96 protein-coding genes (2 of these 96 only partly in view) are annotated in these 113,785 nt (G+C 64.1%); 52 read left to right on the forward strand and 44 right to left on the reverse strand.

The window, feature by feature from the left end; genetic code table 11:
- The 4 genes from ACFOW7_RS16905 to ACFOW7_RS16920 form a co-directional block, all read left to right on the forward strand.
- On the forward strand, positions 1-1,937 hold the 3' portion of the coding sequence (locus tag ACFOW7_RS16905) for a collagenase (RefSeq protein ID WP_378166478.1). 781 nt of this gene lie to the left of the window's left edge; the window shows 1,937 of its 2,718 coding nt (coding positions 782-2,718); its start codon lies off the left edge, out of view; it ends in the stop codon at positions 1,935-1,937.
- 239 nt (positions 1,938-2,176) lie between these two features.
- Entirely contained in the window at positions 2,177-3,073 is an 897-nt protein-coding gene (hemF, locus tag ACFOW7_RS16910; RefSeq protein WP_378166480.1) for an oxygen-dependent coproporphyrinogen oxidase, read from the forward strand.
- 339 nt (positions 3,074-3,412) lie between these two features.
- Positions 3,413-4,048 (forward strand): nicotinamide riboside transporter PnuC, encoded by a 636-nt coding sequence (pnuC, locus tag ACFOW7_RS16915; RefSeq protein ID WP_378166482.1) that lies wholly within the window; start codon positions 3,413-3,415, stop codon positions 4,046-4,048.
- Positions 4,045-5,163, forward strand: coding sequence for an AAA family ATPase (locus ACFOW7_RS16920; RefSeq protein WP_378166485.1), 1,119 nt, complete (start codon positions 4,045-4,047; stop codon positions 5,161-5,163). Before pnuC ends, ACFOW7_RS16920 begins: the two co-directional genes overlap by 4 nt.
- 245 nt (positions 5,164-5,408) lie before the next feature.
- On the opposite strand, the gene yaaA is transcribed toward ACFOW7_RS16920, so the two are convergent.
- Entirely contained in the window at positions 5,409-6,185 is a 777-nt protein-coding gene (yaaA, locus tag ACFOW7_RS16925; RefSeq protein ID WP_378166487.1) for a peroxide stress protein YaaA, read from the reverse strand.
- Between the two features lie 131 nt (positions 6,186-6,316).
- Here yaaA and ACFOW7_RS16930 point away from each other — a divergent pair, with 131 nt between their 5' ends.
- The 3 genes from ACFOW7_RS16930 (at position 6,317) to ACFOW7_RS16940 (ending at position 10,926) form a co-directional block, all read left to right on the forward strand.
- A complete protein-coding gene (locus tag ACFOW7_RS16930) occupies positions 6,317-7,222 on the forward strand; it encodes an HD-GYP domain-containing protein (protein WP_378166490.1) in 906 nt (301 codons plus the stop codon).
- Positions 7,223-7,250: 28 nt separating this feature from the next.
- Positions 7,251-7,766: a hypothetical protein gene (locus ACFOW7_RS16935; RefSeq protein WP_378166493.1), complete on the forward strand. Its 516-nt coding sequence runs from the start codon at positions 7,251-7,253 to the stop codon at positions 7,764-7,766.
- A gap of 331 nt (positions 7,767-8,097) precedes the next feature.
- Positions 8,098-10,926: a DUF2339 domain-containing protein gene (locus tag ACFOW7_RS16940; RefSeq protein ID WP_378166495.1), complete on the forward strand. Its 2,829-nt coding sequence runs from the start codon at positions 8,098-8,100 to the stop codon at positions 10,924-10,926.
- Between the two features lie 388 nt (positions 10,927-11,314).
- Here ACFOW7_RS16940 and ACFOW7_RS16945 read toward each other — a convergent pair whose 3' ends face one another.
- A complete protein-coding gene (locus ACFOW7_RS16945) occupies positions 11,315-12,082 on the reverse strand; it encodes a transporter substrate-binding domain-containing protein (protein ID WP_378166497.1) in 768 nt (255 codons plus the stop codon).
- A 231-nt stretch (positions 12,083-12,313) separates the two neighbouring features.
- Between ACFOW7_RS16945 and ACFOW7_RS16950 the strand changes: the two genes are divergently transcribed.
- The 5 genes from ACFOW7_RS16950 (at position 12,314) to ACFOW7_RS16970 (ending at position 18,739) form a co-directional block, all read left to right on the forward strand.
- A complete protein-coding gene (locus tag ACFOW7_RS16950; RefSeq protein ID WP_378166499.1) occupies positions 12,314-14,008 on the forward strand; it encodes a vWA domain-containing protein in 1,695 nt (564 codons plus the stop codon).
- Between the two features lie 266 nt (positions 14,009-14,274).
- Positions 14,275-14,679 carry a BlaI/MecI/CopY family transcriptional regulator gene (locus tag ACFOW7_RS16955; protein WP_378166501.1) on the forward strand — a complete coding sequence of 135 codons (405 nt, stop codon included), beginning with the start codon at positions 14,275-14,277 and terminating at the stop codon, positions 14,677-14,679.
- Positions 14,676-16,355 carry a M56 family metallopeptidase gene (locus tag ACFOW7_RS16960; protein WP_378166504.1) on the forward strand — a complete coding sequence of 560 codons (1,680 nt, stop codon included), beginning with the start codon at positions 14,676-14,678 and terminating at the stop codon, positions 16,353-16,355. Before ACFOW7_RS16955 ends, ACFOW7_RS16960 begins: the two co-directional genes overlap by 4 nt.
- 179 nt (positions 16,356-16,534) lie before the next feature.
- Positions 16,535-17,716: an acyltransferase family protein gene (locus tag ACFOW7_RS16965; RefSeq protein WP_378166506.1), complete on the forward strand. Its 1,182-nt coding sequence runs from the start codon at positions 16,535-16,537 to the stop codon at positions 17,714-17,716.
- Between the two features lie 96 nt (positions 17,717-17,812).
- A complete protein-coding gene (locus ACFOW7_RS16970; protein WP_378166508.1) occupies positions 17,813-18,739 on the forward strand; it encodes an alpha/beta hydrolase in 927 nt (308 codons plus the stop codon).
- Positions 18,740-18,841: 102 nt separating this feature from the next.
- On the opposite strand, the gene ACFOW7_RS16975 is transcribed toward ACFOW7_RS16970, so the two are convergent.
- From ACFOW7_RS16975 to ACFOW7_RS16985, 3 genes are all read right to left on the reverse strand, one after another.
- Complete coding sequence (locus ACFOW7_RS16975) at positions 18,842-19,627, reverse strand: substrate-binding periplasmic protein (RefSeq protein ID WP_378166510.1); 786 nt, start codon at positions 19,625-19,627, stop codon at positions 18,842-18,844.
- A 384-nt stretch (positions 19,628-20,011) separates the two neighbouring features.
- Complete coding sequence (locus ACFOW7_RS16980) at positions 20,012-23,104, reverse strand: efflux RND transporter permease subunit (RefSeq protein ID WP_378166512.1); 3,093 nt, start codon at positions 23,102-23,104, stop codon at positions 20,012-20,014.
- Positions 23,105-23,165: 61 nt separating this feature from the next.
- Complete coding sequence (locus ACFOW7_RS16985) at positions 23,166-24,398, reverse strand: efflux RND transporter periplasmic adaptor subunit (RefSeq protein ID WP_378166514.1); 1,233 nt, start codon at positions 24,396-24,398, stop codon at positions 23,166-23,168.
- A gap of 546 nt (positions 24,399-24,944) precedes the next feature.
- Here ACFOW7_RS16985 and ACFOW7_RS16990 point away from each other — a divergent pair.
- Positions 24,945-26,150: an acetyl-CoA C-acetyltransferase gene (locus ACFOW7_RS16990; RefSeq protein ID WP_378166516.1), complete on the forward strand. Its 1,206-nt coding sequence runs from the start codon at positions 24,945-24,947 to the stop codon at positions 26,148-26,150.
- Positions 26,151-26,165: 15 nt separating this feature from the next.
- Complete coding sequence (locus ACFOW7_RS16995; protein ID WP_378166518.1) at positions 26,166-28,295, forward strand: 3-hydroxyacyl-CoA dehydrogenase NAD-binding domain-containing protein; 2,130 nt, start codon at positions 26,166-26,168, stop codon at positions 28,293-28,295.
- A 267-nt stretch (positions 28,296-28,562) separates the two neighbouring features.
- On the opposite strand, the gene ACFOW7_RS17000 is transcribed toward ACFOW7_RS16995, so the two are convergent.
- On the reverse strand, positions 28,563-29,201 hold the full coding sequence (locus tag ACFOW7_RS17000; RefSeq protein ID WP_378166520.1) for a response regulator: 639 nt from the start codon (positions 29,199-29,201) through the stop codon (positions 28,563-28,565).
- 117 nt (positions 29,202-29,318) lie between these two features.
- Here ACFOW7_RS17000 and ACFOW7_RS17005 point away from each other — a divergent pair, with 117 nt between their 5' ends.
- Both ACFOW7_RS17005 and ACFOW7_RS17010 read left to right on the forward strand, forming a co-directional pair.
- Positions 29,319-29,729 carry a response regulator gene (locus ACFOW7_RS17005; RefSeq protein ID WP_378166522.1) on the forward strand — a complete coding sequence of 137 codons (411 nt, stop codon included), beginning with the start codon at positions 29,319-29,321 and terminating at the stop codon, positions 29,727-29,729.
- Positions 29,730-29,881: 152 nt separating this feature from the next.
- Positions 29,882-30,205, forward strand: coding sequence for a hypothetical protein (locus ACFOW7_RS17010; protein ID WP_378166524.1), 324 nt, complete (start codon positions 29,882-29,884; stop codon positions 30,203-30,205).
- Between the two features lie 409 nt (positions 30,206-30,614).
- Here ACFOW7_RS17010 and ACFOW7_RS17015 read toward each other — a convergent pair whose 3' ends face one another.
- Entirely contained in the window at positions 30,615-33,479 is a 2,865-nt protein-coding gene (locus ACFOW7_RS17015) for a PAS domain-containing hybrid sensor histidine kinase/response regulator (RefSeq protein WP_378166526.1), read from the reverse strand.
- Between the two features lie 381 nt (positions 33,480-33,860).
- Entirely contained in the window at positions 33,861-34,580 is a 720-nt protein-coding gene (locus tag ACFOW7_RS17020; RefSeq protein ID WP_378166528.1) for a substrate-binding periplasmic protein, read from the reverse strand.
- 166 nt (positions 34,581-34,746) lie between these two features.
- On the opposite strand from ACFOW7_RS17020, the gene ACFOW7_RS17025 reads away from it, so the two are divergent.
- From ACFOW7_RS17025 to ACFOW7_RS17065, 9 genes are all read left to right on the forward strand, one after another.
- Positions 34,747-35,868, forward strand: a complete 1,122-nt coding sequence (locus tag ACFOW7_RS17025; RefSeq protein WP_378166530.1) for a beta-ketoacyl-ACP synthase III — start codon at positions 34,747-34,749, stop codon at positions 35,866-35,868.
- A gap of 168 nt (positions 35,869-36,036) precedes the next feature.
- On the forward strand, positions 36,037-36,531 hold the full coding sequence (gene coaD, locus ACFOW7_RS17030; RefSeq protein ID WP_378166532.1) for a pantetheine-phosphate adenylyltransferase: 495 nt from the start codon (positions 36,037-36,039) through the stop codon (positions 36,529-36,531).
- 17 nt (positions 36,532-36,548) lie between these two features.
- Entirely contained in the window at positions 36,549-37,490 is a 942-nt protein-coding gene (locus ACFOW7_RS17035; protein ID WP_378166534.1) for a class I SAM-dependent methyltransferase, read from the forward strand.
- Positions 37,491-37,557: 67 nt separating this feature from the next.
- Positions 37,558-38,871, forward strand: coding sequence for a Xaa-Pro aminopeptidase (gene pepP / locus ACFOW7_RS17040; protein WP_378166536.1), 1,314 nt, complete (start codon positions 37,558-37,560; stop codon positions 38,869-38,871).
- A gap of 2 nt (positions 38,872-38,873) precedes the next feature.
- Positions 38,874-40,055 (forward strand): FAD-dependent monooxygenase, encoded by a 1,182-nt coding sequence (locus ACFOW7_RS17045; RefSeq protein WP_378166538.1) that lies wholly within the window; start codon positions 38,874-38,876, stop codon positions 40,053-40,055.
- 5 nt (positions 40,056-40,060) lie between these two features.
- A complete protein-coding gene (locus ACFOW7_RS17050; RefSeq protein ID WP_378166540.1) occupies positions 40,061-41,218 on the forward strand; it encodes a UbiH/UbiF family hydroxylase in 1,158 nt (385 codons plus the stop codon).
- Between the two features lie 54 nt (positions 41,219-41,272).
- Positions 41,273-42,040 (forward strand): DsbC family protein, encoded by a 768-nt coding sequence (locus ACFOW7_RS17055; protein WP_378166542.1) that lies wholly within the window; start codon positions 41,273-41,275, stop codon positions 42,038-42,040.
- 14 nt (positions 42,041-42,054) lie between these two features.
- Positions 42,055-42,801, forward strand: coding sequence for an energy transducer TonB (locus tag ACFOW7_RS17060; protein ID WP_378166544.1), 747 nt, complete (start codon positions 42,055-42,057; stop codon positions 42,799-42,801).
- A gap of 45 nt (positions 42,802-42,846) precedes the next feature.
- On the forward strand, positions 42,847-44,667 hold the full coding sequence (locus ACFOW7_RS17065; protein ID WP_378166546.1) for a DUF885 domain-containing protein: 1,821 nt from the start codon (positions 42,847-42,849) through the stop codon (positions 44,665-44,667).
- A 353-nt stretch (positions 44,668-45,020) separates the two neighbouring features.
- Here ACFOW7_RS17065 and ppa read toward each other — a convergent pair whose 3' ends face one another.
- Positions 45,021-45,551 carry an inorganic diphosphatase gene (gene ppa, locus ACFOW7_RS17070; RefSeq protein ID WP_378166548.1) on the reverse strand — a complete coding sequence of 177 codons (531 nt, stop codon included), beginning with the start codon at positions 45,549-45,551 and terminating at the stop codon, positions 45,021-45,023.
- A gap of 144 nt (positions 45,552-45,695) precedes the next feature.
- Between ppa and ACFOW7_RS17075 the strand changes: the two genes are divergently transcribed.
- The 3 genes from ACFOW7_RS17075 (at position 45,696) to ACFOW7_RS17085 (ending at position 49,542) form a co-directional block, all read left to right on the forward strand.
- The gene (locus tag ACFOW7_RS17075) at positions 45,696-46,451 is read left to right on the forward strand and encodes a YoaK family protein (protein WP_378166550.1); all 756 of its coding nucleotides are present in this window, start codon (positions 45,696-45,698) and stop codon (positions 46,449-46,451) included.
- A gap of 42 nt (positions 46,452-46,493) precedes the next feature.
- On the forward strand, positions 46,494-46,700 hold the full coding sequence (locus ACFOW7_RS17080) for a heavy-metal-associated domain-containing protein (RefSeq protein WP_378166552.1): 207 nt from the start codon (positions 46,494-46,496) through the stop codon (positions 46,698-46,700).
- A 148-nt stretch (positions 46,701-46,848) separates the two neighbouring features.
- Positions 46,849-49,542 (forward strand): bifunctional acetate--CoA ligase family protein/GNAT family N-acetyltransferase, encoded by a 2,694-nt coding sequence (locus tag ACFOW7_RS17085; RefSeq protein WP_378166554.1) that lies wholly within the window; start codon positions 46,849-46,851, stop codon positions 49,540-49,542.
- Positions 49,543-49,668: 126 nt separating this feature from the next.
- Here the strand turns inward: ACFOW7_RS17085 and ACFOW7_RS17090 are convergent, their stop codons facing one another.
- Together ACFOW7_RS17090 and ACFOW7_RS17095 are read right to left on the reverse strand one after the other, a co-directional pair.
- Positions 49,669-50,946, reverse strand: a complete 1,278-nt coding sequence (locus tag ACFOW7_RS17090) for an RCC1 domain-containing protein (protein WP_378166557.1) — start codon at positions 50,944-50,946, stop codon at positions 49,669-49,671.
- 245 nt (positions 50,947-51,191) lie between these two features.
- Positions 51,192-51,581, reverse strand: coding sequence for a response regulator (locus ACFOW7_RS17095; protein ID WP_378166560.1), 390 nt, complete (start codon positions 51,579-51,581; stop codon positions 51,192-51,194).
- 73 nt (positions 51,582-51,654) lie between these two features.
- Between ACFOW7_RS17095 and mutL the strand changes: the two genes are divergently transcribed.
- The 4 genes from mutL (at position 51,655) to ACFOW7_RS17115 (ending at position 57,458) form a co-directional block, all read left to right on the forward strand.
- Positions 51,655-53,553, forward strand: a complete 1,899-nt coding sequence (gene mutL / locus ACFOW7_RS17100) for a DNA mismatch repair endonuclease MutL (protein ID WP_378166562.1) — start codon at positions 51,655-51,657, stop codon at positions 53,551-53,553.
- Complete coding sequence (locus ACFOW7_RS17105) at positions 53,553-54,326, forward strand: hypothetical protein (RefSeq protein WP_378166564.1); 774 nt, start codon at positions 53,553-53,555, stop codon at positions 54,324-54,326. The genes mutL and ACFOW7_RS17105 overlap by 1 nt, the downstream gene beginning before the upstream one ends.
- A complete protein-coding gene (gene miaA, locus ACFOW7_RS17110) occupies positions 54,323-55,270 on the forward strand; it encodes a tRNA (adenosine(37)-N6)-dimethylallyltransferase MiaA (RefSeq protein WP_378166566.1) in 948 nt (315 codons plus the stop codon). Before ACFOW7_RS17105 ends, miaA begins: the two co-directional genes overlap by 4 nt.
- Before the next feature lie 142 nt (positions 55,271-55,412).
- Positions 55,413-57,458, forward strand: coding sequence for a S9 family peptidase (locus ACFOW7_RS17115; protein ID WP_378166569.1), 2,046 nt, complete (start codon positions 55,413-55,415; stop codon positions 57,456-57,458).
- Positions 57,459-57,820: 362 nt separating this feature from the next.
- On the opposite strand, the gene ACFOW7_RS17120 is transcribed toward ACFOW7_RS17115, so the two are convergent.
- The 11 genes from ACFOW7_RS17120 to ACFOW7_RS17170 all read right to left on the reverse strand — a co-directional run bounded on the left by ACFOW7_RS17120 (position 57,821) and on the right by ACFOW7_RS17170 (position 67,146).
- Positions 57,821-59,968, reverse strand: coding sequence for an ATP-binding protein (locus tag ACFOW7_RS17120; protein WP_378166571.1), 2,148 nt, complete (start codon positions 59,966-59,968; stop codon positions 57,821-57,823).
- Positions 59,969-60,147: 179 nt separating this feature from the next.
- Entirely contained in the window at positions 60,148-61,410 is a 1,263-nt protein-coding gene (locus ACFOW7_RS17125; RefSeq protein WP_378166573.1) for a 6-phosphofructokinase, read from the reverse strand.
- Positions 61,407-62,162, reverse strand: coding sequence for an SRPBCC family protein (locus tag ACFOW7_RS17130; RefSeq protein WP_378166575.1), 756 nt, complete (start codon positions 62,160-62,162; stop codon positions 61,407-61,409). Before ACFOW7_RS17130 ends, ACFOW7_RS17125 begins: the two co-directional genes overlap by 4 nt.
- A 33-nt stretch (positions 62,163-62,195) precedes the next feature.
- On the reverse strand, positions 62,196-62,933 hold the full coding sequence (locus tag ACFOW7_RS17135) for an HAD family hydrolase (RefSeq protein WP_378166577.1): 738 nt from the start codon (positions 62,931-62,933) through the stop codon (positions 62,196-62,198).
- Positions 62,934-62,937: 4 nt separating this feature from the next.
- Complete coding sequence (locus tag ACFOW7_RS17140) at positions 62,938-63,351, reverse strand: fosfomycin resistance glutathione transferase (protein ID WP_378166579.1); 414 nt, start codon at positions 63,349-63,351, stop codon at positions 62,938-62,940.
- A 48-nt stretch (positions 63,352-63,399) separates the two neighbouring features.
- Entirely contained in the window at positions 63,400-64,068 is a 669-nt protein-coding gene (adk, locus tag ACFOW7_RS17145) for an adenylate kinase (protein WP_378166581.1), read from the reverse strand.
- Positions 64,069-64,134: 66 nt separating this feature from the next.
- Positions 64,135-64,920 carry a 3-deoxy-manno-octulosonate cytidylyltransferase gene (gene kdsB / locus ACFOW7_RS17150; RefSeq protein ID WP_378166583.1) on the reverse strand — a complete coding sequence of 262 codons (786 nt, stop codon included), beginning with the start codon at positions 64,918-64,920 and terminating at the stop codon, positions 64,135-64,137.
- Positions 64,917-65,102 (reverse strand): Trm112 family protein, encoded by a 186-nt coding sequence (locus ACFOW7_RS17155; RefSeq protein ID WP_378166585.1) that lies wholly within the window; start codon positions 65,100-65,102, stop codon positions 64,917-64,919. Before ACFOW7_RS17155 ends, kdsB begins: the two co-directional genes overlap by 4 nt.
- 6 nt (positions 65,103-65,108) lie before the next feature.
- A complete protein-coding gene (lpxK, locus tag ACFOW7_RS17160; RefSeq protein WP_378166587.1) occupies positions 65,109-66,110 on the reverse strand; it encodes a tetraacyldisaccharide 4'-kinase in 1,002 nt (333 codons plus the stop codon).
- Positions 66,111-66,113: 3 nt separating this feature from the next.
- Positions 66,114-66,527, reverse strand: a complete 414-nt coding sequence (locus ACFOW7_RS17165; protein ID WP_378166589.1) for an ExbD/TolR family protein — start codon at positions 66,525-66,527, stop codon at positions 66,114-66,116.
- A gap of 13 nt (positions 66,528-66,540) precedes the next feature.
- On the reverse strand, positions 66,541-67,146 hold the full coding sequence (locus tag ACFOW7_RS17170) for a MotA/TolQ/ExbB proton channel family protein (protein WP_378166592.1): 606 nt from the start codon (positions 67,144-67,146) through the stop codon (positions 66,541-66,543).
- A gap of 377 nt (positions 67,147-67,523) precedes the next feature.
- Here ACFOW7_RS17170 and xseA point away from each other — a divergent pair, with 377 nt between their 5' ends.
- Complete coding sequence (xseA, locus tag ACFOW7_RS17175) at positions 67,524-68,879, forward strand: exodeoxyribonuclease VII large subunit (protein WP_378166594.1); 1,356 nt, start codon at positions 67,524-67,526, stop codon at positions 68,877-68,879.
- 250 nt (positions 68,880-69,129) lie between these two features.
- On the opposite strand, the gene ACFOW7_RS17180 is transcribed toward xseA, so the two are convergent.
- From ACFOW7_RS17180 to ACFOW7_RS17200, 5 genes are all read right to left on the reverse strand, one after another.
- The gene (locus tag ACFOW7_RS17180) at positions 69,130-69,882 is read right to left on the reverse strand and encodes a substrate-binding periplasmic protein (protein WP_378166596.1); all 753 of its coding nucleotides are present in this window, start codon (positions 69,880-69,882) and stop codon (positions 69,130-69,132) included.
- Positions 69,883-70,020: 138 nt separating this feature from the next.
- Entirely contained in the window at positions 70,021-72,045 is a 2,025-nt protein-coding gene (gene recG, locus ACFOW7_RS17185) for an ATP-dependent DNA helicase RecG (RefSeq protein ID WP_378166598.1), read from the reverse strand.
- Between the two features lie 105 nt (positions 72,046-72,150).
- The gene (locus ACFOW7_RS17190; RefSeq protein ID WP_378166600.1) at positions 72,151-72,690 is read right to left on the reverse strand and encodes a L,D-transpeptidase family protein; all 540 of its coding nucleotides are present in this window, start codon (positions 72,688-72,690) and stop codon (positions 72,151-72,153) included.
- 9 nt (positions 72,691-72,699) lie between these two features.
- On the reverse strand, positions 72,700-73,395 hold the full coding sequence (gene tsaA, locus ACFOW7_RS17195) for a tRNA (N6-threonylcarbamoyladenosine(37)-N6)-methyltransferase TrmO (protein WP_378166603.1): 696 nt from the start codon (positions 73,393-73,395) through the stop codon (positions 72,700-72,702).
- Complete coding sequence (locus ACFOW7_RS17200) at positions 73,392-74,270, reverse strand: Rossmann-like and DUF2520 domain-containing protein (protein WP_378166605.1); 879 nt, start codon at positions 74,268-74,270, stop codon at positions 73,392-73,394. Before ACFOW7_RS17200 ends, tsaA begins: the two co-directional genes overlap by 4 nt.
- 87 nt (positions 74,271-74,357) lie before the next feature.
- Here ACFOW7_RS17200 and ACFOW7_RS17205 point away from each other — a divergent pair, with 87 nt between their 5' ends.
- Entirely contained in the window at positions 74,358-74,867 is a 510-nt protein-coding gene (locus tag ACFOW7_RS17205; RefSeq protein ID WP_378166607.1) for a glutaredoxin family protein, read from the forward strand.
- 329 nt (positions 74,868-75,196) lie between these two features.
- Here ACFOW7_RS17205 and ACFOW7_RS17210 read toward each other — a convergent pair whose 3' ends face one another.
- The gene (locus tag ACFOW7_RS17210; RefSeq protein WP_378166609.1) at positions 75,197-76,903 is read right to left on the reverse strand and encodes a COG3904 family protein; all 1,707 of its coding nucleotides are present in this window, start codon (positions 76,901-76,903) and stop codon (positions 75,197-75,199) included.
- Between the two features lie 317 nt (positions 76,904-77,220).
- Between ACFOW7_RS17210 and ACFOW7_RS17215 the strand changes: the two genes are divergently transcribed.
- Positions 77,221-78,177, forward strand: a complete 957-nt coding sequence (locus tag ACFOW7_RS17215; RefSeq protein ID WP_378166611.1) for a GlxA family transcriptional regulator — start codon at positions 77,221-77,223, stop codon at positions 78,175-78,177.
- Between the two features lie 51 nt (positions 78,178-78,228).
- Positions 78,229-78,591: a response regulator gene (locus ACFOW7_RS17220; RefSeq protein WP_378166613.1), complete on the forward strand. Its 363-nt coding sequence runs from the start codon at positions 78,229-78,231 to the stop codon at positions 78,589-78,591.
- 34 nt (positions 78,592-78,625) lie between these two features.
- Here ACFOW7_RS17220 and ACFOW7_RS17225 read toward each other — a convergent pair whose 3' ends face one another.
- Positions 78,626-79,405, reverse strand: coding sequence for a M90 family metallopeptidase (locus ACFOW7_RS17225; protein ID WP_378166615.1), 780 nt, complete (start codon positions 79,403-79,405; stop codon positions 78,626-78,628).
- A 138-nt stretch (positions 79,406-79,543) separates the two neighbouring features.
- Between ACFOW7_RS17225 and ACFOW7_RS17230 the strand changes: the two genes are divergently transcribed.
- Complete coding sequence (locus ACFOW7_RS17230; protein ID WP_378166617.1) at positions 79,544-79,969, forward strand: DUF3617 domain-containing protein; 426 nt, start codon at positions 79,544-79,546, stop codon at positions 79,967-79,969.
- A 143-nt stretch (positions 79,970-80,112) separates the two neighbouring features.
- On the opposite strand, the gene ACFOW7_RS17235 is transcribed toward ACFOW7_RS17230, so the two are convergent.
- The 4 genes from ACFOW7_RS17235 to ACFOW7_RS17250 all read right to left on the reverse strand — a co-directional run bounded on the left by ACFOW7_RS17235 (position 80,113) and on the right by ACFOW7_RS17250 (position 83,062).
- Entirely contained in the window at positions 80,113-80,901 is a 789-nt protein-coding gene (locus ACFOW7_RS17235; protein ID WP_378166619.1) for an HvfC/BufC N-terminal domain-containing protein, read from the reverse strand.
- A complete protein-coding gene (gene bufB, locus ACFOW7_RS17240; protein WP_378166621.1) occupies positions 80,898-81,731 on the reverse strand; it encodes an MNIO family bufferin maturase in 834 nt (277 codons plus the stop codon). The genes ACFOW7_RS17235 and bufB overlap by 4 nt, the downstream gene beginning before the upstream one ends.
- 68 nt (positions 81,732-81,799) lie before the next feature.
- On the reverse strand, positions 81,800-82,051 hold the full coding sequence (gene bufA2 / locus ACFOW7_RS17245; RefSeq protein ID WP_378166623.1) for a BufA2 family periplasmic bufferin-type metallophore: 252 nt from the start codon (positions 82,049-82,051) through the stop codon (positions 81,800-81,802).
- Positions 82,052-82,348: 297 nt separating this feature from the next.
- Positions 82,349-83,062, reverse strand: coding sequence for a hypothetical protein (locus ACFOW7_RS17250; protein ID WP_378166625.1), 714 nt, complete (start codon positions 83,060-83,062; stop codon positions 82,349-82,351).
- 69 nt (positions 83,063-83,131) lie between these two features.
- Between ACFOW7_RS17250 and ACFOW7_RS17255 the strand changes: the two genes are divergently transcribed.
- Both ACFOW7_RS17255 and ACFOW7_RS17260 read left to right on the forward strand, forming a co-directional pair.
- Positions 83,132-83,431, forward strand: coding sequence for a hypothetical protein (locus ACFOW7_RS17255; protein WP_378166627.1), 300 nt, complete (start codon positions 83,132-83,134; stop codon positions 83,429-83,431).
- A 226-nt stretch (positions 83,432-83,657) separates the two neighbouring features.
- Positions 83,658-84,146, forward strand: a complete 489-nt coding sequence (locus ACFOW7_RS17260; RefSeq protein ID WP_378166629.1) for a GNAT family N-acetyltransferase — start codon at positions 83,658-83,660, stop codon at positions 84,144-84,146.
- Between the two features lie 265 nt (positions 84,147-84,411).
- On the opposite strand, the gene htpG is transcribed toward ACFOW7_RS17260, so the two are convergent.
- A complete protein-coding gene (gene htpG / locus ACFOW7_RS17265) occupies positions 84,412-86,307 on the reverse strand; it encodes a molecular chaperone HtpG (RefSeq protein WP_378166631.1) in 1,896 nt (631 codons plus the stop codon).
- 135 nt (positions 86,308-86,442) lie between these two features.
- Between htpG and ACFOW7_RS17270 the strand changes: the two genes are divergently transcribed.
- Positions 86,443-87,159: a J domain-containing protein gene (locus ACFOW7_RS17270; RefSeq protein WP_378166633.1), complete on the forward strand. Its 717-nt coding sequence runs from the start codon at positions 86,443-86,445 to the stop codon at positions 87,157-87,159.
- A 35-nt stretch (positions 87,160-87,194) separates the two neighbouring features.
- Entirely contained in the window at positions 87,195-87,686 is a 492-nt protein-coding gene (locus tag ACFOW7_RS17275) for a GNAT family N-acetyltransferase (protein WP_378166635.1), read from the forward strand.
- Between the two features lie 192 nt (positions 87,687-87,878).
- Here the strand turns inward: ACFOW7_RS17275 and ACFOW7_RS17280 are convergent, their stop codons facing one another.
- The 5 genes from ACFOW7_RS17280 to ACFOW7_RS17300 form a co-directional block, all read right to left on the reverse strand.
- Positions 87,879-88,769 carry a dihydrodipicolinate synthase family protein gene (locus tag ACFOW7_RS17280; RefSeq protein WP_378166637.1) on the reverse strand — a complete coding sequence of 297 codons (891 nt, stop codon included), beginning with the start codon at positions 88,767-88,769 and terminating at the stop codon, positions 87,879-87,881.
- Between the two features lie 132 nt (positions 88,770-88,901).
- Positions 88,902-90,155, reverse strand: coding sequence for an FAD-dependent oxidoreductase (locus tag ACFOW7_RS17285; RefSeq protein WP_378166639.1), 1,254 nt, complete (start codon positions 90,153-90,155; stop codon positions 88,902-88,904).
- The gene (locus ACFOW7_RS17290) at positions 90,148-90,402 is read right to left on the reverse strand and encodes a (2Fe-2S)-binding protein (RefSeq protein ID WP_378166642.1); all 255 of its coding nucleotides are present in this window, start codon (positions 90,400-90,402) and stop codon (positions 90,148-90,150) included. The genes ACFOW7_RS17285 and ACFOW7_RS17290 overlap by 8 nt, the downstream gene beginning before the upstream one ends.
- Positions 90,395-91,528: an NAD(P)/FAD-dependent oxidoreductase gene (locus tag ACFOW7_RS17295; RefSeq protein WP_378166645.1), complete on the reverse strand. Its 1,134-nt coding sequence runs from the start codon at positions 91,526-91,528 to the stop codon at positions 90,395-90,397. Before ACFOW7_RS17295 ends, ACFOW7_RS17290 begins: the two co-directional genes overlap by 8 nt.
- Positions 91,525-92,466 (reverse strand): proline racemase family protein, encoded by a 942-nt coding sequence (locus tag ACFOW7_RS17300; RefSeq protein ID WP_378166647.1) that lies wholly within the window; start codon positions 92,464-92,466, stop codon positions 91,525-91,527. The genes ACFOW7_RS17295 and ACFOW7_RS17300 overlap by 4 nt, the downstream gene beginning before the upstream one ends.
- A gap of 95 nt (positions 92,467-92,561) precedes the next feature.
- Between ACFOW7_RS17300 and ACFOW7_RS17305 the strand changes: the two genes are divergently transcribed.
- From ACFOW7_RS17305 to ACFOW7_RS17315, 3 genes are all read left to right on the forward strand, one after another.
- On the forward strand, positions 92,562-93,353 hold the full coding sequence (locus ACFOW7_RS17305) for an AraC family transcriptional regulator (protein ID WP_378166649.1): 792 nt from the start codon (positions 92,562-92,564) through the stop codon (positions 93,351-93,353).
- Positions 93,354-93,575: 222 nt separating this feature from the next.
- The gene (locus ACFOW7_RS17310) at positions 93,576-94,517 is read left to right on the forward strand and encodes a DMT family transporter (RefSeq protein WP_378166651.1); all 942 of its coding nucleotides are present in this window, start codon (positions 93,576-93,578) and stop codon (positions 94,515-94,517) included.
- A gap of 72 nt (positions 94,518-94,589) precedes the next feature.
- Positions 94,590-95,471 carry a dienelactone hydrolase family protein gene (locus ACFOW7_RS17315; protein WP_378166653.1) on the forward strand — a complete coding sequence of 294 codons (882 nt, stop codon included), beginning with the start codon at positions 94,590-94,592 and terminating at the stop codon, positions 95,469-95,471.
- A gap of 24 nt (positions 95,472-95,495) precedes the next feature.
- Here the strand turns inward: ACFOW7_RS17315 and ACFOW7_RS17320 are convergent, their stop codons facing one another.
- Positions 95,496-96,713: a hypothetical protein gene (locus tag ACFOW7_RS17320; RefSeq protein ID WP_378166655.1), complete on the reverse strand. Its 1,218-nt coding sequence runs from the start codon at positions 96,711-96,713 to the stop codon at positions 95,496-95,498.
- 143 nt (positions 96,714-96,856) lie between these two features.
- Here ACFOW7_RS17320 and ACFOW7_RS17325 point away from each other — a divergent pair, with 143 nt between their 5' ends.
- Positions 96,857-97,291 (forward strand): GNAT family N-acetyltransferase, encoded by a 435-nt coding sequence (locus tag ACFOW7_RS17325; protein WP_378166657.1) that lies wholly within the window; start codon positions 96,857-96,859, stop codon positions 97,289-97,291.
- A gap of 12 nt (positions 97,292-97,303) precedes the next feature.
- Here ACFOW7_RS17325 and ACFOW7_RS17330 read toward each other — a convergent pair whose 3' ends face one another.
- Positions 97,304-98,452 (reverse strand): SPFH domain-containing protein, encoded by a 1,149-nt coding sequence (locus ACFOW7_RS17330; RefSeq protein WP_378166659.1) that lies wholly within the window; start codon positions 98,450-98,452, stop codon positions 97,304-97,306.
- Between the two features lie 139 nt (positions 98,453-98,591).
- Between ACFOW7_RS17330 and ACFOW7_RS17335 the strand changes: the two genes are divergently transcribed.
- Positions 98,592-99,854, forward strand: coding sequence for a S1C family serine protease (locus tag ACFOW7_RS17335; protein ID WP_378166661.1), 1,263 nt, complete (start codon positions 98,592-98,594; stop codon positions 99,852-99,854).
- Positions 99,842-100,801, forward strand: a complete 960-nt coding sequence (locus ACFOW7_RS17340; protein WP_378166663.1) for an FHA domain-containing protein — start codon at positions 99,842-99,844, stop codon at positions 100,799-100,801. Before ACFOW7_RS17335 ends, ACFOW7_RS17340 begins: the two co-directional genes overlap by 13 nt.
- A gap of 159 nt (positions 100,802-100,960) precedes the next feature.
- On the opposite strand, the gene ACFOW7_RS17345 is transcribed toward ACFOW7_RS17340, so the two are convergent.
- Both ACFOW7_RS17345 and ACFOW7_RS17350 read right to left on the reverse strand, forming a co-directional pair.
- Positions 100,961-102,448: an AMP nucleosidase gene (locus tag ACFOW7_RS17345; RefSeq protein WP_378166665.1), complete on the reverse strand. Its 1,488-nt coding sequence runs from the start codon at positions 102,446-102,448 to the stop codon at positions 100,961-100,963.
- 350 nt (positions 102,449-102,798) lie between these two features.
- On the reverse strand, positions 102,799-104,415 hold the full coding sequence (locus ACFOW7_RS17350; RefSeq protein ID WP_378166667.1) for a hypothetical protein: 1,617 nt from the start codon (positions 104,413-104,415) through the stop codon (positions 102,799-102,801).
- A gap of 509 nt (positions 104,416-104,924) precedes the next feature.
- Between ACFOW7_RS17350 and ACFOW7_RS17355 the strand changes: the two genes are divergently transcribed.
- The 3 genes from ACFOW7_RS17355 (at position 104,925) to ACFOW7_RS17365 (ending at position 109,988) form a co-directional block, all read left to right on the forward strand.
- Entirely contained in the window at positions 104,925-105,695 is a 771-nt protein-coding gene (locus ACFOW7_RS17355) for a ParA family protein (RefSeq protein WP_378166669.1), read from the forward strand.
- Positions 105,696-105,708: 13 nt separating this feature from the next.
- Positions 105,709-108,975, forward strand: coding sequence for a PAS domain S-box protein (locus ACFOW7_RS17360; protein ID WP_378166671.1), 3,267 nt, complete (start codon positions 105,709-105,711; stop codon positions 108,973-108,975).
- A 116-nt stretch (positions 108,976-109,091) separates the two neighbouring features.
- The gene (locus ACFOW7_RS17365; RefSeq protein ID WP_378166674.1) at positions 109,092-109,988 is read left to right on the forward strand and encodes a response regulator; all 897 of its coding nucleotides are present in this window, start codon (positions 109,092-109,094) and stop codon (positions 109,986-109,988) included.
- Between the two features lie 467 nt (positions 109,989-110,455).
- Here ACFOW7_RS17365 and ACFOW7_RS17370 read toward each other — a convergent pair whose 3' ends face one another.
- A complete protein-coding gene (locus ACFOW7_RS17370) occupies positions 110,456-112,732 on the reverse strand; it encodes a DNA internalization-related competence protein ComEC/Rec2 (RefSeq protein WP_378166676.1) in 2,277 nt (758 codons plus the stop codon).
- A 133-nt stretch (positions 112,733-112,865) separates the two neighbouring features.
- Here ACFOW7_RS17370 and ACFOW7_RS17375 point away from each other — a divergent pair, with 133 nt between their 5' ends.
- On the forward strand, positions 112,866-113,615 hold the full coding sequence (locus ACFOW7_RS17375; protein ID WP_378166678.1) for a class I SAM-dependent methyltransferase: 750 nt from the start codon (positions 112,866-112,868) through the stop codon (positions 113,613-113,615).
- A 98-nt stretch (positions 113,616-113,713) separates the two neighbouring features.
- Positions 113,714-113,785, forward strand: the start of a protein-coding gene (locus ACFOW7_RS17380) for an L-serine ammonia-lyase (protein WP_378166680.1). The gene runs 1,329 nt beyond the window's last position; only the first 72 of its 1,401 coding nucleotides appear in the window; it begins with the start codon at positions 113,714-113,716; its stop codon lies beyond the right edge, outside the window.

Here is a 113,785-nt window from a genome sequence, read left to right on the forward strand (position 1 = left end):
ATGGCGTGGTCCTGGTTGACTCGGTCCGTCTGCTCGATGAGTTCGCCGATACCGCCGCCGCCACCGTGCGCGCCTTCCAGGCCGGTTACGCCGGCCGGATGATCGAAAGCGGCATCTATCCGCTGCAAACTGCCTTCTTCACCGCCCATAACGACGGCCGTCTGGGCGGCACCATGGAATCGGGTCGCTACGACCGTCTGGTCGAAGCCCTGCGCATCGCTGCCCGCGACTATGAAAACCGGTTCAACCACACCGACCAGTTCTATCTGAACTTCGTGCGCGAATACGGCCGCTTCCTGCTGCATGCCCGTTATCGCAGCGGGGTCGAAAGCGAACTGATGCAGATGCTGCGCCGCGAGACCAAGTTCAACGGTCCGTGGATGGAAGCCGCCGGCATGCTCAAAGGCGCCATGCCCAACTACGACTGCAAGCGCTACGACCTGTGCAACGCCAAGCAGGAACTCGAAGCCAAGCTGTTCCCGAACACCTGGAGCTTCGATGACGGCAAGCTGGTGTTCCGTACTCCGCTGAGCTTTGCCGAAGTGGAACAGCTCTACTACGCGCTCAAGCAGGTCGAGAGCCAGATGAAGCGGCTGGGCAATACGCTGGAGCCGGTGGCGGGTGACCCCAACGAAAAGCTGAAGATGGTGATCTACGGCACCAAGTCCGACTACAAGAACTACCAGGACTTCCTGAACAATCTGTCTACCGACAACGGCGGCATCTATATCGAGTCTGATGCCACCTTCTACACCTTCCAGCGCAAGGTGCCCGAAGAGAGCACCCTGACCCTGGAAGAGCTGACCCGGCACGAATACGTCCACTATCTGAACGGCCGCTACGCCCAACCGGGCATGTGGGGCGATGACCGCTTCTACGACGACGAGCGTCGGATGACCTGGTTCGACGAAGGCAGCGCCGAATTCCTGGCCTGGAGCACCCCGCGCGACGGCATCAAGACCCGCGCCAATATCGCCGAGATTCTCAACCGCAACGACCGTTCGGCCTGGTGGCCGATCAGCAAGGTGGTGCGCAGTGCCTACGCCGACGGCTGGGACTTCTACAGCTGGGGCGCGCTGCTGATGGATTACCTGCATCGTCAGCATCCGCAACAGGTCGATGCGATCTACGCCCGTCTGCGCGCTAACGATGTCGCCGGTTACGACGCGCTGATGCGTAAGCTCGGCTCCGACCCGGCGATCCAGCAGGGCTGGTTCCCGTTCCTCGACAAGGTGCTGGCCGACCATAAAGCCAAGCGGCTCGACAACACCTCGACGCCGTATGGCAAGGTCTGGCTCAAGGCCGGCGAGTGGAAGGAAAGCTCGGTGTCAACGCTGCAAAGCAATATGAGCCGCTGGATTCCGGGTTCGGTCTGCAAGACCTCGGTCGATCCGAGCCGCAATGTGCTGGGCCGCTTTGCCTGTAGCGGCGAAGTGTCGGCACCGAACGACGGCCCGACCGCCACCAAGGAAGTGAACCGCGTGCTCGACTACACGCTGAACCAGCTCAGCGCTTCGGGTCCGAACAACTTCCTCGGCATGAACTGCGCCTACGGTGCGTTCAACCCCTCGCGCGGCACCCGTCAGTTCGTCTGCGAAGGCCCGCTGGCCAAGGCTGGCGATACCAGCGGCGGCAAGAACGGCTTCGAGCTGCTGTCGTCGTGGATCACCTCGGACAAGGCTTGCAAGCTCGGTTACCTCGAATACCGCACCAACCCGGCCAATGCCGCTGCCACCTTCACCCTGCTGCAAGCGCCCAAGCGCGGTGGCCTGGTGCTGACTGCCTGGGGCAGCTACAGCTACCGCACCAATGGTGCCCAAGGCGGTGTGATCGACGACAGCTTCCGCTTCCGCGCCACGGTCAACGGCGTCAGCAGCGAGCACACCGTCACCTTCCGCGTCAACGCGAGCGAAGCCGGCTATCGCGCCTGCCTGTAAGCGGATGTCGGAGCGCAAGGTCGGGTTGTTGCGCTCCGTTTCTGTGTCCTGCGATCCCGGCCGGGTCGCAGGACTGTCCGGTCCGCTGCGGCGGACCGACCGGCGCCACAACGCCGGTCAAGTTGTCGTGTCGTCTGTTGTCCTCGTCGCGCCCTGGCATTCGTGCCGGGGCGTTTTTTTGTGAGGGGCGGCGGCTCGCGGTAACATCGCCCGGTTTATCTCCCCCGCCTTCCCGTGCCATGGACAGCCAAGCCAGCAAACAGTATTTCCTCGACCTGCAAACCCGTCTGATCGCCGCTTTCGAGGGGGCCGACGGCGGCAGCTTCCGCCACGACCCCTGGCAGCGCCCGGCAGGCGGCGGCGGGATCAGCCGGATACTCGAAGGCGGCGAGCTGTTCGAGCGCGGCGGGGTCGGTTTCTCCCATGTCCACGGCGACCGTCTGCCACCGTCGGCATCGGCCCACCGGCCCGAACTGGCCGGCCGCGCCTGGGAGGCAATGGGGGTGAGCCTGGTGCTCCATCCGCGCAACCCCTATATCCCCACGGTCCATATGAATGTGCGGATGTTCCGCGCCACCGGCGTCGGCGAGCCCGATGTGGTCTGGTTCGGCGGTGGGATGGACCTCACGCCCTACTACGGTTTCGAGGAAGACGCCCGCCATTTCCACCGCGTCTGCCGCGATACCCTCAACCCGTTCGGTGAGCAGTACTACCCTCGCTTCAAGCGCTGGTGCGACGATTACTTCTTCCTTAAACACCGCAACGAGGCTCGTGGCATCGGTGGCATTTTCTTTGACGATTTCTCCGAGTTAGGCGAAGAAGGCAGCTTTGCCCTGACCCGTGCAGTTGGCGACAGCTTCCTGGCCGCCTATCTGCCTATCGTCGAGCGCCGCCGCGAGCTGCCGTTCGGGCCGCGTGAACGCGACTGGCAGGCCTATCGGCGCGGTCGCTATGTCGAATTCAATCTGGTGTGGGACCGCGGGACCTTGTTCGGCCTGCAATCGGGCGGGCGCACCGAGTCCATCCTGATGTCGATGCCGCCACTGGCGCAGTGGCGCTACGACTACCAGCCCGAAGCCGGTTCGCCTGAAGCGGGGCTGCTGACCGACTTCCTGCCCCATCGCGACTGGCTGTAAGGCCAATCCACCATTCCGGTCGCCTCCCTGTGGACCCTTTCTCGGCTCGGGAAGCTGGGTGTGGGCGTCCGTGGCGTCTATTCGGCGTCCGAGTCGGACCCCAATGCGCGTCGGACGCGCTGAAGCCGCAAGATTTTCCGCGCGCCCACCGCCTTGGATTTTCATATCCACGCTCGAAGCGTGATCCGATGCACTACGCTTACTGCAAGCAGTACATTTGTTTGGTCGGGCTAACAGAAATAAACAGGAAAAATGTCTGCTAGTACTGGCGCGGATATTAACCAGAAATAAATATTTTTGCTTGTCACTGCTGACTACTTGGCCAAGGAGTTCATCGCGATGCAGGAACTCGCCGACGCACTGAACCAACCGCTGTTTATCGTGTGGAGTGCCCCGATGAGCCGGGCCGAGGTGCTGGGGTTTGCCACGGGTTTATGGTGTGTCTGGTTGGCGGCGCAGCGGCATATCCTTAATTTCCCGGTCGGCATCGCCAATAGTGCCCTGCTGCTGTTTCTGTTCCTGCAAGCCCGGCTGTTTGCCGATGCCGGGCTGCAAGTGTTCTTTATCGTGCTCGGGCTGCTTGGTTGGTGGCAGTGGCGCCGTGGCAGTACGGCGGCGGCCGTGCCGGTCAGCCGGCTGGCGCCCGGGCGGGTGGCGTGGTGGGTGGCCGGTGCGCTGTTGGGCACGGTCATGCTGTATCCGCTGCTGACCTGGCTCAAGGGCAGCGTGCCGGTATTCGATGCGCTGATCACCACCTTGAGCATCGCCGGTCAGTTCCTGCTCAATCAGCGCAAGGTCGAGAGCTGGTGGTTCTGGATCACGGTCGATCTGATCTCGGTGCCGGTCTATCTGCACAAGCATCTTTATCTGATTGCCCTGCTGTATGTGATTTTCCTGGTGCTGGCCTGCCGTGGCTGGTGGTTATGGCATCGCGCTGCGCCGCCTTGGCGGCTCTCGACGGAAGGGGTCGCATGAGCGTTCGTTACCAGCATGGTCTGGTGATCGGCAAGTTCTATCCGCCGCATCTGGGCCATCTCTATCTGATTCAGACGGCTGCCCGCCATTGCCGGCAGGTGACGGTGGTGGTGATGGCGGCTGACCGGGAATCGATTTCCTTGCGCCAGCGGGTGAGCTGGCTGCGCGAGTCGCTGAGCGAATGGCCGCAGGTGGCGGTCAGCGGCGTGGTGGACAATCTGCCGGTCGATTACCACAGCGACAAGATCTGGTCGCAGCAGGTGGCCTTGATGCGCGCCGGCGTGGCGCTCGCCGATGCCGAAGTCGGCCGCACGCCAGCGAAGGTCGATGCGGTATTCAGTTGCGAACACTACGGGGCCGAGCTGGCGCGGCGTTTCGAGGCGGCCGATGTGCGGCTCGATGGTGAGCGTCATCTGTATCCGATCTCGGGCACGGCAGTACGGGGCGACCCGGCCGCTTATTGGGAATGGCTGCCTGCCACTACCCGGGCCGGTCTGGCGCTGCGGGTGGTATTGATCGGTGCCGAATCGACCGGCAAGACCACGCTGGCGCGGCAGCTGACCAAACATTTCCGCAGCCGCGGGGGCGCTTGGGCGGCAAGCCGGATGGTGGCCGAATATGGCCGCGAATACTGGGTCAACCGGCTGGCACTGGCGCGCGCCGAGTTGGGACGCGAGCCGGCTTTCAGCGAGATCAGTTGGGACGCCAGTGAGTTCGTCCATATCGCCCATGAACAGAATCGGCGTGAACAGCAGGCCGCGCGTGAAGGCGGTCCGCTGTTGCTGTGCGATACCGATGCGTTTGCCACCAGCATCTGGCATGAACGCTATCTGGGGCTGGAAGAGCCGCCGCTTGATATCAACCCGGCAAAGCTGCCCGGACGGCGCTGCTATCTGCTGTGCGATGTGGCCGGCACGCCGTTTGTCCAGGATGGCTGGCGCGATGGCGAGGCGATCCGCGATTGGATGCAGGGCCGCTTTCTCGCCCGGTTGGAACAGGCCCATTGCAATGCCTTCCTGCTCGACGGCCCGCTATCGTTGCGGCTTGAGCAGGCAATCAATCTGATCGAGGCCGAACTGACGGCCTATTGGCGCTTTGCGGCGCCGCCTGGGTGAGCGGTAGTGCTGCGGCGTGTTCAGGTGGCCTGTCCGATGGGCATCGTGGGGAAGTGGCAGTGAATGTGAAAGATGCGGTGCGTTACGCCGCTTTGCGGCTGACGCACCCTACGATTCGTGGGGGAGACGGTGGATTGGACAGAAAGGAAAATAATAGGAAAAACATCCGCTAGATATGGTGCTGTAAATAACGATAAATATCGTTAATAGGCTAAACCCTATTTTCGCCTCTCCCCCATCTCCCCTCAGGCCGCCTTGTCGCGGCGAAATACCCAGCGGTCCTGTTCGCTGACTTCAGCGACAAAGCGATAACCTTCCAGGTCGAACTGCTGGAGTTCTTCCACGGACCGGGGCCGACGCTGGGCGGCAAAGCGGACCATCAGACCGCGTGCCCGCTTGGCGTAGAAGCTGACGATCTTGTAGCGGCCGTCGGTGCCATCCTCGAACACGCAATCGACCACCCGCACACCCAGTTGCTTGGGCCGGACTGCCTTGAAATATTCATTGGAAGCCAGGTTGACCAATACCTGCGGCTCGGCCGTGGCCAGTTCGGCTGCCAGCACGTCGGTGAGCCGGTTGCCCCAGAAGGCGTAGAGATCGCGGCCATGGGCGTTGTTGAGCCGGGTACCCATTTCCAGCCGGTAGGGTTGCATCAGATCAAGCGGACGCAGTACGCCATAAAGGCCGGACAGGATGCGCAGCCGCTGCTGTAGATAGCCAAGCTCGTCGTGGCTGAGCGAGGCGGCGTCGAGTCCCTCGTACACATCGCCCATGAACGCCAGCAGTGCCTGCTTGGCCGGGCCCGGGGCAGCCTGCGGCGTCCAGGCGGCGTAACGGGCGGTATTGAGGGCAGCGAGGCTAGGGCTGATCGACATCAGGCTTTCGATTTCGGCCGGGGTTTTGGCGCGCAGCAGCTCGATCAGTTCGGTGGAGTGCTCGGTAAAGCGCGGCAGGGTATGGGGCAGATCGGGCGGCGCTGGCTGGTAATCCAATGTTTTGGCAGGAGAAATAAGGAACAGCATGGCAGGCTGACTTGGCAAAAAGACCGTCATTGTAGCGGCCCGCTTGCACGACGCCAGCAGCGCCTATAGTGAACGGAGCATGCGGCGACCACCGGGGTCGCTGCCGATTTCCGCGATGGTCCGCCTGTGCCATGACCCTTGATCTTCCCGCCAAAGTGATCGAACCGCTGCTGCAAAGTCTCTATGTAATGGCTTCGCTGGTCGAGGCGCGCGACCCCTATACGGGTGGCCATCTATGGCGGGTGTCGCAGTTCTCCCGTCTGCTGGCGGAAGCGTTGTCGCTGCCCGCGGCCGATGTGGCCCGGATCGCCCTCGGTGGCTTTCTGCACGACCTGGGCAAGATCGGCGTGCCCGATGCCGTCCTCAACAAACCCGACCGCCTCAATGACGAGGAATACGCTCTGATCAAGACCCACCCCGAAATCGGGGCCCGCCTGCTCAGTGGTCATCCGCTGGCCGGGCTGGTGCGGGCGGCGGTGGTGATGCACCACGAGACGCCCGATGGGCGCGGCTATCCGGCCGGGTTGGTCGGCGAGGCGATTCCGCTCGATGCCCGGATTGTCGGGCTGGTCGATGCGTTCGACGCCATGACCAGCAATCGGCCCTATCGGCGCGGTATGCCAGTCGAGCGGGCACTGGACCTGATTGCTGAGCAACTGGGGCGTCAGTTCGACCCGACCTTGGGGCAGCGCCTGATCGAGATGGGCCGGCAGGGGCAGCTCGACCCTATAGTGGGCCATACCGAGCCGGGCATTCCGCTCCAGGATTGCCCAGGTTGCGGCCCGATCATCGTGATCCGGCGCGACCATCGATCAGGCGATCTGGTCTATTGCCGCCATTGCGGCGGCGAAGCGGCCGTGCGGCGACAGGATGGCCGACTGTCTCTGGAGAGCACCGGCCGTCGGGGTGGTGCGGCCGAATGCGAACCTGAAGTCGATATGGCATTGCTCGACGAGCTGATCGCCGAAGCGATGCGTCATCTGCATCCGTCCCGTGGACCGCTGGCGCGGCTGCGGGCGGTGCTCGGTGCCGGTTGACGGCAATACTTGTATATGGAGGCTTCCCATGCGTTATTTCGCCGCTTCGCTGGCCCTGTCGGGCGCGCTTGCCTTGAGCGTCGCTGCCCAGGCCGAACCGCTTGCTCCCAAGAGCCTGCAACGGCTTGCCTGGAACCTCGACGGCGCCAGTTGGGAAGTCGACAAGGATGGTGCTTCGGACAAGGGGCAGCCCGAGGTATCGGTATTCCATAAGAATGCCGGGATCATGGTGTCCTTGCAGGAGAACAATTCGGCGGCCACCGTCGATGCCCACTGGCAGGAATACGTCAAGGCGACCCGCGCCGTCAGTCGGGTATTCAACGAGGTCAGCGTGCCCAGTGAACTCAAGCCACCGGCCGGTTTTTCCTGCCGTGCCGAGGAGTCGAGCCTGGGCGACGACCCGCCCAATAAGACCCGCGTGCTCTGCGGTGCCGTCCAGGGCAAGACATTGGCCCTGCTGTCGCTGACCTTGCCCAAGGAAGAATGGCGTCCGCATCTGCAAGACCTCAATGCCATGCTCAAGGGCATCAGTTGGCGTAATTGAATGGATGGTGGTGGGCAAGTAGAGGCGGCAGCGAGGCTGAGGCGTGACTGTTGGGGCAGCCGCCCTGAACCGTTGCTGCGGTGGCGGGTCGATACTGATCAGGTGCGTCCTGTCAGGGTTCCGGCTCGACAAGCAATGACCACAGCCCACAGCCTTGCCCGCAGGACCCGCAAGTCAGCGGCTTGCCCGTATTGGGAAATAACACTGTATCGATACTCATCGTATCGAAAAGTGATACCAGAAGTGACTGGCGGCGACCATCGCGGCCGTTGGCGTTGCCGGTTCAGGCTGCTTTGCTGACACTGCCGCGATCCTGTTCCCGGAGTCTGCGATGGCGATAGCTGGTTTGCTGCTTGGTATGGTGCTGGGGTCAGTCTTTCTGTCTCACGGTGGTGCCATCATCGGTGCCGTGCTGGGCTGGCTGATCGGGCGTGAGCGGGAGCAGAACCAGCGCATCACCAGCCTTGAACACGAAATCGATCGTCTGCTCTCCCTTCAGGAAGAACAGCAGGTCGTGGTTCGGGTGATGCCGCCCACTGCCGCCGCCGCGGCAAAATCCGAGCAAGAAACTCCCGTCGAACCTGAACACGGACCTCGTCCCGCCCTTGCCCCCATCAGTCGGGTCGAGCCTCAGAGCGAAGCACTGCGCCACAGCTCCGTAGCGCCTGCCACGGTCTCTGCAGCAGAGCCGGTGCCGGCAGCGCCGCCGCCATTCTCCATCCCTCCTGTTTCCCCGTCACCGCCCTTGCCGCCGCGCCCCGCGATGCCCATTCCGGCGCCGACGCTTCGTCCGGTTCATGCCGCGCGCCATGGCGAGCCCAGCCAGTCGCGCGAATGGCTGCCGAAGTGGTTTGTCGAGGGCAATCCGGCGGTCAAGGTCGGGGTGGTATTGCTGTTGATGGGCGTGGCCTTCCTGCTCAAGTACACGGCCAAGTTCATCCACTTCCCGGTGGAAATGCGTTATCTGGCCACGCTGGTCGGTTCGGTGGCGTTGGTCGGTTTTGGCTGGTTCCAGCGCGAGCGGCGGCCGGTGTTCGGTCAGGGCCTGCAAGCGGGCGGGGTCGGCTTGGCGTTTCTGGCGGTATTTGCGGCTTTCCGGCTGCACGAACTGATTCCTGCCGGGGCGGCTTTTGCGCTGCTGGCGGCCATTTCGATCAGCACCGGCGTGCTGGCAGTGCTGCAATCGGCGCAGACCCTGGCCGTGATGGGCATCGCGGGCGGCTTTATGGCGCCGATCCTGGCTTCGACCGGGCAGGGCAACCATGTGATGCTGTTCAGCTATTACGCCGTGCTCAATCTCGGCATTGCCGTGGTGGCCCGCGTGCGAGCGTGGCGCTGGCTCAATCTGCTGGGCTTTCTGTTTACCTTTGTGATCGCCTCGGCCTGGGGCGTGCTGTCCTACCGGGCGGACCGCTTTGCCAGCACCGAGCCGTTCCTGATCTTTTACTTCCTGTTCTACGTCGGCCTGACCGTGGCCTTCGCCCAGCGGCGGGTGGAAGAGGACGGCGTGCTGGTCAAAGACCCGGTCGATGCGACGCTGGCCTTTGGCGTGCCGCTGGTCGGCTTCGGTCTACAGGCGGCGCTGGTCAAGGATTTCGCTTATGGTACTGCCTGGTCGTCGGCCTTTCTGGCCCTGTTCTATGGTGTCATGTGGCTGGGTCTGCGCCGTCGGGCCGGCTTGGCTGCGCTCGCTGAAACCTTCCTGGCGCTTGGGGTCGGCTTTGCCACCGTTACCGTCCCGCTGGCGCTCGACGCCGCCTGGACCTCCGCCTCCTGGGCGCTCGAAGGCACCGGGCTGATCTGGGTGGGCTGTCGTCAGCAACGCACCCTGAGTCGCTGTAGCGGCTATCTGCTGCTGCTGGCGGCCGGCTGCGTGGCGCTGTGGCACTGGCATAACCCCGAGTCCTACAGCGGCTGGATCAACGGTGCCCTGTTCGGCACATTGATGGTGGCCTGTGCCAGCTGGCTCGCGGCCATCCTGCTGGAGCACTGGGCGCGCGCCGAAAAGCGCCTGCCGGCCGAGTGGCTGATGCACTGGGTGCTGCTGGCCTGGGGCGTGGCGATCTGGCTGTTGGGCGGTCTGACCGAGATCGACCGCTACGGCAAGGCCGGACAGCAGGTCAATCTGTTGCTGCTGTGGGCGGTATTGAGTGTGCTGGGCTGGACGGTGGCGGCGCGTGGCTTTGACTATCGGGCGCTGCGCATCCCCGGTCTGGCGCTGCCGGTGGCGGGTCTGCTGATCCTGGTGCTGGCCCAGGAGCGCTTTGCCACGCCGCTCGAGGCCGCCGGCTGGCTGACCTGGCCTTTGCTGTTCGCTGCGCTCTGGGGAACGCTGGCCTACCGGTCGCATGAATTGCCGCGCGACGGCAAGCGTCTGGCCCATCTGGGCGGCTGGTGGCTGTTGCTGGCCTGGGTGGTGTGGACCCTGACCGATGCCTTCGACCGGCTGGGCGAGGGTTCGTCCTGGCCGTGGCTCGGTGGTCTGCTGGCGGCCGCGCTGGCGCTGCGGCTGCCGCGTTGGCTGGAACACTTCTGGCCGGTGCGGCGCTATACCCGACTCTATCAATGGTGGGCCATCTGGCCGCTTGCGGCGCTGCTGTCGATGGTGCTGCTGGCCGCGCCTTGGTCGAGCAGCGGTGCCGCGACGCCTTTGCCTTATCTGCCGCTGCTCAACCCGCTCGATCTGGGCATGTTGCTGGCGCTGTGCGCGCTGTGGGCCTGGTGTCGCGATCCCTATCCCGCGGCCAAGTTGCTGCCCTACCGCGACACCGCCCTCTACGCGGCCGGCGCACTGCTGTTCGGCTGGGCCAATGCGATGCTGGCACGTGCTTTCCATCACTTCGGCGGCTTCGACTTCTCGGCGCGGGTACTGCTGGGCGAGCCGGCTTTCCAGGCCGGACTGTCGCTGCTGTGGAGCACCGTGGCGCTGGCGTCGATGTTCTACGCCACCCGACGCGGCCTGCGCGCGCTCTGGATCACTGGCGCTGCGCTGATCGGCCTGACGGTACTCAAGCTGTTTGTGCTCGATCTGGCCGAGTTTGGCGGTCTGGCGCGGATCGTGTCGTTTATCGGCGTGGGCTTGCTGCTGGTGGGAGTCGGTTTCTTCGCCCCGGTGCCGCCGGCGCTGGGCGCGGAGGACGAATTGGGGCAGAAAGGGTAAATAAGCTGGGGAATTGCCTTTCGTAAAATAATCTGCAAATAGTTTGCTAGGCAGTTGTCGGTATATATTGAAATATAAATAATCGGTTCGCGCGCTGAGTCACTCCCTCGGCCCGGCAAGCCGAAGTGGATAGCCGATAGCCTCAACTGAGGAATAACTTTGATTGCAACGGGGCGGACACTCCCCTAATGATGTGTCTGCCCCGCCTGTGCTACCCATTCGCTGTCAATACGGCGTCCAGGAAAGCCAGCTCGTCGCAAGACCATCGACGGTGGGACTCATCGTTGCCAGCGCAAGCTGCCGGGCGAAGGAGACGATGGGGCATCGAACCGTTGGATGGCCGCTGCACGCCGGGTCTGGTCGAACTGGACGCCGTCTTGAGCGCGTATCAATTGCGCAGATTGAAGACGAAGTGGCGGCTCGAGATCGAGTTGTAGACGCCACCCGCGATCAGGCTCTTGAGCGCCTTGTTGAAGCGGTCGCGCAGCACCAGTTCGTCTTTTCTGAGCGCGATACCCTGGCCACGGCCGAAATAGCGCTGTTCCTTCAGTGCGCTGCCGACCAGCTCGAAGCCCTGACCGGCCGGGGTCTGGAAGAAGCCGTAATAGGCGGCGGTGCCGTCCATCAAGGCCAGCTTGACTTCGCCCTGTGCCAGCGCGTTGTAGAGGGCCGAACTGGTCTTGTAGCGGCGGATGATCGCCCGATCGGCGAATTTGCTGCTGAGGTAGGCGTCGTAGCTGGTGTTTTCCTCGACGCCGATGGTGACGCCTTCGACCCGCTGCGGCGAGATGAAGACAAACGGGAAACGGCCCTTCTTGGCCACGAAAAAGGCCGGCGAATGGGCATAGGGGTCGGTGAACATCACCTGTTTTTCGCGATCCTCGGTAATGTCCATCGACGACAGGATCACATCGATCCGGCGCGCCAGCAGATTGGGGATCAGGTCGTTCCATTCGGTGCGCACGAAGCTGCACTGGACCTTCATCTCTTCACATAGGGCACGGCCCAGCTCGACATTGAAACCATGCAGATTGCCCTGGTTGTCGACCATCTCGAAGGGGGGATAGCGGCCCTCGATGCCGATCTTGAGTGCCTCTGCCTGGACGGGCAGGGCGATGGCAAGCAGCGCGGCGAAGAGCGCGAGGTGGCGTTTCATGTGTAGCGTTTCCCTGAATTGTTATTTGATTCGATGCCGCCTGAGGCGACCGGCCATGATCGCATAGCCAGCCACGCTGCCAACTGGGGCCTTGCCTAGGCGTTGCGCGGCTCGGGACAGTGGCGATGTTTTCCTGCAACGGGCACCGGCAAAAAAATCCACTGGGCCTTGACCCGTTTGCACGGAATCGGCCGTTGAAGGGGCAGCACCCTTTCCTTACTGGAGACCGTCATGTTCCCACGTCACTTACTGGCCGCATCCGTTCTGCTGCTGGCGGCCTGTACCCAGTCGCTGCCTTCTGTCCAAAGCGAGCAGGCTGTACCGCCGCCACCCGCGCCCAGGCCCACTCCCGCTGCGCCCGAATCCGTGGCCGCGCCGGCCCCGCTGGTCGCCCGGGCAAAAGGGCCGCTGGCCGACAAGGCCGTCGAGCTGTCAGGCCGCAGTCTCAACCGAATGGCGATGCTGGCGCCGCCGCAGCAGGAAGAGCGTGAGAACTACCAGCATCCCCAACGCCACGGCGTGCTGAAGACGGCTGAAGCGCCCGTATCGACCTTCTCGATCGATGTCGATACCGGCTCCTACGCCAATCTGCGCCGGCTGCTCAACCAGGGCCGCCTGCCGCCGCGCGATGCGGTGCGGGTGGAGGAGCTGATCAACTACTTCCCCTACCGTTACCCCTTGCCCAAGGATCGGCAACCGTTCGCCGTCGCGACCGCGGTGGGGCCGACGCCGTGGAATCCGCACAGCTATCTGCTGCGGGTCGGCATCCAGGCCGCCGACAGCGCCAAGGCTGAGTTGCCGCCGGCCAATCTGGTGTTTCTGGTCGATGTGTCGGGGTCGATGAACAGCCCCGATAAGCTGCCGCTGCTGAAAAATGCGCTGAAGCTGCTGGTTGATCAGTTGCGGCCGCAGGATCGGGTATCGCTGGTCACCTACGCCGGCGGCACCCGGGTGGTGCTGGAGCCGACTCCGGGCAATGAACGGGCCAGGCTCCATTCGGCCATCGACGACCTGATCCCGGGCGGCTCGACGGCCGGCGCTGCTGGGATCGAACTGGCCTATCGGATGGCACGCCAGGGCCTGATCCAGGGCGGGATCAACCGCATCCTGCTGGCCACCGATGGCGACTTCAATGTCGGCATCACCCGCTTTGACACCCTCAAGGACATGGTGGCCGAACGGCGCCGCGACGGCGTGTCGCTGTCCACGTTGGGCTTTGGCGGCGGCAACTACAACGACCATCTGATGGAACAGCTCGCCGATGCCGGCGATGGTGCCTATTCCTATATCGATACCCTCAATGAAGCGCAGAAAGTGCTCGTTGACGAGTACACCTCGACGCTGGCGGTGGTGGCGCGTGATGTGAAAATCCAGCTCGAATTCAACCCGGCCGTGGTGGCCGAATACCGGCAGATCGGCTTTGAAAACCGGGCCTTGCAGCGTGAGGATTTCAACAACGATCAGGTCGATGCCGGCGAAATCGGCATGGGCCACCGGGTGACGGCGCTCTATGAAATCACCCTGACCGGCGACCCGACCCGGATCGAGCCGCTGCGCTACGGCAAGGATACGGCCCGCCAGCAAGCCCATGCCGCTGAGCTGGGTTTCCTGCGGCTGCGCTACAAGTCGCCCGACGGCGGGGCCAGCAAGCTGCTCGAATTCCCGATCGCCCGGCCAGACGGCAAGCGCGAGGCGGCGGCCATCGATGAAGACTTCCGCTTCGCCGCCGCCGTCGCGGCCTTCGGGCAGCGGCTGGCCGATGGCGGCAAATATCTCGATGGCTTTGATTTCGACCGTATCCATGCGCTGGCCGCCGGGGCGCGCGGGGAGGATCGCTTCGGTTATCGTGGCGAATTTCTCGGCATGGTACGGCTGGCCAAGAGTCTGGCCGGCAAGAAGGAGCCGGAGGCGCAGATTGCAGAGTGATGGCTTGTTTAGATATTTTTCTTATATTTATGTTTATATGTCTTGAAGCATGTTGGCCTGATATTTTATTTATGGCAACAGCCTGTTCCGGGACCCATCGCGTTCCATAGGCCGGACCCATGGCGACGAATCGGACCGATCAGGTCGATGAAGCGGATTGATGACGGGCGTCTGTGGACGCCCGTTGTCTTTGTAGAAAGATTTTTCTAGACATAATTTTCTAGAAAATGCATTCTACGTCACCCCATTCGCCGGAAAATGTCTCGATGACCCGTACCGACGCCTTACCCAAACCGACTCCCGCCGAACTCGATCTGCTGCGTGTGCTATGGCAGATCGGCCCGGCTACCGCCAAGCAGGTTCACCAGACGATCCAGACCGACCGCCCCGAGATGGCCTACGCCAATGTGCTGCGTCAGTTGCAACTGATGCACGCCAAGGGGCTGCTGTCGCGCGATGAAAGCCAGCGCTCGCATATCTATGCACCGGTCGCTTCGCAGGACTCCCTGCAATCGAGCCTGCTGCGCGAGCTGATCCACAAGGTCTTTTCCGGCTCGGGCAAAGCCCTGGTGCTGGCAGCGCTGCGCGGTCATGTGACCGAGGAAGAAAAAGCCGATATCGAGCGCTTTCTCGATGAGGAGAAGCGTGACGACCAGGGAGAACGCTCATGAACGCACCTTGGCTGGAAGTCCTCGGTTGGGCACTGCTCCATTCGCTATGGCAAGGCGTCTTGCTCGGGGGAGCGGCGGCGTTGGCACTGCGTCTGTTGCGCCGGGCCGATGGCCGGACCCGCTATCTGCTGGCCTATGCCGCACTGCTCGCTTGTCTGCTGTTGCCTGTGGTCACGGCCTTGAGCCGGTCGGTGCCGGTCGGTGCCACCGACGAGGGCCTTGGCACGGCGGATTGGACCAGCATGCTCGAAAGCGGCTTTCCCTGGCTGGTGGGCTTGTGGCTGAGCGGCTTTGCGCTGATGACGCTGCGTCTGCTGGGCGGGCTGCTATGGGTGGAACGCCTGCGGCGCGCCGGCGAAGCATGGCGCGACCCGCAGTGGCGGCGCCGGCTCGATGGCCTGGCGCTGCGGCTGGGGATAAAACGGCCGGTCGGGCTGCGTCTGGTGGCCGAGCTGTCCGGCCCCGTCACGGTAGGCTGGCTGCGTCCGGTGGTGCTGTTGCCCGCCGCCCTGGTGGCCCGGATGCCGGCCGATCTGCTCGAAGCCCTGTTGGCGCATGAACTGGCCCATATCCGTCGCTTTGACTATCTGGCCAATCTGCTGCAATCGGTGGTGGAGGCGCTGTTGTTCCATCATCCGGTGGTGTGGTGGCTGTCGCGGCAGGTGCGGGTCGAGCGCGAGCAGATCGCCGACGATCTGGCCGCCCTGGTGCTGGGCGAGCCGCGCCGCCTGGCCCTGGCCCTGGGCGAGTTGAGCCGTTGGGAGCCGCCGCTGGCGCAGGCCGCTCAGGGGGGCGAACTGCTGGCGCGTATCCGCCGACTGCTGCGGCCCGCACCGCAACCAGCGCGGCGGCGCTTCGGGCCGGTGTTGTTGGGGGCCTGTGCGCTTGGGATGGTGATCCAGGCCCACGGTCTGATCGGCGAGTCGCCGACGGAGCCGACTTCCGTCCCCGCCCATGCCAGCGTGCCGCGCTTGCCGGTCCTGCAGAACCAGACGCTGCGCGCCAGCCATGCGCTGGTGATCGACGACCAGGGCCGCGTGCTGTTGCAGAAGGATGCCGACCGCGTGGTGCCGATTGCCTCGCTCACGAAATTGATGACCGCCATGGTGGTGCTCGATGCCCGCCCCGATATGGCCGAGTCGATCCGCATCGATGCCAGCGATGTCGAGTCTGGCAAACGCAGTGCTTCCAAGGTGGCGGTGGGCACCACACTGCCACGCGCGCAGATGCTCGATCTGGCGCTGGGCGTGTCCGACAACCGCGCCGCCAAAGCCCTGGCCCGCACCTACCCAGGCGGCCCTGCCGCCTTCGCACAGGCTGTGCAGGCCAAGATCGCGGCGCTTGGCCTGACCCATACCTCGATTCACGAACCGACCGGCCTGTCGCCGCGCAATACCTCGACGGCCACCGATCTGGCCAGGCTGGTACAGGCCGCGTCGCGCTATCCCGCCATTGCCGGCACCCAGGCCAAATCGGCGGTGGTGGCGCGTCCGGGCTGGGATGTGCTGCTGTCCAAGACCGGCTTCACCCGCGAAGCCGGCCGCTGCCTGACTCTGCGCGCCCGTTCGGTGCGGGGCGATGTGACCGTCGTGCTGCTGCATGCCGATGGGGCGGAAAGCCGCGTCCGCGACGCCGTGGAGATTCTGAGCCGCCTGGAACGCACCCCGGCCTTATAAGACCCGCCGCGCTTGCTTGGTGTCCGGGTCGGATGCACCAAGGAGGGACGCCCTGACAAGGCCTCACCTCCGGTTGATCCTGAGCGGTCGCAGCCTCAAGCCCGCCACTTGGACGAGACGAATGCCTGCAGTCGTGATGCGCGGGGAAGCTGGCTGTCGAAGGACATTAGGAAAATAAAATGACAAGTATATTACATTTCCAGGAGGAGTCTCCAGGACGAAATAAAAGAATCGACCTGCTGCGTGGCGTAGCCATCCTGTGCGTGCTGCTGCTCCATTACGCGCTCGCCTATGGCTGGAAGAAGCATCCGCTCGCCGCGCTGGTCGATGGTGCGCTGCTGCGGGCGGTCTACCACGGCAATTTCGGCGTTACGCTGTTCTTTGTGGTGTCGGGCTATCTGATCACCCATCTATCGCTGGCCCGCTGGGGCAGTCTGAGCAGGATTGCCCTGCGCGACTTCTACCTGCTGCGTGCTGCCCGTCTGTTGCCGGCCTTGCTGCTGGCGCTTGGTCTGATCGTGACCCTGGGTTGCCTCGACCTGCCGTTCTTCGACAACCGCGACGGCGGCCATGCGCTGCCGGCGAGCTATTTCATTCCAGCGGTCCTCTCCGTGCTGACCTTCTGGCACAACCTGCTGATGCAATCCGAGGGCTATTTCAACTACTGCCTCAATATCTACTGGTCGCTATCGGTCGAGGAGGCGTTCTATCTGCTGCTTCCTCTGGCTGGATGGCTATTGCGGCGCACCCGTCTGCTGGTGCTGGTCTGTCTGCTGCTGATCGTGATCGGACCGATCTATCGCACCGTGCATGCTCACGATGAGCTGTTTTTCATGTATGGCTATCTGGCGTGTTTCGACGCCATCGCCATGGGCTGTCTGGTGGGGTTGCTGGCGCAGCGCCTGGGCTTGAGCGGTCGTTCTGCCGCCGGCTTGCGGCTGCTGGCCGCGCTGGCATTCGTGGCGCTCTATCTGCGCGGTTTTGCCGGCTGGGAAGGGGTCAGCTTTTCGCTGGTTGCGCTGTGTGCCGCCGTCTATCTGCTGGCCTCGGTCAACGACCCGGCTCCCGGCTGGGGCACGGGAAGGCTCACGGCGCCGCTGCGCTGGCTCGGACGGCACAGCTACGAGCTGTACCTGTTCCATATCATCGTGCTGGGCCTGCAACGCAATCTGCTGAGCCGCGAACAGCTCGATTCGCTCGGCTGGTCCTTGTGGGCGCTGCTGTTTCTGGGAGGATCGGCGCTGCTGGCCTGGCTGGTCGCGCGTTTTGTCTCCCTGCCTGCCAATGACGCGCTGCGACGACGTTATCTCCCGCCCGGCGCTGGGGCTGCGCGGCTGATGCCAGCCGGCACCGCGCGCTAAATCCACTTTCCATTTGCGCGATCCGATCCTGCTGGCGCTTGACCGGCCGGGACGGTCGCGTCCCGATGTCCGCGTTTTTCCTCAAGGAGTCATCCAATGCCTCATCGCGCTCTACTGGCTGCTCTGTTGGCTGCCGTATTGCTGGGTTCGCGCGCAGGGCAGGCCGAACCGGCCGCTGCCATCGCCAGCGCCGACCAGGTCATGCCCTATGTGCTCGACAACACCGAAGTCCGGCCGATCCGCTCGGCCATTCTCCAGCGCGACTACCAGCTATTCGTCAGCCTGCCTGATGGTTACCGCGAAGGGACGCGCAGCTATCCCGTGCTGTTTCTGACCGATGCCAACTATGCCTTTCCGCTGGTGCGCAGCATCGTGCGGCGGGTCCGCGACGACGGCAAGGCGCTGGAGGATTGCATTGTGATCGGCCTGTCCTACGCCCGCGGCGAAACGCCGGGCTACAGCCGGCGGCGCGATTACACCCCGACCGTGCGCGAGCAGCTCGATCCGGCGCCAGGTGGGCCGTACCGCTATGGCGAAGCCGAAGCCTATCGCCGCTTTATTGCCGAGGAAGTGTTCCCGTGGGTGGCCAGCCACTACCGGGCCGATCTGCAACGTGCGATCTACGCCGGCCATTCCTATGGTGGCCTGTTGGGCGTCCATATCCTGCTGACCGAGCCGCGGATGTTCTCGCACTACATCCTCAGCAGTCCTTCGCTGTGGTACGACAACAAGGTGATGTTCAAGCGCCTGGAGAGCTATCTGGCGAGCCAGCCCGATCTGCCGGCCAAGGTATTGATGCCGATCGGCGCCTTCGAGACCGTGCGGCCGGAGTCGGACAACCCGCGCTACCACAAGGAACACGATATGGTGCGAGACCTGCTGCGCTTTGAGCAGCGTTTGCAGGAGCGGGCGTATCCGGGCCTGGAGATCCGCGCGCTTGTGCTGGACGATGAAGACCATCTGACCGTCTTTCCGGCCAGCATTACACGCGGGCTGCTGTGGGCACTTGCACCGAAGAAGTAATAAATGATTATTTCTTGAAGAAGATGGATATCTATCTTGCAGTAGATTTGCTTGATTTTTGATATGTGAGGCAGAGGCAGGCGCTGTCACAGCGCCTGCCTGTTATTCCACCCGATCGGCGGCGCTGTCGCGCCAGCGTTCGAGGTATTTCTCCAGGATGGCTTCGGTGCGGCCCTCGCGCTCGTACTGGCGCAGCTTTTCATCGAAGCGGGCGGCCAGCACGCGGCAGGGGGAATGGCGGCTGAAGCCGAAATGGATTTCGCCCTGGCTGACCATCGGTTGCAGGGCCATCAGCCGCTTCTCCATATTCTTGCCCAGCACATAAGCCATCCCGGCCTGATAGCCGGTCACGAAATAGTCGGTCAGTCCACGGTCGAGATCATGAAAGCCACGGTCGAGGTTATAGGCCGGCACGATGGTCAGATGATGGCGCATGAATTCATCGAAACCTTCGCCGAAACGGTCGCCCAGACTGGCGCCGCCCCGATAGGGCTGTAGATCCTCCCAGCGCCGGTAGGCAATCCGGCGATCGCGCCGCACGAAGATCGCGCTGGGATTGGCACTGAAAGGCGCTTCGCCGAATTGGAGGAATTTCTCCCGATCAGGCGTGCGGCGCAGCGCCAGCACCAGATCGATTTCCCCCAATTCAGCGGCTTTGAGCACCCGATTCCACGGCCCGACATAACGCGCTTCGCCCGGAATGCGCAGTTCAGTCAGGATGCGCTCGGTAATTTCCACCGTGGCCCCGAGCAGACGGCCATTGTCCGACCAGTGAAAGGGCGGGTAATTGGGATTGGCTGAATACACCAACTTGCGACAACCTTCATCAGCGCGCAACAAACCAGGCCAGGCCGCCAGCAACACGGCGACAAGCGCGACGATACGCATTGGCAAAGACTCCTGATAAATCGATCAACGGGAAATGGAAAAGATGGCCTGATCCAGCAAGGCCGATCGTATCTGAATCAGTCAGGCAAACCGCCTATCTTAACGGCGAAAAGCCGGTCAATTAACGGATTTTTCAATTCCTTATCATGCATCAATTAAGAAAACAGCCAGGCATGCCAGTTGTTGACCGTTTTCTTTATCTGTTGTTTGCACGGGAGAGGCGGTAAGCAGGTGCAGGACGGTACAGCGCACGGAACCAGGCGGACCGGGGTGGGTAAACAGGTATGCGTAGGTGTCATGCCTTTAAAAACTGTCTTCCAGATCTGAATTTCCATTTGGAGGAAGAAAAATGCGTTTTACGCATACCTAAACCGAACCGGCCGCTCAGCTTGCCGCACTGGGCTCGGACTGACGCCAGCGTCGCACCCGCTCACCCAGGCTATCGAAGAACAGATAGAGCACCGGGGTGATATAGAGGGTGATCAATTGCGAGAACAGCAGCCCGCCGACGACCGCCAGCCCCAGCGGCTGCCGCAGTTCGGCGCCAGCGCCCCAGCCTGCGGCAATCGGCACCGCGCCCATCATCGCCGCCAGGGTGGTCATGATGATCGGACGAAAACGCAGCAGGCAGGCGCTGCGGATGGCGCTCAGGGCATTGCTGTCACCATCGCGCCGGGCTTCGATGGCGAAGTCGATCATCATGATGGCGTTCTTCTTCACGATACCGATCAGCATCAGGATGCCGATGGTGGCGATCACCGTCAGTTCCATATCGAACAGCCGCAAAGTGATCAGCGCGCCGACGGCGGCCGAGGGAATGCCGGCGAGGATGGTGATCGGATGGATAAAGCTCTCGTACAGCACCCCGAGCAGCACATAGATGACCGCCACCGCCAGCAGCAGCAAGGCCAACTGGCTGGTCTGACTTTGCTGGAACACCGCTGCGTCGCCGCCCAGGCTGGTGATCACGGTCGCGGGCATGCCGAGCCGCTGCTTGGCCGCTTCGATCCTTTGCAGGGCCTGCGCCAGCGTAGCGCCGTCGGCCAGGTTGAACGACAGTGTCACGGCCTGGAGCTGGCCCTGGTGGTTGACCGAGGTCGGGCCGACGGTCCGCTCGACCGTGGCAAAGCTGGTCAGCGGCACCAACTGGCCCGAGGTCGAGCGCACGCGCACCCGTTCAAAGGCAGTTTCGTCGCTGCGGAACGGATTGTCGAAGCGCATCAGCACGGCGTAATCGTCGGTCGGGGTGTAGATGGTGGCCACCTGCCGCTCGCCGAAGGCACCGTACAGCGTGTCGCGCAGCGTCTGCATATCGATGCCGAGTTCGGCGGCGCGGTCACGGTCGATCCGCAGCGAGGCTTGCAGGCCGCGCAACTGGGCATCGGTGGTCACATCGCGCAGCAGCGGCTCGGTCTGGACCGCCCGCATCAGCGCTTCGGCCCAGCGGTTGAGTTCGTCGGCCCTGACGCTCTGCATCACGTACTGGTAGCGGCTCTTGCTGCTGCGGCCGCCCAGGCGCAGGTTCTGGATCGGGTTGAAGAAGGTGCGCACGCCGGTGATCTGGGCCGTATCGCGCCGCATGCGCTCGATCACCGCCTTCATCGGCGGGCGCTTGTCCTTGGGCACCAGGGTGACGAAGAATCGGCCCGAATTATTGCTGTTGATGCCGCCACCCACCACCGACACCACCTGGGCCACATGCGGATTGGCCCGCAGCTTGGCTTCGACCTGGCGTTGCAGCGCCAGCATGGCCGGGTTGGCAATATCCTGTGCCGCTTCGGTGCCGACGCTGATTTCACCGATGTCCTCTTCGGGGAAGAAGCCCTTGGGGATCTGGATCGAGAACCAGGCAGTCAGCGCGAAGGTCGAGAGCGCCACCACCAGGACGAAGCGGCGGTGCTGGAGGGCCCAATCGAGGCTGTCGCGGTAGAGCCCGAGCAGCCCGTCGAAAAATCGCTCGAAGGCGCGGCTGACCGGGCCGGCCGAGGCTTCATGGCTGCCCGGTTTGAGAAACAGCGCGCACAGCATCGGAATCAGCGTCAGCGAGGCCAGCGCCGACACCAGGATCGCCAGCGACACCACCACGGCGAATTCATGGAACAGCCGGCCGATCACCCCGGGCATATAGAAGATCGGGATAAACACCGCCACCAGCGACAGCGAGATCGACACGATGGTAAACCCCACCTCGCGTGCGCCCTGGATCGCCGCTTCAAACGGCTTCATGCCTTTTTCGATATGGCGGACGATGTTTTCCAGCACCACGATGGCATCGTCGACCACCAGCCCCACGGCCAGCGTGATGCCGAGCAGCGAGACGTTGTTGAGCGAATGGCCGAAATAGGCCATCAGCGCGAAGGTGGACACCAGCGACACGGGCAGGGTGACGGTCGGGATCAAGGTGGCCGACAGCTTGCGCAGGAACAAGAAGATCACCATCACCACCAGCGCCACCGTGATGCCGAGGCTGATATTGACGTCGTGGATGGCTTCCCGGATCGAGACCGAGCGGTCGCTATAGAGCTGAAGCCGGATCGAGGCCGGCATCTGCGACACCAGCTTGGGCACCACCTGGCGGATGGCGTCGATCACCGCCACGGTATTGGCGTCGGGCTGCCGCTGGATGGCCAGCACCAGGCCTCGTTCACCATTGATCCAGGCGCCGCTTGAAATCGACTGCACGCTGTCCTCGACCCGCGCCACATCGCTCAGTCGCACCACGCCGCCGGGACGCTGCGCCACCACCACCCGGGAGAACTCGGCTGCGTCGCGCAACTGGCGGTTGGCTTCAATGATCAGCAACTGGCGCTGGCCTTCGAGCTGGCCGACCGGGGTATTGGCATTGGCAGCGCGCAGCGCGGCCGAAACTTCGGCCACGGTCAGATTGCGCGCGGCCAGCCGGTCGGGGTCGATCTGCACCCGCACCGCATATTTCTTCTGACCGTAGACATTGACCTGGGCCACGCCGTTGATGGTCGATAGATTGGGCGAAATCAGGTTTTCGGCGAAATCGTTGAGCGCCGACAGCGGCAGCGCCGGCGAAGTCATGCCGATCAGCAAGATGGGCTGGTCGGCCGGATTGACCTTGCGATAGAACGGCGGGCTGCTCATATCGTCGGGCAGGCTGCGCTGGGCGCGCAGCAGTGCGGCCTGGACATCGACGGCGGCCTTGTCGATATCGCGGCTTTCGTCGAATTCGAGCGTGATCGAGGTCTGCCCCGGGCTCGAGGTCGAGGTGATCAGATTGAGCCCGGCGATGGTGGCGAACTGCTTCTCCAGCGGCGTGGCCACCGAGGCGGCCATGGTCTCGGGGCTGGCACCGGGCAGATTGGCCGAGACATTGATGGTCGGGGTGTCGAACGAGGGCAGGGCGGCGATCGGTAGCTGCCGGTAGGCGAACAGGCCCAGCACCACCACGGCGATCGACAGCAGGGTCGTCATCACCGGGCGGCGGATACAGAGTTCGGACAGATGCATGGTCGTGGGCTTCGCGGCAAGAAGAACGAAGCGGACGGCCGGGCCGTCCGCGCGGCGGAGGTCAGCTGGTCGGTGCGGCCGGTTGAGAGGCGGGACGGGAGACGTCACCACGCTGGGCGTCACCACGCTGGGCGTCACTACGCTGGCCATTGCCACGTCCACCGCCCCCACCACGCGGTCCGCCTTCGCTCACCTTGGCACCGGGACGCAGATTCTGGCCCCCTTCGGCCACCACCTTGCGGCCGGCTTCGAGGCCATCGACCACGGCGAACTGGCGGTCGTCGCGGCTGACGATGCGCACCAGCCGCACCGGTCGGGCGCTGACCTGCTGGGCCGCATCGACCAGATAGACGAACTGGCCTTCGGGACCGGTCTGCAAGGCGCCCGTAGGCAGCACCACCACGCCACGTTCCATGCCGAGGTCTACCGTGACCCGGGCAAACAGCCCCGGCCACAGCCGGCGTTCCTTGTTGGCGAATTCAGCCTTGACCCGGATGGTGCCGCTGGCATCGATGGCGTTATCGATAAAGTTGACCTGCCCGCTGAGCTTCTGGCCGTCGTCGAGTTCGACCTCGGCCTTGACCGGCCCGGCCGCCTGTGCGGTCAGCAGCCGGCGCAGCTCGCGCTCGGGCAGGGTGAAGGCGACGCCGATCGGGTCGAGCTGGGTCAGTCTGACCAGTGGCTCTGCCATGCCCGGTTGCACCAGGCTGCCCCGATGGACATCGATGGCGCCGATCCGGCCGGCAAACGGGGCTTTGATGGTCTGGTAGCCCAGTTCGACCTGGCTGCCCTGCAAGGCGGCATTGCTGGCGGCCACGCTGGCGCGCAGGCTGTCCACCGTGGCGGCGGCGCTGTCGACGGCGCTTTGCGAGACAAAGGCCTGTCGGTGCAATTCGCGGGTACGGGCCAGATTGCGTTCGGCGTCGGCCAGTTGGGCGCGGTCACGCGCCAGTTGGGCGGCCGATTGGCTGGTACGGGCAGCCTCGGCCCGGCTGTCGAGCGTGAACAGGGTCTGGCCGGCTTTGACATCGAGCCCTTCGCGCACATGGATCTGCCGTACCGTACTGGCGATCTGCGGCCGCAGTTCGACCTGCTGTAGGGCGACCACATTGCCTTGGGCGGTGATGCGCAGCGGCACATCTTCGCTGCGGCTGATCACGGTGGTGACGAGCTGGGGCCGCTCGCCACGTCCTCCCGGCCCTTCGGCGGGCTGCTGGGCGGGTTTCAAGGCGGCGTAGGCGACAACGGCGGCGAGCGCGCCACCTCCCAGCCAAACAGCAAGGCGACTGGCCATACGAAATAAACCCTGTAAATGGAATGAAACCGCCGACCGGTAGGTCGCGGCTCAGAATATGAGGAAAGCACAACGAGTTTAGCATTCCGATTGTCATAAACTATTTCGGAATGGTAACGGTTGTTACAAGCTGCGATCTGCCTGCCGACCACGCTGTGCCTGGTTCGGCAAGTGCGATGCCCAGCGTGGCGGCGTCTGTCTGAAAGTGGGCCGGCGTGCTCGCGCTTTCCTTTCTCTTGGTGGCGGCGGAGGCAGCTTAAGGGCGTTTCGGCTGACGCATCCCACCCCTCTTGTCTACCCCGCTGTTTTGTCCTGACGAACCGCCTGGGGCCTCGGCGGTGGGCCTTTCGCCTGAGCCGGTTCGGCGCCGATTGCCTATGGTTGTTACTCAATAGCGCGGTCGCGGCGACGTGGTGCTGTTGCGCCGCCGCCGTGCCAAGCGGGGCGGCCATGGTGTAGTGGCGGTGACGGCGCTATGCTCGGCGGGTTTTTATCGAGCGCTCGCTCGAATCCAAACCAATCGGAACGGCGGACAAGGAGACGACGATGACCGAGGCTTATATCTACGACGCCGTGCGCACGCCGCGTGGCAAGGGGAAGGCCGATGGCAGTCTGCATGAGGTCAAGCCGGTGACGCTGCTGACCGGCCTGATGGCTGCGTTGCAGGCGCGTACCGGGCTTGATACGGCGCAGGTGGATGATGTGGTGCTGGGCTGTGTCACCCCGGTGGGCGACCAGGGCGGCGATATTGCCAAGACCGCCGCGCTCGCCGCCAGCTGGGACTGGAACGCTGCCGGGGTGCAGGTCAACCGCTTCTGCGGCTCGGGCCTTGAAGCGGTCAATCTGGCGGCGCAGAAGGTGCGTTCGGGCTGGGAAGACCTGGTGGTGGCAGGCGGCATCGAATCGATGTCGCGCGTACCGATGGGCTCGGATGGCTGGGCCATGGCGACCGACCCGGAAACCAGTCTGGCGCTGGGTTTCGCGCCGCAGGGGATCGGGGCCGACCTGATTGCCACGCTGGAAGGCTTCGATCGGGCGGCGGTCGATGCCTACGCCGTGACCAGCCAGCAGCGCGCGACGGCGGCACGCGCCGAGGGGCGTTTCTTGCGGTCGGTGGTGCCGGTGCGGGACCGGAATGGGGTGCTGATCCTGGCCGAGGACGAATTCATCAAGCCCAACACCACGGTGGAGGGGCTGGCCAAGCTGAGGCCCAGTTTTGCCCAGATGGGTGCGCTGGGCTTCGATGCGGTGGCGCTGGCGCGCTATCCGTGGCTCGAGCGGATCGAGCATGTCCACCATGCCGGCAATGCGTCGGGCATCGTCGATGGAGCGGCACTGGTGCTGATCGGCTCCGAGGCTGCCGGGCAGCAACTGGGCCTCGCGCCGCGCGCCCGCATCGTGTCGATGGCGCTGGCCGGAACTGATCCGACCATCATGTTGACCGGTCCGGCGCCCGCCACCCGCAAGGCGTTGGCCCGTGCAGGGCTCAAGGCGTCCGATATCGATCTGTTCGAGGTCAACGAAGCGTTTGCCGCCGTGGTGATGCGTTTTGCCCGCGAAATGGAAGTCGGCATGGAGCGGATCAACGTCAACGGCGGCGCCATCGCACTGGGCCATCCGCTCGGGGCCACCGGCGCCATGCTGCTGGGCACCGTGGTCGACGAACTCGAACGGCGCGGCGGCCGCTATGGCCTGGTCACCTTGTGCATCGGCGGCGGCATGGGTATCGCCACCGTGGTCGAACGGCTGTGAACGGGAGCGTTTGAGATGACCTCTAGCATTGATTTCCAACGCGACGCCGACGGCGTCGTCACTTTGACCTTCGATGCGCCGGGCCGGCGCGTCAATACCCTGGACAGCGCCTGCCAGGCCGACCTTGCCGCCGCCGTCGAGCGGCTGACGGCCGAGCCGCCGCGCGGGGTGATCCTGGCCTCGGCCAAGCGCAGTTTTTTCGCCGGGGGCGATCTGGAGCTGCTGATCGCGGTAAAACCGGCCGATGCCGAAGGTTTCTTTCGCGAAGTCGAAGCGCTCAAGCGCTCGCTGCGGCGGCTGGAAACCCTGGGCGTGCCGGTGGTGGCCGCACTGGGCGGTTCGGCGCTGGGCGGCGGCTGGGAGCTGGCGCTGGCCTGTCATTACCGCGTTTGTGTGGACGATGCGGCCATCGAACTCGGCATGCCTGAAGTGACGCTCGGCCTGATGCCGGGTGCCGGTGGCGTGACCCGCACGGTGCGCCGGCTCGGTCTGCAAGCTGCCTTCGACTATCTGGTCGAGGGCCGGCGTTTCGACCCGCGTCATGCGCTCGAAGCGGGGTTGATCGACCAGTTGGTGGCCGATCCGGCGCAATTGGCCGCGGCGGCACGCTCGCTGATCGAGGCCCATCCCGAATCGCGCCAGCCGTGGGATCGCGAAGGCTGGCGTCTGCCCGGTGGGGCGCCGTCGAGTCCCCAAGTGGCCCAGGCGCTGATGGCAGCCCCGGCGATGCTGCGTGGCCGCACCCATGGCCGTTATCCAGCGCCCGAGGCGATTCTGGCAGCGATGGTCGAAGGAGCGCAGGTCGATTTCGATACCGCCAGCCGGATCGAAAGCCGCTGGTTCACCTCACTGGCCACCGGCCAGGTCGCCAAGAACATGATCGGCGCCTTGTGGTTCGACCGGAATGCCGTGTTGTCGGGCGCGAGCCGCCCCGATGCCGTACCACGGACCCGCTTCAGCCGCATCGGCATCCTCGGCGCCGGCATGATGGGGGCCGGGATCGCCTACGCGGCCGCCAGCCGTGGTATCGAGGTGGTGCTCAAGGACATCGATCTGGAACGGGCCGAACGCGGCCGCGCCCACAGCGCCCGTCTGCTCGACAAGCGGCTGGCGCGCGGCCGGATCGACGCGGTTGAGCGGGATGCCGTGCTGGCGCGTATCCAGCCGACCGACTCGGCGGCCGATCTGGCCGGTTGCGAGTTGGTGATCGAGGCGGTATTCGAAGATCGCCAACTCAAGGCCCAGGTGACGCACGAAGCCGAGGCGGTGCTCGATGCCGAGGCAATGCTGGCAAGCAATACCTCGACGCTGCCGATCAGTGGTCTGGCCCGCGCCAGCGAGCGGCCGCAGCGCTTTATCGGTCTGCATTTCTTCTCGCCGGTCGATCGGATGCAACTGGTCGAGATCATCCGGGGCGAGGCCACCGACGATGCGACAGTGGCGCGGGCCTACGATTTCGTGCGCCAGCTCGGCAAGCTGCCCATCGTGGTCAACGACGGACGCGGTTTCTTTACCAGCCGGGTGTTCGAAGCCTATGTCAACGAAGGCATGGCGATGCTGGCCGAAGGCGTGGCCCCGGCACTGATCGAGCGCGCGGCCCAGATGGCCGGGATGCCGGTCGGGCCGCTGGCAGTGGTCGATGAGGTCAGCCTGACGCTATGCCGCCATATCGCCCGCCAGACCGAGGCCGATTTCGCAGCCGAAGGACGGCCTTATCCGCGCCATCGGGCCGAGTCGGTGATCAAGCGGATGCTCGACGAGTTCGGCCGCGCCGGCCGGGCCGCCGGTGCCGGTTTCTACGACTATCCCGCCGACGGGGAAAAACGGCTGTGGCCGGGGCTTGCGGCCTTCGGCGGTCAGGGCATCGTGCCGGTGGAGGAACTGGTGGACCGTTTCCTGTTTATCCAGGCCCTGGAAACACTGCGGGCGGTCGAGGACGGTGTGCTGCGCCATGCGCACGACGCCAATATCGGCTCGATCTTTGGTCTGGGCTTCCCGGCCTGGACCGGCGGCTCGCTGCGTTTCCTCGAGCAATATGGGCTTGAGGCCGCGCGCGAGCGGGCACAGGCGCTGAGACAACGCCACGGCGAGCGCTTCGCGCCGCCGGCGCGGCTGCTGGCGGCGCAGGGGCGGTTGTTGGATTGAGCCGCGACCCACCGGCCGCAACCGGTGGGTCGCTCGCCGTAAAAGGACAGGGAGGCCCGCCTGGGTGGCCTCCCTTGTCGTATCTGCTGATTGGCCAGTCGGATTGGTTGGGGGTGGATGGAGTCCTATAATTTTATGTTTTTTATATTAACAAGAGACAGTGTTGCAAATATTTTGCACGAATATTTATTTTATTGATGGGCTTCCTCTTTGGTCCCGCTCCACCGCTCCTTCCATCCCAAGCCATCCCACCAACGCGGGAATTCCTCAATCGAGGCTCAACAGCCCCAGTCGCGTCGCCTGCTTGATCAGACTGGCCACATCGTGCACGCCGAGTCGTTCGCTGAGCTGGGCGCGGTGGAATTCGACGGTTTTCGGGCTGATCTGCAATTCACGGGCGATCTGTTTGGTGCTGAGTCCACGGACGACGGCTTGCAGGACATCGAGTTGGCGTGGGGTCAGCAGCAGGGAGGACCTTGCGGGGCTTTGCGGGGGAGGGGAGTGGGCGGCCGAGGCGATCACATGGCCGGCGACGCGTGGGCTCAAATAGTGGTTGCCGCGGTAGACGGCATCGAGGGCGATTTCCAGCTCGGCCAGCAGCAGATCCTTGACCAGATAGCCCTGGGTGCCGGCCTTGAGCGCAGCCAGTACCGTATCGCGCTCTTCATTGCCCGACAGAATGATCAGGCGGGTCTGGCTGCCTGCGCTGCGCAGCCTCTCCGCCACTTCGATGCCGGAGAGGCCGGGCATATTGATGTCCATCAGGGCGATGTCCGGTTGCCGGGCCAGGATCATCGCCAATGCCGCATTCCCATCGACCGCCTCGCCCACGACCTCGAAGCGCCCCAGCTGACCGACCAGCGTCAGAATGCCGACCCGTACCAGCGAATGATCATCGGCGATCACGATGGAAACGGATGGCTGGGGTGATCCAGAGGGTGACATAGGGGGAACGGGACAAAGAAGCTAGGGTCAGCATAGGATGAAGCAATCCAACCCGCTATCGTGCTTCCCGTTTCTGCCATGCCTACTCAAAACGTTCCTTTGACTCCCCTGGTCGGTCGGCGCATTTTGCTGGTCGAGGATGCCCGGGTGAACCAGTTGATCCTGACCCGCTGGCTGCGCGGCTGGGGGGCTGAGGTGATCTGTGCCGATACCCTGGCACAGGCACGCAGCGTGCTGTGCAGTGTGCCCGCTTTTGATGGCGTCCTGGTCGATCGTCATCTGCCCGATGGCTACGGCACCGAGTTGCTGCCGCAACTGACGCACTGCCCCCATGTGCTGGCCATGACCATGATCGACCAGGACAGTGACCAGCTTGACCTGCTGGCGGCCGGTTTCGATGAGGTGTTGCCGAAGCCTGTCGATCCGATCCGCCTCTATGCTGCCTTTTCCGACTCGGATAATAGAGGCATGCCCTCGCAATCATCCTAGGGGTGAGCCCAGGAATCCTCCGGGTGGGCAGCTGTAAGGTTCGAACGTAGGCTAAGTCGGTAGCGGGACAGACCGTTCCCCTTCTTTGTGAGAGTGAGTTACCCATGTCTGCCAGTTCGTCCGCCCCTTACCGGTTTTTCGATCCTGACAAAATGCTGGCTGATCTACAGGGCGACCGTCGCAGCCTGTGCGAGTTGGCCCAATCCTATCTGAGCGACCTTGACCGCCATCTGGCCATGCTGATCTCCGACGAGGATCTGATCTGTGAAGCCGCACACCGGCTGCGCACTGCGTTCAGCATCTTCCACGCCAGCCGAGGCAGTGCCGTGGCGCGCGATGTGGAGCGAATCTGCCGTGCCGGTGAAGTGCTGTCCGATGCGCTGCTGCGCTCGCTGCTGTTGGAAACCACAGGGCTGGGCGAAGAGCTGCAACGCTATCTTGAACTGACGCCACAATACAGAAGTCCGGTGGTGTGAGCGGCACGGTCTGTCCACGGCCTGGGACCAGGTGGCGCGACCTGTCCTGGCTTCCCCTGTGCGGGCCGGCAAGCTCTCGATATATCGCTTATCGCGTCAAGGCCGTGCAGTCGTCAGGACATTCTTGATTAGTGTCCGGGTCGGACCGGACCCGAACGGATGCGCCAGCCCCGCTGCCGGCTCGTCCACAACCCCGGCCGAGCGTCAGCAAGCGTCAGAGGACGTGCAATGCGCCTGGTCGGTTGGATTCGGCGCATACTTGGGTCCGGCTGGGGCATCAGCTAGAGGGTGCTGGATAGATTTGTTTATTTTCAAACCTATATGGCACTTTCTCTTGAAGATGTTTTTCCTGAATTTTTTCCTTCTTGCTGAAATATCGTCCTGACAGGCGCAAGCCCCATTGCCTTGCTTATGGATTGTCGAGACAGTTGACTTCGCCATGCGGGAACGGGTCAGTCGGCGTCTGAAAGCGCGACAGGTCTTCGTCGAAGCTGGTCAGGGTATGCGGTGGATCGTCATTGGCCGGCTGGGTGTCGCTGACCAGCCGGCTGATTTCGGCCAGCCGTGACTCAGCCGGAGCGGGCCGGCTCAGCGGTTCGTCGCTGGCCGATCCGGCATCGAGGCAGTGCAGCAGGGTATTGAGCAGCGCACAAGGGCGGATCGGCTTGGGCTGACAGGCCGCCGCGCCCAACTGCTGCGCCGCCTCGCCCGGATTGCCCAGCAACAGCCGCACGGCATGCGGTTGGGCGAGGCGGGCCTGTTGCGGCAGGTCGGTGCCATCGGGCAGATATTCATCGAGCAGCACTATCTCGTAGTCCTCTTCCTGGCAGAGCCGGCGTGCCACCTCGGCATTGCCGGCGACCCGGACCACCATTCCCCAGCGGCTCAGCAGTGCCGCCAGCGTCTGTCGATTGAAGCGGTGATCGTCGACGATCAGCACCCGCCAGCCTGCCAGCTTGGCCGGCGAATCGGGCATCGGCTCGCTCTGTAGCGCCGCGACCTGCAGGGGCAGCTCGACGCGGAAACGGTTTCCCCATCCCGCCTGGCTGTGCAGGCTGATATCGCCGCCCATCAGCCGGGCCAGCCGCTGGCTGAGGGCGAGGCTCAGCCCGCTGTGGCTGTCTTGATGGGCGTGGGGTCGGTTGATCTGGCTGAACGGGTCGAAAAAGCCCGCCAATTGGTGCGGTGGAATGACCGGGCCGTTATCGAATACCGTCAGAACCAGACGCGGCCCAGCTGGCGTTTGCGCCAACACTTCGACCTCCAGGCCGATTTCGCCGTGCAAGGTGACACGGAGCGCCTGCTCAAGCAGATGGCTGATGATCTGCTGCAAGCGCTGTGGGTCGCCCGTGAGCTGGTCGGGCAGATCGGGCGCCAGCGCGCAGTCGAGCGCCAATCTTCTGGCTGAGACGTGCTGTCGCAGCGGAGCGAGCGTGTCGTGCAGCAAGCTGCCCAGCGAGAACGGCACTTGTTGCAGCTCAAGCTGGCCCGTTTCGATCTTGGCCAGGTCGAGCATATCGTCGATCAGATTGCGCAGTGCCGTGCCGCAGGTATGGGCGATTGCCAGATTCTCGCGCGGCTCGTCGTCGAGCCGGGCTTGCAGCGTCAACGTGATGGTGCCGAGCAGCGCATCGGTGGTGGTGCGGAGTTCATGGCTGAGATTGACCAGCAGAGCATGCTTGGCCCGATGGGCCTGTTCGGTGGTTTCCCGGAACTGGGCCAGGGTCTGCTCAAGCAGCGTCTGCTCGGTGACATCGCTATGGAGCAGCACCTGGGTGCCGTCGTCGGCCGAGCTATGGCGCTGACTGATCCAGCGGCCGAAGACCTGTACCGGCCGGGAGGCTTCCTCGCCGTGCGTGTCCGACAGCCAGTGCTTGATAAAGTCCTCTTCACTGGCGAAACCGCATTGCTGGGCGGTGTCGGCGCTGCGGTAATAGCGGCGCAGGATCTGGTCCATGCGCTGCCCCGGCTGCAAAAATGGCCGCAGCCCCGGATGGAAGCGCTGAAAAGCCAGATTGCACATCAGCAGCCGTTGGTCACGCTGGTAGATCAGCACCCCGACATCGAGCGATTCGATGGTATCGAGCAACTGGCGTCGTACCCGCTCCGCCTGCTCGTTGGCCAGCTTGACCTCGGTGTAGTCGAGGATCAGGCCGTCGATGGCGTCGAGCGTCCCGTCAGGCAGATAACGTGGCTGACCGCGCTCCAGCACGCGACAGACCCGGCCGTCGCGCCGCTCGATCTGGTATTCGATCTCATAGCCGCTGCGGGACTGGACCGCCCGGGCGATCTGCTCCTGACGCATCCGTGCCACGGCGGCGTCGGGGAAGTCGTGATTGGTACGGAAGTCTTGGGCCGACCAGCCGGTCAGCCGGCTCAGCCCTGCCGACACAAAAGCAAACGGGTAGGGCGGACTCGGCAGCAATTGATGGACACCGCCCGGCAACTGATCGAGCAGTTGCGCCAGCCGCATCTCGCTGTCAGCCAGTGCGGCCTCGGTCTGCGTCTGCCGGGCCAGCAGCCGGTCGATGGCTTCGGCCAGCGCGGGCAAGCCCGCTTGCGGGGCACCGCTGTCGGTCGGCGCCGGCACCCGGTGCAGCAACTGGCCGATCAACACCGGTTCGGCCCCGAGCAGCTGGTGCAGGCGATAGCGGCTCCAGGCCAGGAAAGCCAGGGTCGACAGCAGCAAGGTCAGCACCAGCACTAGCCCTTCGCGCCCCAGGTTTTGCAGCGAAGCGTCGATCTGTTCGGTCTGTTGCTGATAGCGGTTTTGCAGCGTGAGATGGAATTGCTCGGTACGGCTGATCAGCCGTTCGATCTGGAGGGTGAAGCTGTGGGGCAGCGCTTGGCCCCGTCGCTTGGCTTCGCTGGAGGTGCCGCTGAGACGGGCGGCGATGATGTCGAGCCCGCCGGCATGGGCCCAGTCGAGTCCCTGGATCAGTTCTTCGAGGGTCTTACTGTCTTCGGGCAACGCCGTGCGCAGCGCGTCGAGTTTCTGTCGGGCGGCCTGATAGTGGCGTTCAGCCGCCGGCAGCGAAAAACTGTCCTGGGTGCTGCCACCTGTGACGATGAACTGCTGCAACTGCGAGGCGTGATAGCGCAGGTCGGCCACGGTACGCAGATGCGGCCGCAGGTGCTGGACGGTGGCTTCGCTTTGCTGCAGCTGCCGATAATCGGCCAGCGCCACTGCCAGCAGACCCAGCGTTGCCAGGGTGAGGAAGCAGGCATACCAGAAGTAATGCCGCCCAATGCTGAATTGCCTCACGGAGTCCATTAATCGCGCCTTGGACAAGAACCCGGCGATCGGCCGCCGCACCAGACCGACCACCCGGTGATGCACCAGGCAGACTGCCACCCATGACGATTGCCCACTGTAAATCCTGCCAAGGCGAAAGTTAGCTAGGTGAGTTACCGGGAAAGGCTTAGGGAGAATACCGGGAAGGCTGTCATAAACGAGGTATCTGGCCGTTGCGCGGGCTGGCCTCTCCAGCGTCTCGTCCAGAAAACTGACTTCAACAGGACGGGCCGCTCAACAGTCGGCCCGAATCCTCGGCTGCCTGGACGCCTCTTCCACGCCCAATAAGAAGCGGAAAGTCCCGGTCGGTGTTGGGTTGGATGCGTCGGACACGCTGACGCCGAATCGGCGGGACATGCGCTAGCGCAGCGGCCGCTCCAGGTATTTGCTGTGGATACGCTCGACACTGCCGTCCTGGCGCATCTCGGCCAGGGCCTGGTTGAGCCGTTCCACCACCTCGTCGCCGACGCCCGGGTTGCAGGCCAGATACATTTCGGTCTGGTGAAAGCTCAAGGCCAGCCGGAACGGACCAAGGTTCTCCTGCTGGGCCAGATAGGCACCGAGCAGACGGCCGGTGGCCCAGAAGTCGATCCGGCCCAGCGCCAGCTTGCGGGCGTTCAGGTTGTCGGCGATGGCGTCCTCGACCCGGTAGCCGTAGTCGTGCAGATAGTTGGAGACGGCATCGTCCTGATAAGCCCCGAGCAGATAGGGGCGGGCGTCCTCGATACGGTTGAGCGTCACCTTGTTGTCGGCGCGGGTATACAGCACCCAGTCATTGCTGACCAAAGGGCCGACCCATTTGAAATTGCTTTCCCGCTCAGGCGTGCGGGTGGTGGAGTAGACACAGGTCTCATCGCGGGTGATCGCCATTCGGTAGGCGCGCGACCAGGGGTAGAGGCCGATATCGAATTCGATCCGGGTGCGGCGGGACAGCTCGCGCAGCAGCTCGGTCGAGATGCCGATAATGGTCTGGCCGCCATCGAGGCTCATATTGAACGGCGGATAGTTTTCGGTGGTCGCGATCAGGGTTTCGCCATAAGCCGGCGACAGCAAGGCCAGCGCTAGCAGGAAGGATTTCATGGCACAGCTCCTTATCGACCAGCATAGCCGGCGTGCCTCGGGCTTGCCGTCGAGCGAGCGCTTTCTTGGCGGACGCGGCTGCGCTAGAATCCTGCGACTTTTGACCGCGTCCTCCCGTCGCCCCGCTCCGGGGCGGAAAAATCCAAGCTCCTCAGAGGGTTAGCATATGAACCAGACCGCCGTGATCACCGGCACCGGCCTCTATACGCCGCCGCATGTCATCTCCAACGAGGAGCTGGTGGCGAGCTTCAATACCTATGTCCAGCGTTGGAACGCCGCCAACGCCGCCGCCATCGCGGCAGGCACGCTGGAGGCCAAGCAGGAATCATCGGTCGAATTCATCGAGAAAGCCTCGGGGATCAAGCAGCGCTATGTGCTCGACCGCGAAGGCGTGCTCGACCCGGAACGGATGGCGCCACGGCTGCCGGCCCGCAGCAATGACGAGCTGTCGATCATGGCCGAGATCGCCGTGGCCGCCGCCCGCGAAGCGCTTGAGCGCGCCGGCCGCAGCGCGGCCGATATCGATGGGGTGATCTGCGCGGCTTCCAATATGCAGCGCGCCTATCCGGCGATGGCGATTGAAATCCAGCAGGCGCTGGGCATTCAGGGCTGGGCCTTCGATATGAACGTGGCCTGCTCCTCGGCCACCTTCGGCATCGAAACGGCCGCCAATGCGGTGCGCACCGGCCAGGCGCGTGCGGTACTGATGGTCAATCCGGAAATCTGCTCGGCCCATCTCGAATGGCGCGACCGCGATTGCCACTTCATCTTCGGCGACGTCGCCACCGCAGCGGTGATCGAACGGGCCGACCTGGCCGTCACCCCGGGCTTTGAAATTCTCGGCACCCGGCTCGCCACGCTGTTCTCGAACAATATCCGCAACAACGCGGGCTTTCTCAATCGCTGCGAAGACCGCTGGGGCGACCTGCGCGACAAGCTGTTCATGCAGGAAGGCCGCAAGGTATTCAAGGAAGTCTGCCCGATGGTGGCCGAGCATATCGCCGCCCATCTGGCGAGCCTTGATCTGGCGCCGACGGCCGTGCGCCGCTACTGGCTCCATCAGGCCAATCTGGCGATGAATCTGCTGATCGGCAAGCGATTGCTCGATCGCGAACCGACGCTCGAAGAAGCCCCGGTGATTCTCGACCGCTACGCCAATACCTCGTCGGCCGGCTCGATCATCGCCTTCCATCTGCACCGCGACGATATGGCCGCGGGCGAGCTGGGGGTGATTTCCTCGTTCGGCGCCGGTTATTCGGTCGGCAGTGTGGTGCTGCGCCGCCGCTGAATCCACTCGATAGAAAAATTCAAGACAACAGCATGCAATACATGGTGCGGCTCTTGATGGAAAATAAATATTTTCTTGGTAAAACCGCCCAGCATCGCCGGGAGGCTGGCGGTGCTGCCGGGTGAGGCTGCTAGAATGGCGCCGACTCGAACCCAAGGAGGACCGCCCATGAAGCGCGCCGTATACGCCGGCAGTTTCGACCCTGTCACCAATGGTCATCTGTGGATGATCGAACGTGGCTACGAGCTGTTCGACGAGATGATCGTCGCTATCGGCGTCAATCCGGACAAGCGCTGCACGTTCACCGTGACCGAGCGTGAGAATATGCTGCGCGAGTGTACCCAGCACCTGCCCCAGCTCAAGGTCGCCACCTTCGAGAACCAGTTCCTGGTCAATTACGCCAAGTCGGTCGGGGCCAACTACATTCTGCGTGGCATCCGCACCGCCAGCGACTACGAGTACGAGCGGGCGATGCGCTATGTCAATTCCGATCTGGTGCCCGAGATCGCCACGGTATTTCTGATGCCGCCGCGCTCGATCGCCGAGGTCAGCTCGACCATGGTCAAGGGCCTGGTCGGTCCCGATGGCTGGGAGCCGGTGCTGAAGAAATACGTGCCGCCGCCGGTCCATCGCCGCTTTATCGAATTAAGCCTTAAAAGCTGAGGCTGGCTGCACGCCTGATGAGCAATTTCTCCGATCTGAAGAACCGGCTGGCCAAATCGGCCCGCCATTACGCCAAATGGGCCAAGCGGCAGGGGCTCGAATGCTACCGGCTGTATGACCGCGATCTGCCGCAGTTTCCGCTGGCCATCGACCGCTATGGCGAGCGCGCCCATATCGCCGAGTACGACACCGGTTGGCAGCAAAGCGATGAAGAACATGCCGCCTGGGTGGAAGCCGCCCGCGAGGCGGTGGCCGAGGTGCTCGGAATGCCTCCCGCGGCCGTCGCCTTCAAGATGCGGCGGCGCCAGAAGGGCCTTGCTCAATATGAGAAAACCGGGGCCGAGGGGCAGGACTTCGTGGTGGTCGAGCACGGTCGCCGCTTCTGGGTCAATCTCGACGCCTATCTCGATACCGGCCTGTTCCTCGACCATCGCAATACCCGCCATCGGGTCGGCAACGAGGCGGCCGGGCGGCGCTTTCTCAACCTGTTTTCCTATACCGGCAGCTTTACCGTCTATGCCGCCACGGGCGGCGCGCCCGAGTCGGTGACGGTCGATCTGTCCAATACCTATCTCGACTGGGCCGGGCGCAATTTCGCCCTCAATGGCCTTGACCCCAGCCGCCATCAGCGCGTGCGGGCCGATGTGTTCCGCTATCTCGACGAAGCGCGCGCCCGGCGCGAACGTTTCGACCTGATCGTGATGGACCCACCCAGCTTTTCCAATTCGGCCAAGATGCAGGGCGTGCTCGATGTGCAGCGCGACCACCGCCGGCTGGTCGACGACTGTCTGGCGCTGCTGTCGTCCGGTGGCACGCTGTATTTCTCGACCAATCTGCGCGGCTTCAGCCTCGATCCGGCGCTGGCGGCGCAAGGCCGCGACATCAGCGCGCAGTCGGTGCCCGAGGATTTCCGCAACCGGCGCATTCATCAGTGTTTCCGCTTCGACTCGCCGAGTTAGGCCGGCAGGCTATAATCCTCCGCTGGCGGGGCCGCCCGGCGCCGCCGTTGCCAGGAACACCGAACCGATGATGATTGCTACCGAACGCCACCAGGCCCGTCGCGCTGCGCTCAACGCGCGCCTGTCCGCCGGTCTGGTCGTCCTGCCGACCGCGCGGGTGCAACGCCGCAATAACGACAACGATTTCACCTTTCGCTTCGACAGCGATTTCCACTACCTGACCGGCTTTCCCGAGCCCGAAGCGGTGCTGGTGATGGTGCTGGGGGCACAGCCGCGCACCATCCTGTTCTGCCTGCCCAAGAACGAAACCATGGAAATCTGGGAAGGTTTCCGCTACGGCCCGGCCGCCGCCCGCGGTGAATTCGGTTTTGATGAAGCCTATCCGATCGAGGAATTCGACCAGCGCATGGTCGAACTGCTGGCCCACCAGCCGACGCTGTATTGCCCGGTCGGCGACGACGAGCGCTGGGATGCCCGTCTGATCGAGCTGATCAACCGCGCCCGCCGCCGTGGCCGGGGCTCTTACCATGCCGCGCCGCTCGGGCTGGTCGATATCCGCGCCACCATCGGCGAGATGCGACTGATCAAGGACGCCCATGAAGCCGACCTGATGCGCGAAGCGGGACGGATTTCGGCCGATGCCCATATCCGCGCCATGCGGGCCGCCCGGCCTGGCATGTTCGAATACGAAATCGAGGCCGAGCTGCTCCATGAGTTCTACCGCCGTGGCAGCCGCTATCCGGCCTATGGTGCCATCGTGGCCAGCGGCGCCAATGCCACCTGCCTGCATTACCACCAGAACGACCGCCGCATGGAAGACGGCGACCTGCTGCTGATCGACGCCGGTTGCGAGCTTCATGGCTATGCGGCCGATATCACCCGCACCTTCCCGATCAACGGCCGCTTCAGCGGTCCGCAGAAGGATGTGTACGAGCTGGTGCTGGCGGCCATGCATTCGGCCTTCGACGCGGTGCGGCCGGGTCGCCCGCGCGGCGATTACCATACGGCCGCCGTGCGCACCCTGACGGCCGGTCTGGTCGACCTCGGCCTGTTGCAGGGCGAGGTGGACGGCCTGATCGAGCAGTTGGCCTACAAACAGTTCTATATGCACGGCACCGGCCACTGGCTTGGCATGGACGTGCACGACACCGGCGAATACGAGGTCGATGGCGTGTCGCGTCCCTTGCTGCCCGGCATGGTGCTGACGGTCGAGCCGGGGCTGTATTTCCGGCCGGCGGCCAATGTGCCCGAGCATTTCGTCGGGATCGGCGTGCGGATCGAGGACGATCTGCTGCTGACCGAGGACGGTTTCGACAATCTGTCGGCCGGGGTGCCGAAGACCGTGGCCGAAATCGAAGCGCTGATGGCCGACCGGGCGTGACCATGACGGCCATTCCTGCCCATGTCGATCTGCTGATTGTCGGCGGCGGTCCGGTCGGTGGTGCCCTGGCGCTGGCCTTGCAGGACAGCGGCCGCTCGGTGGCCGTGATCGAGGCGCGGGCCGAGCCGGTGGGTGATGCCCGCGCGCTGGCCGTGGCCGAGGCGGCCGCCCAGCGGCTGGCCGAAATGGGCGCCTGGCCCGCTGCGGCCGCCTCGCCGATCCGGCGGGTCCATGTATCGCAACAAGGCGCGTTCGGCCGGGTGCTGCTCGATCGACACGACCTGAAGCTCGATGCCCTGGGCCATGTGATGCCCTATGCGGCATTGGCCGGTGCCATTCACCGTCGACTCCAGACGGTCGTGCCGCACTATCTGCCTGGCACCAGCGTCACCGGGCTGCGCACGCTCGATGGCTATGCGGTGGCCACGGTCGAGCGGGCCGGCGAGACCAGCCTGATCACCGCCCGTCTGGTGGTATTGGCCGAAGGTGGCCGACTGTTCGAGGCCGCCGGGCTGGAGCGGATCGAGCGCGACTATGCGCAGACCGCGCTGGTGGCGGAAATCCATTGCGACCGCGACCACGATGGCATGGCGTTCGAACGGTTTGCCAGCGATGGCCCGATTGCGCTGCTGCCCTTGCTGCCCGATCGGGCCGGCACGGCGCGCGGACGCTTTGCCGTGGTGTGGACGCGACCGCGCCACGATCCGCTGGCGGTCGCCACGCTCGACGACGCGGCGTTTCTGGCCGCCTTGCAGGAACGGCTGGGCGACCGTGCCGGCCGACTGCTGACGGTGGGGCCGCGGCAGGCGTTTCCGCTGCGGTTGCGCTGGGCACGCCGACCCTATGGCCGCCGGGTGGCGGTGGTCGGCAATGCGGCGCAGACGCTGCATCCGGTGGCGGGCCAGGGTTTCAACCTCGGTTTTCGCGATGCGCTGACGCTGGCGCGGCTGGTCCGCGCCTCGTCGCGCGAACAGCTGGGCGAGCCGGCCATGCTGGCGCGCTATGCCGAGCTGCGCCGGCTCGACAGTGGGGCCACCGTAGGATTCACCGACGGCCTGATCCGCCTGTTCGGCATTGACCGTCCGGCGCTGCGCCATGCGCGTGCGGCCGGCTTTATCGCGCTTGACAACCTGCCCCCCCTGCGTCGGCTGTTTGCCGAGCGCATGGTGTTTGGGAGCCCTTGACCATCATGTCCTCCACGCGCTACGACATCGCCATCGTCGGTGGCGGCCTGGTCGGTGCCAGCCTTGCGCTGGCCCTGGCCGACGGCCGTCGCCGTGTCTGTCTGATCGAACGGCAGACCGTGACGGCCCCGCCGGCCGACGATTCCTGGGATGCCCGGGTCTATGCCATCTCGCCCGGCAGCCGCGCCTTTCTCGCCCGCTTCGACGGTTTCCATATTCCCGGTTCGCGCCGGGCACCGGTGCTGGCGATGGATGTGCGCGGCGACCGGGGCGGGCGCATCCGCTTCGATGCGCTGGAAATGGCGGCCGACGAACTGGCCGTGATCGTGGAGAACCGCTGCCTGCTCTGGTCGCTGTGGCGCCGTTTCGACGAACGGATCGAGCGGCTGACCGGCGTCACGCCGACGGCAGTGTGGATCGAACCCGACGCCGCCACGCTGGAACTCGACGACGGCAGTTCGCTGAGCGCCCGGCTGCTGGTCGCGGCCGACGGCGCCAATTCCTGGCTGCGCCGCGAGGCCGGCATCGAATTCGAGCGTCTTTCCTACCATCAGCACGGCGTGGTGGCGAACTTCCAATGCGAGCGCGACCACGGCAGCGTGGCACGGCAATGGTTCCGTCATGACGGCGTGCTGGCCTGGCTGCCCTTGCCGGGGAACCGATTGTCCATGGTCTGGTCCACCGACGACGCTCATGCCAAGGCACTGCTGGACATGCCGCTGCCCATGCTGTCGTCAACGGTCGCCGACGCCGGCTGCCGCGTCCTCGGCGGGCTGACCGCCCTGGCGCCGGCGCAGGCGTTTCCGCTTGCGCTGGGTCGGGCCAGTGCGACCATCGGCCCGCGTCTGGCCCTGGTGGGCGATGCGGCGCATACGGTGCATCCGCTGGCCGGCCAGGGGGTCAACCTCGGCTTCGGCGACGCGCGCGAGCTGGCCGATCTGCTGGCCAGCCACGACGGCGACCCCGGTGACCCGCTGTTGCTGGCCCGTTATGCGCGTGGCCGGGCCGAAGATGTCCGGGCCATGCAGTCGGTCTGTCATGGCCTGCAACGATTGTTCGGCCATCCGTCCGGCACGGCAGCCGTATTGCGTAATCTCGGCCTGCGTCTGGTCGATGGCATGGGGCCGCTCAAGCGCGGTCTGATGCAACAGGCGTTCCGCTGACCACGTGCGCCGCTCCCGCTTTTCCCTACCCTTTGCCCATAGGATCTGAATTCGATGAAAGTCTTTGCCCAACGAAGCGCCGTGCTGCTGGCCGGTCTTACCCTGCTGGCCTGCGGGGCCAATGCTGCCGGTGCCAAGCCGCAGAAGGAAGGCGCCGCCAGCGTCGAAGCGGTCAAGGCCGAGGTGCAGAAGAAATTCCCGCAACGCCCGGTTTCCTCGGTGCGTCCGACCCCGGTCAAGGGCCTGTATGAAGTGGTGTTCGCCCCGCGCCAGGTGGTCTACACCGATGCCAAGGCCGACTATATGCTGGTCGGCGATCTGGTCGATGTGGCCCGCAAGACCAGCATGACCGAAGAGCGAGTGCGCGAACTGTCGCGGACCGACTTCTCCAAGCTGCCGCTCGACCAGGCGCTCAAGCTGGTGCGCGGCAACGGTTCGCGCAAGGTGGCGGTGTTCTCCGACCCGGACTGCCCGTTCTGCAAGCGCCTTGAACAGGATGTGATCAACAAGCTCGACAACGTCACGGTCTACACCTTCCTGTTCCCGCTGACCTCGCTCCACCCGGATGCTCCGCGCAAGTCCAATCTGATCTGGTGCCAGCCTGAGCCGCAGAAGGCCTGGACCGACTTCATGATCAACAACAAGCTGCCCACGGCCGCCCCGGCGCCCAACTGCACTGCACCGCTGGAAAAGATCCAGGTGCTGGCCGAGCAACTGGGCATCACCGGTACGCCGGCCATGGTGTTCGAGAGCGGCGATATTGTGTCGGGCGCGATTCCGATGGAGGAATTCGAACGGCAACTGGTAGCCAAGAAGCCTTAATCCCGCAGGGGGTGATGGTGGACCCACGCTGGCGTTTCGGTCTGACTCTGGCCGGATCGGTGCTGCTGCACGGCCTGATCCTGGCCTGGCCGGTCAAGCCGCTGGCGCCGGCGGCCGTCACGCCGGGCCTGTCGGTGCGTTTGCAGCTACCTTCGCCGCGCACCACCGCGGCGGCGACGCCGATATTGACCGGCAGTGGGATCGACAAGGTGGCGGCCGCCAGCGAGGCGGCACCGCCGCCGCCTGAACCGGTCGGTGCCGAGGCCCGGCCGGGCGAGCAGGAAGGTGCTGACGCCACGATCGAGATCAAGCCCTCGCTGCCGCAATGGCTGGCCGATCTGGCGCCCAGCGCCGATCCCACCTATTACGGCGCGGCCGATGTCGATGTGCGTGCCATGCCGCGCGGTGAGATCGAGGTGGAATTCCCGGGCGATCTGCCCCAGCCCAATGCCAGCGGCCGGGTGATGCTCGAAGTGCTGATCGATGAATACGGGGTAGTTGACGAAGTGACGGTGCTGTCCGCACTGCCGCCCGGGGTGTTCGAGGCCTATGCAATCCAGAGCTTTCGCCGCGCCCGCTTCTCCCCGGCCATCAAGAACGGCCGTTTCGTCAAAAGCCGCAAAGAGATCGATGTCTGCTACGGTGATTGCGACTCGGTGGCGCCCGTAGGCACGATCTTGCAGGTCGATGGTCTTGATGTAAAAAAAGATGCCAAATCTTTGCAAGACAATAAGCCGGGAAATCAGATAAATAAACAATAAACTCACCGGTGGCCGAGCTGCCGGCCGGAGAAGGGGAGAACCAGTATGTTGCGCCCGATGGCGATGGCTTTGTTGTGTCTTGGCTTGGGCGCCTGTGCCCTGTCACCCGGCTCGGCGCCGCCCGTCGCTGGCGCCGAACGTTCCCTGACCCCGGCCGCCGCCCTGCGTCTGCGCGTGCTGATGGACAGCTATCTCGAAGACGATCTGAAGCTCGCGCCCTGGCAGGCGATCTATTACGACGACTGGCGCTTTCTCGACCGCTTCGACGCCGACCTCGACGACAGCTACCTGGCTGCGCGGGCGACCCTGGAGCGGCGTTATCTGGCGGCGGTCGAGGCCATCGATGCCAAGTCGCTGCAAGGCGAAGACCGGCTGGCCTACGAGGTCTTCCGGCGCGACCGCGAGATGGAGGTGGCCGGGCTGGCCTTTCCCTGGCATCTATTGCCGCTCAATCAATACGAAAGTCCGGCCAATGATTTCGCCCAGCTGGGCTCGGGCGAGAGTACCCAGCCGTTTCAGACGGTCGAGCACTACCAGCGTTTCCTGCGCAAGGCCGACGGTTTTTCCGCCTGGGTCGATCAGGCCATCGAGCGACTCAAGGAAGGCCGGCGTCGGGGCATCGTATTGCCGCGGGTGCTGGTCGAGCGAATGCTGCCGCAATTGCAGGAACTGGGCGACGGCCCGCCCGAGCAGAGCGTGTTCTGGGGGCCGATCTCGCGTTTTCCCGCCAACTTCTCGGCGACCGACCGGCAGCGGCTGGCCGAAGCCTATCGGCAGAAGATCGCGACGGTGATCCTGCCGGCTTACCGGCGGCTCCATGCAATGGTGCGCGACGACTATCTGCCTTATGCCCGCCGCGATGCGGGCCTGGGCGGACTGCCCGGTGGTGCGGCCTGGTACAGCCATCTGGTGCGGCTCAATACCACCACCGACCTGTCGCCGGCGCAGATCCACCGGCTTGGCCTTGATGAAGTGGCACGGCTGCGGGCCGAGATGGAGAAGGTTCGGCAGCGGGTGGGCTTCCAGGGCGATCTGCACCAGTTCTTCGACCATCTCAAGACCGACCCGCGCTACTACTACCGCCGGGGCGACGAGGTGATCGCTGGCTATCAGGCACTCAAGGCCCGCATCAATGCCCGGCTGCCGCAACTGTTTGCCACGCTGCCCAAGCAGGATTATGTGATCCGCGAAGTCGAAGCCTTCCGTGCCGCCTCGGCCGCCGGCGCCTCCTACGAGCCCGGCTCGCCCGACGGCAGCCGGCCTGGCGTGTTCTTCGTCAATACCATCGAGCTGAGCGCCCAGCCCAAATTCGGTATGGAAACCCTGTCGCTGCACGAGGCTGCCCCGGGCCACCATTTCCAGAACAGCGTATTGCGGGCGCAGAGCCGGCTATCCAAATACCAGCGCTACAACGGCTATGTCGCCTACGGCGAAGGCTGGGCGCTGTATGCCGAGACGCTGGGGCCGGAACTGGGACTATTCCAGGACCCCTATCAGTACTACGGCCATCTGTCCGACGCCATGCTGCGGGCGATGCGGCTGGTGGTCGACACCGGCCTGCACGCCTACGGCTGGAGCCGCGAACGGGCGATTGCCTATATGCGCGACAATTCGAGCATGTCGGATGAGGACATCGTGCGCGAAGTCGAGCGCTATATGGCCGACCCGGGCCAGGCGCTGGCCTACAAGATCGGTCAGATGAAGATCCGCGAACTGCGCAACGAGGCCGAACGCCGGCTCGGCAAACGCTTCGATGTGCGCCAGTTCCACGACCAGGTGCTGCTGTCGGGCGAGCTGCCGATGGCGGTGCTGGAAAGCAAGATTCGGCAGTGGATTGCCAGTCAGGAAGGGAAGCGGGCGGGGTAGAGGCCGGCGCTCGGTGGGCATCCGGACTGTTTCCGCGGGGCGGACGCCGATTTAGCAATCCTGTCCAAGACTGCCAAATCGTAGGGTGCGTCAGCGCATTTCCATTTGAACCGGCATCGCCGCTAAGCCTGGTGAAGTACTGTACGCCTGCGCTTTGAGGTCCGGACACGCTGACGCCGAATTGGCTGGAAATGCGCTAGCCGCACAGCGGCGTAACGTACCGTGGTTTCCGGCCTCTCCAAGGCAAATGGTGGCCTGGGAGGCCAAGGGCGGCCGCTGCGGTGGAAACGGCGCGGATGCTCCATAGAGAAAAACCCGCTTTCGCGGGTTTTTTCGCAAGCTGCCGAAGCCGCTTATTCCTTGCCGTAGCGTTCCACGCCCGATACCAGTTCCTGCTTGGCGTCTTCGATGCCAGCCCAGCCCTGGATCTTGACCCACTTACCTTTTTCCAGGTCCTTGTAGTGGGTGAAGAAGTGTTCGATCTGCTGCAGCAGCAGCTTGGGCAGGTCGTCGGTGCTCTGGATGTCCTGATACATCGGGCAGAGCTTCGGTACCGGCACGGCGATCAGCTTGGCGTCGATGCCGGCCTCGTCTTCCATCTTCAGCATGCCCAGCGCGCGGCAGCGGACCACCACACCGAGGCTCAGCGGGAAGGGCGTCACCACCAGCACGTCGACCGGATCGCCATCTTCGGACAGGGTCTGCGGCACATAACCGTAGTTGCAGGGGTAGAACATCGCCGTGCCCATGAAGCGATCGACGAACATGGCGCCGGTGTCCTTGTCCAGCTCGTACTTGATCGGGGCGCTGTTGGCGGGGATTTCGATGATGACGTTGAAGTCGTTCGGCACGTCCTTGCCGGCCGGTACGCGGTCCAGAATCATGGTCTTGTCCTTGAAACGGTAGTGGAAGACAGGGCGCCGATTTTATCTCGCTTCGCTGGCGCCGCGCTTGCGTTTGTTGTGTTGCTGTATATGATCGGACGGCATATCGGCGCTGTCGCCGTTCCTGTCGTTTCCCATCCTTCCATGCCCATCGAATACTTGCGCCAATTCAGCGGCGAACAGCGCAGCGTCGCCGCCGACCGCCGGCTCGGGCGCTCGCTTGCCTGCATCGCGGGCGCGGTCAACGCCGGTGGTTTTCTGGCGATCGGCGCCTACACCTCCCATATGACCGGTATGGCGTCCGCGTTCGCCGACCAGATGGCCCTGGGCCACTTCCCCGCCGCCCTGGCCGCGCTGGCGGCGCTGCTGGCCTTTGTGCTCGGTGCGATCAGCTCGACGCTGCTGCTCAACTGGGGCCGGCGACGCGGACTGCGCAGCCGCTATGCGCTGGCGCTGTTGCTGGAGGCGCTGTTATTGCTGCTGTTCGGACTGCTCGGCGCCGCACTTGCCCGCTTCACCGCACTGCTGGCACCCGCGACCGTGCTGTTGCTGTGCTACATCATGGGGCTACAGAACGCCATGATCACCAAGCTGTCGCGCGCTGAGATTCGTACCACCCATCTGACCGGCATGTTGACCGATATCGGTATCGAGCTGGGCCGGCTGCTGTTCCAGCGCAGCGTCGGTCCGGAGTCGGTTCAGGTCGATACCGCCAAGCTGGCCCTGCACCTGAGCCTGGTCGGCAGCTTCTGCGGCGGCGCCCTGATTGGTGCCTGGGCGTTTCAGCGGGTCGGGTATATTGCGACGCTGCCGCTGGCTTGCTGGCTGGGCCTGCTGGCTTCGGTGCCGGTGGCCGACGATATCCGCCAGGGCTGGCGGCAGTGGCGCGACCGGCGTTGAGTGCCTCACCCTTTCCCCTCTATTCACTTGTGGAGAAGCAAGATGGAACACACTTTCCAGATCGAAGGCATGAGCTGCGGCGGTTGTGTCGCGGCGGTCGAGCAGGCGCTGAAGTCGGTACCGGGCGTGACGACCGTCCGGGTTGACCTGGGCGCCAAATCGGCACTGATCGAGTTCGACCCGAGCAAGACCGCCCCGCCGGCATTGCGCGAGGCCATTGAAGCGGCGGGTTATGAGGTGGTTGCCTAAAATATTCCTTTATTTTTAGAGGCAGCTGCCTGTCTTGGAGATATTTTTCCTATATTTTTCTATTTCAGAATAGCGCAGCACTCGCACCGTTCGGACGGCTACACTGGGTCGAACAGCCGTTCGAGCCGTGCGGGAGGCGGCCATCACGATGGATATCTGGACTGCCATGAAGGCCCACTATCTCACCCCTCTGTTCCAACCCAAGAGCGTCGCGGTGATCGGGGCGTCGGAAACCCCGGAATCGGTCGGTTCGCGCGTGTTCCGCAATCTGCTCGATGCGCCGTTCAAGGGGCGGATCTACGGGGTCAATCTGCGTCACCCGACGGTATACGGTGAGCGGGTCTATGCCCGTCTACGCGATCTGCCCGAGCGGGAGATCGATCTGGCGGTGATCGCCACCGCTGCCCGCACCCTGCCGCAGTTGCTGCGCGAATGCGGCGAACACGGCGTGAAGACGGCGCTGGTGCTGTCGCGCGATTTTGTGGCGGTCGACAGCCATAACCGCGCCCTGCTCAACGAAGCGATGCAGGAAGCGCAGCGCTATGGGCTGCGCGTGCTCGGCCCCAATCTGCTCGGGCTGATGCGGCCCGATATCGGCCTGATCGCCGCCAACTACCAGGGCCGGGTCAAGCCGGGCAATCTGGCGCTGCTGTCGCAGTCAAGTTCGGTGGCGAGTGCCGTGCTCGATTGGGCGGAGGCGCACGAGGTGGGTTTTTCCAATGTGGTGTCGCTGGGTGCCGCTGCCGATGTCAATTTCGGCGAGATTCTCGATTACCTGTCGCAGGACAGCCGTACCCACGGCATCTTGCTGTATCTCGAAGATGTGGGTGAGGCACGCGGCTTTATGAGCGCCTTGCGGGCGGCGGCGCGCACCAAGCCGGTGGTGACGCTCAAGGTGGGCCGCTATGCCGAGCCTGGGGTGTCGAGCACGGCGGCACGCACCCACTCGGAGCGGCTGATCGGCCGCGATGACGCATTCGATGCGGCCATGCGCCGTGCCGGGGTGCTGCGCGTGTCAACCATGGTGCAGATGTCGATTGCCGCCCGAATGCTGGCTGCCAACTATCGGGTGCGAGGCCGGCGGCTGGCGGTGATTTCCAATGGCTATGGCGTCGGCCGGATGGCGGTGGACCGGGCGCGTGAACTCCAGGTGGAGCTGCCCCGACTCGACCCGGCCACGATTGCCCGGCTCGACGCGGTATTGCCGCCGATCGGCAGTCACGATAATCCGGTCGATATTCTGGGCGATGCGCCGCCCGATCGTTTTGTGGCGGCAACCGAAGCCTGTCTGGCCGATCCGCAGATCGACGGTGTGATGGTGCTGCTGACGCCGCAGGCGGGCACCGACGATCTGTTGACGGCCGAGCGCATGATCACGCTGCGTGACCAGACCGACAAATTGCTGCTGCTGGTATGGCTGGGCGACAAGAAGATCGCCCTGTCGAGAAAACGGCTCGATCGCGCCAAGATGGCCTATTTCACTGCGCCTGAGCATGCCGTCGAGGCGTTTGCCAGTCTGGCGGCCTATGCCCATATCCAATTGCTGAGCTTGCAGACGCCAGGCCCGCTGGCTTCGCGCGATGCGCCCGATGTGGCGGCGGCCCGCGCGGCGATCCGGCGGGCGCTCGACGCTGGCCGCGCCACCCTCGACGCGCGCGAGACCATGACGGTACTCGAAGCCTTCCATATCCCGTTTGCTGCCTCGCAGACGGTCCGGACCGTGGACGAGGCGGTGGCTGCCGCCGTCAAGCTCGGCCTGCCGGTGGCCCTCAAGATCGACGCTGACGGGGTATTGCATAAAAGCGAGGTCGAAGGGGTGCTGCTCGATCTGCACACCCTCGATGCCGTTGCGGCCGCCGCGACGCAGTTGCTGGTGGAATCGGCCAAGCGTGGGCTCAATCTGCAAGGTCTGGTGGTGCAGAAGATGCACAGCCGTCGCCATGGCCGCGAATTGATGATCGGCGCGGCGCGCGATGCGGTATTCGGCCCGCTGATCCTGTTTGGCGCCGGTGGCGAGGCGGTGGAGCTGTTCGATGATGTGGCGGTGACGCTGCCGCCCCTCAACGATGTGATCGCCCACAGCCTGATCCGCCGCAGCAAGATCGCCCGGGCGCTTGGCCCGTACCGTAACCATCCGGCGGCCAATATGGAGGCGGTCAAGGAAGTGCTGCTGCGGCTGTCGGAAATGGTGTGCGAGCTGCCCGAGCTGCAAGAGATCGATCTCAATCCGGTGGTGGTGGACGAGCACGGCGCCGTGGCCGTCGATGCCGGCATGACGGTGGCGCCGCTGCCGGCGAAGTTCCGTCGCTACAGCCATATGGCGATCCATCCCTATCCGTCCCATCTGGTGCGCGAAGGCCAGTTACGCGATGGCCTGGCTTATACGCTGCGGCCTATCCGTCCCGAGGACGCCGAGATGGAGCAGCGTTTCGTGCGCGAGGAACTGTCGGAACAGAGCCGTTTCAACCGCTTTATGGGTACGGTCAAGCAACTGACCAAGCCCCTGTTGGTGCGCTTGACCCAGCTCGACTATGCCCGCGAGATGGCGCTGATTGCGGTAGCGGGCGAGCAGATGCTTGGGGTGGCGCGTTTTTCGGTCAATCCGGACTTCGACAGCTGCGAATTCGCCATCGCCATCGGCGACCGCTGGCAAGGCCGCGGTCTCGGCAACCAATTGATGAACGCCCTGTTCGAGGCAGCACGCGGGATGGAGTTGACCACCATGGAAGGCGATATTCTCGCATCCAATTCACCGATGCTGGGCTTGATGAAAAAGCTGGGATTCGACATCCGGCCCCATCCTGACGATCCGCAACTGAAATGGGTCGTGAAGCGGCTGTAAGCGCGCCGGACCGGTCCCGGACGCTCAGTAGACGCACGCTGGCCGGCTCGGTGAGCCCCTTAAGTAACATGCCCTGTTGGACTCCCTGCCTTGGTGACCCGGTTGGCGAGGCCAGTCTGCATCACTTCAGCGCGGCATCAGACTGTCCAACCTGAACACCGTCTGCCCCGACAGCGGCAAGAGGCTCAGTTCGGCCTGATAGTCCTGCCCCTGGAAGCCCACGCATGGCAGGGACAGGCGGATGTCGGTGCCGACCATCTTTGCCTGGGCCATGCACGAGTCGGCCTGCTTGAGGTCGAGAGCGGCCGGGGCGTGCTGGACGAGTTGGGGGAGCGGCTGGGCCGGGTTGTCGATATGGTTGACCTGGCCCCACCAATAGAGTCGTCCCGTTCCGGTCAGGGCGGCGGCGGCGAAGCGGCCGATGACCACTTCCTTCAAGGTCTGGCCGATCCAGCGGCTGCCGTCGAGTTCGACCGGGGTGATGGAGCCCTCGGCATTGCCGCGACCATGGAGCACCCCGGCCTGATCGCGTCCCCAGCCCCATAAGGCGCTGCCGTCCTCATTGAGCGCCAGGGTATAGGTCGAACCGGGGATGATGGCTTTCCAGCTGCGGCCAAGCCGGGTCGGCACCAGCACATCCTCGCAGCGCCCGCCTGGGGCGACCCCGACCTGGCATTGCAGGTTGTAGCCCCAGCCCAGCCATTCGCCCGACTGGGTGCGGGCAAAGTTGTGCTGCTCACCGATGGCGATTTCGCGCAGGGCCGGCAGTTCCAGCTTGACCGGGCGCAGGCGCATCGTGGTGCTGCCGTCGCCGAGCGAACCGTGGTCGTTGTAGCCCCAGGCCCATAACTCGCCGCTCTCGGTCAGGGCGAAGCTGCTGTTGAAGCGCGTACCGATCTGGCGCACCTTGCTCAGGCCCGCCACCTGGAGCGGCTGATGGGCATTGTTGTGGCTGCCATCGCCAATCTGACCGAAGACATTCCAGCCCCAGGCCCAGACCGTGCCATCGCGTTTGAGCGCCAGACCATGGCCGTAGCCGGCGGCGATCTGCACGACCTCGCTGAGCTTGCGCACCTGGACCCACTCGGACGGCGAACCGGCATCGTTGCCCGTGGCACCGAGCCCCGAGAGGCCGTTGGCCCAGACCGTGCCGTCTTCGCGCAAAGCCAGCCGAGCCTGAAGGCCGATGGCTACCTGGCGCAGCTGGCGCGGCGGCGCCGTCTCATCGGCCATCGCCGCCAGCGAGAACTGGCCGCGCGCATCGGCCAGCGGGCGCAGATTGACGGCGCTGCCGTTGTCGCGCAGCACCAGACCATTGTCGAGGCCCAGCGCCAGCCGGTCGGCCAGCGGGGCGGTTGCCACCAGGGCGGTGCTCAACCAGAGAAGGGAACAGGGGATGCGCACAATGAGCCTCCTAAGCATCGAGCCGGCGCGGCGCCGATGGCGCGTCCCGGAAGGCTGCGGATGATAGAAGTGGCGCCGGTCAAAGTAAAACGCGCCTGAAGCGCGGCAGACCCGGGAAGATGCTGAACAGACGGCAAGCAGAGTGCCTGCACAGGGTGTCAGGTGGTTATTCCATTACTAATGGAATTAGCCATATACCTTGAATGTGTTTTGCAGAATATTTTCTTTTAAGGGTTGGTGGAGATTCAGGGCAGGGGAGCGCTGCGCAGGGCGCCCTCGACGGCGGCAAGCAGGCGGGCTGCATTGAACGGCTTGACCACGAAACCGTTGGCGCCATGCTCCAATGCGCTGCGGACATGCGACATGGTCGCTTCGCCGCTCACCATGATCACCCGGGGCGGGTTGGCCATTCGGCGCAGGTTTTTCAGGACATCGAGCCCGCCCGTGCCGGGCAGGTTGATATCGAGCATCACGAAGTCGGGACGACGCTCAAAGCAATCCTTGAGCCCCTGTTCACCGTTGGGGGCGGCGGCGACCAGCTCGTAGCCGGCATCCTTGAGAATTCCCTGGATCAACGAGCGCAGCAAGGCGTCGTCATCGATTACCACGAAGGTGTATTTTCCACCGATGGCCATGAATGGCACTCCCGCTTGGGGCTGGGAGGCGGCTGTTATACTTGGGTACTCCCCTACCTGGTCCCGGCCCCGCATGTTCCGAATTCGTCCGCTCCCAGATCATTTGATCAACCAGATCGCTGCCGGCGAGGTGGTGGAACGCCCCGCGTCGGCGCTGAAGGAATTGCTGGAAAACAGTCTGGATGCTGGTGCGGATTCACTAAGCGTAGACTTGGCCGAAGGGGGAAGCAAACTCATACGCCTGACCGACAACGGCGAGGGCATCGCCCGCGATGAGCTGGCGCTGGCCCTGGCGCGCCATGCCACCAGCAAGATCGCCAGCCTCGAAGACCTGATGCGGGTGCGCTCGCTCGGGTTTCGCGGCGAAGGGCTGGCCAGTATCGCTTCGGTTTCCCTGCTGAGTCTGACCAGCCGCTTTGCCGGTGCCGACGGCGCCTGGCGGGTCGAGGCCGATAACGGCCGGGTCGGCGACCCCGAACCGGCCGCCTTGATGGCCGGCACGGTGGTCGAAGTACGCGATCTGTTCTTCAATGTGCCGGCCCGCCGGCGTTTTCTGAAGACCGCGTCCACCGAGTACGCCCACTGCGACGATGTGTTCAAGCGGGTGGCGCTGTCGCGGCCCGATCTGGCGCTGATGATGAGCCACAACGGCAAGGCGCAATGGCGGCTCAAGCCCGAGACGCCGGCGGCGCGGGTGGCGGCGGTGCTTGGGGAGGAATTCGCCGCCTCGGCCCTGGCACTCGACGAGCGGGCCGGTATGTTGCGGGTGTGGGGCTTTGCCGGTTCGCCGACCCAGTCGCGCGCCAGCCGCGATGCCCAGTTCTGCTTCGTCAATGGCCGCTTTGTGCGCGACAAGGTGGTCGCCCATGCGGTGCGCGAAGCCTATCGCGATGTGCTCCATCTGGAGCGCCAGCCGCTCTATGTGCTGTTTGTCGAACTTGACCCCGAAACGGTCGATGTCAATGTCCACCCGACCAAGACCGAGGTGCGCTTTCGCGATTCGCAGACGGTGCACCGTTTCCTGTTCCATGCCCTGCACAAGGCCCTGGCCCAGACCCGAGCGGGTGCCCAGCAGGCCGGTGCCACGGGGGCCGAACCGACTGTCGAGCCGGTGGCAAGTCCCGTGTCATCGCGCCCTCCCATCGCCCCGCGCTACCAGCAGGGCAGCATTCCCTTCGGCCAGACCCAGAGCGGCGACGGCATGGCCTTCTACGCCAAGATGTTCGGCGAGCCGCCGGCAGCGCCTGCCTGGCGCGAGGAGTCGACTGCTTATCAGACACCGCGTTCCCCCGTTCCGGTCGAGTCGGTGAGCCAGACCGTGGACTTGGCCAGCACGGCCGGCCGCGACGATGCCTTCGTCCGCCCGCCGCCTGCGCCCGACCCCGATGTGCCGCCGCTGGGATTTGCGCTGGGGCAGCTACATGGTGTCTATATCCTGGCCCAGGCCGAAGACGGGCTGATCGTGGTCGATATGCATGCCGCCCATGAACGGGTGGTGTACGAGCAACTCAAGCGGGCGCTCGATCTCGATCGCCTGCCGACCCAGCCCTTGTTGCTGCCGCTGAGTTTCACTGCCGATCGGCTCGATGTGGCGACCGTGGAGGAGCACGGCGACACCCTGTCACGGCTCGGTTTCGATCTGGCGGCGGTCGGTCCGACCCAGCTGGTGGTCCGGTCTGTCCCGCTGCTGCTCAAGGATGCCGATGCGATCGATCTGGCGCGCTCGGTACTCGCCGATGTGCGTGAAGTCGGGGCAAGCCGGGTGCTGACCGAGCGGCGCGACGAGCTGCTGGCCACCATGGCCTGTCATGGCGCGGTCCGGGCCAATCGGGCGCTGACGCTGCCTGAAATGAACGCGCTATTGCGCCAGATGGAGGCAACCGAGCGTTCGGGCCAGTGCAATCACGGTCGCCCGACCTGGTTCCGGCTCAGCATGAGCCAGCTCGACAAGCTGTTTATGCGGGGCCAGTAGTGGGGGCGGCACTGGCGGTCAAGCTGTTCGGCGCACCTTTACTGATCGGATTGGCAAGCCTGGCCGGCCGGCGCTGGGGACCGGCCCTGGCCGGGCTGGTCGGTGGTCTGCCGGTGATCGCCGGACCGATCGTGGCCGCCTTATGGCTTGAACGCGGCCAGCCGTTCGCCCAGGCGGCGGCGACCGCCTTGCCGGGCGGCTTATGGGCGGTGTCGGCCCATCTGTGCTGTTTCGGTCTGATCGGTCGGCGCGCCGGCTGGGCGGCCGGATTGTTGGTCGGCTGGTGTGCCTTTGCCGCCTGTGCCTGGGGACTCAGTCTCACTGGGCTCACCCGCGACCCGCGCAGCGCCGCCAGCGGCTTGCTGGCGCTCTGGCTGGCCAGCCGGCTGTTGCCGCAGCCGCGTGGGCCGGTACCTGTGCTGGGATTGCCCAGATTCGAACTGCTGGCCCGGATGGCTGCCGCACTCGGGCTGGTGCTGGGGCTGACGGCGCTGGCCGGTCGGCTCGGCCCGGCCCTCGCGGGTGTCTGGGCGGTATTTCCGGTCGCCGGCTCGGTGCTGCCGGCCTTTACCCTGGCCCGTGCCGGCAGCGAGGCCATGCTGGCGCAGCTACACGGCATGCTGGCGGGCCTGAGCGGGCTCGGCCTGTGTTTTCTGATTCTATCGGCCACCATGGAACCGCTCGGCTGGTTCGCCTTTGTCCCGGCATTGATCGGGGCATTGGCGATGGGTGGCGGGCTGCTGTGGTGGCGGCAACGAGGCGCAAGACAATGAATGATGCAGAGGTGGTGTTTCTGATGGGGCCAACGGCCAGCGGCAAGACCGCTGCCGCCGTGACCCTGGCCGAACGCCTGCCGGTGGAACTGGTGTCGGTCGATTCGGCCCTGGTCTATCGCGATATGAACATCGGCACCGCCAAACCCGACGCCGCCACGCTGGCCCGGGCACCGCACCATCTGATCGATCTGGTCGATCCGACCGACGCCTATTCGGCTGCCCGCTTTCGTGACGATGCGCTGGCGCTGATCGCGGAAATCCGCCGTCGAGGCCGGCTGCCCGTCCTGGTCGGCGGCACCATGCTGTATTTCAACGCGCTCCAGTACGGCCTGCACGAACTGCCCGAAGCCGATCCGGCGGTCCGGGCCGAACTCGATGCCGACGCCGCCCGGCTGGGCTGGCCGGCCCTGCATGCACGGCTGGCCGAGCTGGACCCGGCGAGCGCGGCCCGGCTAGAACCCACTGATGCCCAGCGTGTCCAGCGCGCGCTGGAAGTCTGCCTGACCACAGGCCGGCCGATGTCGGCCTGGCTGGCCGAGCATCCACCGGCCGGCCTGCCCTATCGGCTGCTCAAGCTGGCGCTGCTGCCGAGCGAGCGGGCGGTGCTGCATGAGCGCATTGCCGTGCGTTTCCGGCAGATGTTGACAGACGGGCTGGTCGATGAGGTCGAAGCCTTGCGGCGCCACTATCTTGATCTCGACCCGGCCTTGCCGTCGATGCGCTGTGTTGGCTACCGCCAGACCTGGCAGTATCTCGACGGCCATATCGATTACCGCCAATTGGCCGACCAGGGTGTGTTTGCCACCCGCCAACTGGCCAAGCGCCAGTTGACCTGGCTGCGCGGAATGGACGACGTCGAGCCGTTCGACTGTCTGCGCGCCGATCTGGCGGAGGCGGTCTATGAGCGGCTTGCGCCCTGCTGCGAGCGGGCCGGGTTGTAGGCAGAACGAGACAGTTTCTTTGTCCAAGTCTTGCCCCTTTGCCGTGCTTGCTGCGCGGCCGCCGGCCATTGCTTACTATCGGGCGTTTGGCCCGGCCGGGATTGGCCGGGCCGATTTGCGATAGACCAAGGTGGAGAATCCCATGAAGCAAAGCGCGCTCACGCGTGTCACGCTGGCTGCCCTGCTGGCGCTGACGGCGCCGGTATCGGTCCTGGCAGCCGAGCCGGCCCCGGCCGTTTCGATCGAGGCATTGTTCAAGAAGGCGGCCTACGGCAGTGCAGTGTTGTCGCCCAATGGCAAGAAGCTGGCAGTGCTGGTCCCGCGCAATGACCGGCTGGCCCTGTCGGTGATCGATCTGGACAAGAAACAAGGCAAGCTGGTCGCTTACAACGTCGATTGGGACGTGGTCAATCCGTTCTGGGTCAACAATGATCGGCTGGTATTCAGCATTTCCGACCGCAAGGTGGTGATGGCCGAAAACGCCGGCGGCGGCCTCTATGCCGTCAACGCCGACGGCACCCAGTTCCGCGAACTGGCCCAGACCGCCAAGCAGCAATTCGCCTCGGGCGCCCGCGTCTATCGGCATATGGGCCTGATCGGCGGCACCGATTTCGTTTCCGACGACATCCTGGTCAGCTACAACGAGCGTGACGGCGATCCCGATATGCCCGGTGCCGACGTCTACCGCCTCAATACCAAGACCGGCCGTAAAAACATCCTGACCTTCGACACCCCGGGCCGGGTCCACAACTGGGTGCTCGACCACAACCTGGTCGCCCGCTTCGCCGTGTCGATGCGCGCCGACAAGACCGCCGGCAAGATGAAGTACCACGTCTTCTACCGCGAAGACGCCAAGACGCCGTGGCGCCAGCTCCACGAGTTCTTCTGGGACGAGCCGGGCTTCTTCCCGGTCGGCATGGACTTCGACAACAAGACCACCTACATGGTCGGCCGGGGCGACAAGGACAAGATGGCGCTCTACACCTGGGACTTCGACAAGAATCAGCCCAAGGAACTGGTGCTGGCCCACCCGGAAGTCGATATCGGTGAGTTCTTCGGTGGCGGTGATGCCGGCCTGATCTTCGACTACCACCGCAAGAAGATTGTTGGTCTGCGCGTGGAGGGTCTCAAGGACGAGGTCTACTACTTCGACGACGACTACGCCAATCTGCAAGGCTCGCTCGACGCCCACTTCAAGACCACCTTCAACGGCCTGCAATGGCGCGGCGATACCGTGCTGGTCGCCTCGCGCTCGGAAACCGACCCGGGCCGCTATTCGCTCTATCACACCAAGACCAAGCAGCTTGAACCGCTGTTCGAGGTCAAGCCCGAAATCGACCCGAGCAAGATGTCCTCGACCCAGGTCATCAAGTACAAGGCGCGCGACGGGATGGAAATCCCGGCCTATCTGACCCTGCCCAAGGGTAAGGTCGCCAAGGATCTGCCGCTGGTGGCCTATGTCCACGGTGGCCCGCATGCCCGTGACCAGTGGGGCTTCGACCCCAATGTGCAACTGCTGGCCTCGCGCGGCTATGCCGTGTTGCAGCCGCAGTTCCGTCTTTCCACCGGCTTTGGCTGGAAGCTGTTCCGCGCCGGCTGGAAACAGTGGGGCATGAGCATGCAGGACGATGTGACCGACGGCGTGATGGAGCTGGTCAAGCAAGGCACGGTCGATAAGAATCGCATCTGCATCATGGGCGCCAGCTACGGCGGTTACGCCACCATGTACGGTCTGATCAAGGACCCCGATCTGTACCAGTGCGGCGTCAACTTCGTCGGCGTGACCGATCCGAAGATGTTCTTCACCGTCACCTGGTCCGATGTGTCGGGCTCGATGTTCTCCAAATACGTGCTCAAGGCCACTCACGGCGATCCGGAAAAGGATCATGAGTACTTCAAGAAGGCCTCTGCCATCGAAAACGCCGACAAGATCAAGGCGCCGGTGCTGATGGCCTATGGCTCGGAAGACATCCGCGTGCCGATCATCCACGGCGAGAAGATGCGCGACCGCCTGCTCAAGCAGGGCAATAAGGTGCAGTGGATGGTGTTCGTCGGCGAAGGCCACGGCTGGGCCAAGGAAGAAAACAACATCATCTTCGGCCGCGCCGTCGAGCAGTTCATGGACAGCTATATCGGTGAAGGCAGCCGCAAGAAGTCGGCCGAGGCCAAAGTCGCCGAGAAGCAGTAAGGCGGCCTGGTAGAACGGCTGCACTGGCCGCCGTCTACGCTGCCTCAATGAAAAGCGCCTCGTCTGACGAGGCGTTTTTTTATGGCAGTCGGCAAAACAGTCAGATCTTATTAATATTCTCTTTAAAGCTGGCTTTTCATCTTATGGGTACGGAGCGTATGTCCGCAGCGAGGCGGTGTGACGTGCCATTGCTTGAGTACTTGGCAAGAAAGGCAATGAAGGCAATTTTGGGTGTTGGAATCCAAGTCGGCCCATGCTAAGAGCTTGGACAGTTTGAACGCCAATTTGAAAGAAAATATAAATAGAGATTGGCGAATTGAAGCAGGGAGCCATCACGCCGACTCGTATCGACTGGCAGGGCTTCAGGTCTTGACCGTCATCCGCACCTGATGGAGCGCCCGCTCCAGGGCACCGGTCGAATAGGGCTTGGCCAGCACATGAAGGCCCGCTGCCTGGGCCTGTTCGAGTTCGGCGGCGTAGCCGGTCACCAGCAAGACGGGCAGATCGGGTTGTGCCTGTTGCAGCCTGAGTGCCAGACCGATGCCATTGAGCGTGCCCGGCATCATCACATCGGACACGATCACATCCCACTGGCAGTCGAGCATGATCCGATACAGCGCACCATCGGCCGAGGCGGCGATATCGACGCTATAGCCCAGATGTTCGAGCAGGGTCTGGGTCGAGCGCGCCACATCGGCGTTGTCCTCGACCACCAGCACCCGGCCGGCCGACCCGACCGGACGCGGCGAGGCCGGGTTTTCGGTGGTGTTTTGCGCGGTTTCCTGGCTGGCGGGCAGGTACATGGTGACGCAGGTGCCGACATCCATTTCGCTGCTGATCGTCACCGCACCGCCCGACTGGATGCAAAAGCCGTAGACCTGGGCCAGCCCGAGCCCGGTGCCGTCGGCCTTGGTGGTGAAGAAAGGTTCGAATACCCGATCCATATCCTCGGGCGCGATGCCCTCGCCATCGTCGATCACATCGATGCGGACGAAGTCGCCCTGGAGTCCGGCCGGCTCGCCGCTGAGGGTGACATTGAGGGCGCGGACGGTCAGCTCGCCGCCTTGCGGCATGGCCGCGCGGGCGTTGAGTGCCAGATTGAGCAGGGCCAGTTCGAGTTCCGAGCCGTCGACCCGGATATTGGCGACCTGCTCGGCCACATCGAGCGTCAGGTTGACATGGCTGCCGATCGAGGCTTGCAGCAGCACGCCGAAATCGTTCATCTGCCGGGCGAAATCGACCACCTCGGGCCGTAGCGGCTGACGGCGTGAGAAAGCCAACAACTGGCGGGTCAGCCGCTTGCCCGATTCGACGCCTCGCTCCATGGTTTCCAGCGTCTGCTCGCCACTGCCGGGTGGCAGCAGCCGGCGCAGCAGCAAGGTACTGGTCGAGAACACCAGCAACAGATTGTTGAAGCTGTGCGCCACCTCGCCCGTCAGCTGGCCCAGCGCTTCGAGCCGGCGTGACTGCTTGAGGGTGGTTTCCATCGATTCGCGTATCGTCACTTCCTCGCGCCAGCGCTGCCAGACCGCCGCCTCGCTTTTGAGCCGGCGCAGCGTGCGCAGCAGCACAAACACCAGGCCGAACATCGGCAGCAACAGAAAGGCCGCCATCACCAGCAGGTCGCGATACCAGCCGGCCAGCGATTCACTTTCGGGGTAGCTCACGGCCACATAGAGCGGATAGTTGCCGACCTGACGCAAGGCCAGATAGGTCTGGCCCTGCCTGCCGGGCAACAAGCGGCTGAACTGGGCCGGCTGGCGGGCGATCAACTCGTGCAGGAGTTTCTGTTCCTCCGCCGGGGTAGGGGCCGAGCGGGCCAATACGGCGCCTTCGCCTTGCAATAGCGTCAGCCGCATGCCCGGATGGTTGGACACCAATTGCCGGTAGTAGTCGTTGAAGTAATCCGGTTCCATCGACACCATCACGATCCCGTCGAACACGCCGTCGGGCCGGTAGCGGGCCTGGTCGATGCTGAAGAATGGAATCTTCCTGAGCTGACCCAGCATGATCGGGGTGATATAGAAATGCCGCTGCTGCTGCCGTAGTGCCTTGTAGTCGATCCGGTCGCGGATATGCAGATTGGCCGGCAAGGGATAGAGCTGACTTGCCGCCAGCGGGCGACCCTGGGCATCGACGGCGCTGATGCCGCGTACCTGCGGCAGGTCGCGTACATAGTCCTTGAGCTTGTTGTGCAGAATCGCTTCGTTGACCGGCAAACGGCTGTCGCGGTAGTCGTTGTCGAGCAGCTCCAGCACCCGCTCCAGCAGTTGGCGGTTGGTTTCGATGGTCTTGAGGGCGTGTTCCTGTGCCACCCTGAGCATCTGATCGGCCCGCTCCTGCGCGGTGGCGTGGGCCTTGCTGTGGCTGAGCAGCATCAGCAGCAGAAACAGCAGCACAGGCAACACGATGGCCAGCACCGTCACCCAGACCAGAATGCGCTGAGCGCGCGCCAGATCGGGAATGGCAGGCAGAACGGGCACGATGGGGTTGGCGCCGGCATTGGGCAAGTCGACGGTTCCTTTTTGAAGGCTGGAGTGCGGCGGGCTGATGCGGGCTCCGCTGCCTTTATCCTGCTGTGGCCGCAAAAATTCAAGGGCCAAAAGCCTGAGCTGCCAAATTGGAAAATAATATGAAAATGCCGCGCTATATATGGCGCGGCATTTAAACGTTTTTACACTATTTTTGTTTAGACTTGGAAGTCACGCCCGGTCTTCTTGGCCACGGCGATATTGGCCAGCCGGACATAGTCAGGCAGACCGTTGCGATAAGGCGGGTAGTCCTCGCCTTCGATCAGGGGCGACAGATAGGCACGGCAGGCGTCGGTGATATGGAAGCCGTCGGCGCTGATGAAGTCGCGCGGCATGAATTTCTCGACATTGGCAACTTGCGCCAGCGGCGCTTCGACGATATCCCAGCGGTACGGGGCGTCGGCCAGACGGCGGATCGCCGGCATCACCGCATTCTTGCCGGCCAGGGCCATCTCGACGGCTGCCCGGCCGAGCGCGTAAGCCTGTTCGGCATCGGTGCGGGAAGCGATATGGCGGGCAGCGCGTTGCAGATAGTCGGCCACGGCCCAGTGGTACTTGTAGCCCAGCTTGTCCTTGATCAACTGCGCCAGCGTCGGCGCCACCCCACCCAGCTGGGCATGGCCGAAGGCGTCGCGCAGGCCCGACTCGGACAGGAACTTGCCGTCGGTACCCTTGATGCCCTCGGAGACGCCGATCACGCAATGGCCATGACGCTCGACCGTCTCCTTGACCTTGGCCAGGAAGCGCTCGGGGTCGAATTCGATTTCCGGGAACAGCAGGATATGCGGCCCTTCGCCTTCCTGCTCGGCGGCCAGACCGCACGCTGCGGTAATCCAGCCGGCATGGCGGCCCATCACTTCGAGAATGAAGACCTTGGTCGAGGTCTTGGCCATCGAGGCCACGTCATAGCCCGCTTCGCGGATCGACGTGGCGACGTACTTGGCCACCGAGCCAAACCCTGGGCAGCAGTCGGTGATCGGCAGGTCGTTATCGACGGTCTTCGGCACATGGACCGCCACGATGGGGTAGCCCATGGTTTCCGACAGTTGCGACACCTTGAGGCAGGTGTCGGCCGAGTCGCCGCCGCCGTTGTAGAAGAAGTAGCCGATATCGTGGGCCTTGAATACTTCGATCAGCCGCTCGTACTGCTCACGGTGCTGCTCAAGCGATTTGAGCTTGTAGCGGCAGGAACCGAAGGCACCCGACGGGGTATGGCGCAGACGGGCAATCTGCTCGGCGCTCTCGAGGCTGGTGTCGATCAGATCCTCGGTCAGCGCACCAATAATGCCGTTGCGACCGGCATAGACCCGGCCGATCCGGTCAGGATGGCGGCGGGCGGTCTCGATCACGCCGCAGGCGCTGGCATTGATCACAGCAGTCACGCCGCCCGATTGGGCGTAGAAGGCATTCTTGACGGTCATTTGACGGAAGTCTCCGGGCGGGATGGGGAATCGGGGGCGGTTGGGGCAGATCTGGCGGCGTCGAGGGAGCCGGTGCCATTGGCTGGCGCGCCAGATTTGGGCGTCTCGGGTGTGGTTGCAGCAGGAGCCGGCGTCGTTGCGGCGGGCCTGGTGGCTGGTGCGCTGACACTGCCTTCGGGCAAGGGCGGCAGTTCGCTCGACTGGCCTGCCTTGGCGCGCAGCTCGCGCATCTTGGCGTACCAGCCGGACCAGTCGTATGGACCCTTGTCAAAACGCAGTTTCAGGCCGCGCAGGGCACCCGACCAGAGCTGGGCGGCTTGGCTGCGGACCTTGTCCCAGGCTTCGCCTTCGCCCCAGCCGATATGGTTGAGCATCACTTCGGTACGCTGGCCGTCCGGCATCGGCTTGAGCCGCAACACCACCACCGTGCGCTGGGCGCCCAATGCCGCAGACGGGGTACGCCAGGTGAACGACAGCAGCTTGCCCGGATCAACGGCCAGAACGCGCATCTCGTCGGAGCCGCGTTTGCCCGCTTCGGCGTAAGGATTGAAATAGATTTCGTACGGGCCTTCGGGCCGGGCATCGACCCGGGCGGCCGGGGCGAAAAAGCTGACGATGCCCTCGCCGGTGCTCCAGGCTTTCCATACCTCGGCAGGCGGGGCATTGACGATCACACTGAGTTCGATGCCGGTTTCGGCGGCCAGGGCCGGTGCGGCGAGCGCCAGGGCAATACAGCTTGGGACGAGACGCATGCTTTCCTTTCACGACGGCAAAGTGGCGCCATTCTAGCAAAGCTGGTTGGCGCAACCGTGGCTGATCAGCCGCCGGGCCAGCCGGTCGGTCGGGGTCAGCGAGTCGAGTGGCAGATAGGCGAGCGTCGGCTCGGGGCAGCGGCGGCCGAAACGGTTGAGCCAGGCGGCCTTGAGGCCGCATGTCACGGCACCCGCCACATCGGCCTGCCAGTTGTCGCCCACCATCACGGCGGCCTGGGCCGGGACATCGAGTTCTCGCAGGGCCGTCTGAAAGATCGCCGGCGCCGGTTTGGCACAGCCGACCCGCTCTGAGGTCACCAAAAGATCGATCAGGCGGTCGAGCCCCAGATGGGCGAGCTTGTCGCGCTGTTCCTGTTCCAGATTGTTGCTGACTACCGCCACCGCCACGCCAGCGGCCCGCAAGGCTTGCAGCAGCTCGGCCGCACCGTCGATCGGATAGCGGTTGGCCTGCAAATGGCGTCGGTAGTCGGCCCCCATCTCGGCGGCGGCGCTGTCGCCGAGCGGCCGCGCGAAATGGGCGAACAGCCGGCGGAAACGCTCGACCCGTGCGGCTTCGAGGCTGAGCCGACCAGCCAGGGTATCGAGATGGATCTGTTCGAGCAGTTCGGCATGGAGCAGGCTGAACGGCTCAAACGGCAAGCCCTCGCCGTGCGCCGCGTGAATCGCCCCGATCGCCGCGCTCATGGCGCGGTGATGGTCGAACAGGGTGTCGTCGAGATCGAACAGGATGGCGCGGTTGGCGTGAGACATGGGGCTAGTCGGGAAAGAACTGCATGCCGGAATAGGGCTGCTCGCGGCAGGCCGCCAGCCGGCTGGCGAGGTCGCCCACATGGAGTTCGAGCTTATGACCGTCGGGGTCGAGAAAATACAGCGAGTCGCCTTCGCTGCGATTGCTGCGCCATTCGACCACGCCGGCCTGGCGCAGGCGCTCGGCCTGCCGGGCGAATTCGGTGGCAGGGCAATCGAAGGCGATATGGCTGTAGTGCGGGGCTACCGTACCGGTCTGGGCTGGATCGAGACTGAGACAGAGCCAGAGCGGGCCGATCTGTAGATAGGCACCGCTGTCCCAGCGGGCACGGGGCGTGGCGCCCAGCAGGTCACGGTAGAAGACAAAGGCGCGGTCGAGATCGGCGACCGCCAGGGTCAGATGATTAAGACCGGTTGGCATGGGCTGGACGTGACAACGGGCGGGGAATCCCGCCCGTTGGCGCGTCGTTTAAGCGGCGACGGTGGCGCCCAGTGCGTCGAAGACGCGGTCGCGGATTTCCTCGACCGGACCCACACCGGCGATCTTGACGTATTTCGGTGCCCGGTCATCACCCGAGGCGGCCAGTTGCGAGTAGTAGCCGACCAGCACTTCGGTCTGCTCGTGGTAGACGGCCAGCCGTTTCTGCACCGTGGCTTCGCTGTCGTCGTCGCGCTGGATCAGCGGCTCGCCGGTCTCGTCGTCACGGCCTTCGGTCTTGGGCGGGTTGAATACCACATGGTAGACCCGACCCGAGGCCGGATGGACCCGGCGACCGGTGATGCGCTCGACGATTTCCGAGTCGGGCACGTCGATTTCGACCACATAGTCGATGGCCACATTGGCATCCTTGAGCGCTTCGGCCTGTGGCAGGGTGCGCGGGAAGCCGTCGAACAGGAAACCGTTCTTGCAGTCGTCCTGGGCGATCCGTTCCTTGACCAGGCCGATGATGATGTCGTCGCGGACCAGACCGCCGGCATCCATGATCTTCTTGGCTTCGAGACCGAGCGGCGTACCGGCTTTGACGGCAGCACGCAGCATATCGCCGGTCGAGATTTGCGGGATGCCGAACTTCTCCTTGATGAAGTTGGCTTGGGTGCCTTTGCCGGCGCCGGGCGCGCCCAGAAGAATCAGTCTCATGGCAATTCCTAAGTGTGATGGTTCGTTCGTCGGCCGCGACGCGGTTCGCGGCCTGTGGTGCGGCGGCTAGTCGTGCAGGCTGGCCCAGCGGGCGCGGACCCGCTCCAGATCGGCCGGCGTATCGACGCCGGCTTCGGGCGCGCTATCGACGACGGCGACACCGATCGGATGACCGTGCCAGAGCACGCGCAGTTGTTCAAGGGCTTCGCCGCGTTCCAGCGCGCAGGATTCGAGCGTGCGGTAGCGGCGCAGAAAACCGGCGCGATAACCGTAGATGCCGATATGCCGGTAGACCGGTAGGTCCGGAGGCAACGCATCGCGCTGAGGGTCGAAGGCGGCGAAGGCGTCGCGGGCGTATGGAATGGGCGCCCGACTAAAGTAGAGCGCACGCCCGATGCGGTCAAGCACCACCTTGACGGCGTTGGGATTGAACAGCTCGGCCGCTTCGCGGATCGGATGACAGGCGGTGGTCATCGGCAGATCGGGCTGTCCGAGCAGCATGGCGGCCACCTGATCGATCAGCGCCGGCTCGATCAGCGGCTCGTCGCCTTGCACATTGATCACCACGGTATCGTCATCGAGGCCGAGCAGGTCGACGGCCTCGGCCAGTCGCTCGCTGCCCGATTCGTGGTCGGCGCGCGTCATCAGGGCGCGATGGCCGTGCTCGCTGACCGTATCGAAAATGCGGCGGTCGTCGGTGGCGACATGGACCTGCCGGGCGCCGCTCAGGCTCGCGCGTTCGACCACCCGGACCACCATGGGTCGGCCACCGATATCGGCCAGCGGTTTTTCCGGCAACCGCGACGAGGCAAGGCGCGCTGGCACCAGGACCACGAAATCGGTGGCGCTCACGACGGCACTTCCTCCTCGGCGGCCAGTTCGCGCGCTTCGCTTTCCAGCATCACCGGGATGTCATCCTTGATCGGATAGGCGAGGCGGTCGCCGCGACAGACCAGTTCCTGGCGGGTGCGGTCGTAGTGGAGGGGGCCCTTGCAGATCGGGCAGACAAGGATGTCGAGCAGTTTGGCGTCCATCGGGGCTCACAAAGGCGGTGGCGGTAAACGCGCCAGCAGCCAGTCGGCGAGATCCGGTGTGACCTCGGCCGCGACCGGCAGCGCCCAAATTTTACCATCGTCTCCTGCTGCTGCGGCCAACGATTCCAGCTTGACCGCGTCCTTTTCGGTGGTGAGCACGGTACGGCCACGCCAGCGTGCCAGGTCGGCTGCGCAGTAGGGATGATGGTCGGGATAGGGAAACGCTTCGAACTCCAGGCCGGCTGCGCGCAAGGCCGCGAAAAAGCGCGGGGGATGGCCGATACCGGCCACCGCAGCGAGCGGCTCGCCCCGGAAGGACTCAAGTGGTCGTTGCTGTTCGGGACGATCGATCCGATAGGGCATGTCCGACCGCAACTGCATGGCAAAGCCGGCCCGATGTTGTGGCAGCCCGGCAGGCCAGGCGCCGCCGTTGATGACCACTGCATCGACCGTTCCAAGCCGGGCCGGCGGCTCGCGCAGCGGGCCGGCCGGTAGCAGCCAGCCATTGCCGAGGCCGCGTTGGCCGTCGATCACCGCAATCTCGATATCGCGCGCCAGTCGGTAGTGTTGCAGGCCATCGTCGCACAGGATCACGCTGCAGCGTGGATAGGCCACCAGCAAGGCGCGGGCGGCCGCGACCCGGTCGCGGCCAACAAAGACCGGTACGCCGCTGTGGCGGGCCAATAGCAGCGGTTCGTCGCCAAATAGCTCAGCCGGACCGCGTGGGTCAACTTCGGCCACGCCGTCGACCCGGCCGCCATAGCCACGGCTGACCACGGCCGCAAGATGGCCGCGCGCGCCAAGGGCGCGCGCCAGGTAATGGGTAAGGGGGGTTTTGCCGGTGCCGCCGACGCTGATATTGCCGACCACCACCACCGGGACCGGCAGCCGCTCGCTGGTCAGCCAAGCGCGCCGGTAGGCCAGCCGCCGCGCCGCCGCCAGTCCGCCAAACAGCGCAGACAGCGGCAGCAGCGGCCAGGCATGCCGGCCTTGCCAGAGTCGGGTCAAGCCTTACTGCGCCGTCTGGGTGGCGAAGGTCAGGCGACCGTAGCCGGCCAGACGGGCCGCTTCCATCACATTGACCACCGCTTGATGGGCGGCATTGCTGTCGGCGTTGATCACCAGCACCGGGTCCTGGTTCTGTGCCATGCGGCGCAGTTCGGCGGCGAGGCTTTCCGGACCGCTGTAGTTGATGCGTTGACCGTTGATCGCGTACTGGCCGGTCGCAGTGACGCCGATTTGCAGCTCCAGCGGCCGCGATTCGGTCTTCGAGGCGTCGGCCGTGGGCAGGGTGATCTTCAGTTCGGCGAACTTGGAATAGGTCGTCGTCGCCATCAGAAAGATCAGGATGACCAGCATCACGTCGATCAGCGGGATGAAATTGATTTCCGGTTCTTCCCGGTGGCGCCCGCGGCGGAAGTTCATCGGTGCTCTCCGCTTAGTTACGTTCGCCGTGGACGATCTCGACCAGCTTGATCGCCTGCTGTTCCATCTCGACCAGGAAGCTGTCTACCTTGCCGCGGAAATGACGGTAGAACACCAGGGCCGGTACGGCCACGATAATGCCGAAGGCAGTGTTGTAGAGCGCCACCGAGATACCGTGGGCCAGCGCCGTGGGGTTGCTGCCGGTCGGCGATTGCGAGCCGAAGATCTCGATCATGCCGATCACGGTGCCGAGCAGACCCAGCAGCGGGGCAGCAGTGGCAATGGTGCCAAGGGTGGTGAGAAAGCGTTCGAGTTCGTGGGCGATGGCGCGGCCGGTTTCCTCGATCGACTCCTTCATGATTTCACGCGAGCTTTTCACGTTCTTCAGGCCCGAGGCCAGCACGCGGCCCAGCGGGGAGTTGGCCTGCAACCGCGACAGCATATCGGGCGTGACGCCAGTTTTTTTGTATTCCTGCACTGCCAGGGCTAGCAGGTTGTCGGGCAGGATCTGCGATTTACGCAAGGTGACAAGACGTTCAACGATAATGGCCAGGGCCACGACGGAGGCGAAGATGATGACAAAGATCGGCCAGCCTGCCGCTTGAATGATCGCGAGCATGTAAAAAGTCCTGCGGGGAGACGAAAAATCGCATAACTTTAGCCGCTTGTCATGAGAGCGGCAAGGTCGATGCGAAGCCATCCTGAACAGGGTCTGGCAGGATTCGCTCCGTTTGCTCAGTGATGGCCGTAAATCTACGTCGCATCTGAGGAAAACGGCGTTGTCCACACGGGCTGTGGATAAGTTTGTGGAGAAGCCGCAAAAAACGACCGCCAAGCCCCACAAGACGCGCCTCGGATTAGTCTGCCCAAAAAAGCGTCTAAAATAAAATTCCTTTTAAATCAACGTCTTGACCTGGTGTTGTCAAGTTGCTGCAATCGAGCCGGATAAAGCATTTGCTCCGGACTGTTGCTGTGGATGAATCGAGACGCCTGTTTATGTCAGCCACTTTGTCAAGCTCTTCCGTTGTCTGGTCGGTCAGCGAACTCAATCGCACGGTCAAAACTCTGCTTGAGCGGGAGTTGCCGCTGCTGTGGGTCAGCGGCGAAATCTCCAATCTGACCATCGCGGCCAGCGGCCATCTGTATTTTTCCCTCAAGGATCAAGGCGCCCAGGTGCGCTGTGTCATGTTCCGCGGCCGTGCCGGTCTGTTGCCTTTTCGACCACAGGAAGGGCTGCGGGTCGAGGCGCGTGCCACGGTGACGCTGTACGAGGCACGCGGCGACTATCAACTCAATATCGAAGCGATGCGCCTGGGCGGGCTCGGTGCCCTGTTCGAGGCCTTCGAGCGGCTCAAGGCCCGGCTGGCGGCCGAAGGGCTGTTTGCGGCCGAACGCAAGCGCCCGCTGCCTTTCCTGCCGCGTCGGGTCGGGCTGGTCACTTCGCCCCAGGCTGCCGCGCTGCGCGATGTGCTGAGCACGCTCAAGCGGCGCGCGCCCTATCTCGAACTGGTGCTCTATCCCACGGCCGTTCAAGGCAACGGCGCCGCCGAGCAGATCGCCGCTGCCATCGCAACGGCCGGGGTACGCAATGAAGTCGAGGTGCTGATCGTCTGCCGTGGCGGCGGCAGCATCGAGGATCTATGGGCTTTCAACGAGGAAGTGGTGGCACGCGCCATCGCGGCCTGTCCCTTGCCGGTGATCAGTGGTGTCGGCCACGAAACCGATTTCACCATCGCCGATTTTGTTGCCGACCAGCGCGCACCGACCCCTACCGCCGCCGCCGAAATGGTGGCGCCCGAGGCAAGGTTGCTGCTGGCCCGTCTGGCGCAGAGTCGTATGCAGTTGCAAAGCGCCCTGCGGCGCCGGCTCGAAGTGCGCTGGCAACAGCTCGACTTCCTGGCGCGGCGGCTGGTCCATCCGGGCGAGCGCCTGCGGCGGCGGGCAGAACGGATGCAACTGCTGGGCGAGCGTCTGCAAAATTCGCTGACCCGTCTGCTGGAAACCCGACGCTGGCGTCTGGCCCGGCTCGATGATCGGCTGCGCCATGGCCGGCCCGATCTGTCGCGGCAGCGCGAGCATCTGGTCCGCGTCGAGGCCCGGCTGACCCTGGCGCTGCGTCTGCGGCTGGAGCGCGAACGCGCCCGGCTGACGCGCGATACCGCCCGGCTTGCGGCGCTTGACCCCAAGGCCGTGCTGGCCCGCGGCTACAGCCTGATCGAAGGCGCCGATGGCCGACTGGTGCGTTCTGCCACGCAACTGCATCTGGGCGACCGGCTGCGGCTGCGACTGGCAGAAGGGGAGGCCGGGGCGGTGGTGGCGGAGTTGGCGCCTGATCAGGGGAATCTGTTTTGAGGGGGGAGGAGGGGAGAATGAAAGGGAGAGTCTGGAGTTTTTGATAATTTTCTTTTAAATGCGGCTTCCTTTATTGAAGGGGATTTGCTGGAATTTTGTATCCATCAGCATTTTCCTCTCCCCTACGTCTCTCTAAAGCCTCTCCGGACAATCCATCGTCAGCGTGTCCCGACCCCGAAGCGCCTGCACCTAGCGCTTGATCAGACTTGGTGACGGCGCCGATCTAAACGGAAATGCCTTAACTGTCGCCTCACTGGCTGCCATAGATGCGCTTGGGCAAATAAGGCGCCATCTGTTTTTCCATCTCTCCCTCGCGCTGCACCTGGACCACGGCCTGACGCAGCCGCTCGATCCGTTGCGGATCGAGTTTGGGGTTGGCGAACACCCACACAGGTGTCGTCAGAAAAGGGAAGGGTTCTGCCATGGTGAACAGGGCTTCGGGTTCGTCACGCGCGGCATAGAGCAGGCCGTAGCGTTCGGCGCACAGCCCGTCGAGCCGTTTGGCCACCAGCATGCGCAGGCCCTGGCCGTATTCGGACAGTTCATAAATCCGTACTCCCGGCACCCGTGCCACGGCTGGGCAACTGTCTTTCAGCCGCCCCAACTGTTTACCGGAAAAGTCGTTCAACTGTCGCGGTGCCAGCCGCGAATCCTTGTGATAGACGATCACCCCTTCGAACTGCCAGACCTGACCCAGCCTGATCAGCCCCATATCGCGGTCGAGGCTGCGACTGGAGATCGCCAGATCGAGCTGGCGCCGCTGTAGCAGGGCATAGAGCCGGGCGGTAGGCAGGAGTTGATTGTCGGGCGCTTCCTGGGCCAAGGCGGCGATGCGCTGGCCCAGACCGTAGAAGGCGCCTTCGGCCTGGCCGGTTTCGCTGCGCAGGCCAAAGGGCGGGATATCGAGCGTGCCGATCCGCAGCGGCGCCTGTGCCTGGGCAAGCAGTGCCGCCAGGCCGAGCCAGCAGAGGAAGAGGAGGCGGAACAGACGATCGAAGCCCATGACAACATCCTAGCAGGATGCGGGACGGGCTTCGACCGGGACGTGGAGAAAAGGAAGGGCGAGCCGTAAGTTTTGGCTTAAAACATCATTTTTGTTCTTATATTGCCATATATCCTTGCAGGCGTTTTTCCTAAAAATTTAAGTTTTCAGCAATTCCTCTCGTCCGGCCAGCCAACGCTGCAAATGCGCCTCGGCTACCGCTAACTGGCTTTGCAGCAGTTGTTCGGCGACATCGCGGGCTTGTTCGAGGATATCGGTATCGCGTTCGAGATCGGCAAAACGCAGCATCGGCGCGCCCGACTGGCGGCTGCCCAGGAATTCGCCCGGGCCACGGATACGCAGGTCTTCGCGGGCAATCACAAAGCCGTCGGTCGATTCGTAGATCGCCTTGAGTCGCTGTTTGGCGGTCTCCGACAGCGGAGCCGAGTAGAGCAGCACGCAGTTGGATTCGCCACCGCCGCGGCCGACTCGGCCGCGCAACTGGTGCAACTGGGCCAGACCCATACGTTCGGCGTGCTCGATCACCATCAGCGTGGCATTGGGCACATCGACGCCGACCTCGATCACCGTCGTGGCGACCAGCACCTGGAGCGTGCCGGCGACGAAATCGGCCATCACGGCGGCTTTCTCGGCCGGTTTGAGACGGCCATGGACCAGACCGACGCCGAATTCGGCCAGTTCCTCGGCCAGTTGGGCGTGAGTATCGATCGCTGTTTGCAACTGGAGTGCCTCGGATTCCTCGATCAGCGGACAGACCCAGTACGCCTGCCGGCCTGTGGCGCAGACAGTACGTACATAGTCGACCATTTCGTCACGGCGGGCGTCCTGGACCAGTCGGGTACGGACCGGGGTGCGGCCAGGCGGCATCTCATCGATCACGCTGACATCGAGATCGGCGTAATAGCTCATCGCCAGGGTGCGCGGGATCGGGGTGGCCGACATCATCAACATATGCGGACTGCCGCCCTTGTTGCGCAGCGCCAGCCGCTGGTGGACGCCAAAGCGGTGCTGCTCGTCGACGATGGCCAGACCCAGTCGGGCAAAGCCGACCGACTCCTGGAACAGGGCATGGGTGCCCACGGCCATCTGCACTTCACCGCTTTCGATCCGGGCAATCGTGGCGGCCTTGGCTTTGCTCTTCTGCGAACCGGCCAGCCACACCACTTCGATGCCAAGCGGGGTCAGCCAGTCGGCCAATTTGCGGTAATGCTGCTCGGCCAGGATTTCGGTGGGTGCCATCAAGGCGGCCTGATGGCCCGATTCGATCGCCACCAGCGCCGCCAGTGCCGCCACGATGGTCTTGCCGCTGCCGACATCGCCCTGGAGCAGTCGCTGCATCGGATAGGGCGAGGCGAGATCGCGGCGGATTTCCGCCAGTACCCGCTGCTGTGCGCCGGTCAGTCCGAACGGCAATTGGGCGAGCAGCGACTCGCTGAGCGTCCCGGTCGGCGTCAGCACCGGCGCCGTGCGCTCGCGTCGCCGTTGGTAGGCAAGCCGCATCGACAGTTGCTGGGCCAGCAGCTCGTCGAACTTGAGCCGCAGCCAGGCCGGATGGACCCGTTCGGCCAACTGGCGCTGCGCCACCTCGGGCGGTGGCTGGTGCAGCAGCCGGACGGCGCGTCCGAAGTCTTCCAGATCGAGCCGCTCGACCAGTTCGGCGGGCAGGGTGTCATGAAGCGAACAGGCGGCCAGGGCATCCTGGATCAGCCGGCGCAAGGTGGGCTGGCTCAGGCCGCTGACCGTCGGGTAGACCGGGGTCAGCGCATCGGGCAGCGCGGTGCCGGCGCTGACCACCCGGATTTTCGGGTGGATCATCTCATCGCCATGGAAGCCGCGTCGTATCTCGCCCAGCAAGCGGACCCGGTTGCCGACCGCCAGCAACTGCTGCTGGCTGGGATAGAAATTGAGCAGCCGCACCCACAGCTCGCCCGAATCGTCGATCACCCGCGCCAGCAATTGCTTGCGCGGCTTATAGCTCACCTCGCTATGGGCCACGCTCGCCTCGACCTGGACGCTGGCATGCATCGGGGCGTCGGCGATATTGAAGATATGGGTTTCGTCTTCGTAGCGCAGCGGCAGATGCAGCACCAGGTCGAAAGGCTGGCGGATGCCCAGCTTTTCCAGCCGGGACACGGTGGCCTTGGGCAGCTTGGTGAAATCCATCAGCCCACCTGCCCGGCGGCGCGGGCGCGGCGGCGGTCCCAATAGCGGAAGGTTATGGCGGGATTTTTGTTCATTGGCCCCAATTATGGAGCAAATCCGTGGAAGTCAAGGCCGAATTTCGATAGCCGTGCCGTTGCGGGTATTGCGGTACAGCCAGTCGATTTCCTCATTGGTCAAGGCGATGCAACCAAGCGTCCAATCGACCTGATGATGTGTGCTGCTCAAGCGCCCCAGCTCGACCCCGAGGCCATGAATCATGATCTGACCGCCTGCCTGGCCGTTGGGGCAGGCGCTGCGGGCGGCCTCGATATCGGCCCGACGGGGATAGCTGATATGCAGGGCGCGGTGGAACGACGATTGGCCCAGATCGAGTCGGCTATCGATGGTAAAGCGGCCTTCGGGTGTCCGTTTGTCGCCTTCGCAACGTTTGGGCCCGACCGGTTCGCGCCCCAAAGCCACACGGAATTGTTGGACTGCCACCCCATTCTGGTAGGCGGTAAGCCGTCTGGCCGATTTCTCGACCAGGATAAAGTCGATTTCCGCCTCCACCCTGTCTGTTCCCGGCCGGAAGTCGAAGGCGAAGTAGGCGGCCAGGGCGGCTATGCTGAGTCCGAACATGGCCGAGAGAAGATAACGACGTTTCATCCGAGCAAATTATGCGTAATTGATTTCGTGGACCACGGCGCCACGCTGATCGCAGCGCCAGCGGATATTCAGATCGTACAGGCGCATGCCGTAGTCGCGTGCCGGGTCGTCGGCATAGCCAGGACGCGGGTCTTGGGCCAATACTTCGCGGATCAGTTCACGCAGATGCGGATGGCTCGGCGCCAGTTCTTGCAGCATGGCGTCGGCTTCCAGCGTGAACGCCACCGGCAGCGGATCGGCTCCGGTATCGGCGTAGCCGCTGTTGGCACCGACGACGGCGTCGGCGTAGGCCAGATAGGGCTTGATATCGAGTACCGGTGTGCCGTCGAGCAGGTCGGCGCCACCCACCCGCAGGCTGACGCCATGGTCGGTATCGATGCCAAGCAGCTTCACGACACTCAATCCCACCGGGTTGGGCCGGAAAGTCGAGCGGCTGGCAAACACGCCGGTTCTGGCATTGCCGCCGAGCTTGGGCGGCCGCACGGTCGGACGCCAGCCCTGGTCGGCGGTGCCGTGAAAGACGAATACCAGCCACAGATGGCTGAAGGCTTCAAGCCCACGTACCGTATCGGGATGGTCGAACGGCGGCAGCAGCCGCACCACGGCTTCGGCCGACGGGGTCAGACCGGGCTGGCGCGGAATGGCGAACTTTTCCTTGAAGCAGCTCTCGACCTGGGCCACCGCCTGTAAGGTCCATTGGTTCATCGGGTGTCTCCAGCGAGCGCCTGGGCCATCCTGGCGCGGGAGGACGGGTCGAGCGGGGCGAGTTCGAGGGCGAGTTGGCCCAGTGCGCGGTAGGCATGGCCGCTGGCCGGGTCGAGCCGGGCCACGGCGGCGCCCTGGCTGGCGACGGTCGCGCTGTCGCCGCGGGCGACCGGGCCGGTCAATGCGGCGCGCGGACCGACCCGGCCGATATTGGCGAGCGTTGCCTGGATCAGTGGCTGCAATGCCGCCCAGCCAGTCGCCCGCTCGACGCCGGCAGCTTCGAGGCAGCGCTGTGCGGCTTCCATCAGGGCGACCAGATCGTTGCAGGCAAACACGGCCGCTGCATGGTAGAGCGGCTTTTGGGCGGCATCGAGGGTAAAGCGGCGGGCACCAATGGCATCGAACAGCGGTCCAAGCCGCGCCAGGGCGGCAGGGTCGCCTTCGCAGCCGCAGTAGCAGCCGGCAAAATCGTGTAGCGCCTGGCTTGGCTCGGCAAAGCTCAGCAGTGGATGGACGCTGGCAATCGCGGCACCTCGGTCGCGCAGCGGTGCCAGCAACTCGGCCGGACGTGAGCCGCTGGCGTGGAACACCACGCTGCCGGCCAGGGAAGGCCGGCTTGCTGCCAGCTCGGCAGCCACGGGCGCCAGCAGGTCGTCGGGGGTGGCGAGCAGGATCAGCTCGGCCGGGCCAAGTTCAGCCAGACTGGCGGCACGGCCGGCACCGATAAAGTCGATCGCTGCGGCGCTGGAATCGGCATGACGGGTGACGATCTGGTCGACCTGTACCTGTCCCGCCGCCTGCCACAGTCGCGCCAGCGTGCGCCCCAGTCGGCCGGCGCCGATCAGATGAAGTCGCGGAAGTGTGAGAATTGGCATCTGCTGATTATCGCATGGCGCACGGTATCGCCGCCGCGACGGTGCAGGTTATAATGACGCTGTAATTTTTGTCGGAGGGCAGAGCCCATGAAACGCCTCGCTATTGTCATTGCCCTGCTGGTGCCCTTCGCGCATGCCGCAGGCAAGGTCTACAGCTGGAAAGACGCCAACGGCAACGTGATCTATTCCGATCAGCCGCCACCAGGCCAGAAGGTCGAAGAGAAGGCGGTCAAGACCAACAATATCCAGACCAGCGGTGGTGGCTACGAGATGCGTGAAGCCATCCGCAAGAATCCTGTGACCCTGTGGGCCAATAACTGCGGCGAAGCCTGCGATCAAGCCAAGGCGCTGCTGACCAAGCGTGGTGTCCCCTATTCGCTGCGCAACCCCGAAAGCAACGAGCGCGATCTGGAAGAGCTGAAGCGGCTGTCCGGCGCGGCTGTGGTGCCGGTGCTCCAGGTGGGCACCGCCGTCAACAAGGGCTTCCGCGAAAGCTCCTGGCATGCGGCACTCGACGGCGCAGGCTATCCGCGTAGCGCCGATCCGACCGTCAAGGCCGGCCCGAAAGCGGAAGAGAAGCAGCCAGCCCAGAACTGATCTGCCAGATAACTAATAAAAAACGGCCAAATCATTGCAAGATGAGTGGCCGTCTTTGTTTGAAAATTCAAAAATCAACGGTTGGCTGATGGTGGAGCCTGCCACCTGCCTCCCGCTCCGCCTTGAAACCCGCCGTCACTTCCTTCCACCTCCCAAGACAGCTCCAATCAGACTCCCTAGCCCCATCACGCTCTCCCGTTGACGCCATGGCGGAGGTGGAAACAGAAGAAGGTGGTCACCAGGCTGTGGGCGAGCCGGAAATCATGCTTTTTCAATGCGCGGCGACTCCGGCTCGGACATCCATCATGTGCCGACTGCTGCTGTCTGTTTCAACTGCCCGTCTGGGAAGGGGCGAACAGGGTCTTGACCAGTGGTGACAGCTCCGCATCGGGCAGGGTCTGGGCCAGTTCGTAATAGCGCAGCACCAGGCTGCACGCCCGGTTACGATCGACCGGCTCGCCACGGGCAGCGCGGGGGAGTTCATGGATGGCGTCGCCGGCCTCGTGGTAGAGCCGTTCCATCAGGTTCTGTCTGATCTGGGCCACCTGATCAGGGACGGGCGGCACGGCTGGGGCATCTGCTGCCGTGATCAATTCGGCCAGCAGCTCGGTTTCACGCTCGCGTTGCTTGGGGCTGAGGTAACGGCCGTAGTCCTGTTCGTCGTCGCCGCCGAAGGTAAAGGCAAAGCAGAGCCGGGGATCGTGCTGTTGCAGGCTGCGCAGATGCTCGATCTGTAGCGTCAGATAGCGCCGTGCCACCGGGGGAGGAATCCTGTGGAGCTGGTTGATGCCAAGCGTCCACAACTGCGGCCCCAGTTCACCACGGACCGAATCGAGCGGCTCGCCTTGCGCCAGTCCCTTCTGCCAGCGGTCCAGGACACGCTGGTACTCGGCCGGCGCATGTTGCTTGAGTGCCCGATAGACCGGCATACGCAGCAGTTCGGCTTCGAAAGCGCCCGGTTTGTGCTCGGGCAGCATGCCGTAGCTTGAGCCGTCGTTGATTTCCGTCACCACTTCGCTGGCGCGCAACTCGGCCAGCGATGGCAGCCAGATCTCATCGGCGGGGGTGGCGAGGATGCGTTCGACGAAGTGAGGAGCAAGGCCCAGGGTCAGCAGATAGTGGCGTTCCTGCTTGCGCATGGCGGTGGCCAGACTGCCTTTGAGGCCGAGCAGACTTGGCGAGTGAAAGCCCAGCTGGGCGCCTTCGCGCAGGATGCGTTGGTGTCCGCCCAGAAACGCCACGGTACAGGCGCTGAAGCAGCCATGCGGCACAAAGGTGGTGAGGCCGTGGCGATGGATCAGCGCCTGCATCTTGCGGCCCTCGTCGATCAGGCCGCCCTGGCTGTCGAGCTGGACCAGCCTGACCTTGGGATGGGCAGCCAGCGCCTGGGCCAACGCGACATTGGCGCCACGCCGCAGACCGCCGCGCAGGGCGAGTTCGCGGCCCTGGTTCAGGACTTCGATACGGAACGGTGCCAGTCCATCGTCGAAAGCGGTATGGCGAAAGCCTTGCCAGATGCCGGGCAGGCCGATGTCCTCGCTGATGAACTGGATACTCATATGGGCAAACAGCAGCAGTACCGCCATCTGGGCCAGTCGTCCCCAGGCACGGCGCCAGCGCTCGCGGTGCTGCTGGCAATAGGCGCTGGCCGAGCGCCAGATGCCGATGCCGAGCCAGCTCAGAATGGCGGTAGCACCAAGCCAGAGCAGCACCAGTCCGGTGGCGAAGGCGTAGGGGTGGTGAAGCGAGGAGAGCAGGCGGCCGACGGCAATGGCGAGGACGAACAGGACGAGTTGGCAGGCGAAACCGTTGATCCAGAAGCTGACGGGAAGCCCGAGCTGACCGCGCCAGTGCCGCCGCAACCAGCCACCACGCCCGGGGTTTGCGCCAAGCTGGCCGACGGTGGAGCGTTCGCCGCTGCCGCTGCGCCAGATCGGGCAGTCGGGCGCCAACTCACCGCGCCGCAGCAGCAATCTCAGCGCTGCGCTGGAAACCGGGCCTTTACGTCGGCCATCCTTGAGGTAATACCAAGCCATCGTTGCCTGCGCCTGTGCGACCCGGGCTGGACATCCTGCCTGGGCTGGAACTGAGTGTAGCAGCCGGGCCCACTGCCCGGGAAAGCGGGCGACGACGCTGCCTGCTGTGGCGGACGGACAACAGGCCAGCCCAGAACCCGCTGTTGGGCTTATCGAATCTACATCTTCGTTAGCCGATCGCTATGATGAACCCCGAGGGACAGGACGGGGCGACGAACGGTAATCATCCGGCAGAGTTTTTTATAAATAAAAAACTTGCTTCTTGCTTGGATCGTGCTAAATATTGAGCAGTCTTGTTAGAAAAAAAGATGCCTACCATGTCTACCACTGCCACCGAATCCGTCTACTTTCTTTTACTACCTGGCAGCCAGCCCTTCGACTTCGCCGTTCCGGCGCAATTGATCGAGCGGGCGGCGGAGTTGTCGGGTAAGCCCTTAACCCTCCATTACATCGGTCCGAACACCTCGGCCACCATTGCCGGCGCCCTGCCGGTGACGCTGAAATCGCTGCCGGCCAAGCTCGAAGGCCGGGCGACAGTGTTCGTTCCGGCCGCCGGCAGCGATGCCGCCGCCCGTACCGCCGCCCAGCGCTGGCTTGCCACGCTGGGCGGTGATACATCGCTGGTTGCGCTTGGCAACGGCGTGGTGCTGCTGGCAGAAGCCGGCCTGCTGGCCGGTCGCCGCTGTACCACCGACCGCAGCAATATCGCGGCCGTCAATGCAGCCTCCAATACCGTTCAAGTCCTGGAAAACCGTCCGCTGGTACGCGACCGCGACCTGTGGACCTCGCCCGGTGGCGTCAGCGCCGTCGAACTGGCGCTGCGCTTTGTGATCGCCCGCCTGGGCGCCGTGGCCGCGCTCAAAGTGGCGCGTGACTATGGCATCGTGCTGTCGCGCCTGGGCGAAGAATCCGATTGGCCGGTGGCACTGCGTTATCGCAACCACGACAACCCGGTGGTCCATCAAGCCCAGGATCTGCTCGCCGAACAACCCGAGGCCAAGCTCGGCGCCACCGAACTGGCCGGTCGCTGCGGCGTCAGCTATCGCCAACTGGCGCGGCTGTTTGCCGACGAGGCCGGGGTGTCGGTCAAGCAATACCAGCTCGAACTGCGGATCGAACTGGCCCGCCGACTGCTCGCCGACAGCGAAGAGCGGGTCGAGCGTATCGCCGAGCTGTCCGGCTTTGCCTCGGTCCAGGCTTTCCACGCTGCCTGGCGCAGCCGGGAGCGGGTATCGCCGCTGGTCTACCGGCGCTCGTCACGGGTCGCACGCTGAGTCATACGTCCTATGATAAGTTGGTAGGCAGGGACGCTCGGAGGGGGCGGCATGCGCGTATTGATCGTCGACGACAGCCGGGTAGCCCGGCTGTTGGTCTGCGGCTATCTCGAAGAGAGACGGCCAGACTGGCAGCTCGACCAGGCTAGCAGCGGCGTCGAGGCGCTCACGCTTGCCACCGAGCATGCCTACGACTTGGTGGTGCTCGATATCAATATGCCCGGCATGTCGGGCCTGCTGGCCGGGGAGCGCATCCTGCGCGCGTCGGCCTCGATCCGGGTGGCGGTACTGACCGGCAATGTCCAGACCGCCTCACGGCTGCGTGCCGAAGCACTTGGCATGCTGTTTCTGGCCAAACCGGTCAACGATGCCCTGATTGAACGTCTGCTGACCTTTGCCGAGCAGCCCGAATAGGCCGCGTCACTTTCCCTGTTGCCCTGACCCGACTTCAAGACCAGCCGCTCGCCTGATAACCCAACATCTGCAAGCGCCGCCGTGGGTCCTGGCGGTAGAACAGGCTGAGCTGGTGGTAGACCTCGGGATAGCTGTCCGCTAACAAATGCGGCAGTTCGAAGAAGTATTCCGACAGCACCGCAAAGAATTCGGCCGGGTTCTCTGCCGCATACGGGTCGATCTCGCTGTGTTCGCCCCGATCGAGCCGACGGCAGAAGTCGCGGTAGGCGTGCGAGAAGGCCCGGCTCCAATCGGCCCGTGACATGCCGCGATGGAGCGGTGGCATCCCGTTGGGGCGGCCATTCTTCATATCGAGCTTATGGGCGCTTTCGTGGATCACCACATTGTGTCCATCGAGCCGTGGCGCATGGGCGGCATCTTCCCACGACAGCACCATCGGCCCGTCACCGCGGGCTTCGCCCAACAGTATTTCTTCACGTTCCTCGGTGACGATGCCGAAGTCGTCGGTCCAGTCGCCGCTGCGGATAAAGGCGGCTGGGTAGACGATGACTTCGTTCCAGTCGTCGTAGGCCTTGGGGTCGAGTTCCATGATCGGCAGACAGGCCTGGGCGGCAATGCCCAGCCGCATCGTCTCGTCCACTTCCAGTCCGCCCGCGCCCTGGATCGACTTGGTGTTCAGAAACACCCGCATACAGGCTTCGAGCTTGGCTTTTTCGTCGGCATCGAGTCCGCTCAGGAGCGGCATGCGCCGCAACAGACGTGGCCATTGCACTGTGGCAAGCGGATCGGGGCGGCGGCGGAACAGGTTGAACACGTTGCTCTCCGTGAAGGGGACCGCCAGCAGATGACGGCGGAATGACGATAGTCAAGAGCTCGGCTGCGATGATCGGCGAACTTTGAACTAGGATAGTGGAACCGGAACCTGTCCTTCCACCCTGCGGAGCCACTATCCATGCGCCTTATCGCCCTGTTCGCCCTGATTGCCGCCAGCGCTGCCCATGCCGAGCCACAAGCCACACCCGGCCAATGGGAAATCACCACCAAGATGAGCATGAGCGGTGCACAGAAGATGGATATGCCGCCCATGACGGTCAAGTTCTGCCTCAAGCCCGAAGACGCCAAGGACTGGCGCAAACAGACCATGGCCAACGACCAGAGCGGGCAGAATAAGGACTGCAAAATCCTTGAGCAGAACGTCAGCGGCAATACCGTCAAATTCAGGATGCGCTGTGAAGGCAAACAAGCCACCGATATTGCCGGCGAGATCAGCTACCAGCCCAAATCGTTCAACGGCCGCACCACCATCAATACTCAGACCGGTCAGGGCAATATGACCATCCGCAATGAATTCAACGCCCGTCACCTCGGCAACTGCTGATTGATGAAAAAGCTTATTTATATATAAACGCCGCAATAGGTCTTGCGGCGTTTTTTCTTGATATTTGTATTTTGCTGTCCATCCCCTCCCGGGCTTGCCTCGAAGGCTCGGTGGGTCCGGGAGACCGTTCTTGAGGAGGCGGCTTATTCGGCTGACCCCGCATCGAGCCCTATCACCACACCTTCTGCCAGCCAGCGGCCAAGGCTGCCTGCCGCGACGGCCGGGGCCGTGGCTTCAGGGTGATAGTCGAGCAGGGTGGTGCAGGCGACGCCGAAGGCTTGGCCGGCGAGCAGTGCCCGGCACAGTGCTGCCTCATCGGGGGCTTGCGAGCGGTAACGCGGCAGCAGGCCGTCGCGCCAGCATTGCCAGCTCAGCCTGAGCGAATCGGGGCCGGGCGGCGTTTTCCCTTCATCGAGTGCCTGCCAGACCGCTACGCTATTCCAGTGATGGTCGAGTTGGGCAAAGGCCGGATGGAAACGCGGCCGTAGCAACGGCCAGGCGTCATCATCGAGTTCGGTCAGTACGCTCAATGGCAGCGCCGTGGCGTCTGCGGCGTCGAAAGTCAGTCCCAGCGTCCACTCGAACCGCGCCAGTTCCGCCAGCAGCGGCAGTCTGGCGTAAGGAGGCCGGGTCGCCAGAAAGTCGGCCAGCTGCCGGCCAAACCAGCGGATCGAGCGTTGCCGCGATGGCTCGGCCGTGACATAGGCGCGAGTCAGGGCGCTGAAATCCTCGTCACCGAGCAACTGGTGCAGTTTGGGGAAATTGCTGCGCAGCGCTTCTTCGAGCCGCAGCAGATAAGCATCGGCATAGATGGCAAAACGCAGTGCCCGTGGCATTGCCGCCGTTTCGGCAATCGGCGGCCCGGAGGCTTCGTCGCCCAGGCGGATACGGTCGAGCAACTGGCGCTGCAAGGTGGCGAGATCCTCGCTCATGGCAGGACGGCCTCGGTCTCAGGCTGGGCGATGGCGCGGGCCCGGGCCAGTTCGGCCAGCAGTTGGTCGAGCGGCGGAATATCGTCGTCGCGCTCGATCATGGTAGCCACCCCAGGAAAGCGGCCGATGGCCGCCCGATAGAGCGTCCACACCGGCTCGGCGACAGGATGGTCGTGGGTATCGATCAGATGGCCGTCACGCACGCTATGGCCGGCCAGATGGATCTGGCCGATCCGCGCCGGGTCGAGCGCATCGAGATAGACCAGCGGGTCAAAGCCGTGGTTGACGCTGCTGACATAGAGATTGTTGACGTCGAGCAAAATGGCGCAATCGGCGCGTCGGCTGATTTCGGCCAGAAACTCCCATTCGCTCATCTGGTCGGCCTGATAGCTCAGATAGCTCGAGACATTCTCGACCAGCAGGCGGCGACCGAGAAAATCCTGCACGCGACCGATGCGCTCGCTCACATGGCGGACGGTCGCTTCCGTATAGGGCAGCGGCAGCAGGTCGTGCAGATTGATGCCATCAAGGCCGGTCCAGCACAGATGATCGGAAATCCACATCGGCTCGACCTGCCGGGCCAGGGCTTTGACCGAGCTCAGATAGTCGATATCGAGCGGATCGCTGCCGCCCAGGTCCATGGCCACGCCATGGAGCACCAGCGGATAGTCGTGCCGCAGCCGTTCCAGATAGTGAAGCGGACGGCCGCCCGGGACCAGGTAGTTGTCGGTCAGCGCTTCGAGCCAGTCGACGGCGCCCGGGCCGTCGAGCAGCGCTTGATAGTGCTCGGGCCGCAAGCCAAGGCCGAAGCGGGGGACGGGTGAGGACATGGCAATCCTTGCGCGTAAAGATAAAAACCCCGAGGCTGCCCATAGCGACCTCGGGGACGCGAACCGGCTTACTTGTCCTTCAGCACTTTGCCCTTCTTGTCCTTGCATTCCTTCTCGGACGTTTCCATCCAGCCATGGCCCTTGCACTTGTTCTGACCCTTGCAGGCGTGGTCGGCGGTCTTGCAGGCCGACTGGCCCTTGCAACTGTTGATCCCTTCGCATTTGACCTTGGGCATGGCCGGGGCTTCGTTGGCCAGCGTGGGAGCAGCGGCAAAAGCGGCCGCCGCGGCAGCGGCGAGAGCGGAAGCAGCGAATTTCATTGTGATTCTCCTGGTTGCATTGACGGCTGCCGCTTTGTGCGACGCGGCAGCGCGACGACGGACCATCCGTCGCCTCTCCATCATAGGCTCTCCCGGCAGAGCTTCCGGGAAGCGCCGAAGCAAGGCTTCGCAGACTTGGTCGCGTTGGGGGCGAACCGCTTACAGTCGGCAGGAGAAATTTGTTGGGCTGGGGAGGGGAGCAGGACGCAGGGAGTCGGACCGTTTCTCCGAGCCAGGTCCGTGACTTCATCCTCTCCGAGGGCGGTTCAGCGTTGACCCGATGTGCCCCAGGCGAAGTCAGGCCAATTCCTCGTCGTAACCGAACCGACCGCCGCGTTGGCCGGCGCGGGTAGCGTGGCGCCAGCGGCGTAACTGGGCATCGGGCAGCAGGCGGTGCGCCGCCAGATAGAGCGTGAACGGCGCAAGCCCGCTCGACCAATGCAGGCCACGGATGCCGGCAAGCTGTAGCTGATATTCGCTTTGCCGTCTGGGCGCGAGCCAGCCATCGAGCCGGCCGCTCAGCAGGTGGTGCAGACCTTCCTCAGGATGGGCGAACGGCACCGGTGCCGCATAGCCAAGATGACCGGCGAGTTCCATGCCGCCGCTATGGTGCAGCGTGCCGACCAGCGGGTCGCTGTCGCGCTCGATCGGCCGGAACGACACGATCACCCATTCGTCGGCCATCAAGGGCGCCAGCCAGAGGAAATGCGATTCGAGTTCCAGCGTGCGCTCAAGCGGAAACACCAAGGTGAACGGCGACAGATCGGCCTGCGCCAGCGCCTGTTCCCACGGCAGCAGCTCGATCGGGTCGGCGAAACTGGCGAGCTTGGCCAGATCACGGGCGGCATTGAGGGCCGGGCCGTCGCTGCCCTCGGGGCTGCGGTAGACATAGGGTGGAGAGAGCGCGGCGATCAGACGGGTGGTTTCCCGATGCGGCTGGGCCAGCGCGGTCCAGGGCAGCGCGGCGAACGCAGCCAGTTGGCATAGGGCGCGGCGACGGTGCGGGTCCATGGCGACCTCCGACAGCAAGCGAGGTTTTTTCACTATAGGACCGTTCGCGTGGTGGAGGGCAACTAGACGATGCTCAGTCTATTCGGAAAAATTTCTGCAAATTATTTTCTGATAAATAGTGCTATCTTGGATGTAAATAAACTTTATATGAAATTTCTTTATCAAGGTGGCTATACACTGTCAGCTTCCCTTCACTTTGTCCCCCATCCTCTCCACCCACCAGTACAGCGAGGCTTTCCCGCGTTAGTCGGCTCCGGCTGGCAGAGCCGATCTACGCTGACCGTTCGTCGTGTCGAGGCGGCCGGCAGAGCTGGAGATTTCTGGCAGTTATTGCTTGCCAAAGTGGCGGCCGGGGCTGGAAACGGCTAGCGGAGGGAGGTTGGGTAAAAAGCTCCTATCAAAAATCAGGAATGATTTTTTCAAATGTATAAGCAAGCAATCGGAGGAAATAATATAAAGGGGACGTTTGTCTCAGAGGCGGGGACAAAGCGGATGGGTCTGTCTATAACGCATAAAAATCGCTTCTCGCCAAAGTGCCTGGGCGGCCTGCTTGCCGGGACCGGGGGAAGGCGAGTGTTGGAGGAGGACAGTCCCGATGTCTTTGATCCCGGCCCGTCGGCCGATTGCCGAGCATGATCTGGAATTCCTGTGTCAGCTCTACGCCAGCACCCGCCAGGAAGAGATGAGCCGCAGCGGCTGGCCCGAGGAGGTCCAGGCCGATTTTCTGCGCCAGCAGTTCTGGATGCAGCACCGCTACTACCAGCAGTATTTCGTGGGCGGCGAGTTCGAACTGCTGCTTGATGGGGCGGGCGAGCCGATCGGCCGGCTCTACACCTATCTTTATCCGGACTCGCTCTGCATCGTCGATATCGCCCTGCTGCCCGAATGGCGCGGCCACGGGATCGGCACCTTCCTGCTGAACGAGCAATTGGCCCGCGCCGATGCGCTGGGTCTGCCGGTGACGCTCCATGTCGAGTATTACAACCGGGCCCGCGAATGGTATCGCCGGCTGGGTTTCAGCGAGCGTGGCGAGAACGGGGTCTATTACTGCATGGTGCGGGAGCCGGCCCTGGTGGCGGCCTAACCGTTTTCCGCCTGCTTCTGCTGAGGTCGGACGCCTTGCCCGGAGGGCACTTCGGACGGGTCGTTGCCGCCGGGACTTGTGCCATACGATGATGCCCGACCCAGCCCGCCACCACATCCTCTGTCCGGACGACGATCCGGCAAACCCGCTGCCTCAGCGCAAAAAAACACGGCGACCGGAAGGTCGCCGTGCTGGGGATCGTATTGCGCCCGACTGAGCGTCCGGGCCCGGGAGGCGTGGACGCCCAGTCGAGCGCCACCGGACATCAAGCCGACATGGCCAGCATGAGCTGGTTCATCCGCTTCACAAAGCCGGCCGGGTCTTCGAGCTGGCCGCCTTCGGCGAGCAGCGCCTGGTCGAACAGCACCTGGGACCAGGCTTCAAAGCGCGCGCTGTCGGCCTCGCCCTTGAGCTTCTGCACCAGGCCGTGGTCGGGGTTGATTTCCAGAATCGGCTGATGGGTATTGATCATCTGGCCGGCCGATTTCAGCAGGCGCTCCAGATGGCCGCTCATCGCGTTCTCGTCGGCGACCAGACAGGCCGGGCTGTCGGTCAGACGATGGGTCACGCGCACTTCCTTGACCCGCTCGCCCAGCGAGGTCTTGATCCGCTCGGTCAGCTCCTTGAAGTCGCTGGCCTTTTGTTCCTGTTCCTTCTTCTCGGCTTCGTCTTCGAGCTGGCCGAGGTCAAGGCCGCCCTTGGCCACCGACACCAGCGGCTTGCCTTCGAATTCGGTCAGGCTGGAGGTGAACCATTCATCGACGCGATCGGACAGGAGCAGCACTTCCACGCCCTTCTTGCGGAAGATTTCCAGATGCGGGCTGTTGCGGGCGCCGGCAAAGGTCTCGGCGGTGACGTAATAGATCTTGTCCTGGCCTTCCTTCATCCGGCCGATATAGTCGGCCAGCGACACGTTCTGGGTTTCGCTGTCGCTGTGGGTGGAGGAGAAGCGGCATAGCTTGGCGATCCGTTCGCGGTTGGCGAAATCTTCGCCCACGCCTTCCTTCAGCACCTTGCCGAATTCCTGCCAGAAGGTGGCGTAGTCGTCCTGGCGGTTTTCCGCCAGGTCTTCGAGGGTCGCCAGCACCTTCTTGACGCAACCGGCCTTGATTGCCTCGATGTCCTTGGAATGTTGCAGGATTTCGCGGCTGACATTGAGCGGCAGATCGTTCGAATCGATCACCCCGCGCACGAAGCGCAGATACTGCGGCAGCAGCTTGTCGGCGTCTTCGAGGATAAACACGCGGCGCACATACAGCTTCACGCCATGGCGGCGCTCGCGGTCGTACAGATCGAACGGGGCGCGTTTGGGGATGAACAGCAGTTCGGTGTATTCCTGCCGGCCTTCGACGCGGGCGTGGCTCCAGGCCAGCGGGTCTTCGAAGTCGTGGGCGACGTGCTTGTAGAACTCGCGGTATTCCTGCTCGCTGATCTCGGACTTGCTGCGCGCCCACAGGGCCGAAGCCTTGTTGACGGTTTCCAGTTCGTCGCTGATCACCGTCTCGCCGTTTTCCCCGTAGCTCGGCCCCTTCTTCATGCGGATCGGCAGGGTGATATGGTCGGAATACTTGCGCACGATGGACTTGAGCCGCCAGTCGTCGGCGAACTCGGCAGCGTCTTCGCGCAGATGCAGGGTGATCTCGGTGCCGCGTTGGGGCACATCGAGGTCTTCCAGGGTGTATTCGCCGGCGCCTTCGGATTCCCAGCGCACGCCCTGGCTGCTCGGCAGGCCGGCGCGGCGGGTGGTCAGCGTGACGCGGTCGGCTACGATAAAGGCCGAGTAGAAGCCGACGCCGAACTGACCGATCAGATTGGCATCCTTCTTGGCATCGCCCGACAGTTGCTCGAAGAAGGCGCGTGTGCCGGAGCGGGCGATGGTGCCGATATTGGCGATCACCTCGTCGCGGTTCATGCCGATGCCGTTATCGCGGATGGTCAGGGTCCGGGCATCCTTGTCGAAGCTCACTTCGATGCGCAGCTCACCGTCGTTCTCGTAGAGGCCATCATTGTCGAGCGCTTCGAACTTGAGCTTGTCGCAGGCGTCGGAGGCGTTGGAAATCAACTCGCGCAGAAAGATCTCCTTGTTCGAATACAAGGAGTGGATCATCAGGTGCAGCAGTTGTTTGACTTCGGTCTGGAACCCCAGCGTTTGCTTGCTCATCGTTGCATCTCCCTAAGAGCTGTAAGGTTTCACGAAACTATGGCCCGGCAGATGGGGCCGGGGCCGACGATTTCAAGCGTATTGGCGGATCGACTCAACATGAGAGAATCCGGGTTTTGTTATGCAGCGGCTGCCATGTCCAGCAAGAACCACTATCAATTGTTCGGCTTGTCCTCCACCGCTTCGCCCGTTGAGATCGAGGCGGCCTATCAACGTGTCAAAGGGCTGTACCAGCGCAACGGCGTCAGCGACGAAGCAAGGCTCGATGCCCTGGCCCAGGCGTATTCGGTATTGAGCGATCCGCTGCGGCGGCGGATTTACGACCGCAGCCTCGAACAGGACTCGCCGATGATCGACGAGGCCGAACCCGTCGGCACGGCCAATCTGGGTCTGCGCCTGCGCTGGTTGGCGGTGGCGTTGAGCCTGCTGCTCCTGGCGCTGGCCACGGTCTGGTGGGTCAGGCAGCGGCCTACCGAACCGGTGCCGGTCGATGCCGCCGTGGTGCTCGAAGGCCATAAGCCCGTCGCCGCTGCGCCAGACGCTCCCGCATCCGCTAACGGTCCCGATCAGGGCAAATGGCAGCGCAAATACGCCGAACTGGTCGAGTTGCAGGCCCATCTGCGCGAGCGCGAACAGCAGCTCCACAGTTGGCGCAATAAACAACTGTCGCGCCGCGACAGCGAAACAGACGGCGAAACCGATCAGCTCGACAACGAGCGCTATGAACGGACGCTCCAGCATGAGATCGAGTGGCTGACCATGCGGATCGACATCATCAATCAAGTCGAACTCAAGGCCGCCGCCCAGGGCACGCTGATGAAGCGGCAGGTGTACCAGCCGCCGGTGAGCTGAGGGGCCAGATAACTGACAGCAAGCGGGAGGATGTGATGAGGCTGAGATTCGAAAAGATCGACCTGGCGCATTTTTCCGTCTGCGTCCAATTCCGCACCGATTCCTACCAGTGCAGTTTCGGCTCGACGATGGGGCTGGCAGAGGAAATGGGACCGGATGGCCAGCGCTATCGGGAAAAGATCGAGCTGCGGGGACGGGACGCGCGCTGGGGCTACTACCACGTCTGGCAGGGCGACGAGATCATCGGCCAGCTCGAATTTCGCAGCTATTCGGAGCAGCAGGAAGGCTGGGGCTATGTCCACCTCTTCTATCTGGCCCCGGCCTTTCGCGGACGCGGACTGTTCCCGACCCTGCAAGACTTTGTCACCGATGCCCTGCGCGCCCAGCGATGCCGGGGCGCCTTTCTGTCAGTCAGTCCCACCAATACCCGGGCGCTGCGCTGCTATCAGAAGCATGGCTGGCGTTTCTTCGACGACAGTCCCAAACGACCCGGCTCGGCAATCTTCTGTTACGAGTTTCCCGCCTGAGGAAACAGCCGGCGGCGCTTTGGGGAAAAGCGCTGCCTGGGCTTGCGGGGGGCCGGACTCGACGGACGAGATCGCTTCTCGCTGTCCATGGCGTCCAGCGCCCTCAAGCCTCGGGCTGGATCAAGCCGCGGTGCGGCTGTTTCAGCCTGTGCTGTCGGACTGCCTGGACGCCCGGTTGAAGGCGAAACGAGCTCAGAGCGGGCGGGCAGCGAGCGAAGCCGTGATCAGTTGCCGTGCCTGCACCAGTTCGGCGCCTTCGAGTTCGAGCCGGGGCGGCCGTACCCGGGCCGAGCCCTGGCCCACGATCTGCTGGGTCAGTTTGATCAGTTGCACGAACTTGGGCACGGTATCGAGCCGCAGCAGCGGCAGGAACCACTCATACAGACGACGCGCTTCTTCATGCTGGCCGGCGCGGGCCAGGTCGAACAGCCGCACCGATTCGCGCGGCAGGGCGTTGACGAGGCCTGCGATCCAGAACGAGGCGCCGGCGGCCACCCCTTCGAGCAGCAGATCGTCCACGCCGACCCCAAGCGCCAGCTTGTCGCCCGCTAGTGCCCGCAGCGCGGCGATGCGACGCACATCGGTCGAGGATTCCTTGACCGCCGCCACATTGTCGTTTTCCTGCGCCAGTTCGACGATCTGGTTCGGGCTGAAATCGGTCCGGTAGGCCACCGGATTGTTGTAGATGATGCAAGGCAGCCGGGTGGCCCGGATCACGGCATTCATATGGGCCTTCATCTCGTACCAGTCGCTGCTGTAGACATAAGGCGGCAGCACCATCAGGCCGCGGGCGCCGGCCGTTTCGAAGCCCTGCGCCAGCCGTACCGCCTCGGCGGTGGACAAGGCCGCCACCCCCGGAATCACCGGCACATTCACTGCGCGCACACAACTGGCCACGATGGCGATCTTCTCGTCGGCACCGAGCGTGGCCGCCTCGCCCAGCGAGCCGCACGGCACCAGCGCGCTGCAACCGGCCGCTACCTGCCAGCTCGCGTGCTCGATCAAAAAGCCGTGATCGACGCTCAGATCGGCGTTGAACGGGGTGGTAATGGCGGGCATCACGCCCTCGAAACGAACCTGCATCGTGGTCTCCTGAAGATATGGTGGATGCTGCAAGATAGAGCGGTCAGGCTTTTTGTTTTTATTTTCTTGTTTCGATGGCTAGGTGTTTTGCTGTGATATTTCCTGATTTTTTATTATTGGTGGAATAACGACTCAGCTTTCCTGGTCGCAGGCCAAAGTCTCCAACCGGGCCGGCTGCAGGGGCGGCCGGGCGCCACGGCGTGGCCAGCCGAACAGCGCCTGACAGGCCGGGCCGCAGGTGCGGCCCTGACAGGCACCCATCCCGCAGCGGGTTTGCAGCTTGGCTTCGCGCCAGTCGTCAAAGCGGGCCAGTTCGGCCATCCGGACGTCTTCGCAGCGGCAGATCACCGTATCGGCGCGGGCCAGGCGCATCAGTTCGGAACGGAGGGCGAAGGTCTCTTGCAGCAGCTCGGCAAAACGGTGGCTGCGGACGCGGCGGCGAAACAGCGCCAGCGCTTCTTCGGTGCGGCCAAGGGCGGCGAGCGCAGCAATCCGCCCTTCGACCTCGGCCTTGTCCACCCCGCCGATCCCGGTCATCTCGCCGGCGGCATAGACCCCGGCCACGCTGGTCTTTTGCAGCGCATCGACGGCGACGGTTTCGCCGTCGAGCGCACAGCCGAGCAATTCGGCCAGTTCGGCATTGGGCAGCAGGCCAAAGGCGCAGGCCAGATAGTCGCAGCGCTGTACCCGCATATCGCCGCCGATCAGCATGCGGATGCCTTCGAGTTTGTCGCGGCCCAGCGCCGACAGGACGAAGCCATCGGTGACATAGGGCACATCGGCCAGCCGGGCCTTCAGCATGGCTGCCTGCAACAGCTTGGCCGGATGGCCCAGCAGATGTCGGGTGAAACGGCGGATGGCCGTCTGATTGGCCTGTTCCAGCATCATCAGCACCCGGGCACCGGCCTTGCGCAGGCTCCAGGCGGCGGCAAGCAGCAGCGGACCGCTGCCGGCCACGATCACCTTGCGACCCTCGATCGGCCAGCCGCCCTTGACCAGCGCTTGCAGGCCGCCCACCCCGGTGACGCCGGGCAGGGTCCAGCCCGGGAAGGGCAACAGCCGCTCACGCGCCCCGCCGGCCAGGATCAGTCGGCGATAGCGGATCAGCATCGCCTCGCTGCCATGTTCGACCAGCAGTTGGCCTGCCTTGGGCGCGGCGACGACCCGATGGCCGGGGCGCCAGTCGACACCGAGCCTGGACAGGGCGGCAAACGCCGCATGGGCGCGCGGATGGCGGTTGCGCTGCGGGCCACCGCGCCAGATCTGGCCGCCGGGCAAGGGATTGTCGTCGAGCAGACACACCCGCGCCCCGGCCTGGGCCGCTTCGCGTGCGGCGGCCAGTCCGGCCGGGCCGGCGCCGACGATCAGCAGTTCGGGTTCAGACATCGCTCTCGATCTCCATGCCGTGGGTCGCCAATACCTGGCAGGCGCGCTGATAGGGCCGGCCATCGATCGTGACGCGGCATTCGAAACAACTGCCCATGCCACAGACCGGCGCGCGCGGCGCCAGCTCGACCGAGCGGTGCAGATGGTCCAGACCGCTGCGCGCCAGCACGGCGGCCACGGTCAGATGGCCGGGCTGGACGATCCGCACGGTGCGGCCGTTGACCCGCAGGGAAATGCTTTTAGCCATGACAGATCTCGGGCTCGGGCGTTGCCACGCTGAAGCGGGCCGGGTCGTAGGCGCTGCTGGGCAGCGCACTGGGCCGGCCGGTCAGTCGGGCAGCCAGATGGGCGGCGCTCGATAGCGCCGTGGTGATCCCCAGCCCCTCATGGCCCGTGGCCAGCCACAGGCCGGGCCGGTCGGGCAGGGGACCGAGCAGGGGCAGCTTGTCGGGGGTGGCAGGACGCAGACCGGTCCAGGTACGCACGGCCTGGAGATGACGCAGACCGGGCAGAAAATCGAAAGCACGCAACAGCATGCGGCGCAGCAGCGGCCAGTCGATCTCGGGCCGGCTGTCGTGGTACTGGCGCGACGAGCCGATCAGCAGTTGTCCGGTGGCACGCGGCTGCACATTGAAGGCCACTGAGGCATCGTCGTTGCCGTGGGCCGACTGGGCATAACCGAGTTCGATCAGTTGATGGCGCACCAGCCCGGCATAGCGCTCGGTAATCACCAGCTGGCCCTTGCGCGGCTGGAGCGGCAGACCCGGCACCAGCGCAGTCGAGTTGACCCCGGCAGCGACCACTACCTGCTCGGCGGCAATGCGCGAGCCGTCTTCGAGCCGTACCACCCCTTCATCGACGGCCTGGGCGCGCTGGCGGATCAACTGCGTCCCGCGCAGTTCGGCCCGCTGGAGCAGAAAGGCCACCGCAGCGGGCGGATAGATCACCGCTTCGTCAGGCCGCAGCAGACCACCGGCCAGACCTTGCGCCAGATTGGGTTCGAGTCGGTAAAGGATTTCCGGTGTCAGCAACTCGGCCTTGAGGCCCAGCCGGCGGAATACCGCTTGCTTGGCGGCGGCCGTGGCCATCTCTTCTTCGTTGCGGGCCAGCCACAGCGTGCCGCAGGCGCGGTATTCGACCGCCGAGGGCAGGTCGCCTTGCAGCGCCTGCCAGCGGCGCAGACCGTCGCGTGCCAGCGCCAGTTCGGCGGCATTGCCGTCGAGCGCGACCAGATGGCCCATTCCGGCCGCCGAGGTGCCGCCGCCCGGGATACCGGCCTCGATCACCGCGACCTTGAGGCGAAGCTGGCTTAGGGCGTCAGCCAGCGCGGCGCCGATAATGCCGGCGCCGACCACTGCGATATCGACTTTCACGAGCGCATGCCCCAGGCAAACGGATCGTCAGGATCGATGATCAGGCGCGATTGGGCGTTGACGTAGGCGCTGCCGGTGATTTCCGGCAGCAATTGGCCGTCGCGCCAGACCAGCCTCGCTTCGAAGCGACTGCCCAGCACGCTTTCCTGCACCCAGACCTCATCGGTGCTGAGCTGGCCATCGGCATAGAGGCAGGCCAGTTTGGCGCTGGTGCCGGTGCCGCAGGGCGAGCGGTCGTAGGCATAGCCCGGGCACAGCACGAAGTTGCGGCTGTCGGCGCCGCTGGGCGAGGGGCCGAGCAGCTCGATATGGTCGATCTCGGCGCCGTCGGCGCCACGGATGCCCGAGCGCTCGAGCGCCTGGCGGATCCGCGAGGCGCAGTCGCTCAGCCGCGGGATATTGGCCGGTTTGAGTTCGAGGCCGTGGTCGGATACCAGGAAGAACCAGTTGCCGCCCCAGGCGATATCACCGTGCAGGCGGCCGTAGCCTTCGACCTCGACCGCGACTGCCGCGGCATGGCGATAGCTCGGGACATTGAGCAGCCGTACCCGATGGGCGTCGAGCAACTCGGCCTCGACCACCCCGACCGGAGTTTCGATCCGATGCACGCCCGGGGTGATGCGGCCCAGATGGGCCAGTGTCACCATCAGACCGATGGTGCCGTGGCCACACATGCCGATCACACCGACGTTGTTGAAAAAAATAACCGCCGCCGAACAGGTGGGGTCGGACGGCGGACAGAGGAGAGCGCCAACCACCGGATCGGCGCCGCGCGGTTCACACGCAATCGCGCTACGATAGTGGTCGAATTGTGTCCGGAATAATTCGCGGCGGGCGAGGAGGGGACCCTCGCCCAGTTCGGGACCTCCGGCGATCACGACCCGCGTTGGTTCCCCGCCGGTGTGCGAATCGATCACCTCGATTGTGATTTTCCTCATCCTCTTCCTCGCCGGCTTGTGTAGAAACCGTTGCACATGGTAGTGATTTGGCATAAGTAAATATTGGCTGATTCTCCCGCCTTCACACGGTAATCATGCAAATCGACCGCGTACATCTTTCCCCCGAGATCACGGCCTGGCGTCAGGACTTTATTGCCCGCCTTGCCACCCCCACGGCGATCGAGCCTTTGTTCGATCGTCTGCCCGATGTGGTCTTCTCGATCAAGGACCGCGCCGGGCGTTATATCTTCATCAGCGAAGCCTGCGTCGAGCGCTGCGGTCTGGAGAACCGCGGCGACGCCATTGGCCGCACCGCCCACGATCTGTTTCCCAAGCATATGGCCGACCGCTATGTGCGGCAGGATGAAACCCTGTTCCGCACCGGTCGTGCCGTGGTCGACAACCTCGATCTGACCCTGTTCAACGATGGTCAGCCCGGCTGGTGCCTGACCAACAAGGTGCCCTTGTACGACCGTGACAAGGTATTGATAGGACTGGCCTGTCTGTCCAAGGACCTGATCGAACCGAGCCGGGCCGGCTATATCGATGCCCGTTTCGCCGCTGCGATCGACCATGCCTTGACCCATTACGCCGAACCGCTGCCGATCGACGAGCTGGCCGATCTGGCCGGTATCTCGGCGGCGCAGTTCGATCGGCGCATGAAAAAGGTGTTCCAGATCTCGGCCTGTCAGTTCCTGATCAAGGTACGCATCGACGCCGCCACCGAGCGCCTGGCCCATAGCGACGACAAGATCGCCGATATCGCCATCGCCTGCGGTTTCTGCGATCAGAGCGCCCTGTCGCGCCAGTTCCGCCAACTGACCGGACTGACCCCGCGCCAGTACCGCAGTCTGCTCGAACGCAACCGGGCCGAAGCGCGTAACTAGAGGCGGTCCGGCCGGTGCAGGCGGCGTGGGCCGTCGGGTCGATGTCGCCCTTAAAATAAAATATTCTGCAATATATTATCAAGTAATAAAGCGTAGGAAATAAAAATTAGATAATAATATGCAATATTATGATTTGCCGCCGCAGTCTGGGTGGGCGGATCATCTGCGCTTTCAACGCCAGGTCGGCGGCGCCTGCTGCCGACCCGCTCCGAGGACACCGCCGTGTCGATTTCCGCCGCCTCCCGCTCTCCCGCCCTGGCCTATGTGCTGCTGACCCTGACCAGTCTGTTCTGGTCGGGCAATTTCGTTCTGGCGCGGGCGATGCATGCTTCGATTCCGCCGATGACGCTGTCGCTTGGGCGTTGGCTGGTGGCGCTGGCCTGTCTGGCACCGTTCGCCTGGCCGCGGGCCTGGGCCAATCGGGCAGCGCTCAAGGCCAGTTGGCGCCGGGTGGTGGCGCTGGGGCTGATCGGCATCGCCGGCTTCAATACCCTGGTCTATGCCGCCTTGCAGGAGACCAGTGCGACCAATGGCGTGCTGATGAATTCGTTTATCCCGATCCTGATCCTGCTGTTGGGCGCCGTGTTCTGGGGCGAGCGGCTGGTGCTGCGGCAGATAAGCGGGGTGGCGCTGTCGTTTATCGGGGTGGTGGTGATTCTGTGCCAGGGCGACCCGGTGCTGCTGGCCCGGCTCGAATTCAACCGGGGCGACCTGCTGATGTTTCTGGCGGCGCTCGATTGGGCGCTCTACACCCTGGTGGTGCGTGGGCTGGACCCGGAAGTTGACCGTCTGGGGCTGTTAGGGGTGATCATCCCGATTGGCCTGCTGGCCATCCTGCCCTGCTATGGCTGGGAAGTATCGCAAGGCCACTGGGTGGCAATGACGCCGGGCAATATCGTGACCTTCCTCTATGTCGGCCTGTTTCCTTCGGTGCTGGCCTATCTGTTCTACAACCGTGGCGTGGCCGAAGTGGGCGCCGCCCGGGCCGGGGCGTTTATCCATCTGATGCCGGTGTTTGGCACCGTGCTGTCCATCGTGTTTCTCGACGAGCGTTTCCGCTGGTTCCATGCGCTGGGGGTGGCGGCGATCTTCGGCGGCTTGCTGATCTCGGAGCGGCGCCGGCCAGCCGCCGTTGTGTCGACGCCCCAATCGGAACGGCCATAAGGGTCGTTGCTGGCGTTTCCCCGGGTGATGAGCGATAAACAGCGCTGTTCTTTGTCCCCAGGAGCGCAGCCGATGTCCGATGATCGTTTGGAAGACGCCGTACCGTTTGCCCCCAAGACCGAGTTCAACCGCCGGGAATTTATCGCAAGCTCCCTGGCGGTCGGCTTTGCCGCTGCCGTCCAGCCGGTGATGGCCAATACCCTGATCCAGACCGACAGCAAAGGTCTGCTCGCTGGCGAAGTGAAGATTCCGGTCACCGGCATCGAGATGCCCGCCTATCGGGCGATGCCGGAAGGCAAAGGCCCGTTTCCGACCGTGCTGGTGGTGCAGGAAATCTTCGGCGTCCATGAGCATATCCGCGATGTCTGTCGCCGGCTGGCCAAGGCCGGCTATTTCGCCGTGGCGCCCGAGCTGTATGTGCGGCAGGGCGAGGTGTCCAAGATCAGCGCGACCGATGAGATCGTGAAGCAGGTGGTGTCCAAGGTCCCCGATGCCCAGGTGATGGACGACCTCGACCGGGTGGTCGCCTGGGCCAAGTCCGACGGCCATGCCGATACCGGACGGCTCGCCATCACCGGTTTTTGCTGGGGCGGCCGCATCGTCTGGCTCTATGCCGCGCACAATCCGGCACTCAAGGCCGGGGTCGCCTGGTATGGCCGGGTGGTGGGCGAGCCCAAGCCGCCGATCAATCCGCGTCATCCGGTCGATGTGGCGGCCGAACTCAAGGCGCCGGTGCTGGGGCTGTATGGCGGCGCCGACAGCGGAATTCCGCTCGAGGCAGTGGAAAAGATGCGCGAAGCGCTGAAAAAAGCCGGCAAACCGTCGGAAATCATGGTCTACCCCGATATGCCGCACGGCTTTCACGCCGACTACCGTCCGAGCTACCGCAAGGAAGCGGCCGAGGATGGCTGGAAACGGATGCTCGAATGGTTCAAGGGCCACGGCGCTGCTTGATCCGTTTTAGTGGAAAAAAACAGGCTATGTCTCTGCAAGAGAAATAGCCTGTTGTATTGAAAATGGATCGTATTGTGTCTGAGTGTTTCGAGGGGTCGAATCGAGCGGCAGACTCAGGGCCGACACCTCGAAACTGGCCTTCATTTCGGTCCGGCTGCGACCGTCGCCGACCACCAGCACCAGAAAGCCGCCCAGCAGCACGGCCAGCACCAGCAGGGCGATTTTCCAGATCGACCAGGGCCGTTCGCCCTGGACTTCGCCGGTCTGGCCATTGACCAGAAAACGATAGGTCTTGCCGCCATAGCGATAGGACGACAGCCACAGCGGCAGCAGGATGTGCTTGAAACGGATGGCGTGGTAATGCGGCTGCATCTCGTGGATACGCTGCTGGTCGCCTCCAATGTCGCGGGCAATGGCGCTGCGGATGGCGGCTTCCATGATGTCGCGTGCCTGGCCGAAACCGGCTTCGAGGCCCAGTTGATAGGCTTCGACGGTAAAGCCGCTGACGAAGTCGTCGCGATAGGCGGTGAGTTTTTCCAATTGCCACGGTTGCAGCGCGTCGGCCTGTTCGCGTGGCAGCGAGCTGCTGGCCGGGATCAGCAGATCGTCAAACGTGAGCGAGACCACGCCGGCGGCCGGGCTCCAGCGGATCTTCTGGACCTGCCGGGTCTTGCTGACGCCGTTTTCCATATATTGCTCGGTCACGGTGTAGTAGTCGCCGCGCTCGCCGCGATAGGGGGTGTTGCTGGCGGCATCATAGGTCCAGTAGGGCAGATAGCAGCCCTTGAGGCCGTTTTCGGTGCGATAGCTGGTCTTGAGGGCGCTGGGGGCGAACCATAGGCCATCGATCCAGCGCTTGAAGCGTTCGCGGGCATCGGCCTGCTTGATCTCGAACGGGGCAATCGCTCGCGGGCGGATTTGCCGGCTGGCGTAGGCATTGCTGGCGATCAGTGGCGCGGCGCAGAACGGGCAGCGATCGGCGGTGACATTGGCGGGCAGTTGCGAAGCGGCGCCGCAACCGGTGCATTTGACTGCCTGCCGCTCCAGCTGCGGTTCGGCGCCGGCCTGCTGGGCCAGATAGCTGGCGTAGTCGAGTTCTTCGACGGCGGCGGCGACTTCGCTCTGATCGGCCGAGGCGATCTCGTTTTCGGCGCCGCAATAGGGACATTTCAAGGCATGCTGCCCCGGCGCGAATTCGAGCTTGGCGCCGCAGGCTTTGCAGGGATAGGTTTTGGTGGCCATGGTCCGGTTCTGATCGTTGTGCTGTACGAAGCTAGCACGCCAAAGCCGGCTGTCCCAAGCTGTGCAGTGGTAGAGGGGCGGCAATGGATCAAACCGGCTCAGGGGCCGGATGGTCGCGCCGAATTAAGAAAGAGGGCAGAGCAGTGAAGTTGCTGGTTCGTCACGCACAACATGCCGATGCCGCCGCTGTGGCGGCCTTATTGCCCGATCTGGGCTATAGCGCGACGGCAGAGGAGGTGGCGCGTCGCTTGGAGCACCTGTGGCAATGGCCCGATCAGGTGATATGGGTGGCTGAGCGAGCGGGTGTGCTGCTGGGCCTATGCCACCTCCAGGGGGTACCACTGCTGGCCAGCGATGGCTATGCCGAAGTCCAGGCACTGGTGGTGGCGCAGGCGGCTCAGCGCAGCGGGGTCGGGACGGCGTTGCTCCGGCAGGCGCGCGAGTGGGCGCGGGAAAAGGGATATGCCCGGTTGCGCCTGCGCTCGGGTGTCCATCGTGAAGAAGCCCACCGCTTTTATGAAGCGGTGGGCTTTACCCGGCTGCGGGCCAGTTATGCCTTCGAGTGTCGCGAGGCTTGAACCGGCACGGCCTTACTGTGGCGGCAACGGTGGCGGTTGCTGGCCGAACAGCGGGGCGAGTTCGGACACTTCGGCGGCGCGGCCCCATTGGGCCATGCCTTGTTTCCAGACCAGGCTGTCGCGGGTGAGTTGACCGCTGGCGATCTGGCTTTGCAGGGCCGGCAGGTCGAACGGACCGGTCTGCTGGCCGTTGAGCGCCACGAACAGTTGCAGCGCCTGCGGCAGCGGCGGCGGCATCGAGCCGCCGGCCTGCTGTTGCGCTTGCAGGCCGACCGGCTGGTTCGACTGTTTGCCATCGGCAAACAGCCCGCCCATGCCCTGGTTGAGCATCACGCCCACCCCCATCCCCATCATGCCGCCGGCAGCGCCTTGGTTCTGTGCCGCGTCGCGCATCGCCTGCGCAGCCTGATATTGGCCGAAAGTATGCATATTGCCGATTGCACGCATTGCACCTTGCTGATCAATGGCACGTTCTACTTCTTCTGGTAGGCCGATGTCCTGGACCTGCACTTCGACCAGCTCAAGCCCCATCCGTTGGAAGTCGGCACCGATCTTTTCCTTGATCCGCTCGCTGACGACCGACACCTTGCTTTCGAGGTCGATCACCGGCACGCCGAGTTCGGGCATGACTTCCTTGATCCGCATGCCGACCTTGCCGCGCAGGTTTTCCTCGATATCCTCGACATAGAGGTCGGCCTTGGTGCCGACCAGATCGAGCAGCACGGTCTTGGGGTCCTTGACCCGGATCGAATAAAGGCCGAAGGCGGTGACGCGGACCACGCCGAATTCCGGGTCGCGCATGGTGGCGGGGCCTGGGGTGCCCCAGCGCAGATTGGGATAGAGACGGGTATTGAAGAAGTAGACTTCAGCTTTGAAAGGACTGTTAAAGCCGTATTTCCAGCCCTTGAGCGTGGCCAGGATAGGCATGTTTTCGGTATTGAGCTGATACATGCCGGGACGGAAGATATCGACTTCCTGACCCTTGCCGAGTTGACCTTCGTTGACCACGACGGCCAGTTGGCCTTCGCGGACAGTCAGTTTGGCACCGTATTTGATTTCATTTTGATAACGTTCGAAGCGATGCACGATAACGTCGGGGTTGTCCTCTACCCACTCGACGATATCGATAAACTCACCCTTGAGTTTGTCCCATAAGCCCATGATGCAACTCCTTCAGGCGTTGAATTTCCAATAGCGTCCACGATAGCGCCATGCTGCGCAAGGCCAAGCGTCGGACGAATCCCGGCGGGCTTGACGTAGAATCGGCGCTTTGATTCCTATTTGTTATGGTAAGCCCAGCGTGACAGTTTTCCCTCGATTGTTTTCCCGATTGCTTTATCTGGCGCTGCTGCTGCTCGGCGCCAGCGGCGTCATGGCCGTGCCGACCGAAGAAGTATTCAGCCGTTACAAGGACCGTATCGTCCAGGTCCGCATTCTCGATGTGGCAGCCGGCACCCGGGTGGGCTACGGCAGCGGTTTTGCCGCCACCCAGGCCGACCGGATCGTGACCAATTTCCATGTGATCGCACCGATGATCCATGCGCCCGACCATCACCGGATCGAGCTGCAACAGGTCGATGGCCGCAGCATGGGCGCCGAGCTGGTCGGCTTTGATGCGGTACGCGATCTGGCGGTGCTCAGACCGTCGCAGCCGCTGGCGGGCTTCTTCCCGATCGCCGAGGGCGACCCGCCCAAGGGGATGCGGCTGTTCTCCTTCGGGGTACCCAATGACCTCGATTTCACCATTGTCGAAGGCACTTATAACGGCCTGATCGGCAATTCTCTCTACGACCGTATCCATTTCACCGGCGCCATCAACTCGGGGATGAGCGGTGGCCCGGTGATCGACGGCGACGGCCGTATCGTCGGCGTCAATGTGGCCACCGAATCGAACTCGGTCGGCTTTCTGGTGCCGGGCGCCGATGTGCGGCGTCTGCTGGCCCAGCCGGTCAAGCCGCCCTCGCATTGGCGCGATCAGCTGCGCGACCAGTTGCTGGCCCATCAGGAGAAAGTCATGGCGCCGCTGATCGGTCGGCCGCTGCCTGGCTACGATCTCGGCCGCTACCGGCTGCCGGGGCGCTTTGCCCAGTATCTGCGCTGCTGGGCCGATGCCCGCCGGCGCGATACCGAGCCGTTCCAGGTGGTGTCGCAGCTATGCCATAACGAGGACGCCATTTTTGTCAGCGATTCGCTGATGAGCGGCCAGATCCGCTTCCGTCACGATCTGCTCGAAGCGCCCAAGCTCGACCGCTTCCGCTTCGCCCGGCTGTACCAGCGCTATCTGGAGACCGGCGAGGCCGATCTCGGGGGCGATCAGGATGAAGTCGGCAATTTCGTCTGCCAGCAGAATTTCGTGCAAAGCCGTGGTCCCAAGCTCAAGGCCGTGCTGTGCCTGCGCGGCTATCGCCGACTGACCGGCCTCTACGACCTGTTCCTGCGCGTCGCTTCGCTCGATCGCCACGATGAGGGCATGGTCAGCACCCTGGTGATTTCCGGTGTGTCGTACCGCAATGCCATGGCCTTTTCCAAACACTATCTGGAGCAGGTGCAATGGAAGCGGTGATCTGGGTAGAGGAACTGGACCATGCCGGCCGGGTGCGCCTGCGTCACCGTGTCGCCGGTCGGCGGGCCCGGATCGGCCGGGCTTATGCGGCCGATGTGCTGATCGATGATGCCTATGTCTCGCCGCTGCATCTGGAAGTCGAGCTGCTTGAAGACGGCGGCCTGACGCTGCGCGATCTGGGCAGCGCCAACGGCAGCCAACTCGACGGGCGGCCGTTCGAACAGGTGATTACCGCGTCCGACTGTACGGTCCGGATCGGCGAGAGTCTGCTGCGTCTGCGCAGCGCCGCGCATACGGTGCCGGCTGCCGTGCTGGGGCGCCAGCGTGACTGGCTGGGGCTGCTGCGCGGTCGCTGGGTGCCCCTGCTGCTGGTGCTGGCGACGCTGGGAGTGATCGCCGGCGAGCAATGGCTCGATCGGCTCGATCCGACTCAATTGGCCAGCGAACTGGGCCAGTTGCTGGCGATCATGGGGGGATTGCAGCTGTGGGCGCTGCTGTGGGCTGGCTTTAGCCGGCTGCTGCTCCATCGCAATGAGTTCGGCCGCCATCTGGCCATCGGCTCGCTGGCGCTTTTGCTGTGGATTGCAGGCAATGAGCTGCTCGATCTGCTCGAATACGCCTGGCTGGGCGGTTTGTTCGGCTTTGTGCTGCGGCTGCTGCTGTTCGCCGGCCTGGGCTTTGCGCTGCTGTTTGCCCATCTGCGCCTGACCAGTCGGGTGACCGACCGGCGTCTGGCCACGATTGTGGCGATCCAGGTGGGCTTTGGCCTGAGCTGCTTTCTGCTGCTGCAATATATCGACAGCGACCGCTTCGATAGCGAACCGGCCTACGACAGCCGGATCGCTCCGTTGCCCGCAGGCTGGCTGCCCGCCGACGGCATCGACGAGTTCTTTGCCGACAGCGAAGCGCTCAAGCAGGAGGCCGACGAGGCGGCCAAACAGCCGTGATGTAAGAATCTTTACTTTTCTTTGAAAACAAAAAACCAGTCTTGCAATGAGTAAGACTGGTTTTTTGCTTTTGGCCTTCTGTCCGCTCTTTGTGTCGGCCTGGGCCGTCGCTGCCAGGCTGTCGGGTGCGGCCCCGACAGCCTGGCAGCCCTGTCGACTTTACTGGAAGGCCACTTCGGCAAAGCTGCGCAGCTTGCGGCTATGCAGCTGGGCGGCGCCTTGCTGGCGCAGCAGCTCGACGGCACGGATGCCGATACGCAGATGCTGGTTCACCCGTTCGCGGTAGAAGTGGTTGGCCATCCCGGGCAGCTTGATTTCGCCATGAAGCGGCTTGTCGCTGACGCACAGCAAGGTGCCGTAGGGCACGCGGAAGCGGAAACCATTGGCGGCGATCGTGGCGCTTTCCATATCGAGCGCCACGGCGCGGCTCTGGCTGAAGCGCCGCTGCGGCCGGTTGTCCGGCAGCAGTTCCCAGTTGCGGTTGTCGGTGCTGGCCACCGTGCCGGTGCGCATGATGCGCTTGAGGTCCAGATCCTTCATCTCGGTCACGTCGGACACGGCGGCTTCGAGCGCCTGCTGGATTTCCGCCAGTGCCGGAATCGGCACCCACAGCGGCAGGTCCTCATCGAGCACATGGTCTTCGCGCACATAGCCGTGAGCGAGCACATAGTCGCCGAGCTGCTGGGTGGTGCGCAGGCCGGCGCAGTGGCCCAGCATCAGCCAGGCATGCGGCCGCAGCACGGCCACATGGTCGGTGATGGTCTTGGCGTTGGCCGGCCCCACCCCGATATTGACCATGGTAATGCCGCTGTGCCGGTCGCTGACCAGATGGTAGGCCGGCATCTGCGGCAGGCGGGGCGGCGGGGTGCCGGCGTCGTCGCCGGCTTCGGGCGGCAGGCCGACCCGGCGGGTGATCACATTGCCCGGTTCGACAAAGGCGGTGTATTCGCTGTTCGGATCGCTCATCGCCTCGCGGCCCAGCCGGACGAATTCGTCGATATAGAACTGGTAGTTGGTGAACAGCACGAAATTCTGGAAATGGTCGGCTGCCGTGCCGGTGTAGTGGCGCAGCCGGTGCAGCGAGTAATCGACCCGGGGCGCGGTAAACAGCGCAAGCGGCTGGGGCTGGCCCGGACCCGGATCGTAGGTGCCGTTGGCGATCCCGTCGTCCATGGCGTTCAGATCGGGCAGATCGAACAGCTCACGCATCTGCATCCGCCGGGCGGCGTCGAGGTTGACGTCGCTGTGGTCCTGCTCGGCAAAGGCGAAATGGACCGGGATCGGCTGGGTGCTGGTGCCGATTTCCAGTTCGCACTGGTGGTTTTGCAGCAGCAGGGTGAACTGGGCCAGATAGTAGTTGGCGAACAGATCGGGCCGGGTCAGGGTGGTCTCGAAACGACCGGGGCCGGACACGAAGCCATAGCTCAGATGGGCATTATGGGCTGCCCGTGAGGCGGTGCTGGTCTGAACCCGCACAAAGGGATAGCAGGCCCGCACCCGGCGCGGCAGGGTCTCGCCCGAGACATAGCGGTGCAGCGCTTCACGCAGATGGGCCAGCCCGTCGGCATAGATCTGCTGCACCCGCTCCAGTGCAGCGGCTGGGTCGGTATAACGGGTCGGGGCGATATAGGGAGGGAGTTCGGGCATCGTGGCTTCCAAAATGGTAAACCCGCTATTGTGACGCAATCCGCCCCTGTCTCGCACGTCGGCATGCGGCCGGCCGGCTGGCAAGGCAGGGTGGGACGCGAACGAGGGGCCCCGGCAACATGTGGGTCTGCCCGCCACCCCTTTCCCGCATAGCATCCGCTTTGCCGCCGCAAAGCACCGATCTTCGCGTTCTTCTCACAGTCCGCCCTGGACGGCTTGGCGCAGGAGCATGGAGGACGTGCTTGTTCTGGTTGGAAGGCGGATGGACGAAAAAATTTTCTTTTTTCATTATTTACTACTTCTGGACTTGCAAAGATTTTGCAGAATTATTTCCTATCCGCCTCTGCCCCTTATTTTCTCCCTTTGATCAGATAAGCCGAACAATCGGCCGTCCCACGCAGCAGGCGCACCGGGCTGTCGGCCGCCGCAAAGCCCAGACAGAGCGAGCGGGCTGCTGCATTGGCCTGTTCGACGTCGGCAAAGCGCAGGCGCAGGCTGAAGCCGGCGCTTGAGCGGTCCTCGCCCAGCAAGGCCGCGACATCGGCGCGCTCAAGCCGCTGCTGGACCACTTCCAGCGGCGCGGTCGGCAAGGCGACATAGAGTCGGGGCGCGGCGGCGCTGTCGGGCAGGTCGAGCCAGCCTTCGGCCGTGACGCTGTGCTGCTCGACCGTCAGCCGGTCGAGCGAGCCGCCGTAGTCGCTGGCCACCGCTTGCGGCGTCTGCCCGACCAGCAGCGTGATCTGGCGCTCGGGGCAGCCGCCATCGAGCGCGGCCGGTTCGCGCCACTGATAGAGCCCGCGCCGGTCGGCTTCGCGCAGGATGGCTGCGGCGAGTTCGGGACTGTAATGGTTGAAGCGCGGCCGGCAGGCGACGCTAGCGGCGTGCAGCGTGGCATTGGCGCGGTGACGCTGTTCGATTTCAGGCTGGATGCGCCAGACAATCGCGCCATAGACCCCGCTGCCGACCAGCAGCAACAGCAGGAACTGCCAGTTGCGCAGGGTGATCCGGTTGAGGAAGTGGCAGAGCAGCAGACCGGCCAGCAGCGCCGAGTTGATGGCGTAGCGCGAGGACAGCGCACTGTCGATGCCCATGACCAGCCGATTGAACGCGGTGGCGGCGGCCGAGCTCAGGATCAGCGCGATGCACAGGAACAGAAACGGGGTGTGACGATGGATGCCCTGGCGCAGGGCCAGCGCGACACCGGCCAGCAGCACGGCGCCCAGCGCCAGCGCCGGTTTGGCGGCCGGCAGCAGCGAGCCCAGGAACATCAGGCCGAAACGAAGCGCCTGTCCGGGCTGCTGCAGAGCCAGCGCCAGGCTTTGCGACTCGGTGGTGCGGGTGCCGAAATGCTGATGGATCAGCATATAGGCCAGCACACAGCCAAGGGCAGTGAGCCCGAGACACAGACCGGCACGCCAGCGTCGCTGACTGACGAGCCACAGCGTCAGCAGTCCGAGGCAAAACAGGCCGTTGGCCTGGCACAGAAAGGCCGCGACGCCGGCTGCGGCGGCAGCGGCGACCCCGCGTCGGCCGTGGCGCGGGTCGATCAGCAGAAAGCTCAGAAAGGAAAAGAACAGCACACCGTAGTTGGAGGTGGCTGCCATCGCCCACAGGCTGCTGTCGTAGATGCGCGGGGTGAACAGCAGCAGCGAGGCCAGGGGCAGCCAGCTCCAGTGCCCGTCGGGCTGCCGGCTCTGATGCCAGCCCAGCAGGCCAAGCAGGCCGAGCAGGTAGAGATTGCCTATCCATTGCACCACCCGAAAATCGAGCTGGCCAGTCAGCAGATAGTCGAGCAGGAATACCAGCCGGGTGGTGGCGATAATATGTTCGTTATTCGGTTCGAAAAAGAAAGCGAACCAGTCGCGCTGTGCCAATAAACGGCTCATGGCCCGCAGTCCGGCCTCGTAATCGTCCCAATAGGGAATATTCTGGCCATGGCGCAATACCAGCCAGGCGAAAATACCCATCGGTAATAAAGTCAGCACCGATAGATAAGAGATTTTCAAAGGTCGAAAAGACGATTGCATAATTTCCCGCTAAAAAGGAAATGGCACAGGAAGGCTGCTGGGAATCGGCCGCCTGCCGCAATGGCAGGGAGCCAGGCTGGGTGCGGCAGGCAGACAGGCCGCTGCCGCACCGGAAACGGCCGTGGAGGCTGGCGCAATCCGCCATGGCGTCACCATGCCGTCCGAGGAGGAACGGCGGCAATTTATATTCGGTGCGACAGGGCTGTCCAGTTAAGGAATCGTGCTTGTGGCGCAAATCACGGCGTGATAATGCCGGCGCTTTTTTTGTAAACAGACTGATTGGAATGTTTGTGCCAGCAGCCTGAAAAATGGCGCTGCCGTTGCCCGGTCCGGCCTGCGCAAGTCTGCCTGCTGCGGGGTTTTCCCTCGGGGTGCGAACATGACTTGAGCGGTAACAGGCTCTAGAATCCGGAAGTGGTCCGGATAATGCCAAAACGAGGAGGGAACGGATGAAACGGGTGATCTTCAACCAGAAAGGCGGGGTCGGGAAATCGACCATCGCGGTCAATCTGGCGGCCATCGCCGCCAGCCAGGGGCGCCGTACCCTGTTGATCGATATGGACCCGCAGTGCAATGCCAGCCGTTATCTGCTGGGCGATGCCGCCCGCGATATCACCCCCACGCTGGCCGACTATTTTGAACAGACCCTCAATTTCAGCCTGTTCTCCAAACCAGCCACGGCCTTTGTCCATCCGACGCCGTTCGACAATCTGATGCTGCTGCCATCCCATCCCGAGATCGGCGAGTTGCAGGCCAAACTCGAAGCGCGCCACAAGATCTACAAGCTGCGCGATACCGTGAACGACCTGGGCAAGGAGTACGACGAGATCTTTATCGATACCCCGCCCGCCTACAACTTCTTCACCCAGTCGGCGCTGATTGCCACCGAACGCTGTCTGATCCCGTTCGATTGCGACGACTTCTCGCGCCAGGCGCTCTATACCCTGCTTGGCAATGTGCGCGAGATCCAGGAGGACCACAACCAGCAGCTGACCGTCGAGGGCATCGTGGTCAACCAGTTTCTGCCGCGCGCAAGCCTGCCGCAGCGGCTGGTCAGCGAACTCAAGGAAGAAGGGCTGCCGGTGCTCGACAGTCACCTGTCGTCCTCGGTCAAGATTCGTGAATCCCATGAACGTGCCCTGCCGATGATCCATCTCGACCCACGCCACAAGCTGGCACAGGAATTCGTCGCCCTGTACCGCGAGCTGGAAGCTGCCTAGGCCAGGAGACGAGGTGAATTCACGCTGGAGCCTGGCGAGCATCGTACTGGTGGCCGGCTTGAGCCTGACGGCCGGCCTCGACTACTGGCGCCTGGTCGACGAGGAGCGCACGCTGCTGGCGCAATTGCGGCGCGATGCCGAGGTCCGGCTCGATGCCCAATCGGCGGCGCTCCATCGTGCCGTCGCCATGCTCGAAGTGCTGGCGGCCTTTTTCGAGCGCGAACCGCGCCCGGCGCCAGGGCAGTTCATCCGCTTTGCCACCCCTTTGCAACGTCAGCCCGGCGTCGGCTCCCTGCTGGTCGCCGAGCGCGTGCCGGGCGCCGAGCGCTCCGGCTTTGAAATCGCCTGGCGCAGCGCCTACCCCGATTTTTCGGTCCGTCTGCGCAACCCCACCGGCCAACTGGTGCTGGCCCCGCCGCGTGCCGACTATTTTCCGGTGATCTATGGCGCGGTGGCTTTTCCCACCCGTTTTGCCATCGGTCTCGATCTGGCGGCCGACCGCACCATCTCCCAGGCACTGGTCACCGCCCGTGAGCGCGACAAAGCCCTGTCGGCGCCGGTGCGCACCGAAGGCGGCGAGGTCAATTCGCTATTGATGGCGCTGCGCACCGACGGCAGCGGCCGCACCCGGCTCTACGGGCTGGTGCTGTCGCCGCGCACCCTGATTGCCGCAGCGCCCGAGAGTCCCGAGCTGCTGCGCGACTACTGGTTCGATGTCGCCGATAAAAGCCGCGACGAGCAACTGTTCCCGCTCGATCAGGACAGCACCAACTGGCCCCGGCTGCTGCTGGCCAAGCGCGAGGTCGAAGTGGGCGGCCGGCTGTGGCGGCTCGAATCGCGGCTCGACCCCAGGGTGGTGGATCAGCGCCTGGGTGAAGGCCGCTGGATGCTGTGGCTGCTCGGCCTGCTCGGCTCCTGCGCCGCCGCCACGGCCGCCGTGCTGAGCCGGCGCCGGCCCGAGGTCAACGACGATGGTTCGCTCGGGCTGGAAAACGCCCGGCTGCGTTCGGCCCTGAACGAGCAGCAGGCGGCCGTGGCCAGTGCGCGGCGCGATGGGCTGCGGCTACAGACCATTCTCGATACCGCCAACGAGGCGGTGGTGCTGATCGACGAGCGCGGCCATATCGAGCTGTTCAATGCGGCGGCCGAGCGGCTGTTCGGCTATCAGGCGGCCGAGGTGCTCAACGTCAATGTGTCGATCCTGATGCCGCCTTCGTACCGCAGCCGGCACGACGAGTCGATTGCCCAGTATCTGCGCACCGGCATGTCGCGCGTGATGGGGCTGAGCCGCGAGCTGCTGGCACAGAAAAAGGGCGGGGCGGCTTTTCCGATCGAACTGTCGCTCAATGAATTTCGCCTCGGCGAAGCGCGCTATTTCGTCGGCCTGATCCGCGACATCACCGACCGCAAGCGCACCGAGCGCGTGCTGTTCGAGAGCGAATACAAGCACCGGGCCATTCTCGATGCGGCCTATATCGGCATCTATGTGCACCAGGATGGCCGCCTGCGCTTTGTCAATCCGACCTTTGCCAGCTATTTCGGCCTCAATGCCAGCGAGCTGGTCGAGCGCCAGTCGCTGGTCGATCTGGTGGCGCCCGAGTGGCGCACGGCACTTGAGATGGCGCTCGATATCGACAGCTCAGGCGGCCGGCCGACCGAGCTGGTGATGCAGCGGCCCGACGGCAGCCGCTTCTATGCGCTGTTTACCGCCAAGCCGATCATTTTCGACAACCGGCCGGGTCTGGCCGGCTCGCTGCTCGATGTGTCCGAGCGCAAGGCGGCCGAAGAGGCCATGCTGCGGGCCGAAATCAAGAACGTGGCCATTCTCGAGGCCATTCCCGATCTGATGCTGCAACTCGATGCCAGCGGTCTGGTGGTCGATTGCCGTGCCCGCGCCGGCAGCGCCGAATTCGGTCTGCCGGCCGACTGCCTGGGCCACCATTACAAGCGCGTCCTGCCGGTCGAATTCGCCCGCGAACTCGAAGCCGCGCTGAGCCAGCCCTTGCGGGTGCGGGCGCGCTCGTTCGAGTACGCCCTGCGTGCCGGCGAAGTCAGCATGCGTCACTTCGAGGCTCGTATCACCCCGACCAGCGAGGGCGAGTCGCTGGTGATGGTGCGCGATATCACCGAGCGCAAGCAGATCGAGGCCGAACTGATCCGCCACCGCGACCACCTGGCCGAGCTGGTGCGCGAGCGTACCGCCGAGCTCAATTCGCTGTTTGCCGCCAGTCCGCTGCCAACGGCGCTGCTGTCGCAGCGGCGCTATGTCGAGGTCAACAATGCATTCGAGTCGCTGTTCGGCTATACCCGTGAAGAGCTGATCGGCGAATCGACCCTGAAGCTGCTTGCCGATCCCGGCGATTTCGAGCTGATCGGCCGCTATATCTACCCGGCGCTTTCTACCGGTCAGGTGGTGCGCTCGGAAGTGCGCTATCAGAGCGCCGACGGCCGCATCATCCTGTGCGAGGCGTTCGGCAAGGCGATCAATGCCGAAGACCCGCTGTATGGTTCGGTCTGGGTCTATCAGGACATCGGCGAGCGCCGCGCCGCCGAGGAGGCGCTCAAGCTCGCCAAGGAAATGGCCGAGGCGGCCAACCAGGCCAAGTCGGAATTCCTGGCCAATATGTCGCACGAGCTGCGCACGCCGATGCATGCGGTGCTGAGCTTTGCCGAACTGGGAGAAACCAAGGCCGGCGAAGCCGAACCCGGCAAGCTCGCCCACTACTTCGGCCGGATTCGCTCGAGCGGGCAGCGGCTCTTGCAGATCCTCAACGATCTGCTCGATCTGTCCAAGCTCGAGGCCGGCAAGATGCGCTACGACATGCAGGCGACCCGGCTCGATCGGGTGGCGCTCGATATCGCCGAGGAACTCGGTCCGATCGGCCGGCCGCGCGGGGTACGGATCGAAGTGGCCCGGCCCGAAGGGATTCCCGAAGTGCGCGGCGACGCTTTCCGGCTCGGTCAGGTGCTGCGCAATCTGGTGGCCAATGCCATCAAGTTCAGCCCCGACGACAGTACCGTGTCGATCGGTTTCGAATGGGACGAGCGGGTGCTGTGGGTGGCGGTCGAGGATCAGGGCATCGGCATTCCGCCCGGTGAGCTGGAGCGTATCTTCGACAAATTCATCCAGTCGTCGAAGACCAAGACCGGCGCCGGCGGCACGGGCCTGGGACTTGCTATCTCGCGCGAGATCGTTCTGGCGCATCGCGGCGATATCCACGCCGAAAACCGCGAAGGCGGCGGTGCCCGTTTCGTATTCTGGCTGCCACGGCTGGGCTAGCCGCACCGCTGGCAGAAACGCTGTTATCCTGTCGCGTCGTCGCTCGGGACAATGATCTCCCCGCATCGCGGCCGATAATGGGCTAAATCAGTAGCATGGTAAGCAAGGAGGTTCCAATGCCGAAGGCGACGCTGTTACTCGTCGACGACGAACCGTTCAATCTTGAGATCCTGTCCGAGCATCTGAGCGACGCCGGTTATGAGATCGAAACCGCGGTCGATGGTGAGCATGCCTGGGACTGGCTCACCCGCGCCGGCGACCGTTTCGATGCCGTGCTGCTCGACCGCATGATGCCCGGCCTCAACGGCATGGAAGTGCTGAAGCGGCTCAAGGCACATCCCCAACTGCAAAATCTGCCCGTGATCCTGCAAACCGCCATCGGCTCGGCCGATGGAGTGCGCGAAGGGATGGAGGCGGGCGCCTACTACTACCTGACCAAACCGTTCGAGCGCGACATGCTGCTGGCGATCGTCGCCGCCGCCGTGGCGCAGCACCGCGCCCGGCGCGCCGTCAAACAGGCCGCTGCCCATCCGATCGAAGGTCTGGGCTTCCTGTACGAAGGTGAATTCCGCGTGGTGCGGCTCGATGAGGCACAACGGGTCGCGGCGCTGCTGGGCCGGCTCTGTCCCAAGCCCGAGCGGGTGGCGCTGGGGCTGACCGAGCTGATCGTCAACGGCATCGAACACGGCAATCTCGACCTGGGCTACGCCGACAAGAAGGCGCTGATGCAGTCGGGCACCTGGCGCGACGAGATCGAACGGCGCCTGTCGCTGCCCGAATATTCGCGCAAGCAGGTCCGGGTCAAGGTGGTGCGGACCATGGATACCTTGCGTATCGAAGTGATCGACGAAGGCGAAGGCTTCGATTGGCAGCGCTATATCGAATTCGACCCCAACCGCGCCTTCGACCCCAATGGCCGTGGCATCTCGATGGCCCGCGCCATGAGCTTTGCTTCGCTCGAATATCGTGGCAACGGCAATACGGCGGTGGCGACCATATTGCTCAGCGAATAAGCCTGCGTGGCTGGGCTGAGTAATATGGTTAACAATGTGTCATTGTTGATATGTTGTTTGGTCCACCTGTCTTGCACTCTTATGTTTGATTAAAAAATCAGGACATTGCGGCTGGCGACCTGACCGGTTCTGCCACGACTTCCGCCATTCATTTCCTCCCGCCAGACCTCTACACAGCCCAATGAGTCCGCCTCCGCTGGCTATGGGCTTGCGCTGTCCGGTTCGGACCCCTGAGCGCAAACGGAGAGGCCGATCCTTATCCAGGTCAGGCACCGTATCCAAACCCTCGGACTCGCAAGCCCCGGTCAGGTCTACGCTCATCACGCCCCAGTGTCGGCGTCCCTGTCGGCGGCTCCCGGGACCCGTGCGTCCGGCACCAACAGGCGCTGAACCCTTCTGTCCTGAAAACTGGACCTACACTCTGGCAGCGCCTGCGGTGTGGGCCGGACGCCCTGGAGAGCCCGACCTCACTGTTGCGCTGCTTCCTCCTGGGCATGCCAGTAGCGTCTTGCCTGCTCACGCCAGCGTTGTGCCTGCCAGCCCTGGCGACCCAGTTGCAGCAGCACGGCGCCGTCGCGGTCACTGCGCCAGACGGTGGCGCCGCCGGCCCGGTAGCGTGCCACCACTTCAGGTCGGGGATGGCGGAAGCGGTTGAGATAGCCACTGGGCGCAATGGCGAGTCGAGCGCCGACGGCTGCGACGAAATCGGGCGAGGACGAAGCGGCGCTGCCGTGGTGCGGCATGACCACCACCTCGGCCTTGAGCGCGGCCGGGTCATCCGCGAGCAGGCGAGCCTCCTCGGCGCGGCCGATATCGGCGGGAATCAGCAAGCGGCCCCCTGCGGTAGCGACCCGCAGCACGCAACTGGCGGCGTTGTCGTCCGTCTCGTCGCCGCGCGGGTGAAGGATGGCGAATTCCACCCCATCCCATTGCCAGCGTTGGCCGCGCCGACAGGGCTGATGCGCTGGAGTGGGGCGGCCACGCGGCGCGGCGCCCAATAGCCGGCCCACTGTCACTGTATCGAGCACGGTGGCGGCCGCGCCAAGATGGTCGGCGTCGTCATGGCTCAACAGCAGAAGATCGAGCCGCGTCACCCCGGCCGCTCCGAGCACCGCCGGCACGGCCCGTGCGCCCTGGCCTGCCGTGCCGGTGTCGAACAGCAGCGCATGGTTGGCGGTGCGTACCAGCACCGACAGCCCCTGATCGACATCGAGCACGATGGCTTCGGCTTGACCGGCCGCGAGCAGCGGTCGGGGCGGCGACAGCAGCGGCAACAGGGCCAGCGGCGCCAGGACCCGACCAGGCAGGCCGCGTGGCAGCAGCAGTGCCAGCACGGCGAGGCTGGCTGGCAGCAATGTCCATAAAGGCGGCGCCGTCTGGCGCCAGGGCGGCAGATGCCGGGCGAGGAATTCGACGAGGGAGAGACATAGCGCCAGCGCCTCGTGTCCCAGGCGCAGCGCGCTACCGCTTGGCTCGACACTGCCCAGCAAGGCCAGCGGGGTCACCACGACGCTGACCACCGGAATCGCCAGCGCATTGGCAAGCGGCGACAGGATGGGCAGCTCGCGGAACCATAGCGCGAGCAGCGGCAGCGAACCGAGGGTGGCGGCCCACTGGCTCCAGCCCCATTGCATCAGCCGATGACGCCAGCCGCGCTGGCCCGACGCGCGGCCATTGAGCGCGAACACCAGCGCAGCCACGGTCAGGAAGGACAGCCAGAAACCGGCCGAGAGCACGGCCCACGGGTCAAGCAGCAGGACGACCAGCAGCGCCAGACACCAGATCGTCGATGCTGCGAGCCGGCGACCCGACAGCAGCGCCAATGCCGCCACGCTGACCATATAGAGCGTGCGCTGGCACGGCACGGCGAAACCGGCCAGCGCGGCATAGCCGGCGGCCGCGACGACAGCCGCGAAGGCGCCGGCACGGCGGGCGGGCAGCAGCCCGGCCAAGGCTGCGCTGCAACGCCACAGCCTTGCTGCCAGGGCGCCGGCCAGGCCAGCGATCAGGGTGACGTGGAGTCCGGAAATCGATACCAGATGGGTCAGGCCGCTGCGGCGAAAGAGGGTCCAATCGGCGGTGGCAATGCCTGACTGGTCGCCGACGGCCAGCGCGACCATGACTTCGGCGTAGCGCCGTCCGGCCAGCGCATGGCGGATATGCTCGGCCAGCGCACTGCGCAGCCGGTGTAGCCAGTGGGTCGGCGTGGGTGTCCAGGCAGCCAGCAACTGGCGCCCCTTCTGCCCCACATTGGCCGTCGCGCCGAGATTCTCGCCCAATAGCCAGGCTTCGTAATCGGCGGCGCCGGGATTCTGGCTGCCATGCGGCCGCCGCAGCCGCAAGCTGAGCAGCCAGCGCTGCCCCGGCGCCCAGGGTTGGCTGTCGGAAGGCCGGTAGTCGGTGAGCAGAAGCCGGGCAGGCAGCCTGGGGTCATCGGGCGCAAAGCGGAAACGCTGGCCGTATTCGCGCCGCTCGACGAGGCTGATGACGCTGCCGCTGAGGTTGAGCGGACGGTTTTCCCAGGCCGGATCGAGCCGGGTGGCCAATCGGCCTTCGGCGCGCCAGTTGGCATAGCCCAAGCCACCCAGCAGCGCCGCCAGCAGCAGGGCGCCCGGGCGCAGCGAGCGGACTGGGCAGCACAGCAGCACGGCGGCGGCCAGCAGCCACGGCCATGACGGTCCAAGCGTCGCGCTGCGTTGCAGCAGGCATATCCCGAGCGCGAATGCGATAATCGCCGGTTGCACGGATTCCCCACCTTTTCATGAAAACCAGTCAGCCCAATCTACGTGCCGTGATGGCGGCCCGGCCGTCCTGCGCCCGATGGTCGAATTTCCCCGAACGATCCGGGGCCGTGATGGTCCGGACAGGAGAAAGACGATGAATCCGCTTGGCCTTTATTGCGTGACTGCCGACCAGGCATCCCACGGCCGCGAACTCTGCGAGCGCTACGGCTTTGTCTGGCTCGAGGCCTTGCCCGAAACGGGACATGCCCTGCGGCTCGATGCAGAGCGGCTGGCGCTGTTGAGTCTGGGGCGCGGCGCACCCGGCCCGGTCTGGGTCGATTTCGTCGCCGGCCGCGCCGATTGGCGCCGACGGCACGGCGGTGGCCGGGGCCAGGGGGTGGCCAAAGCCTGCGGACTCAAGAACGGCACGCCGCGCGTGCTCGATGCCACGGCGGGGCTGGGTCGCGATGCTTTCGTACTGGCCAGCCTCGGCTGCCACCTCGATCTGGTCGAGCGCTCGCCCGTGGCGGCCGCGCTGCTCGAAGACGGACTGGCGCGTGCCGCTGCCGATGCCGAAGTCGGCCCCATCGTGGCGCGGATGCGGCTATGGCATCGCGACGCGGCCTCGGCACTGGCCGACTGGCACGGTGAGCGGCCCGAGGTGATCTACCTTGACCCGATGTTCCCCGAAAAGAACAAATCGGCGCTGTCGAAAAAGGAAATGCAAGCCTTCCAGACGGTGATCGGTCCGGATCTCGACGCCGATGCCCTGCTGGCTCCGGCCAGGGCGCTTGCCAACAGCCGGGTGGCGGTGAAACGGCCGCGCCATGCGCCCTGGCTCGCCGGCGTCGAGCCGGGACTCGTGTACCAGGGCGACAGCGTCCGATACGACGTGTATCTTTGATTTCTGGTTTTTTCGTAGTCGGCCGTCTGCCGACTACCCAGACAAACGAGGTCGTCCACGAACGACCCGAGCTACCCAAGCATAATGTGGAGACAAGCATGGCAATCAGCGTATTCGACCTGTTCAAGATCGGCATCGGACCCTCCAGTTCACATACGGTCGGACCGATG

This window comes from Chitinimonas lacunae (assembly GCF_042650885.1).
In the GTDB taxonomy this organism is placed as follows: Bacteria; Pseudomonadota; Gammaproteobacteria; order Burkholderiales; family Chitinimonadaceae; genus Chitinimonas_A; species Chitinimonas_A lacunae.

What these genes read in the sequence shown, in the direction of transcription:
- hemF (WP_378166480.1), top strand. Translation starts at nt 2,177, where the DNA reads ATGGACAGCCAAGCCAGCAAACAGTATTTCCTCGACCTGCAAACCCGT.
- pnuC (WP_378166482.1), top strand. Translation starts at nt 3,413, where the DNA reads ATGCAGGAACTCGCCGACGCACTGAACCAACCGCTGTTTATCGTGTGG.
- ACFOW7_RS16920 (WP_378166485.1), top strand. Translation starts at nt 4,045, where the DNA reads ATGAGCGTTCGTTACCAGCATGGTCTGGTGATCGGCAAGTTCTATCCG.
- yaaA (WP_378166487.1), bottom strand. Translation starts at nt 6,185, where the DNA reads ATGCTGTTCCTTATTTCTCCTGCCAAAACATTGGATTACCAGCCAGCG.
- ACFOW7_RS16930 (WP_378166490.1), top strand. Translation starts at nt 6,317, where the DNA reads ATGACCCTTGATCTTCCCGCCAAAGTGATCGAACCGCTGCTGCAAAGT.
- ACFOW7_RS16935 (WP_378166493.1), top strand. Translation starts at nt 7,251, where the DNA reads ATGCGTTATTTCGCCGCTTCGCTGGCCCTGTCGGGCGCGCTTGCCTTG.
- ACFOW7_RS16940 (WP_378166495.1), top strand. Translation starts at nt 8,098, where the DNA reads ATGGCGATAGCTGGTTTGCTGCTTGGTATGGTGCTGGGGTCAGTCTTT.
- ACFOW7_RS16945 (WP_378166497.1), bottom strand. Translation starts at nt 12,082, where the DNA reads ATGAAACGCCACCTCGCGCTCTTCGCCGCGCTGCTTGCCATCGCCCTG.
- ACFOW7_RS16950 (WP_378166499.1), top strand. Translation starts at nt 12,314, where the DNA reads ATGTTCCCACGTCACTTACTGGCCGCATCCGTTCTGCTGCTGGCGGCC.
- ACFOW7_RS16955 (WP_378166501.1), top strand. Translation starts at nt 14,275, where the DNA reads ATGACCCGTACCGACGCCTTACCCAAACCGACTCCCGCCGAACTCGAT.
- ACFOW7_RS16960 (WP_378166504.1), top strand. Translation starts at nt 14,676, where the DNA reads ATGAACGCACCTTGGCTGGAAGTCCTCGGTTGGGCACTGCTCCATTCG.
- ACFOW7_RS16965 (WP_378166506.1), top strand. Translation starts at nt 16,535, where the DNA reads ATGACAAGTATATTACATTTCCAGGAGGAGTCTCCAGGACGAAATAAA.
- ACFOW7_RS16970 (WP_378166508.1), top strand. Translation starts at nt 17,813, where the DNA reads ATGCCTCATCGCGCTCTACTGGCTGCTCTGTTGGCTGCCGTATTGCTG.
- ACFOW7_RS16975 (WP_378166510.1), bottom strand. Translation starts at nt 19,627, where the DNA reads ATGCGTATCGTCGCGCTTGTCGCCGTGTTGCTGGCGGCCTGGCCTGGT.
- ACFOW7_RS16980 (WP_378166512.1), bottom strand. Translation starts at nt 23,104, where the DNA reads ATGCATCTGTCCGAACTCTGTATCCGCCGCCCGGTGATGACGACCCTG.
- ACFOW7_RS16985 (WP_378166514.1), bottom strand. Translation starts at nt 24,398, where the DNA reads ATGGCCAGTCGCCTTGCTGTTTGGCTGGGAGGTGGCGCGCTCGCCGCC.
- ACFOW7_RS16990 (WP_378166516.1), top strand. Translation starts at nt 24,945, where the DNA reads ATGACCGAGGCTTATATCTACGACGCCGTGCGCACGCCGCGTGGCAAG.
- ACFOW7_RS16995 (WP_378166518.1), top strand. Translation starts at nt 26,166, where the DNA reads ATGACCTCTAGCATTGATTTCCAACGCGACGCCGACGGCGTCGTCACT.
- ACFOW7_RS17005 (WP_378166522.1), top strand. Translation starts at nt 29,319, where the DNA reads ATGCCTACTCAAAACGTTCCTTTGACTCCCCTGGTCGGTCGGCGCATT.
- ACFOW7_RS17010 (WP_378166524.1), top strand. Translation starts at nt 29,882, where the DNA reads ATGCTGGCTGATCTACAGGGCGACCGTCGCAGCCTGTGCGAGTTGGCC.
- ACFOW7_RS17015 (WP_378166526.1), bottom strand. Translation starts at nt 33,479, where the DNA reads ATGGACTCCGTGAGGCAATTCAGCATTGGGCGGCATTACTTCTGGTAT.
- ACFOW7_RS17020 (WP_378166528.1), bottom strand. Translation starts at nt 34,580, where the DNA reads ATGAAATCCTTCCTGCTAGCGCTGGCCTTGCTGTCGCCGGCTTATGGC.
- ACFOW7_RS17025 (WP_378166530.1), top strand. Translation starts at nt 34,747, where the DNA reads ATGAACCAGACCGCCGTGATCACCGGCACCGGCCTCTATACGCCGCCG.
- coaD (WP_378166532.1), top strand. Translation starts at nt 36,037, where the DNA reads ATGAAGCGCGCCGTATACGCCGGCAGTTTCGACCCTGTCACCAATGGT.
- ACFOW7_RS17035 (WP_378166534.1), top strand. Translation starts at nt 36,549, where the DNA reads ATGAGCAATTTCTCCGATCTGAAGAACCGGCTGGCCAAATCGGCCCGC.
- pepP (WP_378166536.1), top strand. Translation starts at nt 37,558, where the DNA reads ATGATGATTGCTACCGAACGCCACCAGGCCCGTCGCGCTGCGCTCAAC.
- ACFOW7_RS17045 (WP_378166538.1), top strand. Translation starts at nt 38,874, where the DNA reads ATGACGGCCATTCCTGCCCATGTCGATCTGCTGATTGTCGGCGGCGGT.
- ACFOW7_RS17050 (WP_378166540.1), top strand. Translation starts at nt 40,061, where the DNA reads ATGTCCTCCACGCGCTACGACATCGCCATCGTCGGTGGCGGCCTGGTC.
- ACFOW7_RS17055 (WP_378166542.1), top strand. Translation starts at nt 41,273, where the DNA reads ATGAAAGTCTTTGCCCAACGAAGCGCCGTGCTGCTGGCCGGTCTTACC.
- ACFOW7_RS17060 (WP_378166544.1), top strand. Translation starts at nt 42,055, where the DNA reads ATGGTGGACCCACGCTGGCGTTTCGGTCTGACTCTGGCCGGATCGGTG.
- ACFOW7_RS17065 (WP_378166546.1), top strand. Translation starts at nt 42,847, where the DNA reads ATGTTGCGCCCGATGGCGATGGCTTTGTTGTGTCTTGGCTTGGGCGCC.
- ppa (WP_378166548.1), bottom strand. Translation starts at nt 45,551, where the DNA reads ATGATTCTGGACCGCGTACCGGCCGGCAAGGACGTGCCGAACGACTTC.
- ACFOW7_RS17075 (WP_378166550.1), top strand. Translation starts at nt 45,696, where the DNA reads ATGCCCATCGAATACTTGCGCCAATTCAGCGGCGAACAGCGCAGCGTC.
- ACFOW7_RS17080 (WP_378166552.1), top strand. Translation starts at nt 46,494, where the DNA reads ATGGAACACACTTTCCAGATCGAAGGCATGAGCTGCGGCGGTTGTGTC.
- ACFOW7_RS17085 (WP_378166554.1), top strand. Translation starts at nt 46,849, where the DNA reads ATGGATATCTGGACTGCCATGAAGGCCCACTATCTCACCCCTCTGTTC.
- ACFOW7_RS17095 (WP_378166560.1), bottom strand. Translation starts at nt 51,581, where the DNA reads ATGGCCATCGGTGGAAAATACACCTTCGTGGTAATCGATGACGACGCC.
- mutL (WP_378166562.1), top strand. Translation starts at nt 51,655, where the DNA reads ATGTTCCGAATTCGTCCGCTCCCAGATCATTTGATCAACCAGATCGCT.
- miaA (WP_378166566.1), top strand. Translation starts at nt 54,323, where the DNA reads ATGAATGATGCAGAGGTGGTGTTTCTGATGGGGCCAACGGCCAGCGGC.
- ACFOW7_RS17115 (WP_378166569.1), top strand. Translation starts at nt 55,413, where the DNA reads ATGAAGCAAAGCGCGCTCACGCGTGTCACGCTGGCTGCCCTGCTGGCG.
- ACFOW7_RS17125 (WP_378166573.1), bottom strand. Translation starts at nt 61,410, where the DNA reads ATGACCGTCAAGAATGCCTTCTACGCCCAATCGGGCGGCGTGACTGCT.
- ACFOW7_RS17130 (WP_378166575.1), bottom strand. Translation starts at nt 62,162, where the DNA reads ATGCGTCTCGTCCCAAGCTGTATTGCCCTGGCGCTCGCCGCACCGGCC.
- ACFOW7_RS17135 (WP_378166577.1), bottom strand. Translation starts at nt 62,933, where the DNA reads ATGTCTCACGCCAACCGCGCCATCCTGTTCGATCTCGACGACACCCTG.
- ACFOW7_RS17140 (WP_378166579.1), bottom strand. Translation starts at nt 63,351, where the DNA reads ATGCCAACCGGTCTTAATCATCTGACCCTGGCGGTCGCCGATCTCGAC.
- adk (WP_378166581.1), bottom strand. Translation starts at nt 64,068, where the DNA reads ATGAGACTGATTCTTCTGGGCGCGCCCGGCGCCGGCAAAGGCACCCAA.
- ACFOW7_RS17155 (WP_378166585.1), bottom strand. Translation starts at nt 65,102, where the DNA reads ATGGACGCCAAACTGCTCGACATCCTTGTCTGCCCGATCTGCAAGGGC.
- ACFOW7_RS17165 (WP_378166589.1), bottom strand. Translation starts at nt 66,527, where the DNA reads ATGAACTTCCGCCGCGGGCGCCACCGGGAAGAACCGGAAATCAATTTC.
- ACFOW7_RS17170 (WP_378166592.1), bottom strand. Translation starts at nt 67,146, where the DNA reads ATGCTCGCGATCATTCAAGCGGCAGGCTGGCCGATCTTTGTCATCATC.
- xseA (WP_378166594.1), top strand. Translation starts at nt 67,524, where the DNA reads ATGTCAGCCACTTTGTCAAGCTCTTCCGTTGTCTGGTCGGTCAGCGAA.
- ACFOW7_RS17180 (WP_378166596.1), bottom strand. Translation starts at nt 69,882, where the DNA reads ATGGGCTTCGATCGTCTGTTCCGCCTCCTCTTCCTCTGCTGGCTCGGC.
- recG (WP_378166598.1), bottom strand. Translation starts at nt 72,045, where the DNA reads ATGGATTTCACCAAGCTGCCCAAGGCCACCGTGTCCCGGCTGGAAAAG.
- ACFOW7_RS17190 (WP_378166600.1), bottom strand. Translation starts at nt 72,690, where the DNA reads ATGAAACGTCGTTATCTTCTCTCGGCCATGTTCGGACTCAGCATAGCC.
- tsaA (WP_378166603.1), bottom strand. Translation starts at nt 73,395, where the DNA reads ATGAACCAATGGACCTTACAGGCGGTGGCCCAGGTCGAGAGCTGCTTC.
- ACFOW7_RS17200 (WP_378166605.1), bottom strand. Translation starts at nt 74,270, where the DNA reads ATGCCAATTCTCACACTTCCGCGACTTCATCTGATCGGCGCCGGCCGA.
- ACFOW7_RS17205 (WP_378166607.1), top strand. Translation starts at nt 74,358, where the DNA reads ATGAAACGCCTCGCTATTGTCATTGCCCTGCTGGTGCCCTTCGCGCAT.
- ACFOW7_RS17210 (WP_378166609.1), bottom strand. Translation starts at nt 76,903, where the DNA reads ATGGCTTGGTATTACCTCAAGGATGGCCGACGTAAAGGCCCGGTTTCC.
- ACFOW7_RS17215 (WP_378166611.1), top strand. Translation starts at nt 77,221, where the DNA reads ATGTCTACCACTGCCACCGAATCCGTCTACTTTCTTTTACTACCTGGC.
- ACFOW7_RS17220 (WP_378166613.1), top strand. Translation starts at nt 78,229, where the DNA reads ATGCGCGTATTGATCGTCGACGACAGCCGGGTAGCCCGGCTGTTGGTC.
- ACFOW7_RS17230 (WP_378166617.1), top strand. Translation starts at nt 79,544, where the DNA reads ATGCGCCTTATCGCCCTGTTCGCCCTGATTGCCGCCAGCGCTGCCCAT.
- ACFOW7_RS17235 (WP_378166619.1), bottom strand. Translation starts at nt 80,901, where the DNA reads ATGAGCGAGGATCTCGCCACCTTGCAGCGCCAGTTGCTCGACCGTATC.
- bufB (WP_378166621.1), bottom strand. Translation starts at nt 81,731, where the DNA reads ATGTCCTCACCCGTCCCCCGCTTCGGCCTTGGCTTGCGGCCCGAGCAC.
- bufA2 (WP_378166623.1), bottom strand. Translation starts at nt 82,051, where the DNA reads ATGAAATTCGCTGCTTCCGCTCTCGCCGCTGCCGCGGCGGCCGCTTTT.
- ACFOW7_RS17250 (WP_378166625.1), bottom strand. Translation starts at nt 83,062, where the DNA reads ATGGACCCGCACCGTCGCCGCGCCCTATGCCAACTGGCTGCGTTCGCC.
- ACFOW7_RS17255 (WP_378166627.1), top strand. Translation starts at nt 83,132, where the DNA reads ATGCTCAGTCTATTCGGAAAAATTTCTGCAAATTATTTTCTGATAAAT.
- ACFOW7_RS17260 (WP_378166629.1), top strand. Translation starts at nt 83,658, where the DNA reads ATGTCTTTGATCCCGGCCCGTCGGCCGATTGCCGAGCATGATCTGGAA.
- htpG (WP_378166631.1), bottom strand. Translation starts at nt 86,307, where the DNA reads ATGAGCAAGCAAACGCTGGGGTTCCAGACCGAAGTCAAACAACTGCTG.
- ACFOW7_RS17270 (WP_378166633.1), top strand. Translation starts at nt 86,443, where the DNA reads ATGTCCAGCAAGAACCACTATCAATTGTTCGGCTTGTCCTCCACCGCT.
- ACFOW7_RS17275 (WP_378166635.1), top strand. Translation starts at nt 87,195, where the DNA reads ATGAGGCTGAGATTCGAAAAGATCGACCTGGCGCATTTTTCCGTCTGC.
- ACFOW7_RS17280 (WP_378166637.1), bottom strand. Translation starts at nt 88,769, where the DNA reads ATGCAGGTTCGTTTCGAGGGCGTGATGCCCGCCATTACCACCCCGTTC.
- ACFOW7_RS17285 (WP_378166639.1), bottom strand. Translation starts at nt 90,155, where the DNA reads ATGTCTGAACCCGAACTGCTGATCGTCGGCGCCGGCCCGGCCGGACTG.
- ACFOW7_RS17290 (WP_378166642.1), bottom strand. Translation starts at nt 90,402, where the DNA reads ATGGCTAAAAGCATTTCCCTGCGGGTCAACGGCCGCACCGTGCGGATC.
- ACFOW7_RS17300 (WP_378166647.1), bottom strand. Translation starts at nt 92,466, where the DNA reads ATGAGGAAAATCACAATCGAGGTGATCGATTCGCACACCGGCGGGGAA.
- ACFOW7_RS17305 (WP_378166649.1), top strand. Translation starts at nt 92,562, where the DNA reads ATGCAAATCGACCGCGTACATCTTTCCCCCGAGATCACGGCCTGGCGT.
- ACFOW7_RS17315 (WP_378166653.1), top strand. Translation starts at nt 94,590, where the DNA reads ATGTCCGATGATCGTTTGGAAGACGCCGTACCGTTTGCCCCCAAGACC.
- ACFOW7_RS17320 (WP_378166655.1), bottom strand. Translation starts at nt 96,713, where the DNA reads ATGGCCACCAAAACCTATCCCTGCAAAGCCTGCGGCGCCAAGCTCGAA.
- ACFOW7_RS17330 (WP_378166659.1), bottom strand. Translation starts at nt 98,452, where the DNA reads ATGGGCTTATGGGACAAACTCAAGGGTGAGTTTATCGATATCGTCGAG.
- ACFOW7_RS17340 (WP_378166663.1), top strand. Translation starts at nt 99,842, where the DNA reads ATGGAAGCGGTGATCTGGGTAGAGGAACTGGACCATGCCGGCCGGGTG.
- ACFOW7_RS17345 (WP_378166665.1), bottom strand. Translation starts at nt 102,448, where the DNA reads ATGCCCGAACTCCCTCCCTATATCGCCCCGACCCGTTATACCGACCCA.
- ACFOW7_RS17350 (WP_378166667.1), bottom strand. Translation starts at nt 104,415, where the DNA reads ATGGGTATTTTCGCCTGGCTGGTATTGCGCCATGGCCAGAATATTCCC.
- ACFOW7_RS17355 (WP_378166669.1), top strand. Translation starts at nt 104,925, where the DNA reads ATGAAACGGGTGATCTTCAACCAGAAAGGCGGGGTCGGGAAATCGACC.
- ACFOW7_RS17365 (WP_378166674.1), top strand. Translation starts at nt 109,092, where the DNA reads ATGCCGAAGGCGACGCTGTTACTCGTCGACGACGAACCGTTCAATCTT.
- ACFOW7_RS17375 (WP_378166678.1), top strand. Translation starts at nt 112,866, where the DNA reads ATGAATCCGCTTGGCCTTTATTGCGTGACTGCCGACCAGGCATCCCAC.